General features: G+C 32.4%; 104 protein-coding genes, 1 tRNA gene, 1 other RNA gene and 1 pseudogene (2 of these 107 running past the window's edge). 64 read left to right on the top strand and 43 right to left on the bottom strand.

Features of this window, described 5'->3' with window-relative positions; all coding sequences use genetic code 11:
* The 3 genes from K5V07_RS11475 to K5V07_RS11465 form a co-directional block, all read right to left on the bottom strand.
* Positions 1-361 carry the 5' portion of a hypothetical protein gene (locus K5V07_RS11475; protein ID WP_244289507.1) on the bottom strand. 158 nt of this gene lie to the left of the window's left edge, so the window shows 361 of its 519 coding nt (coding positions 1-361); the start codon lies at positions 359-361; its stop codon lies beyond the left edge, outside the window.
* A 712-nt stretch (positions 362-1,073) separates the two neighbouring features.
* Positions 1,074-2,546 carry a serine hydrolase gene (locus K5V07_RS11470; protein WP_221917585.1) on the bottom strand — a complete coding sequence of 491 codons (1,473 nt, stop codon included), beginning with the start codon at positions 2,544-2,546 and terminating at the stop codon, positions 1,074-1,076.
* 165 nt (positions 2,547-2,711) lie between these two features.
* The gene (locus K5V07_RS11465; protein ID WP_221917584.1) at positions 2,712-4,394 is read right to left on the bottom strand and encodes a helicase associated domain-containing protein; all 1,683 of its coding nucleotides are present in this window, start codon (positions 4,392-4,394) and stop codon (positions 2,712-2,714) included.
* Positions 4,395-4,783: 389 nt separating this feature from the next.
* Between K5V07_RS11465 and mtaB the strand changes: the two genes are divergently transcribed.
* Entirely contained in the window at positions 4,784-6,112 is a 1,329-nt protein-coding gene (mtaB, locus tag K5V07_RS11460) for a tRNA (N(6)-L-threonylcarbamoyladenosine(37)-C(2))-methylthiotransferase MtaB (protein ID WP_221917583.1), read from the top strand.
* 303 nt (positions 6,113-6,415) lie between these two features.
* Positions 6,416-7,291 (top strand): L,D-transpeptidase, encoded by an 876-nt coding sequence (locus K5V07_RS11455; RefSeq protein WP_221917582.1) that lies wholly within the window; start codon positions 6,416-6,418, stop codon positions 7,289-7,291.
* A gap of 92 nt (positions 7,292-7,383) precedes the next feature.
* Here the strand turns inward: K5V07_RS11455 and K5V07_RS11450 are convergent, their stop codons facing one another.
* Entirely contained in the window at positions 7,384-8,100 is a 717-nt protein-coding gene (locus K5V07_RS11450) for a 3-ketoacyl-ACP reductase (RefSeq protein WP_221917581.1), read from the bottom strand.
* A gap of 137 nt (positions 8,101-8,237) precedes the next feature.
* On the bottom strand, positions 8,238-9,077 hold the full coding sequence (locus tag K5V07_RS11445) for a hypothetical protein (RefSeq protein WP_221917580.1): 840 nt from the start codon (positions 9,075-9,077) through the stop codon (positions 8,238-8,240).
* A 152-nt stretch (positions 9,078-9,229) separates the two neighbouring features.
* Between K5V07_RS11445 and K5V07_RS11440 the strand changes: the two genes are divergently transcribed.
* A complete protein-coding gene (locus K5V07_RS11440) occupies positions 9,230-10,108 on the top strand; it encodes a PPK2 family polyphosphate kinase (protein ID WP_221917579.1) in 879 nt (292 codons plus the stop codon).
* 57 nt (positions 10,109-10,165) lie between these two features.
* Here the strand turns inward: K5V07_RS11440 and K5V07_RS11435 are convergent, their stop codons facing one another.
* The gene (locus K5V07_RS11435) at positions 10,166-10,726 is read right to left on the bottom strand and encodes a hypothetical protein (protein ID WP_221917578.1); all 561 of its coding nucleotides are present in this window, start codon (positions 10,724-10,726) and stop codon (positions 10,166-10,168) included.
* 230 nt (positions 10,727-10,956) lie between these two features.
* On the opposite strand from K5V07_RS11435, the gene K5V07_RS11430 reads away from it, so the two are divergent.
* The 3 genes from K5V07_RS11430 (at position 10,957) to K5V07_RS11420 (ending at position 13,628) form a co-directional block, all read left to right on the top strand.
* Positions 10,957-12,339, top strand: coding sequence for an MATE family efflux transporter (locus tag K5V07_RS11430; protein WP_221917577.1), 1,383 nt, complete (start codon positions 10,957-10,959; stop codon positions 12,337-12,339).
* 71 nt (positions 12,340-12,410) lie between these two features.
* Complete coding sequence (locus K5V07_RS11425) at positions 12,411-13,319, top strand: prohibitin family protein (protein WP_158728338.1); 909 nt, start codon at positions 12,411-12,413, stop codon at positions 13,317-13,319.
* Between the two features lie 78 nt (positions 13,320-13,397).
* Positions 13,398-13,628, top strand: a complete 231-nt coding sequence (locus tag K5V07_RS11420) for a hypothetical protein (protein ID WP_086453598.1) — start codon at positions 13,398-13,400, stop codon at positions 13,626-13,628.
* A gap of 2 nt (positions 13,629-13,630) precedes the next feature.
* On the opposite strand, the gene meaB is transcribed toward K5V07_RS11420, so the two are convergent.
* The 3 genes from meaB to K5V07_RS11405 all read right to left on the bottom strand — a co-directional run bounded on the left by meaB (position 13,631) and on the right by K5V07_RS11405 (position 15,930).
* Positions 13,631-14,722: a methylmalonyl Co-A mutase-associated GTPase MeaB gene (gene meaB, locus K5V07_RS11415; protein ID WP_255577997.1), complete on the bottom strand. Its 1,092-nt coding sequence runs from the start codon at positions 14,720-14,722 to the stop codon at positions 13,631-13,633.
* 97 nt (positions 14,723-14,819) lie between these two features.
* Positions 14,820-15,467, bottom strand: a complete 648-nt coding sequence (locus K5V07_RS11410; protein ID WP_221917575.1) for an NAD(P)-dependent oxidoreductase — start codon at positions 15,465-15,467, stop codon at positions 14,820-14,822.
* 55 nt (positions 15,468-15,522) lie between these two features.
* Positions 15,523-15,930: an Rrf2 family transcriptional regulator gene (locus K5V07_RS11405; RefSeq protein WP_221917574.1), complete on the bottom strand. Its 408-nt coding sequence runs from the start codon at positions 15,928-15,930 to the stop codon at positions 15,523-15,525.
* A gap of 142 nt (positions 15,931-16,072) precedes the next feature.
* On the opposite strand from K5V07_RS11405, the gene K5V07_RS11400 reads away from it, so the two are divergent.
* The gene (locus tag K5V07_RS11400) at positions 16,073-16,984 is read left to right on the top strand and encodes an AEC family transporter (RefSeq protein WP_221917573.1); all 912 of its coding nucleotides are present in this window, start codon (positions 16,073-16,075) and stop codon (positions 16,982-16,984) included.
* 49 nt (positions 16,985-17,033) lie between these two features.
* On the top strand, positions 17,034-18,245 hold the full coding sequence (locus K5V07_RS11395; protein ID WP_221917572.1) for an MFS transporter: 1,212 nt from the start codon (positions 17,034-17,036) through the stop codon (positions 18,243-18,245).
* Between the two features lie 33 nt (positions 18,246-18,278).
* Here K5V07_RS11395 and K5V07_RS11390 read toward each other — a convergent pair whose 3' ends face one another.
* The 6 genes from K5V07_RS11390 to K5V07_RS11365 all read right to left on the bottom strand — a co-directional run bounded on the left by K5V07_RS11390 (position 18,279) and on the right by K5V07_RS11365 (position 24,818).
* Positions 18,279-19,160, bottom strand: coding sequence for a DMT family transporter (locus tag K5V07_RS11390; protein WP_221917571.1), 882 nt, complete (start codon positions 19,158-19,160; stop codon positions 18,279-18,281).
* A complete protein-coding gene (gene nudK, locus K5V07_RS11385) occupies positions 19,160-19,741 on the bottom strand; it encodes a GDP-mannose pyrophosphatase NudK (RefSeq protein WP_144889030.1) in 582 nt (193 codons plus the stop codon). The genes K5V07_RS11390 and nudK overlap by 1 nt, the downstream gene beginning before the upstream one ends.
* Before the next feature lie 57 nt (positions 19,742-19,798).
* A complete protein-coding gene (locus K5V07_RS11380) occupies positions 19,799-21,070 on the bottom strand; it encodes an adenylosuccinate synthase (RefSeq protein WP_144889029.1) in 1,272 nt (423 codons plus the stop codon).
* A gap of 49 nt (positions 21,071-21,119) precedes the next feature.
* Entirely contained in the window at positions 21,120-21,578 is a 459-nt protein-coding gene (locus K5V07_RS11375; RefSeq protein WP_086453606.1) for a Fur family transcriptional regulator, read from the bottom strand.
* 118 nt (positions 21,579-21,696) lie between these two features.
* Positions 21,697-23,919, bottom strand: a complete 2,223-nt coding sequence (locus tag K5V07_RS11370; protein WP_221917570.1) for a bifunctional (p)ppGpp synthetase/guanosine-3',5'-bis(diphosphate) 3'-pyrophosphohydrolase — start codon at positions 23,917-23,919, stop codon at positions 21,697-21,699.
* 113 nt (positions 23,920-24,032) lie between these two features.
* Positions 24,033-24,818 (bottom strand): RNA methyltransferase, encoded by a 786-nt coding sequence (locus K5V07_RS11365; protein ID WP_221917569.1) that lies wholly within the window; start codon positions 24,816-24,818, stop codon positions 24,033-24,035.
* Between the two features lie 164 nt (positions 24,819-24,982).
* Between K5V07_RS11365 and K5V07_RS11360 the strand changes: the two genes are divergently transcribed.
* From K5V07_RS11360 to K5V07_RS11270, 19 genes are all read left to right on the top strand, one after another.
* Entirely contained in the window at positions 24,983-25,585 is a 603-nt protein-coding gene (locus K5V07_RS11360; protein WP_086453609.1) for a trimeric intracellular cation channel family protein, read from the top strand.
* Between the two features lie 36 nt (positions 25,586-25,621).
* Positions 25,622-26,608 (top strand): GNAT family N-acetyltransferase, encoded by a 987-nt coding sequence (locus K5V07_RS11355; RefSeq protein WP_221917568.1) that lies wholly within the window; start codon positions 25,622-25,624, stop codon positions 26,606-26,608.
* 10 nt (positions 26,609-26,618) lie between these two features.
* A complete protein-coding gene (locus K5V07_RS11350) occupies positions 26,619-27,746 on the top strand; it encodes a DegT/DnrJ/EryC1/StrS aminotransferase family protein (RefSeq protein ID WP_221917567.1) in 1,128 nt (375 codons plus the stop codon).
* Between the two features lie 2 nt (positions 27,747-27,748).
* The gene (locus K5V07_RS11345) at positions 27,749-29,035 is read left to right on the top strand and encodes an O-antigen translocase (protein WP_255577961.1); all 1,287 of its coding nucleotides are present in this window, start codon (positions 27,749-27,751) and stop codon (positions 29,033-29,035) included.
* 100 nt (positions 29,036-29,135) lie between these two features.
* Positions 29,136-30,479, top strand: a complete 1,344-nt coding sequence (locus K5V07_RS11340; protein WP_221918180.1) for a sigma-54 dependent transcriptional regulator — start codon at positions 29,136-29,138, stop codon at positions 30,477-30,479.
* 163 nt (positions 30,480-30,642) lie between these two features.
* Positions 30,643-30,924 carry a hypothetical protein gene (locus K5V07_RS11335; protein WP_144889023.1) on the top strand — a complete coding sequence of 94 codons (282 nt, stop codon included), beginning with the start codon at positions 30,643-30,645 and terminating at the stop codon, positions 30,922-30,924.
* Positions 30,925-31,063: 139 nt separating this feature from the next.
* Positions 31,064-31,141: a K(+)-transporting ATPase subunit F gene (kdpF, locus tag K5V07_RS11330; RefSeq protein ID WP_086455241.1), complete on the top strand. Its 78-nt coding sequence runs from the start codon at positions 31,064-31,066 to the stop codon at positions 31,139-31,141.
* A gap of 124 nt (positions 31,142-31,265) precedes the next feature.
* On the top strand, positions 31,266-32,987 hold the full coding sequence (kdpA, locus tag K5V07_RS11325; protein WP_221917566.1) for a potassium-transporting ATPase subunit KdpA: 1,722 nt from the start codon (positions 31,266-31,268) through the stop codon (positions 32,985-32,987).
* A gap of 8 nt (positions 32,988-32,995) precedes the next feature.
* Complete coding sequence (kdpB, locus tag K5V07_RS11320) at positions 32,996-35,029, top strand: potassium-transporting ATPase subunit KdpB (RefSeq protein WP_221917565.1); 2,034 nt, start codon at positions 32,996-32,998, stop codon at positions 35,027-35,029.
* A 56-nt stretch (positions 35,030-35,085) separates the two neighbouring features.
* Positions 35,086-35,640 carry a K(+)-transporting ATPase subunit C gene (locus K5V07_RS11315; RefSeq protein ID WP_221917564.1) on the top strand — a complete coding sequence of 185 codons (555 nt, stop codon included), beginning with the start codon at positions 35,086-35,088 and terminating at the stop codon, positions 35,638-35,640.
* A 157-nt stretch (positions 35,641-35,797) separates the two neighbouring features.
* Positions 35,798-36,880, top strand: coding sequence for a porin (locus K5V07_RS11310; RefSeq protein ID WP_221917563.1), 1,083 nt, complete (start codon positions 35,798-35,800; stop codon positions 36,878-36,880).
* Positions 36,881-36,914: 34 nt separating this feature from the next.
* Positions 36,915-38,060: a sensor protein KdpD gene (locus K5V07_RS11305; protein ID WP_221917562.1), complete on the top strand. Its 1,146-nt coding sequence runs from the start codon at positions 36,915-36,917 to the stop codon at positions 38,058-38,060.
* Entirely contained in the window at positions 38,057-39,787 is a 1,731-nt protein-coding gene (locus K5V07_RS11300; protein WP_221917561.1) for an ATP-binding protein, read from the top strand. The genes K5V07_RS11305 and K5V07_RS11300 overlap by 4 nt, the downstream gene beginning before the upstream one ends.
* Before the next feature lie 290 nt (positions 39,788-40,077).
* Positions 40,078-40,464 carry an energy transducer TonB gene (locus tag K5V07_RS11295; protein ID WP_221917560.1) on the top strand — a complete coding sequence of 129 codons (387 nt, stop codon included), beginning with the start codon at positions 40,078-40,080 and terminating at the stop codon, positions 40,462-40,464.
* 174 nt (positions 40,465-40,638) lie between these two features.
* Positions 40,639-41,961: a WG repeat-containing protein gene (locus K5V07_RS11290; RefSeq protein WP_221917559.1), complete on the top strand. Its 1,323-nt coding sequence runs from the start codon at positions 40,639-40,641 to the stop codon at positions 41,959-41,961.
* A gap of 376 nt (positions 41,962-42,337) precedes the next feature.
* The gene (locus K5V07_RS11285) at positions 42,338-43,294 is read left to right on the top strand and encodes a hypothetical protein (RefSeq protein WP_221917558.1); all 957 of its coding nucleotides are present in this window, start codon (positions 42,338-42,340) and stop codon (positions 43,292-43,294) included.
* 889 nt (positions 43,295-44,183) lie between these two features.
* Positions 44,184-45,434, top strand: coding sequence for a hypothetical protein (locus K5V07_RS11280; protein WP_221917557.1), 1,251 nt, complete (start codon positions 44,184-44,186; stop codon positions 45,432-45,434).
* Positions 45,435-45,646: 212 nt separating this feature from the next.
* Positions 45,647-46,057, top strand: coding sequence for a hypothetical protein (locus tag K5V07_RS11275; protein WP_221917556.1), 411 nt, complete (start codon positions 45,647-45,649; stop codon positions 46,055-46,057).
* A 368-nt stretch (positions 46,058-46,425) separates the two neighbouring features.
* Entirely contained in the window at positions 46,426-48,444 is a 2,019-nt protein-coding gene (locus K5V07_RS11270) for a M13 family metallopeptidase (protein ID WP_221917555.1), read from the top strand.
* 144 nt (positions 48,445-48,588) lie between these two features.
* On the opposite strand, the gene K5V07_RS11265 is transcribed toward K5V07_RS11270, so the two are convergent.
* The 3 genes from K5V07_RS11265 to K5V07_RS11255 form a co-directional block, all read right to left on the bottom strand.
* Positions 48,589-48,759 (bottom strand): hypothetical protein, encoded by a 171-nt coding sequence (locus K5V07_RS11265; RefSeq protein ID WP_221917554.1) that lies wholly within the window; start codon positions 48,757-48,759, stop codon positions 48,589-48,591.
* Positions 48,760-48,968: 209 nt separating this feature from the next.
* A complete protein-coding gene (locus K5V07_RS11260) occupies positions 48,969-49,514 on the bottom strand; it encodes a hypothetical protein (protein ID WP_221917553.1) in 546 nt (181 codons plus the stop codon).
* Positions 49,515-49,532: 18 nt separating this feature from the next.
* Positions 49,533-50,435, bottom strand: a complete 903-nt coding sequence (locus tag K5V07_RS11255; RefSeq protein ID WP_221917552.1) for an OmpA family protein — start codon at positions 50,433-50,435, stop codon at positions 49,533-49,535.
* Positions 50,436-51,110: 675 nt separating this feature from the next.
* Here K5V07_RS11255 and K5V07_RS11250 point away from each other — a divergent pair.
* The 12 genes from K5V07_RS11250 (at position 51,111) to K5V07_RS15090 (ending at position 60,388) form a co-directional block, all read left to right on the top strand.
* Complete coding sequence (locus K5V07_RS11250) at positions 51,111-51,440, top strand: hypothetical protein (protein WP_086455080.1); 330 nt, start codon at positions 51,111-51,113, stop codon at positions 51,438-51,440.
* A 92-nt stretch (positions 51,441-51,532) separates the two neighbouring features.
* Positions 51,533-53,497, top strand: a complete 1,965-nt coding sequence (locus K5V07_RS11245; protein WP_221917551.1) for an adenylate/guanylate cyclase domain-containing protein — start codon at positions 51,533-51,535, stop codon at positions 53,495-53,497.
* A gap of 565 nt (positions 53,498-54,062) precedes the next feature.
* A complete protein-coding gene (locus K5V07_RS11240) occupies positions 54,063-54,398 on the top strand; it encodes an NHLP leader peptide family RiPP precursor (protein WP_221917550.1) in 336 nt (111 codons plus the stop codon).
* Between the two features lie 28 nt (positions 54,399-54,426).
* Positions 54,427-54,759, top strand: coding sequence for an NHLP leader peptide family RiPP precursor (locus K5V07_RS11235; protein ID WP_221917549.1), 333 nt, complete (start codon positions 54,427-54,429; stop codon positions 54,757-54,759).
* Positions 54,760-54,797: 38 nt separating this feature from the next.
* Positions 54,798-55,115 carry an NHLP leader peptide family RiPP precursor gene (locus K5V07_RS11230; protein ID WP_221917548.1) on the top strand — a complete coding sequence of 106 codons (318 nt, stop codon included), beginning with the start codon at positions 54,798-54,800 and terminating at the stop codon, positions 55,113-55,115.
* A 50-nt stretch (positions 55,116-55,165) separates the two neighbouring features.
* Positions 55,166-55,510 (top strand): NHLP leader peptide family RiPP precursor, encoded by a 345-nt coding sequence (locus K5V07_RS11225; RefSeq protein ID WP_221917547.1) that lies wholly within the window; start codon positions 55,166-55,168, stop codon positions 55,508-55,510.
* Positions 55,511-55,544: 34 nt separating this feature from the next.
* A complete protein-coding gene (locus tag K5V07_RS11220; protein WP_221917546.1) occupies positions 55,545-55,874 on the top strand; it encodes a class IIb bacteriocin, lactobin A/cerein 7B family in 330 nt (109 codons plus the stop codon).
* Between the two features lie 38 nt (positions 55,875-55,912).
* Complete coding sequence (locus K5V07_RS11215; RefSeq protein WP_221917545.1) at positions 55,913-56,266, top strand: class IIb bacteriocin, lactobin A/cerein 7B family; 354 nt, start codon at positions 55,913-55,915, stop codon at positions 56,264-56,266.
* A gap of 457 nt (positions 56,267-56,723) precedes the next feature.
* A complete protein-coding gene (locus K5V07_RS11210) occupies positions 56,724-57,908 on the top strand; it encodes a hypothetical protein (RefSeq protein ID WP_221917544.1) in 1,185 nt (394 codons plus the stop codon).
* 144 nt (positions 57,909-58,052) lie between these two features.
* Positions 58,053-59,234 carry a hypothetical protein gene (locus K5V07_RS11205; RefSeq protein ID WP_221917543.1) on the top strand — a complete coding sequence of 394 codons (1,182 nt, stop codon included), beginning with the start codon at positions 58,053-58,055 and terminating at the stop codon, positions 59,232-59,234.
* Between the two features lie 207 nt (positions 59,235-59,441).
* The gene (locus K5V07_RS11200) at positions 59,442-60,089 is read left to right on the top strand and encodes a class I SAM-dependent methyltransferase (protein ID WP_221917542.1); all 648 of its coding nucleotides are present in this window, start codon (positions 59,442-59,444) and stop codon (positions 60,087-60,089) included.
* 143 nt (positions 60,090-60,232) lie between these two features.
* On the top strand, positions 60,233-60,388 hold the full coding sequence (locus K5V07_RS15090; RefSeq protein ID WP_370632482.1) for a hypothetical protein: 156 nt from the start codon (positions 60,233-60,235) through the stop codon (positions 60,386-60,388).
* Positions 60,389-60,445: 57 nt separating this feature from the next.
* Here K5V07_RS15090 and K5V07_RS15085 read toward each other — a convergent pair whose 3' ends face one another.
* Positions 60,446-60,544 carry a hypothetical protein gene (locus K5V07_RS15085; protein WP_370632481.1) on the bottom strand — a complete coding sequence of 33 codons (99 nt, stop codon included), beginning with the start codon at positions 60,542-60,544 and terminating at the stop codon, positions 60,446-60,448.
* Here K5V07_RS15085 and K5V07_RS15080 point away from each other — a divergent pair.
* The 4 genes from K5V07_RS15080 (at position 60,520) to K5V07_RS11190 (ending at position 62,156) form a co-directional block, all read left to right on the top strand.
* Positions 60,520-60,660: a hypothetical protein gene (locus tag K5V07_RS15080; protein WP_370632480.1), complete on the top strand. Its 141-nt coding sequence runs from the start codon at positions 60,520-60,522 to the stop codon at positions 60,658-60,660. The genes K5V07_RS15085 and K5V07_RS15080 overlap by 25 nt on opposite strands.
* 23 nt (positions 60,661-60,683) lie before the next feature.
* On the top strand, positions 60,684-60,887 hold the full coding sequence (locus K5V07_RS15075) for a hypothetical protein (RefSeq protein WP_370632479.1): 204 nt from the start codon (positions 60,684-60,686) through the stop codon (positions 60,885-60,887).
* Between the two features lie 50 nt (positions 60,888-60,937).
* Positions 60,938-61,102 (top strand): transposase, encoded by a 165-nt coding sequence (locus tag K5V07_RS15070; RefSeq protein WP_370632521.1) that lies wholly within the window; start codon positions 60,938-60,940, stop codon positions 61,100-61,102.
* A 322-nt stretch (positions 61,103-61,424) separates the two neighbouring features.
* Positions 61,425-62,156 (top strand): DUF3667 domain-containing protein, encoded by a 732-nt coding sequence (locus tag K5V07_RS11190; RefSeq protein WP_221917541.1) that lies wholly within the window; start codon positions 61,425-61,427, stop codon positions 62,154-62,156.
* Here the strand turns inward: K5V07_RS11190 and K5V07_RS11185 are convergent.
* A pseudogene (locus K5V07_RS11185) lies at positions 62,113-62,313 on the bottom strand (response regulator transcription factor); the annotation flags it as partial. The gene K5V07_RS11190 and the pseudogene K5V07_RS11185 overlap by 44 nt on opposite strands.
* Before the next feature lie 558 nt (positions 62,314-62,871).
* Between K5V07_RS11185 and K5V07_RS11180 the strand changes: the two are divergent.
* The 10 genes from K5V07_RS11180 to K5V07_RS11135 all read left to right on the top strand — a co-directional run bounded on the left by K5V07_RS11180 (position 62,872) and on the right by K5V07_RS11135 (position 77,319).
* Positions 62,872-63,036 (top strand): hypothetical protein, encoded by a 165-nt coding sequence (locus tag K5V07_RS11180; RefSeq protein ID WP_176330741.1) that lies wholly within the window; start codon positions 62,872-62,874, stop codon positions 63,034-63,036.
* Between the two features lie 130 nt (positions 63,037-63,166).
* Positions 63,167-65,200, top strand: a complete 2,034-nt coding sequence (locus tag K5V07_RS11175; protein ID WP_221917539.1) for a sensor histidine kinase — start codon at positions 63,167-63,169, stop codon at positions 65,198-65,200.
* A 6-nt stretch (positions 65,201-65,206) separates the two neighbouring features.
* A complete protein-coding gene (locus K5V07_RS11170) occupies positions 65,207-65,869 on the top strand; it encodes a hypothetical protein (RefSeq protein ID WP_221917538.1) in 663 nt (220 codons plus the stop codon).
* 1,035 nt (positions 65,870-66,904) lie between these two features.
* Complete coding sequence (locus tag K5V07_RS11165) at positions 66,905-67,558, top strand: helix-turn-helix transcriptional regulator (protein WP_144888997.1); 654 nt, start codon at positions 66,905-66,907, stop codon at positions 67,556-67,558.
* A gap of 100 nt (positions 67,559-67,658) precedes the next feature.
* Complete coding sequence (locus K5V07_RS11160; RefSeq protein WP_221917537.1) at positions 67,659-68,198, top strand: cyclic nucleotide-binding domain-containing protein; 540 nt, start codon at positions 67,659-67,661, stop codon at positions 68,196-68,198.
* Positions 68,199-68,205: 7 nt separating this feature from the next.
* Positions 68,206-69,771, top strand: coding sequence for a TolC family protein (locus K5V07_RS11155; RefSeq protein WP_221917536.1), 1,566 nt, complete (start codon positions 68,206-68,208; stop codon positions 69,769-69,771).
* A 13-nt stretch (positions 69,772-69,784) separates the two neighbouring features.
* Positions 69,785-71,047, top strand: a complete 1,263-nt coding sequence (locus K5V07_RS11150) for an NHLP bacteriocin system secretion protein (protein ID WP_144888995.1) — start codon at positions 69,785-69,787, stop codon at positions 71,045-71,047.
* A gap of 9 nt (positions 71,048-71,056) precedes the next feature.
* The gene (locus K5V07_RS11145; protein ID WP_221917535.1) at positions 71,057-73,255 is read left to right on the top strand and encodes an NHLP family bacteriocin export ABC transporter peptidase/permease/ATPase subunit; all 2,199 of its coding nucleotides are present in this window, start codon (positions 71,057-71,059) and stop codon (positions 73,253-73,255) included.
* Positions 73,256-73,265: 10 nt separating this feature from the next.
* Positions 73,266-76,172 (top strand): NHLP bacteriocin export ABC transporter permease/ATPase subunit, encoded by a 2,907-nt coding sequence (locus K5V07_RS11140; RefSeq protein WP_221917534.1) that lies wholly within the window; start codon positions 73,266-73,268, stop codon positions 76,170-76,172.
* Between the two features lie 22 nt (positions 76,173-76,194).
* Entirely contained in the window at positions 76,195-77,319 is a 1,125-nt protein-coding gene (locus K5V07_RS11135; protein WP_221917533.1) for a hypothetical protein, read from the top strand.
* A gap of 1,018 nt (positions 77,320-78,337) precedes the next feature.
* Here K5V07_RS11135 and K5V07_RS11130 read toward each other — a convergent pair.
* From K5V07_RS11130 to K5V07_RS11100, 7 genes are all read right to left on the bottom strand, one after another.
* Complete coding sequence (locus K5V07_RS11130) at positions 78,338-78,742, bottom strand: response regulator (RefSeq protein WP_144888991.1); 405 nt, start codon at positions 78,740-78,742, stop codon at positions 78,338-78,340.
* Between the two features lie 55 nt (positions 78,743-78,797).
* Positions 78,798-80,363 (bottom strand): ATP-binding protein, encoded by a 1,566-nt coding sequence (locus tag K5V07_RS11125; RefSeq protein WP_221917532.1) that lies wholly within the window; start codon positions 80,361-80,363, stop codon positions 78,798-78,800.
* Positions 80,364-81,084: 721 nt separating this feature from the next.
* Positions 81,085-81,468 carry a hypothetical protein gene (locus K5V07_RS11120; RefSeq protein ID WP_144888989.1) on the bottom strand — a complete coding sequence of 128 codons (384 nt, stop codon included), beginning with the start codon at positions 81,466-81,468 and terminating at the stop codon, positions 81,085-81,087.
* 542 nt (positions 81,469-82,010) lie between these two features.
* Positions 82,011-82,418: a response regulator gene (locus K5V07_RS11115; protein WP_221917531.1), complete on the bottom strand. Its 408-nt coding sequence runs from the start codon at positions 82,416-82,418 to the stop codon at positions 82,011-82,013.
* Positions 82,411-86,457 carry a PAS domain S-box protein gene (locus K5V07_RS11110; RefSeq protein WP_221917530.1) on the bottom strand — a complete coding sequence of 1,349 codons (4,047 nt, stop codon included), beginning with the start codon at positions 86,455-86,457 and terminating at the stop codon, positions 82,411-82,413. Before K5V07_RS11110 ends, K5V07_RS11115 begins: the two co-directional genes overlap by 8 nt.
* 113 nt (positions 86,458-86,570) lie before the next feature.
* Complete coding sequence (locus K5V07_RS15065; RefSeq protein WP_370632519.1) at positions 86,571-86,777, bottom strand: ATP-binding protein; 207 nt, start codon at positions 86,775-86,777, stop codon at positions 86,571-86,573.
* A gap of 573 nt (positions 86,778-87,350) precedes the next feature.
* Positions 87,351-87,427: transfer RNA gene (locus K5V07_RS11100), tRNA-Met, on the bottom strand.
* Positions 87,428-87,582: 155 nt separating this feature from the next.
* On the opposite strand from K5V07_RS11100, the gene K5V07_RS11095 reads away from it, so the two are divergent.
* Together K5V07_RS11095 and K5V07_RS11090 are read left to right on the top strand one after the other, a co-directional pair.
* Positions 87,583-87,975, top strand: coding sequence for an START-like domain-containing protein (locus K5V07_RS11095; protein ID WP_144888942.1), 393 nt, complete (start codon positions 87,583-87,585; stop codon positions 87,973-87,975).
* A 50-nt stretch (positions 87,976-88,025) separates the two neighbouring features.
* Positions 88,026-88,862: an aminotransferase class IV gene (locus K5V07_RS11090; RefSeq protein ID WP_221917529.1), complete on the top strand. Its 837-nt coding sequence runs from the start codon at positions 88,026-88,028 to the stop codon at positions 88,860-88,862.
* On the opposite strand, the gene K5V07_RS11085 is transcribed toward K5V07_RS11090, so the two are convergent.
* From K5V07_RS11085 to K5V07_RS11065, 5 genes are all read right to left on the bottom strand, one after another.
* The gene (locus K5V07_RS11085) at positions 88,859-89,419 is read right to left on the bottom strand and encodes a YqgE/AlgH family protein (RefSeq protein WP_221917528.1); all 561 of its coding nucleotides are present in this window, start codon (positions 89,417-89,419) and stop codon (positions 88,859-88,861) included. The two genes, K5V07_RS11090 and K5V07_RS11085, sit on opposite strands and share 4 nt — an antisense overlap.
* 118 nt (positions 89,420-89,537) lie before the next feature.
* Positions 89,538-89,810: an HU family DNA-binding protein gene (locus K5V07_RS11080; protein WP_086454747.1), complete on the bottom strand. Its 273-nt coding sequence runs from the start codon at positions 89,808-89,810 to the stop codon at positions 89,538-89,540.
* Positions 89,811-89,977: 167 nt separating this feature from the next.
* Positions 89,978-90,928 (bottom strand): methionyl-tRNA formyltransferase, encoded by a 951-nt coding sequence (gene fmt, locus K5V07_RS11075; RefSeq protein WP_221917527.1) that lies wholly within the window; start codon positions 90,926-90,928, stop codon positions 89,978-89,980.
* Positions 90,925-92,820 carry an ATP-dependent DNA helicase RecQ gene (locus K5V07_RS11070; RefSeq protein ID WP_221917526.1) on the bottom strand — a complete coding sequence of 632 codons (1,896 nt, stop codon included), beginning with the start codon at positions 92,818-92,820 and terminating at the stop codon, positions 90,925-90,927. Before K5V07_RS11070 ends, fmt begins: the two co-directional genes overlap by 4 nt.
* Before the next feature lie 50 nt (positions 92,821-92,870).
* On the bottom strand, positions 92,871-93,410 hold the full coding sequence (locus K5V07_RS11065) for an AAA family ATPase (protein WP_221917525.1): 540 nt from the start codon (positions 93,408-93,410) through the stop codon (positions 92,871-92,873).
* A 146-nt stretch (positions 93,411-93,556) separates the two neighbouring features.
* Between K5V07_RS11065 and K5V07_RS11060 the strand changes: the two genes are divergently transcribed.
* From K5V07_RS11060 to K5V07_RS11045, 4 genes are all read left to right on the top strand, one after another.
* Positions 93,557-93,841, top strand: a complete 285-nt coding sequence (locus tag K5V07_RS11060; protein WP_086454935.1) for a DUF493 family protein — start codon at positions 93,557-93,559, stop codon at positions 93,839-93,841.
* A 79-nt stretch (positions 93,842-93,920) separates the two neighbouring features.
* Positions 93,921-94,646: a DUF4290 domain-containing protein gene (locus tag K5V07_RS11055; protein ID WP_221917524.1), complete on the top strand. Its 726-nt coding sequence runs from the start codon at positions 93,921-93,923 to the stop codon at positions 94,644-94,646.
* 94 nt (positions 94,647-94,740) lie between these two features.
* Positions 94,741-96,051 (top strand): UDP-N-acetylglucosamine 1-carboxyvinyltransferase, encoded by a 1,311-nt coding sequence (gene murA / locus K5V07_RS11050; protein ID WP_144888936.1) that lies wholly within the window; start codon positions 94,741-94,743, stop codon positions 96,049-96,051.
* 95 nt (positions 96,052-96,146) lie between these two features.
* Entirely contained in the window at positions 96,147-97,016 is an 870-nt protein-coding gene (locus K5V07_RS11045) for a cation diffusion facilitator family transporter (protein WP_221917523.1), read from the top strand.
* Between the two features lie 92 nt (positions 97,017-97,108).
* On the opposite strand, the gene K5V07_RS11040 is transcribed toward K5V07_RS11045, so the two are convergent.
* The 3 genes from K5V07_RS11040 to K5V07_RS11030 all read right to left on the bottom strand — a co-directional run bounded on the left by K5V07_RS11040 (position 97,109) and on the right by K5V07_RS11030 (position 100,738).
* Positions 97,109-99,595, bottom strand: a complete 2,487-nt coding sequence (locus tag K5V07_RS11040; RefSeq protein ID WP_221917522.1) for a DUF5686 and carboxypeptidase regulatory-like domain-containing protein — start codon at positions 99,593-99,595, stop codon at positions 97,109-97,111.
* Positions 99,596-99,680: 85 nt separating this feature from the next.
* Complete coding sequence (locus K5V07_RS11035) at positions 99,681-100,100, bottom strand: type II 3-dehydroquinate dehydratase (protein WP_221917521.1); 420 nt, start codon at positions 100,098-100,100, stop codon at positions 99,681-99,683.
* A gap of 74 nt (positions 100,101-100,174) precedes the next feature.
* Positions 100,175-100,738: a porin family protein gene (locus K5V07_RS11030; protein ID WP_221917520.1), complete on the bottom strand. Its 564-nt coding sequence runs from the start codon at positions 100,736-100,738 to the stop codon at positions 100,175-100,177.
* Positions 100,739-101,235: 497 nt separating this feature from the next.
* On the opposite strand from K5V07_RS11030, the gene K5V07_RS11025 reads away from it, so the two are divergent.
* Positions 101,236-101,745: a hypothetical protein gene (locus K5V07_RS11025; RefSeq protein ID WP_182648187.1), complete on the top strand. Its 510-nt coding sequence runs from the start codon at positions 101,236-101,238 to the stop codon at positions 101,743-101,745.
* An 81-nt stretch (positions 101,746-101,826) separates the two neighbouring features.
* The gene (xerD, locus tag K5V07_RS11020) at positions 101,827-102,723 is read left to right on the top strand and encodes a site-specific tyrosine recombinase XerD (RefSeq protein ID WP_221917519.1); all 897 of its coding nucleotides are present in this window, start codon (positions 101,827-101,829) and stop codon (positions 102,721-102,723) included.
* 78 nt (positions 102,724-102,801) lie between these two features.
* Here xerD and rny read toward each other — a convergent pair whose 3' ends face one another.
* From rny to K5V07_RS11000, 4 genes are all read right to left on the bottom strand, one after another.
* Positions 102,802-104,367, bottom strand: coding sequence for a ribonuclease Y (rny, locus tag K5V07_RS11015; protein WP_144888928.1), 1,566 nt, complete (start codon positions 104,365-104,367; stop codon positions 102,802-102,804).
* Positions 104,368-104,416: 49 nt separating this feature from the next.
* Positions 104,417-104,523, bottom strand: a non-coding RNA gene (gene ssrS, locus K5V07_RS11010) — 6S RNA.
* A 51-nt stretch (positions 104,524-104,574) separates the two neighbouring features.
* The gene (locus tag K5V07_RS11005) at positions 104,575-104,868 is read right to left on the bottom strand and encodes a cell division protein ZapA (protein ID WP_086455282.1); all 294 of its coding nucleotides are present in this window, start codon (positions 104,866-104,868) and stop codon (positions 104,575-104,577) included.
* A 5-nt stretch (positions 104,869-104,873) separates the two neighbouring features.
* Positions 104,874-105,164 (bottom strand): hypothetical protein, encoded by a 291-nt coding sequence (locus K5V07_RS11000; RefSeq protein ID WP_182648191.1) that lies wholly within the window; start codon positions 105,162-105,164, stop codon positions 104,874-104,876.
* A 174-nt stretch (positions 105,165-105,338) separates the two neighbouring features.
* Between K5V07_RS11000 and K5V07_RS10995 the strand changes: the two genes are divergently transcribed.
* From K5V07_RS10995 to K5V07_RS10985, 3 genes are all read left to right on the top strand, one after another.
* On the top strand, positions 105,339-107,036 hold the full coding sequence (locus tag K5V07_RS10995; protein WP_221917518.1) for a M23 family metallopeptidase: 1,698 nt from the start codon (positions 105,339-105,341) through the stop codon (positions 107,034-107,036).
* Between the two features lie 11 nt (positions 107,037-107,047).
* Entirely contained in the window at positions 107,048-109,516 is a 2,469-nt protein-coding gene (locus tag K5V07_RS10990) for a carboxypeptidase-like regulatory domain-containing protein (RefSeq protein ID WP_221917517.1), read from the top strand.
* Between the two features lie 106 nt (positions 109,517-109,622).
* Complete coding sequence (locus K5V07_RS10985) at positions 109,623-110,345, top strand: hypothetical protein (protein WP_221917516.1); 723 nt, start codon at positions 109,623-109,625, stop codon at positions 110,343-110,345.
* Positions 110,346-110,354: 9 nt separating this feature from the next.
* Here K5V07_RS10985 and K5V07_RS10980 read toward each other — a convergent pair whose 3' ends face one another.
* From K5V07_RS10980 to K5V07_RS10965, 4 genes are all read right to left on the bottom strand, one after another.
* Positions 110,355-111,056, bottom strand: a complete 702-nt coding sequence (locus K5V07_RS10980; RefSeq protein ID WP_221917515.1) for a hypothetical protein — start codon at positions 111,054-111,056, stop codon at positions 110,355-110,357.
* Positions 111,057-111,251: 195 nt separating this feature from the next.
* A complete protein-coding gene (locus K5V07_RS10975) occupies positions 111,252-111,899 on the bottom strand; it encodes a hypothetical protein (RefSeq protein WP_221917514.1) in 648 nt (215 codons plus the stop codon).
* A 110-nt stretch (positions 111,900-112,009) separates the two neighbouring features.
* Positions 112,010-113,839: an ABC transporter ATP-binding protein gene (locus K5V07_RS10970; protein WP_221917513.1), complete on the bottom strand. Its 1,830-nt coding sequence runs from the start codon at positions 113,837-113,839 to the stop codon at positions 112,010-112,012.
* On the bottom strand, positions 113,839-115,343 hold the 3' portion of the coding sequence (locus K5V07_RS10965) for a phospho-sugar mutase (RefSeq protein WP_221917512.1). 223 nt of this gene lie beyond the right edge of the window; only the last 1,505 of its 1,728 coding nucleotides appear in the window; its start codon lies beyond the right edge, outside the window; it ends in the stop codon at positions 113,839-113,841. The genes K5V07_RS10970 and K5V07_RS10965 overlap by 1 nt, the downstream gene beginning before the upstream one ends.

Here is a 115,343-nt window from a genome sequence, read left to right as displayed (position 1 = left end):
AAGTAGCTAGTTGTGGGTTGTATAATGAAACTAGATCTGTAGATGCTGTTACCAGTGAAATAATGCTTGCGCTGTTATCATTTGCAATGCGATACACTATTCTATCCGTGTAATTCACGCCATCAATAACAACTTTGCGTATGTAGGTGTACGCAATAGAGCTAGTTTCGGCTTCTTTTATTTCGAATTTAAAACCTAATGTTCTAATTTCTAAATCAAATTTTTGTTGTGAGTTGTAATTTGCCCAATTACTCAATGTAGTAACTGATGGGAATGTGTTGGTTTTTGGAGCAGGATTTTGACCATAACAGCCTAGAGCTGCTAAAAGAATGAAGTAGATTGTGGGGAAAAATGTTTTCATTGTAGTTATAAAATGTTGCCTACTCTAGTTGGTTTTCGGCTTACCCAGTTGTTAATCATTTGTTTTTGAGTAATTTAAAATATATTAAATTACAATGGAAAGATAGTGTATAAAATATCAATCTCAAAGTGTCATTCAATTATTGAGCTATTTTATAACATTTCTTAATTAAACAATTACTACAACGTATTTTAGGATGTGTTTAGTATTTCTTTTTTAGATAGCATTGCTTTTTATTTTGGTTTCAAAATTAGAACCATTTTAATAGCGAATGCACTTCTTTCAAAATCATAACAATCAATTAATAATTTCGATATATGGATTGCAATATCCTAACTATTGATTGCTAGCGATTTTTATTTTTAAAAATTTTAGCCTTTTTTTATTTTTTTCGAAGGAGGAGTAAGTACATTTTGGTGTAGGCTATTGTACTATTTTTTATAAACCATTAAGAAATTAAGGGATTTAAGATTTGTTCTTAATCTTAATTTTTTAATGGTTTTATTTTTAAAAAATTGTGCATGTTTTTTTGTCATTCCGACGAAGGAGGAATCTCAAGAAGCCTGGCGCTAAATGGGTATTTGTTTAATTGCTTTGCATGTCTAAAAATTATAGGATTTAATTTTGGTTTAAGTATACGCGTTGCAAACGCTACGATTTTCTGCTTTGAGAAAAATTGGCACTCGCTGCAAACGAGCGCCAGTGGGATAATTTAGGACTTTGAAAGTTCTTCCAATACTTTTTTCCCGTTTTCATTATTTGGATCTAGTTCTATGGATTTTTTATAGTTAACAAGGGCAAGTTTTTTATCTCCGTTTTTTAAATAGGCTTCTCCTAAACTGTCATATGCATTTCCTGATTTAGGAAACGCTTCAACATTTAGCTTAAAAACTTCTATCGCTTCTTTTACTTTTCCGGTTTGTAATAATTGATATCCTGCGCTGTTCATTTCATTTTCGTTGATAGCAAAAGTATTTGAATTTTTATTTTCTTTAAAGTACTGGATTCCAGATGCGATTCCTTTTTCCAGAATAACTTCTGCGAAAGCATTCGCTAATGATTTTTTAGGCAAACTATAAGGTTTATTGTAAAGGATATTTCTAATCGCTTTATTCATCTCGTTTAAGTTTGTACCGCCCGTATTATTTAATAAAACTACTAGATTTTTGTCAGCCGGTATCTGAGAGAATAAGGTGTTAAATCCATTTATTCCACCACCATGTTCAATAACTGTTATGCTTTCATTTTTTTCTTCGTTGAAAGCCTTGTTGACAAACCATCCGTAACCATAATGGCCCGGTCCTGCTGGGATATAGGAATTAAATAATAGTTCTTTATATTTTGTCGAAAGTAATTGTTCAGTGTAAAGTGCTTGATTCCATAGAAATAAATCGTCTACAGTAGAGTACAAAGAGCCGGCAGCGTAGGGGATTGACAAATCAAGATAACTAGCATTACTATAGTTTTTACCGTTTTTCTCATAACCAGAAGCTCTGTTTTTTAGAATCGTTTCGTGGTGATCGTATCCTGTATTATTCATTTTGAGTGGCGTAAGAATATTGTCTTGCAAAAACTGTTCATAGGTTTTGCCAGAAACTTTTTCTATAATGTAACCCAATAAAAAATAACCAGAATTGCTGTAGGCAAATTTTTCGCCAGGTATAAACTCCAGTGGTAGATCAGAGAATTTTTTCACAAAAACTTCCGGACTATACGGATTCATGCTTAAATCTTTCATGAAATTTGGAAACGAAGTGTAATTAGGAATTCCAGAGGTATGCGTCAGTAAATGATGAATAGTGATTTTATCGCCCAATGTTTTAGGATAATCAGGAAGATAGGTTGAGATAGGCGCATCCAACTTTAATTTTCCTTGCTCCACTAATTGAAGTATTAGCACAGCGGTAAACTGTTTGGTAACAGAACCCAAGCGGTGTTTTGTGTCTGGCTGATTCGGAATATTCCATTCCATGTTTGCCATTCCAAAACCCTTTTTATAAATAACTTTTCCAGCATCAGCGACAAGAATGGAGCCGTTAAATTGCTCATATTCTGAATATAAATTCATCAATTTATCAATTTGCTCTGTTTTGGTTTGCCCAAAGGAAATTGTTATTGTAATTAACTGGATGAATAGACCAATTAGGATTGTCTTTACTGCAAAATGCTTGGAACGTTGTTTCATAATGATTGTTGTTTTTAGTGATTGATGTTTTTTTGAACGAAATAAATAATAGTTTTTGTTTTTTGTGTCTTATTGTTGTGGACACGGATTGCAAATCTGCTCTATCGGGTTTTCTTCTTTAAGATTAGTAGGCATTCGTTGCGAATGAGCGCCGGTTGGATTATCTCATTCTAGCAATTCATCAGTTTCATTTGGTTTAGGATATGGAAAACCGGCTTTATCTAAAATTTCTAGTTTCCATTTGTTCTTCTCATTGTGCCATATTTTACTTCTGTGTCTCAAGGAAGCAACTTTTTCTCTGTAAGATTTTATAAGTTCCTTTTCAGTTTCTGTAATGTTTTTTTTAGGAGGTTGAGAGTCAATAAATTGTAATTCCTTCCAATTTTTTAATGTTTCTTCAACGCTTTCTCTATGTTTTTGCTTTTCCCATTCCCATTCAACTCCATTTCTTAGAAGCAAGTTACCAAGTAATTCTTCTCTAATTACAGAAAGAAATTTTTTAACTTTACCTCTGCTACCTTTTAGTTTTAGCGTCATCTGGTCATTAAGCCATTTGCCAACTTTAGTTGTTTGTGGTGGCACAGTTTTATAATTCACAGATTCACTATAATAATTTTCTAAATTGACTAAATTGTCTATCCATTCATCATCTTTTGGTCTGCTTCCCATATTAATAGCCTCCCATAAAAAGTTTATTGAATTCATTTTTTCCTCTTCATAATCTGTCCATTCAGGGGGATAATTACCTTTTCTTCTTTGTTTCTGAGTTGCACACCAAGTACCTAATTTATAATACTTGTTGGAGCTGTCTTTAAATTGTGGTACGTGAGTAAATTCACCCTCTGGATCGACCGTTTTTTTAAAAACTTTAAGTTGTTCAAATCGGTTGTCCCAATTCATTAATCTTTTTCGTTCTTTGCCTTCCCCAAATGGAAAATCAACTTCTAATAATCTCTCAAATATTTCCTCTGGTAATTCGTCATTTCTGAAATAATCGGTCATTCTCCGATACCAATTATAAAGTTCTCTATCGTCTGTCTGATTGCTTACAACACCGCTTGGGTTTAAAGTATTGACATAAGTTAAGTATCTCTCTATATATTCATCAAAAATTTCATATTCACGCTCCGAGAAATTAACATTTTTTGATTTTGATTCTGTTACTTCTTGTTCAAAACCTGAGTTGATATCGAATTCAGCAACAGTTAGTGTACCGCTTTCAATAGGATTTTCACCATCATTATTTATGTTTTCTTCTATGGAATTTCCTAATTTTTTTTGAGAGTAGATTAAATTATCCGCAACAAGTTTTTCAATTAATTCAGCTGTTAGTCTTGATAGTTTGTTTGATTTCAAATTAAGTAATTCAGAAAAATTATTTTTAATTTCACTGAGAAGTTTTTCACCTTGTTTATCTGTTTTAGTTCTGAAATCAATTTGAACGGAAGCTTCTATATTAGTTTTCATTCCTGAATTTGTAAGATTCGAAGAACCAATAATGACTCTTGTAAAAATAGGTCCTTCAAAAAGATATATTTTAGGATGATACGTAATATAATCTCTTTTATCATGAAATATATAGGTTTCAATATTCTCTTTCAATAAAAGTTCAAGAGCCTCCTTTGAAGTTCCCATATTATCAACACCAATAAAAAAACGTAATTGAGAATAATTTTTTGAAGCTATTTTTAAATTTTTTAGAATTGTTAATACTCCTGATATAGCAGTAAAAGCAACAAAACCGTTAAAACAATTATATTTTCTGTCAGCTAATGAAACTACAATTTGTTTTCCAACATTGAATTTGTTTTCTGTATTAAGTCCGTGTCCTAAAAATGTTGCTTTCATGTATCGTTTCATTCATTAAATTACACACAAGCACTGTATCAATTACCATAAACCCTCTCCAAGTCAAACCAATTGAAAATGATTAGTATATAGCACAGTTGGTTTGCATTTATCAAATATAGAAATAATAAATTTATTACAAAAGCAATAGTGTTTCTTGTTGCAGTTGTTTTGATTTACAGTTTGCGCGCTCGCGTGAGGGATAGCAGCGGCATCCTTTATTTTTTTTCTTTAAAAAAATAAAGATAGAGCGAAGAGCCCGACCCGCAGTTTACGGAGGGGCACGCCCTATTTAATAAAAATTCAAATCGTTATCGTTTTCTCGTATTTGTTCGTAAATTTGCGCACGCTATTTTTTTGACAACGATTTCATTAGATAGCGCTTACTTATGGAAAAACGCAAAAAAGTAGCCTTTTATACTTTAGGCTGTAAACTCAATTTCTCAGAAACATCAACTATTGCGCGCAATCTTCAAGACGAGGGTTTTGATCGCGTTGATTTTGAAGAAGTGGCTGATATGTATGTGATTAATACGTGTTCAGTTACTGAAAATGCCGATAAACAATTCAAACAAGTGGTGCGTAAGGCCATGAAGCTCAATGATAAAGCTTTTGTGGCTGCGGTGGGTTGTTATGCGCAACTAAAACCCGAAGAATTGGCGGCGGTGGATGGAGTAGATTTGGTACTTGGTGCTACCGAAAAATTCAAACTAGCCGATTACATCAATGATTTGTCTAAAAATGATATGGGCGAGGTGCATTCGTGCGAGATTGCCGAAGCTGATTTTTATGTAGGCAGTTATTCTATAGGCGATAGAACGCGCGCGTTCTTGAAAGTTCAGGATGGTTGTGATTATAAATGTACGTATTGCACGATTCCGCTGGCGAGAGGAATTTCTAGAAGTGACGAGTTAGGAAATGTATTGAAAAATGCAGCCGAAATTTCGAAACAAGGCATTAAAGAAATTGTACTGACTGGCGTAAATATTGGCGATTACGGTAAAGGGGAATTTGGAAATAAAAAACACGAACATACTTTTCTGGAATTGGTTCAGGCTTTGGATGAAGTGGAAGGTATTGAGCGTTTGCGAATTTCCTCTATTGAACCGAATTTATTGAAAAACGAAACAATTGAATTTGTGTCGAAAAGCAGGACTTTTGTGCCACATTTTCACATTCCGTTGCAATCAGGGAGTAACGATATTTTGAAGTTGATGAAACGCCGTTACTTGCGCGAGGTGTACACGGAGCGAGTGAATAAAATTCGCGAGGTGATGCCACATGCGTGTATAGGTGTAGACGTGATTGTAGGTTTTCCTGGTGAAACGGACGAGCATTTCCTGGAAACGTATCATTTTTTGAATGATTTGGATATTTCGTACTTGCACGTTTTTACGTATTCGGAGCGTGATAATACCGAAGCTGCTGCTATGAGTGGCATTGTTCCGGCAAATGTGCGTGCGAAACGCAGTAAAATGCTTCGTGGATTATCAGTGAAAAAACGTCGTGCTTTTTACGAAAGTCAGTTGGGAACGCAACGCAAAGTGTTGTTTGAAAGTGAAAACAAAGAAGGCTACATTCACGGATTTACTGAAAATTACGTAAAAGTAAAAACGCCTTGGAATCCAGAATTGGTGAATACGCTACACGATATCAACTTGACTCGAATTGATGAAGATGGCAGCGTTCGCATGGATTTTGTATCTGTGTTAGTGTAGGTTTTAAACATATAAGTCATTTAAGTAAAATATTTTTAAACCATTAAGGGGTTAAGTTCATTAAGTTTTAGGCTTAACTTTCTTCATCTTCTTAATGTTTTTTTTGTTTTAGGTTTAAACATTTAAGTCATTGAAGTAAAATATTTTTAAACCATTAAGGAATTAAGTTCATTAAGATTTACGCTTAATTTTATTCATTTTCTTAATGGTTTTTGAAGTTTAATTCTGTAACAACTAGTACAAATTGTGTAAGAGACTTGATAGCTGATTGAGGTAATTTTAAACTAATTAAAATTTAACTTTATGAAGCCAATAATATGTATCCTTAGCGCAGTAGTTTGTACTGTTTTGTTTTCTTGCAAAGAGAGCGCAACTAGTTCCAAAAACAAAAATCAAACAGAAAAAATTCCAACTAAAATAGAACGAAAAAAACCTGGCACGGTCACTTATAATTTTGAAAACACGAAACAATGGTTAGAGAAAGCTACAAACGATAGTGCTCAATTGCAGCTTGCTTATGCGATTAATAGAACAGATGCTGAGAATTTCAAAAAATTAGATTCGGTTATTGTTCCAAATGATTTTACTGGGGACATAGCCTATTATTTGCCATTTCCTTTGAAAGTTCCGTATTTGAAAGATATCGATAAAGTTATCTATTTTTCATATCCAACACAAACCTTTGCAGCCTATGAAAACGGCGAATTGATTTATACCGGTCCAACGAATATGGGAAGGGAAAAAGATAAAACACCTACGGGCTTGTTTTTTACCAACTGGAAAGCAGAGGAAACAACTAGTACTTTTAACGATGAGTGGGATTTAAAATGGAATTTTAACATCGAAAATAAATTGGGTGTTGGTTTTCATCAATATGCTTTGCCGGGTTATCCAGCGTCGCACTCTTGTTTGAGACTTCAAGAAGCAGATGCTAAAAAATTGTACAGTTGGGCAGAGGAATGGGTGCTAGAAGATGAACAAAATGTAAAAGTAAAAGGAACTCCTGTCATTGTTTTTGGAGCCTATCCGTTTGGAAAAACCAAACCTTGGTATGTTTTGGCAGACGATGCTAAAGGATTACAAATCACCGAAAGTGATATCGAAAGAGAAACAAAACCACACTTGAATTCCATTTTAAAAGAACAGAAAAATAGAGCTACGCAACAAAATAAGGAATAGACACAGCTTGTAACAAAGAAAAAACCATTGAGAAAGCGATTTTAATTTGCTTCTTAATGGTTTTTAGTTTTTATACTGTAAGCTTTTAAATTTTACGGATTAGTAGACCAAAGACTGCTGTTTTTTACAAACACGCGTCGGTTTAATTTGAGTTGCGCGATTACGAGCTCTGCCATATCTTCGGCTTGCATTACTTTATCCGGATTTCCGTCCGTAAGTTTGAGTTCTTTGGCCATGTCAGTCGCCACGGTGCTTGGCGTAAGTGCGGTAACACGAATGTTGTGTTTGCGCATTTCTTGCATCAATGAATCAGTTAAACCTAACAAAGCAAATTTAGAAGCGCTGTACGCACTCGTCATGGCATTTCCGGCTAATCCAGCGGTTGATGAAATGTTGATAATATCTCCAGTTTGTCTTTCAATCATGTTCGGAACAACGGCTCTGGTTACGTAATACGGTCCCATTAAATTGACTTGAATAATGCGTTCCCAATCGGTTGGTTCTAATTCTAAGAATTTTCCAAAAGATGCGATACCTGCGTTATTGATCAAAATATCAATGGTTCCAAACTCGCTTAGTGCTTTTTCTACCGCAGCGTTTACAGAGTTGATATCAGCAACATCTGCAGTAACAGCCAAGGCTTTTACACGTAGCGAGCGTACTTTTGCAGCTACACTGTCAATTTCTTCTTGAGTGCGCGCTACTAAAATTACGTTTACACCTTCTTTGGCTAGAGCCAATGCAATTGCTTTTCCTATTCCTTTTCCAGCACCAGTAACAAGTGCATTTTTATTTTTTAAATCAGTCATTTGATATGTTATTTGATGTTAGTTTTGACAAATTTTTATGTAAAATTAGCATGTTTTCAACTGCTATCTTCATTTGATTTTTATTTTAATCTAATTTTAACTTACGTGGAGCTAAAGTAAAATTAAGATGGTGTCAACTATCTTTTTTTATTTAATGTCAATTGGTAAATGGTTGTTTCAAGAACCTCAGTGTCTTTGTCTTCACAAAGCAGGAACTCAATTTTTTCTTTTGAATTGGTGTATAAAGTCAATCCCTCAAATTTATGGGTATCGCTAATTTTTTGTGTGAAATTGATTTTCATGGTTTTCAAGTCGATGCTCCCAATTAAGCTTCCTAAAACTTCTCCATCATCATACGTTGATTTTGTATCTTCGGCTGTGGCCAAAAAATAAAGCGTATCTTCTACAAGAATCGCATCGGTAAAGCTGCTGCGTACTCCTTTTATTTTAGGTAATTTGTAAGTATTGGAAAGAATTTGAAAATCGTTTGTTAGGTTTTTTCCGGCTATGGTAAAAAGTACATTTTTATTCGAAATTCCGTTTCCGCGGTTCAATAAATACCAATTTTGACCATTATACGTGGCGCCTTCAATATTGAATTCTTCGGGATTAATCTCGCCAAAGTTTTGCATGACAGCATACAAATCGGTTAGATCGTGAGTTGCAATTATTTTTTTATCGGCATCGTTTAGTTGAATCATTTTGTTCCTATTGGCGGTTGAACCAGATCCAAAAACAAAAAGACTATCGCCAAAGTATGCGATAGCTTCAAAATCGGCTTTATCTTTTTTAGGGGTGTTTTCAATAGGATTTTCGAGCAACGGATGGCGTTGTAATTCTTTGGAATCCAATTGATATTCATAAAGGAATCCGCTGTTATCACCTATTATTAGGAGAGAATTATTTTTATAGATAAGTCCTGAAGCTGAACCAATACCGATGATGTGAAAGAGAATTTCGAGTTTAAATTTTTCCATGATTTGTCTTTTTAAAGCAAGTCCCTAGCCCTGATGGAAGCGTTATCCTTTTACGAACGCCTTTTTTTGGCGGAGGAAAAGATTCAAGCGTACAGCAGGAAAAAGCTCCTTGTAATTTGTTATATTTGAGAAGTAAAGATAAATTATTTCCTATGAAGTCTATAAATCCAGACGATTTTAAAGTTGTTGACAAAATTAACTTGTCAAAATTGCCAACCAATTTAGAAATTGGTGCCAGTGATGAAAAAAAAGAAGACAAATTAAAGAATGTCACTGAAAAATTAAGTGCCCTTCAAGATGTCATGTATGCGCACAATAGGTATGGTGTTTTGATTTGTTTGCAAGGAATGGACACTTCTGGAAAGGACAGTTTGATTCGGGAAGTTTTCAAGGAATTTAACTCGAGAGGGGTGGTGGTTCATAGTTTTAAAACGCCCAATTCTACCGAGTTAGAGCATGATTATTTGTGGAGGCATTACTTAGTTTTACCTGAAAAAGGTAAGTTTGCTGTGTTTAATAGATCACATTATGAAAATGTATTGGTGACGAGAGTGCATCCTGAGTATATTTTGAACGAAAATCTACCTGGAATTGAAGACGTGGCAGATATTACGCCGGAATTTTGGGAAAATAGAATGGAGCAGATTAATAATTTTGAAAAGCATATTACGCAAAATGGAACCATAATGCTAAAGTTCTTTTTGCATTTGAGTAAAGAGGAGCAAAGGCAGCGCTTGTTACGCCGATTAGAAGAGCGGGAGCACAACTGGAAATTTTCGGTGGGAGATTTGAAAGAGCGTGATCAATGGGATAATTATATGCATTTTTATGAAGAAGCCATAAACAAGACAAGTTCTGAGCATGCGCCATGGTATGTTGTTCCGGCTGATGATAAAGAAATGGCGCGTTATATTGTGGCTAAGATTATCTGGGAAGAAATGCAAAAACACACTGATATTAAGGAACCAGAGATGGATGATAAGGTCAAGGCTAATATAGAAGTGTATAAAGAAATGTTAGAAAAGGACTAGACAAAAAAAATGCGCTGAAATTCAGCGCATTTTTTTTATAACTAATTCTAAGAGGTCTTATAGTTGAAAACCGTAAGCTAAACGTACACCAACTTGTCCAACTCCTCTACCAAGAGTTCCATTGTTGTTTAAACGATCTAAATGGTTGTAGTGTGTATAGTTTAACGATACATCAATATATTTAGTAGCGTATCCTATACTTGGAGACAACAATAAAGATGTTTTATCTCTGGTATTGTCTACATTACTTACAGCAAACGCAGCACCTGCTTCACCCATTAAGTAAAATTGATCATTCCAAACAAAGGCTTTGAAACCTGCTTTAGCTGGGATTAAACCTAAGTCTTTTCCATCAGCTTTACTAACAAACAAATTAGTGTATCCTGTAGTTAAGGTCAAAGAGTATCTTTTTGATAAATCATATTGACCTCTTACGTCAGCACCAAGTGCTAATTTGTATGGGTCATTAGTTGAGTAACCTGCATTTAATCCTACACCTAAACGGAAACCTTGATCATAATTCTCTGCTGTGTTTGTTTCTTGTGCTTGAGTTGTTGAAGCAAACATCATTGCTACTGCTACTAAAAATCCTGTTTTAATTTTTCCTGCGATTGTCATAATTGTAAAATTTAATATTAATATTTTGTGTCATTTTGCTTTTGTTATTCGTGCAATACAACGGTACAAATATAGACTTGGAGTTTTGTAGGCATGTTATACAATTTAACGGGTTTGTTACAGAATTTCTTGTTTTTGTATATATTATTCAAAAAAGGTTAGGTTAATAATGTAATAACACGGTTAGAATTGGAAGCTTCTAATTATCTTTGCCATCAAAAAATAGCATAGTGAATTTATCGCAGTACGTCAAAGAGTTTTCTTATAACATCAAATTAGCCTATCCTGTCATTCTAGGAATGTTGGGACATACATTAATAGGTATTGTTGATAATTTTATGGTAGGGAAATTAGGCTCTACTGAATTAGCAGCTGTTTCACTTGGAAATAGTTTTATTTTTATTGCAATGTCTATTGGTATTGGGTTTTCTACCGCAATAACACCGCTTATTGCAGAGGCCGATGCTGAGAAAGATAATCAAAAAATCCGAACTACTTTTCATCACGGATTATTGTTATGTACCATTTTGGGATTTGTGTTGTTTGTAGTTACGGTACTTTCTAAACAAGTAATGTATATCATGCATCAGCCCAAAGAAGTAGCTGATCTTGCTGCGCCTTATATTGATTGGGTTGCTTTTTCTATGATTCCGGTAATTATGTACCAAGGATACAAGCAGTTTGCAGATGGTTTATCAAAAACTAAATACTCTATGTATGCCATTTTGCTGGCGAACGTGGTGCATGTTTTTTTTAACTACGTATTGATTTATGGAATTTGGATTTTTCCAAAATTAGGAATTCTAGGGGCAGCATTAGGAACGGTTTTATCCCGAATCATGATGGTGGTTTTTATGCATTATTTGATGAAAAGAAACGCCGATTTGAAAAAATACTTCAAGAATTTTAGTTTCAAAGAAATAAAAAAATCGATTCTTAAAAAAATCATTAATTTAGGAATGCCCTCAGCCATGCAAATGCTTTTTGAGGTCACTTTATTTACGGCGGCAATTTGGCTCTCTGGATCATTGGGAAAAAATAGCCAAGCTGCAAATCAAATTGCATTAATCCTGGCATCATCAACCTTTATGGTGGCTATGGGACTTAGTGTTACAGCCATGATACGAGTAAGTAATACCAAGGGATTGAATGATTTTAAGCAACTTATTGTAGTAGCGCGCTCTATTTTTATTTTAGCTATTTTACTAGAAATATTTTTTGCGATTTTATTTGTTATTTTTCATCAAGTGTTACCACATTTTTTCTTAAACATGTCCGATGCGAGTCAACTAGTTGATAATAATGAAATTATAGCAATCACTTCAAAATTATTGTTGATTGCGGCTATATTTCAAATTTCAGATGGGATTCAAGTTGTTGTTTTGGGTGCACTTAGAGGTCTTCAAGATGTAAAAATCCCTATGTACATTACCTTTGTAGCCTATTGGGTTGTAGGTTTTCCTATATCGTATTATTTAGGAAAGTACACAGAGCTCAAAGCTGTGGGTATCTGGATAGGACTTTTAGCAGGTTTAACAATTGCTGCATTATTTTTGTATATTCGCTTTGCAAGATTGACTAAGAAGTTGGCAATGCAACAACATCAAAGTTAAATTTTTTCGTACATTGTAACTTCTTATTTCTATTTCCGTATAACAAGGATACAAACTTAACCCTTTACAAAATGATAGTATTTATTATCCTTGGAGTCGTTCTACTAGTTTTTAGTTTTACATTAAATAATACGTCAAATTCTTTTTCTAAATTTTCAGGAGCTCTAAAAATTGCAGGTATTCTTCTGATTTTTTTAGGCGTTGTTTCGTCGGTTTTTAAACAAATTGATGCGGGTAAAGTCGGTGTAAAGTCGCTTTATGGAAGTGTGCAGTCAGATATCCTAGAAAGTGGATTGAGTTTGATTAATCCTCTTATGGATGTGACAGAATTTGATATTCAAACACAAAATTATACCATGTCTGCCGTTCATAGCGAAGGAGCTCAACAAGGTGATGATGCCATTCGTGTTCTTTCTAATGATGGACTGGAAGTAGTCATCGATTTGACTGTTTTATTCAGAATTTCTCCAGAATCTGCTCCAAAAATCTTTAAGGAAATTGGTGTAAACTATTCAGATAAAATTGTTCGTCCAGTAACCAGAACGCGTATTAGAGACAATGCTGTTTATTATGATGCTGTAGCTTTATATTCAACAAAAAGAAATGAATTTCAACAGCGTATCTTCAAAACAATTGAAGCTGATTTCAAAGCTAGAGGTTTGGTTCTAGAGCAATTGCTCATTCGAAATATAAACTTACCAGCATCAGTAAAAGCCTCTATCGAAAGTAAAATTAATGCAGAGCAAGATGCGCAAAAAATGACGTTTGTGTTGCAGAAAGAAAAACAAGAAGCCGAACGTAAAAGAGTAGAAGCACAAGGTATTGCAGATTATCAGCGTATTATTTCGACAGGATTGTCAGATAAGCAATTGCAATACGAGCAAATAAAGGCACAAAAAGAATTAGCAGCGTCATCAAACACAAAAATTATTTTTATGAATGGTAAAGGAAGTGCACCCATAATTCTTTCTGATAAATAGATTTTTGAAGTTTTGGCGGAACTAAAGAAAACTCACTTAACTGGTGAATTATAAAACGAATCAATAAAATAATACATAATGGAATTACCAAAATTTTTACTAGGAGACAATACTGATTTTCCCGAAGATATTTTTATCATACACTTAGACTATCCAAGATTTATAATTAATCTGAAAGACGATGAGGTAGAGTTTATGGAAGAAGCTGAGGATTTAGACGAAGCCGAATTGAATACTGAAATGGAAGGATTAATCGTTCTTGCCAATGAGTTTTATGACCGGGAAATGGAACGCTACGAAAAAGAGTAAGTTTACTCTTTTTTGAAATAGGTTTCTAATAATTTTTGAGCGGCTGCAAAGGGTGAAATTTCATCATTTTGTACCGCTTTTTTTGTAGATGTTAATGATTTTTGGATTTCTGGATTGCTGAAAAAATTGGTTTTCAATTGCTCGTTGATCGTTTCAAGCATCCAATATTGATTTTGTTCCTTTCTTTTTTCAAAAAAATAGGCATTGCTTTTGGTTAGGCTTAAGAATTTTTCGATGGTGGTCCAAACTTCGCTGATTCCTTCGTGAGTAATGGCACTACAAGCTGCAGTTGTGGGTGTCCAGCCTGATTTTTTGGCAGGAAAAAGATGCAAAGCTCTGTTGAATTCTAATTTGGCAAGATTGGCTCTTTTGATATTATCCCCATCGGCTTTGTTGATCACAATAGCATCGGCCATTTCCATAATTCCGCGTTTAATGCCTTGTAATTCATCGCCTGCACCAGATATTTTTAACAACAGAAAAAAATCAACCATACTGTGAACAGCCGTTTCGCTTTGGCCTACGCCAACAGTTTCTATAATAATGATATCAAAACCTGCAGCTTCACAAAGTGTAATGGTTTCACGAGTTTTACGGGCTACGCCTCCTAATGTTTCTCCTGAAGCTGATGGACGGATAAACGCATTTTTATCTTTGACTAGTTCTTCCATACGAGTTTTATCACCCAGAATACTTCCGTGTGAAATAGTACTACTAGGATCAACGGCCAGTACGGCTACTTTTTTTCCTAAGCTCGTTAAGTATTTTCCAAAAGCTTCAATAAAAGTACTTTTTCCAACGCCGGGAACGCCTGTAATTCCAATTCGCACCGATTTATTGGCGTGCGGTAAGCAAGCTGTGATTACTTCATTGGCTTTAGCCAAATGAGTACTGCTGGTACTTTCTACAAGAGTAATGGCTCGGCTCAAGGCAGTAATATTTTCGGCTAAAATACCTTCAACAAGTTCTTTTGCGGACGGTTGTATTTTTCTAAAACGCTGAATAACTCCAACAGATGTTGTGCTGATCATTTCGGGAGGAGCAATTCCAGGTTTTTCGTGAAGTGCGCTTGGGTTTTTGTTTTTTTGTTCCAAAATATGGTGGCGTTGAACTGTAAAAGTACTAAAAACAAAAACAGTTTCAAATAAGCTTTTACTTTTTGAAACTGTTTTTTTAGATGCTAGTTGTGTACTAATATGCCGCTGTAAATCGTACTTGATGATGCTTTGGTTCTTCAGCTTCATCGGCAATAACAACTGCAAGATCCTCTACAGATAGGATGCTTCTATTATCTTCATTAAAGACAGGATTTTCTAAACCTAGACGGTATTTGCCCGTTCTTCCTGTAGTTATGCCCTGATGCATCTCCAAAGCAGGACTGAAAAAAGCCCAATCTAGTTCTTTTTCCTCTTTAATATGATTCAAGTAATCTCTTGCAGCGGTAGCGCCCGTATAATATTCTTTAGGAAAATCAGGTGTGTCTACTGCTTGAACATTCGGCGCAACGTACAAACTACCGCCACCTCCAATAGTAAGAAATCGTTTTACATCTGATTTTTTTACTGCTTCCTGAATTGTTTTTGAGGCTTCAAGAAAATCGTTGTAAAAGTTAGGATTGGTCCAGCCTGCACTATAAGCGTTAATCACAAGATCATTTTCTGAGATGGCCTCAAGTAATTCCGTTTCTACATGGGCATCAGCCTTAATCCATTTTACGACTTCATTATTTTCGTCTTTTGGATTTCTCGCAATTGCAGTAATTTCATGATTACGTGATGTCAATTCGTTTAAAATAGCGGTGCCCACAAATCCAGTGGCTCCAATGATAGCAATTTTCATAATGTTAGGTTTTAATAAGTAATAAAAAATGTTACAGTTTAATTTAAAAAAAAGTTTAAAATTGGTTAGAAAATTTTTCGAGTGTTATGTTGCTCAATTCAGAGCTGATTTTAGTGTTGATTTCATCATACAAATCGGTTAGTTTTTCATTCATTTTTCTTCCAATAGGGCATTTTGGATTGGGCGTGTTTTTTGCATAGCCTAAGTTAACCGTTTCAAAAGTCATTTTGAATATCGTATCTAAAGTAATTGATGCTGCCGATACGGACAGTTTACTACCTCCGTTTTTACCTTCTTTACTAACAACAATGTTATTTTTCTTGAGGTTTGCAATCTCTTTCCGAACCAAAACGGGGTGTACATTCATACTTGATGCCAAGAACTCTGAGGATAAATATTCCTCAGGAAATTGATGCATCAATGTGAGAATGTGAATGGTTATAGCAAACTTACCTGAAATCATACTGTAATAAAATATGTTACAAATATACGATGTATTTTTAATTTACCAATTTTAAAATGTTTTTTTTCTTCTTCATGCGCCTATTTGTAAATTCATTTGATTCAATTCATAAAATAGGGGTACTTTTGTAGCAAATTAAGCTATGACCAATTTTATATTAATTTTTGTTTTTTTAGTACTCGGTATTATTTTGCAATATTGCAAAGGATTTCCAGTAGACATTTATAAATTTCTGAATAAAATTGTAATTTATGTTTGTCTTCCTGCGCTTGGACTATTTTACATCCCTAAAATAAAATGGAGTACGGAGTTGCTTTTTCCTATAGGTGTGGCTTGGATAGGCTTTATCGGCGCGTACCTTTTTTTTACACTTTTAGGGAAAAAATTTGGTTGGTCTAATAAACTCATTGGATGTTTGATTCTGACATCAGGATTAGGAAACACTTCCTTTTTAGGATTCCCAATAATTGAGGCTTTGTATGGTGAAGAAGGATTGAAAACAGCTATTTTAGTAGATCAACCAGGATCTTTTGTGGTGCTTTCCACCCTAGGTATTCTAGTCGCTACGATGTATTCGAGTAGTCAATCTAATGGACTTGATATTTTAAAAAAAATCCTTTTTTTTCCACCTTTCATTGTATTCTTAGTTGCTTGTGTCATGAATAATTTAGGATATGATTTTATTGATACGCTTCAATTTGGATTACAAAAAGTAGGAAGCGGTGTAACACCAATAGCGTTGTTATCAGTTGGGTTGCAATTAAAATTTGAACGTAAAAGTCAGCATTGGCGTTTTTTAGGACTCGGACTTCTATATAAATTAATCCTAACGCCTGCACTCTTATATTTTCTGTATGTAGTGCTTTTGCAACAGCATTCTAAAATTATTCAAGTAGCAATCATGGAAGCTGCGATGGCTCCTATGATTACAGCTTGTATTTTATCTGCTTCCCATGGTTTAAAACCTCGTTTAAGCAGCATGATGATCGGTTTTGGAATCCCATTATCGTTTGTGACTTTGTTGTTTTGGTATTTTTTAGTACAGTTTATTTAAACTGATTTATAACAACTAAATCTTATATACGTTTATCTATTTTTTTAATATGAATACATCTACTAATTCGGTATCCCAACAAGATACAAATCCTATTGCACAGCAAACCGTTTATTCGATCTTGTTTTCTATTGCGTTTGCACATTTACTAAACGATTTACTGCAAGCTGTTATTCCGGCATCATATCCCATTTTAAAACAAAATTTTAATTTGACTTTTTCACAAATAGGTCTAATTACGTTAGCTTATCAACTGGCCGCCTCTATTTTGCAGCCATTAGTGGGTTTGTATACAGACAAGAGGCCAAAGCCTTTTTCACAAATCTTCGGGATGTTGTTTTCTATGTCAGGAATTATATGTTTGTCCTACGCTTCTAGTTTTGAAATGATTATTATTGCTGTTGTTTTGGTAGGAATAGGATCTTCTATTTTTCATCCTGAAGCTTCTAGAATATCGTTTCTAGCCTCTGGAGGCAAGCGCGGTTTGGCACAATCCATTTTTCAGCTAGGAGGTAATGCTGGTACTGCTATTGGTCCTTTATTAATTGCTTTAATTGTAGTTCCTAATTCACAGTTTTATATCATTTGGTTTGTTGTAGCAGCTTTAATTGGCCTAGTGGTTTTGAGTAGAATTGCCTTATGGTACCAGCATCATTTGAGTTTACGTAGCACCAAGAAAACAGTAATTGCTCTACCGGATTTATCCCAAAACACCATTGTTTTAGCTGTGGTAGTTTTGTTGGTTTTGATTTTTTCTAAGTTCTTTTATATGGCTAGTATGTCTAGTTATTTCACTTTCTATCTTATTGAAAAATTTAGCTTGTCGGTTCAAGATGCACAGTTTTATTTGGTTTTATTTTTAGTTTCTTGTGCTATAGGTACACTTTTAGGCGGACCCATTGGCGATAAGTTTGGAAGAAAATACGTAATCTGGTTCTCTGTTTTAGGGGCTGCACCTTTCACCTTATTGTTGCCGTATGCCGATTTATTTTGGACAGGAGTTTTATCTGTGCTCATTGGGATTATCATGTCATCTGCTTTTCCAGCAATTTTAGTCTATGCGCAAGAGTTATTGCCTAAAAAACTCGGAATGGTTTCAGGACTGTTTTATGGTTTTGCTTTTGGAATGGGAGGTTTAGGTTCTGCTTTACTAGGCCGTCTTGCTGATCAAACTAGTATAACCCATGTTTATTTTATATGTGCTTATCTTCCCTTGATTGGTATAATAGCGCTCTTTTTGCCGAATTTAAAGAAGAAATAGAACGTTTTAATTTTTTTTAATAAATTATCAATCCTATTTCTTATTGGTAATTAACAACCCTGAAATAATGATTCCCATACTGATCATTTGCAAAAGTGAAATTTCTTGATTTAGAAATAAATAAGCTAGAAGTCCACTAAATACTGGGATTAAGTAGTAAATCAAAGCTGTTTTTGAGGTGCCTATCAAACGGATAGCTTCGTTCCAGACATAAAATGAAATTAAGGACGCGCAAACGCCAACATAGCCCGTAATGAAGATAGTTTTTGAATCGAGAGTTACTTTTTTAAAGTAAATGTGTTCTACGACGTAAATCGGAAGCAGGAAAATAGTTCCAATTACAAACAAACTGAATAGAAATACTTTTGGAGTTAACTCATCTGGTTTCTGGCGAACTAAAATGGTGTAACACGCAAAGAAAAAGCAGGCAAAAAGCATTAAAACATCTCCAATGGCAAATTGTATGTGCAGTAATGCCTGAAATGATCCTTTGGAAATGAGTACCAAAACTCCAGTTATGATGATTGCAATTCCAATATTTTGTTTAGTTGAAACTTTTTCTTTGAAAACAATACGGGACAACAATACTATAAATAATGGAATCGAAATCGCAATTAATGACAAATTTACAGCACTAGTTGTTTTGCCAGCAAAGTAGATGAGTGTGTTAAATATGGTGATGCCTAACAAAGCAGTAATTGATAAGTATTTAATGTGCTTTTTAACTGTTGAAATTGTGTCAATAGTTGTTTTTAAAGCAAATGGTGCCAAAACAATACAAGCCACCGCCCAGCGCCAAAATGCTAAGCCAACAGGAGGGATATGTCCTTTGATCCCGCTTGCAATAACCATATTTCCTGACCAAAGTAAAGTAGCTAGTAAAGCAAATAAAACTCCTTTAATAGTGTTATTCATTACAAAAGGCTATTTATTTTGGCATATTGTAAGAGCATAATTGTTTTAGCATCTTTTAATTCACCACTTTCAATCATAGCGTATGCAACTTCAAATGGCATTTCAATTACCTCGATATTTTCCTCCTCATGTTCAACTCCACCACCTTCGCTTACTTTCATGCTAGCATCATATTCACCAGTAAATAAATAGAGAATTTCAGTAACAGCACCTGGTGACATATACGTTTCCATGATTCTTTTTACTTTTGAAATTCGGTATCCCGTTTCTTCTTCAGTTTCTCTTATTATGCATTGTTCAGGATTGTCTTGGTCTAGAAGTCCTGCGCAAACTTCAATCATCATCCCGCTTTCATTGCCATTTAAATAGGTAGGTAGTCTGAACTGCTTTGTAAGTACAACTGTTTTAAAATGCGTGTTGTATAACAATATGGCCGCTCCATTACCTCTGTCATAGACCTCTCTTTTTTGAGTAATCCATGAGTTGTCTTTTTTTTGATAATCAAATGTTACTTTGTTTAGTTGATACCAGTTATCAGAAAGTATTTCAGTATTTTGGATTTTAATATTTGGATTTTTCATTTGATTCATTTATTGGAACAAAAAAAACGTCCCGTTGAATCGGGACGTTTAGTATGTTTATTTTAAGATCGTTTGTTTTCTATCTGGACCTACAGATACAATTTTGATCGGCACCTCAACTTCTTTTTCTATAAAAGCAATGTACTCTTTTAGTTCAACTGGCAATTCATCATAAGTTGTCATACCCGTTAAATCTTGTTTCCAACCTTTAAATTCTTGGTAAACTGGAGTTACATTTTCTGGTTCAATGTTATACGGGAAATGCGAAATTTTTTCTCCTTTATAATTGTAATCCGTGCAAACTTTTAGGGTTTCAAATCCAGAAAGCACGTCACCTTTCATCATCATCAATTGCGTTACACCATTAACTTGTACAGCATATTTTAATGCCACAAGGTCAAGCCATCCACAACGTCTTTGTCTTCCTGTTACTGATCCAAATTCGTTTCCAACACGTGCCATTGTTGCTCCATCTTCATCAAAAAGTTCCGTTGGGAACGGGCCGCTTCCTACACGAGTAACATATGCTTTGAAAATTCCGTAAACTTCTTTAATTTTATTTGGAGCAATACCTAAACCAGTACAAGCACCTGCAGCTGTAGTGTTTGATGATGTTACAAAAGGATACGTTCCAAAATCAACATCTAGTAAAGAACCTTGAGCACCTTCGCACAAGATTGATTTACCAGCCTTTTGAGCTTGGTGTAAGTACTCTTCGCTGTCAATAAAATCTAATTTTTTTAATTCTTCGATAGCTGCAAAGAATTCAGTTTCCATTTCAGCTAAATTGTATTGAATTGATACATCGTAAAACTTGATCATTTCTTCATGCTTGTCAGCTAATGCTCTGTAACGATCTGCAAAATCTTCAAGCTCAATATCACCCACACGAATTCCGTTTCTACCTGTTTTGTCCATATAGGTTGGGCCAATACCTTTTAAGGTTGAACCAATTTTAGCTTTCCCTTTTGAAGCTTCAGAGGCAGCATCTAGCAAGCGGTGAGTAGGTAAGATTAAGTGTGCTTTTCTAGAAATTATTAATTTGCTTTTGATATCTAAATTAAATTTTTCAAGGCCTTCAATTTCTTTTTGAAAAACTACAGGGTCAATAACAACTCCGTTTCCTATTATGTTTACAGCAGTTTTATGAAAAATACCGGATGGAATAGTTCTTAAAACATGTTTTATTCCATCAAATTCTAAAGTATGACCTGCGTTTGGGCCACCTTGAAAACGTGCAATAATATCATATTTTGAAGTAAGAACATCAACAATTTTTCCTTTCCCCTCATCTCCCCATTGTAATCCTAATAATAAATCTACCGTCATTCTAAGTGTTATTTGTAGTTAATTTTATATTTTAAGAACTAGTGTTCTCTTATTGTTTTTGTTTTTTATTGCCGTAAAGGTAAAGCGAGTGATTGGTGATTTCAATATCAAAAATCTCTTCAATTGTTTTTTTGATCGTTTGAATTCTTGGATCACAAAACTCTATTACTTCTCCGGTATCAGTCATAATGATATGATCGTGCTGTTTGTCAAAATACGATTTTTCATAGTGCGCTTGATTTTGACCAAACTGATGCTTTCTAACTAAAGCACAATCTAGCAGTAACTCAATGGTGTTGTAAAGTGTTGCCCTACTCACACGGTAGTTTTTGTTTTTCATTTTGATGTATAAATTTTCTACATCAAAATGTTCTTCGCTATCATAAATTTCTTGTAGGATAGCATATCGCTCTGGTGTTTTGCGATGCCCTTTTTTTTCAAGATAAATCGTAAATACATTTCGTACGATTTCTTGGTTTTTTGAGTTGTCTGTGGCAATAAGTGTCATATGCTGGCAAAGATAATTTTTTTAGTTTAAAATGTAAAGTTTTCTTTTTTGAATCCATACAAGATTGTACTTGATTTATAAAAAGAAGGTATTGGCAACTAATTAGTTTGTAAAATAATTAGGTCTTGTATTCTCTTGTAACTTTGTCTATACCATCTATTTTTTTGATGTTGCTGATCATTTTTTTCAAAATAGTATTGTTCTGTACAATAACTGCTACTTGTCCGTGAAAAATACCTGCATCGGTACTCAGTGAAATACTTTGAATATTTACATTCATATTGCTCGAAATTACTTTTGTAAGTTCATTTGCAAGTCCTAGTATATCCATTCCCGTAATATTGATAATGGCTTTAAATTCTTCTTGAGAAGAGTCAATCCATTTTGCGAACATGATTCTGTATGCATAATTAGATTGCATCCCTATTGCATTTGGGCAATCTTTTTTGTGAACTTTTATTCCTTCATTTATAGTTACAAACCCAAAAACATCATCCCCAGGAATAGGATTGCAACAAGGAGATAATTTATAATCCAGCTTGTCATGTTCTTTTCCAAAAACAAGCATGTCATAATTACTACTGATAATAGGTTTGTGAATGTCCTCATCTGATGTATGACTAGGAGAACGTTTTATCTTATTCTTGAAAAAATTAATGAACGTATTGCTTTTTTGAGCAGCGTAGTCTTTGAGTTGCTGATTTTCTATAGCACCTATTCCTACTCTGTAAAATAAATCAAGACTTGTTTTGAGTTTAAAGAAATTAACGAGCTCATTAATAACTTGCTCACTCAATGTTATTTTTAAATGTTTTAATTTGCGTGTAAGAAGTTCTTTTCCTTCTTCGCCAATTTTTTTAGTATTCTCATTTAAAACATTTTTAATTTTTGTTTTTGCCCTTGAAGTGGTTACATAATCCAGCCAGTTGATAGAAGGTTTTTGATGTTGTGATGTGATTACTTCTATTTGATCTCCACTTTTTAATTCAAAGTTTAGTGGTACTAATTTTCCATTTACACGCGTTCCTCTAGTTCTGATTCCAATTTCTGAGTGTATGCTAAATGCAAAGTCTAGTGAGGTAGCACCTTTTGGCAATGATTTTATTTCTCCTTTTGGCGTAAAGACAAAAATTTCTTTCGAATATAAATTCATTTTGAAATCCTCTACAAAGTCAACCGCATTTGTTTCAGAGTTTTCTAGCGCTTCTTTCAAGAGGTTAAGCCATACATCCAGACCACTTTCTTCGGTAGCTCCGTTTTTGTATTTGTAGTGTGCAGCATATCCTTTTTCTGCAATTTCATCCATGCGTTCGCTACGTACTTGTACTTCTACCCAGCGTCCTTTTGGACCCATAACAGTAATGTGTAAGGCTTCATAACCAGTTGATTTAGGCGATGATATCCAGTCGCGTAAACGACTAGGGCTAGGTCTGTAATGATCTGTTACGATAGAATATATTTTCCAAGCAATGAATTTTTCTTCATGAGGATTTGATTTGTATACAATTCGCAACGCAAATTTATCATACACTTCATCAAAACTTACATTTTGAGCTTTCATTTTTCTTCGAATGGAATAGACTGATTTTGGTCGTCCCTTAATTATATATTCTATATTCTCAATATCTAATGATGTTTTAATAACATCTGAAATATCAGCAATATAGGCGTCTTGTTCTTCTTTAGTTTCTTTTATTTTACTAACAATTTCGTTGTAAATTGATGGTTCAGTGTATTTTAATCCTAAATCTTCAAGTTTGGTTTTTATATTATACAAACCTAGACGGTGCGCTAGTGGAGCATAAATATAAAGCGTTTCTGATGCGATTTTGGTTTGTTTGTCCTCACGCATAGAATCCATTGTTTGCATGTTGTGCAATCTATCGGCGAGTTTTATCAATATTACACGTACATCATCATTGAGCGTTAATATCATTTTACGGAAATTTTCCGCTTGTAAAGAGGCGTTCAAGTCTTTTTGTACCAATGAGATTTTAGTCAATCCCTCTACAATTTGAGCTACTTTAGGGTTGAATAAGCGTTCGATGTCTTGGACAGTTGTTGGCGTGTCCTCAACTACATCATGCAGTAAGGCTGCAGCAATAGAAGTTGCTCCAAGACCAATCTCTGACGCTACAATTTTGGCCACAGCTATCGGATGAAAAATATAGGCTTCACCAGATTTTCTTCTTTGGTCTTTATGGGCTTCAACAGATACATCAAATGCTTTACGAATGAGCTTTTTATCCTCTTCGGTTAGGGTTTGGTAACTTATTCTTAGTAACTCTTTGTATTCTTGTGCAATTGCTTTATTTTCTTTCTCGATATCAATTTCTATCATAACAGCTTTGTATAATCACTAAATTTAGCAATTTATTGTAATATTTGCAAATCAAAAAGGTGTTTTATCATTTTCTTAGCACTTAAAAAAAGGACATTAGTAAGTTTTAAATTTTAAAAACCTCTTTGTCTTTTGGCTTCAAAAATAAGTATTGCAGCTGCTACCGAGACATTCATAGAATCAATTTCGCCTTGCATTGGGATAATTATGTTTTGTGTTGCTGCATTTCGCCAATCCTCTGTCAGTCCTGTTGCTTCTGTTCCTACAACTAGTGCCGTTGGGGCAGTGTAGTCTTCTAAATGATAGGAGTTTGAGTTTTGTAAGGTGGCACAGTAAAAGTTGATTTTTTTATCTTTTAAAAAAGCAATAATTTCTGCGGTGGTTCCAGTAGCAATCTGGTTGGTAAACAAGCATCCAACACTTGAGCGAACAATATTAGGGTTATACAAGTCGCTTTTTGGGTTTGCAATGATTACGGCATCCAGATTAGCGGCATCGGCAGTGCGCAGTAGTGCACCTATATTTCCGGGTTTTTCTGGTGCTTCGGCAATAAGGATTAGAGGGTTTTCAGAGAGTTTAAGATCAGCTAGTTGCATGGATTTAGTTTTGGCTACAGCCAAAATTCCTTCGGTAGTATCTCTATAAGCTAGTTTTTGATACACTTCTTTATTTATAGAAATTAACTCAGCAGTTGCTGATAATTGCAGCGCTTCGGTTTCTGAAATAATCTCTGGAAGAAATAAAATTTGATCCAGAACATATCCACCTTTAACTGCAATTTCAATTTCTCTTTTTCCTTCTATTAAAAAAGTTCCGGATTGTTTGCGTGCTTTAGCCTTTTCCTGTAGTTGCACTAAGGATTTTATATATGGATTTTGAACTGAAGTAATTTGTTTCAAGATTTTGATCTATTTGATTTGTAGCTACAAAGATACATAGAGAAATGACAGTTTTAAAGCCCTTTTATTTAATATTTAATACAAAGCAAGAGCGCTAGAATTTAGGGATACTAGAGGTGAATTGACGCAGATTTTATCTATTTTTGGCAAAAAACTAGTTTTAAATGTTTCATTTTCTAGATCTTATTGGTACAATGGCTTTTGCACTTTCGGGAGCATTAACTGCTATGAGTAAAAAAATGGACCCTTTTGGTGTTTTTATTATAGCATTTGTAACGGCTGTGGGCGGTGGAACATTGCGTGACATCTTGATTGGGCGCACTCCTGTAGGATGGATGCTAGACTTGAATTATGTTTATGTTATTGCCGTGGGTTTTGTATTGGCAATTATTTTCAGAAAAAAATTTGACAAACTTAGGACTTCCTTATTTTTGTTTGATACCATAGGATTGGGTGTTTTTACACTAATTGGTCTTGAAAAAGGAATTCACATTGGGTTACATCCTATAATATGTGTAGCGCTGGGTACTATGACGGCTTGTTTTGGAGGCGTAATTCGGGATATATTATGCACTGAAATTCCAGTTATTTTTAGGCGTGAGATTTACGCTACCCTTTGTATCTTGGGCGGAATCGTATTTTTTATACTTAGGGATTTAAACCTAGAAAATGATGTACTTTATTTAACAACTTCGTCTATAATTATTTCGCTTAGACTAATGGCAGTCAAGTTTAAATGGTATTTACCTACCTTAGAAAAGAAATGAAAAAATGATTACTTTAATGCTGTCTAAAATTTAAAAGTGAAGCAATTTTACATAAAAAAATACGAACCTACTGATTATAAACTGTGGAATGATTTTATTGGTCAAGCCAAAAATGCTACTTTTTTGTATCATAGGGATTTTATGGAGTACCACAAAGATCGTTTTGTTGATTTTTCACTTTTGATTTATTTCAATTCACAATTGATAGGTGTATTGCCAGCCAACAGAGTTGAGGATACTGTTTTTTCCCACCAAGGTCTTACTTACGGAGGTCTGGTTACAACTGATAAATCTAAGCTCAAAACTATTCTCATAGCCTTTAAGGAGGTCTTATATTTCCTAAATCATAATGCGGTTCAAAAATTGTATCTAAAAGCAATTCCCTCCATATATTGTAACAAACCATCTGATGAATTGCTTTATGCCTTATTTTTGGCCGATGCCAAATTAGTTAGAAGAGATTCTCTTGCCGTAATTGATTTGTCCCAAAAAGTAGTTTTTGATAGATCGAGAAAAAACGGAATTATAAGAGGCGTTAAAAATAACCTAGAAATAAGAGAAGAAAATAGCTGTAATGCATTTTGGAACCAAGTGTTGATTCCCAATTTAAAAGCACAACATCAAATAGAGCCTGTGCATACGGTTCAAGAAATTGAGTTTTTAAAAACAAAGTTTCCTGAAAACGTTAGGCAGTTTAATGTATACAACAAGGATGTTATTGTAGCAGGTGCAACAATATTTGAAACCGATACAGTGGCCCATTGTCAATACCTATCTAAATTTGAAAATGGAAAAAAATTAGGAAGCCTTGACATTTTATTCCAACATTTAATTTATCAAGTTTTTGCTCATAAGCGATATTTTGATTTTGGGATTTCAAATGAACAAAATGGGAAGTTGCTCAACGAAGGTTTGTCATACTGGAAAGAAAGTTTTGGAGCTAGAACAATAATTCAAGATTTTTATGAAGTACAAACGGCTGATTTTGAAAAGTTAACCGCTATTTTTGTAATTAAAAATTAAGTCTTGATAGATGATTAAATTCCTAGATTTAAAGAAAATAAATTCACCTTATGAATGTGCTTTTCAAGATAAATTGAAACAAGTACTGGATAATGGTTGGTATATACTAGGGAGTGAGTTGCAAGATTTTGAACGGAATTTTGCTTTATACTGCGGTACCAAGTATTGTATAGGTGTAGGCAATGGTTTTGATGCACTTTTATTGCTTTTTAAAGGATACATACAATTAGGTAAATTAAAAAAAGGAGATGCTGTCATTGTTCCTGCTAATACCTACATTGCCAGCATACTAGCTATTTTACAAGCCGATCTGGTTCCTGTACTAGTAGAACCTTTGCTTAGTACGTACAACATTGATCCTGATGCTATTGCTACGCATATTACCCCAAATGTTAAAGCTATTCTAGTAGTTCATTTATACGGACAATTGGTAGATATGGATGCTATATTTGCCCTTGTAAATGCTCATAATTTAATAGTACTGGAAGATGCAGCCCAAGCTCATGGTGCTCAAATTACGAGTGGTAAAGCCAGTCTAGGATTACAAGAGGAGTCATTATCCCGCAATCAAGCCTATAGTTTTTATCCAAGTAAAAATCTGGGAGCAGTAGGAGATGGAGGTGCTATTACTACCAATGATGCTGCTCTTGCTGAAGTTTTAAGGTACTTACGAAATTACGGTTCTAAGCTTAAATACAAAAACGATTTTATTGGGGTAAACTCTAGATTAGATGAGGTTCAGGCAGCATTTTTAAATGTAAAATTACCTTATTTAGATGCAGCAAACGCAAATAGAATAGCAGTTGCACAGCGATATTTAAATGAAATAAAAAATGAAAAGATAATATTACCTAGTATTTCAAATTCTATTGGTCATGAAACTAGTCATGTATTTCACTTGTTTGTGATTAGAACACTTGATCGAGATGATCTGCAAAGATATTTAAGCGAAAATGATATTGAAACGGTAGTGCATTATCCTATACCGCCACACAAGCAAAAAGCTTTTGAATTTTTAAACCAATATTCATTTCCCATAACCGAGAAAATACACAACGAGGTTTTGAGTATACCCATGAGTCCTGTTATGACTGAGTCCGAAGTTAGTTATGTGATAACGATTTTAAATCAATATTAGTTTTGAACATATTAAGTAAAATTATTCAAAATAAGTTGTTTAAAATCGCTACTTGGAATAGCTTGAGTGTTGCCATAAAAATAGTCTCAGGATTACTCACATCAAAGATTTTAGCTGTTTTTGTAGGACCTAGCGGAATGGCATTGGTGGGTAATTTACGTGTTTTTTTTACTTCACTGGAGAATATTTCAACTTTAGGTTTTCAAAATGGCATTGTAAAATATGTTGCTGAAGCCGAAAATAGCGATTTGGAACTCAAGAAAGTTTTAGCAACAGTAACGATGAGTTTGCTTGCAGTTGCAGTGGTTTTGAGTTCTTCCTTGTTTTTTTTGGCATCCTATTGGAATTTTTTGCTATTTGGAGAAAATTTCGACTTTGTTTTTATCATAAAAGTCTTGGCATTTTCTTTACCATGGTATACCATTTCTGTATTTTTTACCGCTGTTATCAATGGATTTGGTAAATACAAAAAAGTTATTTGGATCAATACAATAGGGAATGTATTGGGTTTTTTATTGTCTATAGTATTGATTATTAATTACAAAACAACGGGTGCGTTACTTGCGCTCGTCTTGATGCCAGCAACACTATTTTTTGCAGCCGTTTTTTTTGCCAATAAAGAAATTGCATTTATATCCTTATTTTCTTGGAAAGAATTTGATTTTGCAATTCTAAAAAAATTAGCATCTTATACCGTAATGACTATAGCTACAGCTGTAGTAGGCCCATTTATTTACCTCGCCATTCGGAAAAATATTATCTTAAATTTAGGACTTGAACAGGCGGGATATTGGGAGACTATGACGCGTATTTCTTTGTATTATATGATGTTTGTGACCACTATAATAAGCGTATATTTTTTACCGCAATTGGCTACAGCCAAAAACAATTTGGCAACAAAAAAAATGTTTTTGGAATTTTATAAATTAGTTTTGCCACTTTTTATAGTTGCCATGGTGGTATTATATTGCCTACGATTTTACATCATTGATCTTCTTTTTACTCCCACTTTCCGTCCAGTTGCGGCCCTGTTTTTTTGGCAATTATTTGGAGACATTTTCAAGGTTGCTGCTTTAATTTTAGGGTGTCAATTTTTTGCCAAAAAGCTTACTGTAGCATTCTTAGTAACAGAGTTGTTCTCCTTATTTATGATGTTTTTTTTAAGTACTTTTCTATTAAAAAAATATGGCATTGAAGGTGTTGTATTAGCGCAAGCTATTGATAATATAATCTATTTTTTTATTTTACTTTTTTACTTTCGTACAATTTTTAAAAGTGAAGAGCAGTAGCTTTTTAAAGTTAGAAATGATCTTAAAAAAAGCAATAGCAAACAATGTTTTCATGAATCCCCTACAAAAAAATGTATTTTTGTGGTCTAATTGATAGCTTATTTTGAAAAACATACTCATAATTGACGATGAAGAAAAACTTCGAGGATTGCTTGCTCGAATAGTAAAATCAGAAGGTTTTCATGTCATTGAAGCTCCCGATTTGAAATCAGGGTTTAAAAAATTAGAACACAACGATATTGATGTGGTACTGTGTGATGTTAAACTTCCAGATGGAAATGGTGTAGATTTTGTAAGCAAGATTAAAGAATCCTTTCCCGTTGTTGAGGTTATTTTATTGACAGCTTTTGGAAATATTTCCGATGGTGTTCAGGCCATGAAAAATGGCGCTTTTGATTATATTGTTAAAGGCGATGATAATGACAGAATACTGCCTCTGCTATATAAAGCTCTTGAAAAATCAGAATTGCAACGTAAAGTTGTGATACTCGAAAAACGAATTTCAGATAAATTTTCATTCCATACCATAATTGGAAAATCAAAAGCTTTGCAACAAGTAATTGAACTTGCTAAAAAAGTAGCCGTTACAGATTCAACAGTCTTATTAACAGGAGAAACAGGAACCGGAAAAGAAGTTTTTGCACAAGCGATTCACGAAAACAGCAATCGAGTAGGGAAGTCCTTTGTGGCTTTGAACTGCAGTACTTTCAGTAAGGAAATTCTCGAAAGTGAATTATTTGGACACAAGCAAGGTGCTTTTACGGGAGCACTAAAAGATAAAAAAGGGTTTATTGAAGAAGCGCACGGCGGGACTTTATTTTTGGATGAAATAGGAGAAATGCCTATTGATTTGCAAGCTAAATTGCTTCGTGTTTTAGAAACGAATGAATACATTCCTGTTGGAGGAACTACTGTGAAAAAATCTAACTTTCGTTTGATTGCGGCTACAAATCGGGATTTGAAAGCAGAAAGTGAAGCACATCGTTTTCGTTCTGATCTTTTTTTTAGACTAAATATTTTCGAGATTAAAATTCCACCTTTGCGCGAAAGAGTAAAAGACATAGCTCCATTAGCCCAAAGTTTTGCAATTCAATTCTCGGCTAAAACCAATAAAAAAACAGTTCAAATTGATGCTGATTTTCTTCATAAACTAGAAACGTACCAATGGCCAGGAAATGTAAGGGAACTTAAAAACGTGATTGAACGTTCTGTTATTTTAGTTACTAACGAGATTTTAACTCAAGATTTGCTGCCTTACGAAATACAACATCAAACTGTCAAAGACAACAAGATAGTCTCCGCTTTTTCTATAGGAAGTGTCGAAAAATTACACATTCAAAAAGTTTTGAATTATACAAAAGGCAACAAAGCCGAAACGGCACGGTTACTAGAAATTGGTATTGCCACACTTTACAGAAAATTAGACGAATACAATATTCATTAAAATCATATTATTTTGAGAAAAGCCTATCATTTTGATAGGCTTTTTTTATGCTTTTTTTTGGCATAAAAACTTCAAAATCCTAATTGACAAAGCTTTGAGGTGTGCTATGGTATTTTGGAATGCATTTTGGCATAAGCGATGAAGAACATAATAAATCATTCTTATGAAAAATCAAGTCACCACGATTTACAAACAAGCAGAACGCTTCGCCGAAATCACCAAGACTGCCATTATTACGGGAAATATTTCCAGAGCAAAAAAATGTCTGGCACTCGCTGAACGTTTATTGGCAACAGGAAGCAACGAAACAAAAATTGCTATTTCCAATGTCTATCTTTTTTCGGTTTCCTCTTTTATGGAAATGCGTCATTGCACAATTTCAGATCTTTTTCCAAAATCTTTGAAGGCGGAATACATCAAGCAAATTAATGCTTCCGGAGTATAACGAGGCTAATAAATTGTCTAAAAGTCCAATAATTCAATAATCTAAAATTATGATCATCACAATCCTTTTACTCGCACTAGCCGTTTTGTTATTTGCGATATGTTTTAAATCTGTCGAATTTTTTGAAAAAATCTAAATTATGACTGCACTATTTATTATTGCACTTGTTGTTTTCGGCTATTTGGTTTATGTATTAATCAAGCCCGAAAAATTTTAAGCATGTGAAATGTAATTAGTGAGAAGTGAAAAGTTGAAAGAATCTCTTTGCAGTACAACCTACATCTCACGGATCACAACTTACATTTTACAATTCATGTTTCACCATTAACAAATTACATCTTATGAATACAGAATTATTTGGTGTCATCAGCATTTTTATCGTCTCTATAGTTTTGGCTATTCCTATTGGAAGGTATATAGCTAAAGTTTTTAAGGGAGATCAAACAGTACTGGACCCGATTTTTAATCCAATTGAGAAATTTATTTTCAAAATAAGTGGCATCAATTCCACCGAAGAAATGAACTGGAAACAACATTTGAAAGCGTTGTTAAGCGTGAATATGGTTTGGTTCTTTCTTTGCTTTTTTGTGTTGTTATTTCAAGGTTCAATGCCCTTGAATCCAGATAACAATCCAAATATGACTCCCGATTTGGCATTCAATACCGCTATTTCGTTTATGGTAAATTGCAATTTACAACATTACTCTGGCGAAACAGGCGTTTCTTATTTGTCACAAATGATATTGATGTTCCTGCAATTTGTTTCTGCAGGTGTCGGCATGGCAGCCGCAGCAATGGTTTTTACTGCAATGAAAGAAAGAACCACTGATAAATTGGGCAACTTTTATAACTATTTTATCAAAAGCTGTACTCGAATTTTACTGCCTCTTTCTGCTCTTGTAGCCATCGCTTTGTTATTTAGCGGAACTCCAATGACTTTTGAAGGAAAAGATACAATTACCAATTTACAAGGTGATTCAGTGTCAGTTTCCCGAGGACCAGCCGCAGCATTTATCGCTATAAAACATATAGGAACGAATGGTGGTGGATTTTTTGGAGCCAATTCGGCTCATCCATTAGAGAATCCTACTTATTTTAGTAATGCAGTTGAACTTTGGGCACAATTAATCATTCCGTTTGCTATGATTTTTGCTTTGGGTTTTTATCTAAAGAAAAGAAGGCTGTCCTACGTAGTTTTTGGTGTGATGACTATTGGGTTTTTACTTTTAGTTATTCCAACAGTTATTAGTGAACTCAACGGAAACCCAGCTATCGAAAAAATGGGAATTGCCCAAACAACCGGAGCCATGGAAGGCAAAGAAGTTCGTTTTGGACCCGCTATTTCTGGATTTTGGAGCATTGCTACCACCGTAATTTCTACAGGTTCGGTCAATAGTATGCATGACAGCTCGATGCCGGTTTCTGGTTCGATGCAATTATTAGCTATGATGGTCAACGCCTTTTATGGTGGTTGCGGCGTAGGATTTTTGAACTTCTATATTTTTATCATTCTAGCGGTCTTTATTTCGGGATTAATGGTGGGACGAACACCAGAATTTTTAGGAAAGAAAATTGAAGCCCGAGAAGTCAAAATTGCTGCTTTCATTGCCATTCTTCACCCTTTATTGATATTGTCAGGAACGGCTTTGGCATCTTATTTTGCTGCAAATGATACTGCAATGGGCTACTGGTTTAGCGGTAATGCCACTGGCTGGTTGAACAATCCTGGTAATCACGGATTTTCGGAAATGTTATACGAATATACTTCGAGCGCAGCCAACAACGGTTCTGGATTTGAAGGTTTGGGCGACAATAATCCTTTTTGGAATATCACCACAGGAATCGTGTTGTTATTGAGTCGTTTCCTTCCTATCATTGGGCCATTGGCTATCGCAGGATTGTTGGCCAATAAAAAATATATTCCTGAAAGTGCTGGAACTTTAAAAACAGACACGACCATTTTTGGAGTTATGGTTTTTGCCGTAATCGCCATTATTGCAGCCTTATCTTTCTTCCCAGCATTAGCCCTTGGACCTTTAGCGGAGTACTTTACATTAAAATAATAATAAAAATGAATAACAATAAATCCAATTCATTATTCGAAAGTAAGCAAGTAAAAGAGGCGCTAGTACAGTCTTTTGTAAAGCTAAACCCTAAAATAATGTTCAAGAATCCGGTCATGTTCACCGTTGAAATTGGAACTGCCATTATGCTTGCTGTGTGTATTGCCATTTTATTTGGCGCACAAGACCAAGGTAGTTTTACTTATAATTTCATTGTATTTTTAATTTTGTTAGCAACGCTTTTATTTGCCAATTTTGCTGAGGCTATTGCCGAAGCAAGAGGAAAAGCACAAGCGGATAGTTTGAGAAAAACACGGGAAGAAACACCCGCAAGACAAGTTTTAGCCAATGGCGAAATTAAGAATATCAGTTCTTCACAATTAAAGAAAGGCGATGTTTTTGTTTGTGAAGCAGGGGATTTAATTGCAACTGATGGTGAAATTATCGAAGGATTGGCCACTATAGATGAAAGTGCGATTACCGGAGAAAGTGCTCCTGTCATTCGGGAAGCGGGTGGCGATAAATCATCAGTTACCGGCGGAACTAAAGTGTTATCAGACAAAATCAAAGTTATCGTAACTAACGAACCAGGAGAAAGTTTCTTGGATAAAATGATAGCTTTGGTTGAAGGCGCAAGCCGCCAGAAAACGCCTAATGAAATTGCATTAACTATTTTGTTGGCTGCCTTTACATTAATCTTTGTGATTGTTTGCGTGACCTTGAAACCGTTTGCTGATTACGCGAATGCTCCGATAACAATAGCTGCATTCATTTCTCTTTTTGTTTGTTTGATTCCAACAACGATTGGCGGTTTGTTATCAGCCATTGGAATTGCAGGAATGGATAGGGCTTTGCGTGCTAATGTAATTACCAAATCAGGAAAAGCGGTGGAAACTGCCGGAGATATTGATGTATTGCTTCTGGATAAAACGGGAACAATCACCATTGGAAATAGAAAAGCGACTCGTTTTTATCCAGCAAAAGGAATATCGGAAGATGATTTTATCAAATCTGCAGTTTTGAGTTCGCTGGCTGATGACACGCCCGAAGGCAAAAGTATTGTGGAACTGGCAGGAATTGAAGTGGCAAACAAACTATCTATTGAAGGCGCCACTTTAATCAAGTTTACTGCCGAAACCAGAACCAGCGGTGTTGTTTTAAAAGACGGAACCGATATTAGAAAAGGTGCTCAGGATGCTGCAAAAAATATTGCATTGAAAGCGGGAACAATTTTCCCCGAGGATATTGCACAAGCAGTGATTGCTATTTCATCAAAAGGAGGAACTCCATTGGTGGTAGTAAAAAATGCTCAAGTGCAAGGTGTTATTGAACTGCAGGACATTATCAAAACGGGAATGAAAGAACGTTTTGAGCGTTTGAGAAAAATGGGTGTAAAAACGGTGATGGTAACCGGAGATAATCCGTTGACAGCCAAATTTATTGCCGAAGCTGCTGGTGTAGATGATTTTATTGCCGAAGCCAAACCTGAGGATAAAATGAATTACATCAAAAACGAACAAGAACAAGGCAAGCTAGTAGCGATGATGGGTGATGGAACTAATGATGCACCTGCTTTGGCGCAAGCCAATGTTGGTGTGGCCATGAATAGCGGAACACAAGCAGCTAAAGAAGCCGGAAACATGGTCGATCTTGACAATGATCCCACCAAGTTAATTGAAATCATTGAAATAGGAAAACAATTATTGATGACCAGAGGAACGCTTACTACTTTCTCTATTGCGAATGATGTGGCTAAATATTTTGCCATTGTTCCTGCGCTTTTCATCACGGCAATTCCTGCTCTTGAAGGATTAAATATTATGGGCTTACACAGTCCAGAAAGTGCGATTTTATCAGCTGTGATTTTCAATGCGATTATCATTCCAATATTGATTCCGCTTGCGCTAAAAGGAGTTGATTATAAACCGATCGGTGCGAGTGCTATTTTAAAGCGAAACCTATTGATTTATGGTCTTGGTGGCTTGATCATCCCATTTATTGGAATTAAAATAATTGATTTGGTTGTAGCATTATTTATGTAAATTCAAACCTAACTGGTTTCGAAAACGGGTTAGGTTTCATAAAAAAACAAAAGAAAATGAAAAATATATTTTCAATATTAAAATTCACCTTATTTATGGTGGTATTGTTAGCGGTTATTTACCCAATGGCAATTTTTGGAATAGCACAATTGGCTCCCAACAAAGGAAAAGGAGAAACAATTACTGTAAACGGAAAAGTGGTGGGGTATCAAAAAATTGGACAAAAATTCGATAAATCCAACTACTTTTGGGGAAGACCTTCGGCCGTGGATTATAATGCGGCGGGAAGCGCTGGAAGTAATAAAGGACCGAGTAATCCGGATTATTTAGCATTGGTGCAAAAAAGAATCGACACTTTTTTAATCGTGCATCCTTATCTTAAAAAATCAGAGATTCCTGCGGATATGGTGACGGCTTCGGGAAGTGGGTTAGACCCTAATATTTCACCGCAAGGAGCATTGGTTCAGGTAAAAAGGGTGGCGAAAGAAAGAAACCTATCAGAAGAAAAAGTAAAAGCTTTGGTGCAAACTAAAATCAATACACCAGCAGTAATAGGAACTGCAACCGTAAATGTTCTAGAATTGAATGTGGCCTTGGACGAATTGAAATAGGAATGATTTCAATAGAAAAGAGAATGGCAAATTAAAAAACAAGGTCTTTAAAAACGAGATGCCCTAGCCCCGATAGAAGGGAAAATCCTTTTGTCTCGTTTTTTTGCGAGACAAAAGATTGGAATGATAGCGGGATTAGCTTCTAAAAATAATAAAAATGAAAAATATAATAAGTATCGCTTTAATAGCTTTTGGGGTATCAACAGTGAGTGCACAAGAAACTGAAAAAACACAAAGTCCTTTCACGTTTTCGGGTTATTTAGAAACGTATTACAGTTATGATTTTGGAGAACCAGACAATCATGTAAGGCCTGGATTTATTTACAGTCATAACAAACACAACGAAGTCAATTTGAATTTAGGATTGGCAAAGGTAAATTATGCTAAAGACAATGTTCGCGGGAATTTTGCCTTAATGGCCGGAACGTATGCCCAATACAATTTAGCAGCAGAACAGGATTTACTAAGAAATGTGTATGAAGCGAATGTGGGTGTGAAAATTTCGTCGAAACACAATCTGTGGGTTGATGCGGGAATTATGCCGTCACATATTGGTTTTGAAAGCGCTATTGGTAAAGATTGCGCCACTTTGACTAGAAGTATTTTGGCTGACAATTCTCCGTATTATGAAGCGGGTGTGAAAATTGGATATACTTCAAAAAGCGAAAAATGGTATTTGGCCGCCATGTATTTAAACGGATGGCAACGCATCCAAAAAATTGATGGCAACCAAACACCGGCTTTTGGTACACAAGTAACCTATAAACCTACTGCCAAAACCACATTAAACTGGAGTACGTATGTTGGGAATGAACAACCGGATAATGTAAAAAAATGGCGTTATTTCAATAATTTTTACGGACAATTTAAAGTGTCTGAAAAAACAAGTTTAACAGCTGGTTTTGATATTGGAGCGCAACAAAAAGTAACAGAAAGTGACCAATATGATGTTTGGTTTGCACCGATTTTAATAGCGCAATACAAACCGACAACTAAAATCCAATTGGCAGCAAGAGCTGAGTATTACGCGGATGAAAAAGGAGTAATAATAGCAACAGCAACACCAAACGGATTTAAAACATACGGTTTCTCCACAAATTTTGATTATTTAGTTACCGATAATGTGATGTTTAGATTAGAGGCAAGAACTTTGAATAGTAAAGACGATATCTTTTTGAAAAACACGGATCCTAACAATCAAAATGTATTTTTAACGACAGCATTGGCTATTTCTTTTTAATTTTTTTTCTAAAATTTAAAATCCTAAAACCAAATTGGACAACGAAAAAGAAAATAATGTCAAGCACTTTCTTGATTTAATTCAGAAATCACGAAAAGGAAAGTTTAAAGTCTACATCGGTATGAGTGCCGGTGTGGGCAAAACTTTCAGGATGTTACAGGAAGCACATACGCTGTTAAAAAATGGTATCGATGTAAAGATTGGGTTTATAGAAACGCACAATCGGAAAGAAACACACGAACTACTAGAGGGTTTACCGGTCATTCCAAGGCGAACCCTTTTTTACAAAGGGAAACTGCTTGAAGAAATGGATTTACAAGCCATTATCAATTTGCGTCCAGAAGTGGTTATTGTAGATGAATTAGCGCATACGAATATAGAAGGAAGCAAAAACGAAAAACGTTGGCAGGATGTTTTGGAGATTTTAGAAGCAGGCATAAATGTGATTTCGGCTGTGAATATTCAGCACTTAGAAAGTTTAAATGCAGACGTAAAAAGCATTACGAATATTGATGTTCAGGAACGAATTCCGGACAGTGTTTTGAAATTGGCAGATGAGGTGGTGAATATTGATTTGACTTCAGATGAGTTGATTACGCGTTTAAAAGAAGGTAAAATCTATACCGCAGATAAAATCGCTACGGCGCTGAATAATTTTTTTAAATCCGATCAAATTTTACAATTACGGGAATTGGCCTTGAAGGAAGTAGCGAGTCAAGTCAATAGGAAAGTGGAAAGTGAAGTGCCCAAAAGCCTTGCAGTAAAACATGAAAGATTGCTGGCTTGTATCAGCAGTAACGACAAAATCGCTAAGACAATCATAAGAAAAACGGCCCGATTAGCTAGTTATTACAACAGCAAATGGTGTGTTTTGTATGTAGAAACACCCAAAGAAAGCAGCGATAAGATTGCGCTCGACAAACAGCGGCATCTGATAAATAATTTTAAATTGGCTACACAACTTGGTGCCGAAGTAATTAAAGTTCAGAATACTCATATAACAGATGCAATTTTAGAGGTGGTCGCTCAAAAACAAATTACTACTGTTTGCATCGGCAAACCGCATTTGAGTTTATTTAAAGTAATTTTATCGACAACTGTTTTCAATAAATTGTTGAACAACCTATCGTCTTCTAATATTGATCTTATAATTCTATCTTATAATTCTATCTTAAAATGAAAATTAAAACCAAATTAAACCTGGGTGTTGGATTACTTTTTCTAATGATAATCATACTTTCACTAGTAGCGGCATTTTATATTTTTTCGATAAAAAAAGATACCGAAAATATTCTGAAAGCCAATTATAACACGCTAGAATATTCTCGAAACATGCTTCTTTCGTTAGATGAAATTAACGGGAATGAAGAAAAGGCAATTATTATTTTTGAAACCAATATTACCAAACAAATTGCCAATATTACAGAGGCTGGCGAAGACAAAGCGACCTATAATTTGCAGAAAAATTTTGATTTATTGAAGAAAAATAGAACTGATGAAACCTTAAAAAGCCAAATTCGTCAAGACATTTTCAAGATTATGAAATTGAATATGAATGCAATAAAAGAAAAAAGTGATATTGCAAAACACACAGCAGAGACTGCTAATTTTTGGATTGCAGTAACAGGAACACTTTGCTTTTTGATAGCGTTCAATTTATTAGTGAATTTGCCCAATAATATCGCCAATCCAATAAAAGAACTCACGGACAGTATCAAGCAAATAGCCAATAAAAACTATTCACAACGAGTGCATTTTATGAACCACAATGAATTTGGAGATTTAGCGAAATCATTCAATACCATGGCCGAAAAACTGCAGGAATACAATAATAGTAATTTGTATAAACTGTCATTTGAAAAGAAAAGACTAGAAACTTTAATCAACAACATGCATGACCCAATTATCGGGTTAGACAATCAAGGTTTGATTTTATTTGCAAATGATGAGGCTTTAAAAATAATTGGTTTAAAATCAGAGGACGTTATGGGTAAACTCGTAACAACTCTTGCTCTAACCAATGATTTGATGAAATCGTTAGTAATTAAGGATCTGTCGGACGAAAAACAGAAATCGCTTCCCATGAAAATTTTTGCTGATGGCAAAGAAAGTTACTTCGAAAAAGAAACCATAAACATTACCATTAAACCCACAGGAGAAGATCAAATTATTGACATTGGTAATGTTATTATTTTAAGAAATATTACTGTTTTTAAAGAACTGGATTTTGCTAAAACCAATTTTATTGCTACCGTTTCGCACGAATTGAAAACCCCGATTTCATCCATAAAATTAAGTTTACAATTACTTGAAAAAGCAGAAACAGGCAACATTAACGAAGATCAAAAGCAATTAATAGAAAGCATTAAAGACGATAGTCAGCGGTTATTAAAAATTACGGGAGAACTGTTAGAATTGTCTCAGTTAGAAACCGGGAATATAAAGCTGAATATGGAGAATAGTAATCCCTATGAAATTATGAACTACGCTGCCGAAGCCGTAAAAGTGCAAGCAGAACAAAAACAAATTGAACTAGTTGTCGAGACTGATCAAAATTTACCGGATATAAAAGCGGATAGTGAAAAAACTGCTTGGGTTTTGATTAATTTTTTAACCAATGCAATTACGTATTCAACAGAAAACAGTACGATAATTGTAAAGGTTATAAATGAAAACCATCAAGTTGTTTTTCAAGTGATTGATACTGGAAAAGGAATTGATACCCGTTATAAAACTAAAATTTTTGATAAGTATTTCCAAGTTCCGGGTAGCCAAAAATCTGGAACAGGACTTGGTTTAGCCATTAGCAAAGAATTTATTGAAGCACAAAACGGAATTATTGGAGTAGAAAGTGAATTAGGACTTGGTAGTACTTTTTATTTTAAGCTTCCTAGTAATGTTCATTAATGAGAATATCTCAAAGATCAAAGACGTTGAAAACATTGGTTATCGGATAATTATGAAAATGAAAGAGCTTGAGGAGATTTTCTTAAAAGGAACAAGGGTACAAACCATGTAAGATTAGATACTTAAAAATATTTTTATTTGTACTGTTTTAATTATAGATTAGCAAAAGTAAAATGATAACGTTAGTCAGACAAGTCAACACGGTTTTGGTGTGATATGTCTGATTTTGTTAGACGGATATACAATTTGAGCGTCATTATAAAAGACGACTTTAAAACCAAATTAACTATATGAAAAAAATTATTTTAATTGTCTTGTTAGCCTTTGCAACAAATAGTTACTGTCAAGAATTAATGGACAATGAAACTGTTTACAAATTTACTGAAGTTGATGAGAAACCTGACTTCGAAGGAGGAATGGAAAAGTTTTATAAATTTGTTGGAAAGAATTTTGTCGCGCCAGAAAAATCGGGATTGAAAGGAAAAACAATAATTGAATTTATAATAGAAAAAGATGGTTCATTAACTAATATGAAAATAACACAAGATATTGGTTATGGAACTGCCGAAGAAGTTTTACGTGTCTTTAAATTATGCCCAAATTGGAAACCCGCTAAAAAGAATAATCAATTAGTTCGAACTTTATTTGTTTTCCCAATAACAATTAACGTAGAATAAGGCCGTAAAACCAGCGTTTGGCAATATGGCGGGTTTAGGCTTAATTTTAAGTTGTTTTTGTAGATGCAAAACCTTGCCTATAATCGAAAAATGAGTCTTTATCAATACCCAACCTCGCCAAGCGCCTGAACTTTAGCATGAATAGTAACCAAAATTCCTTATAAAACTGAATATATGAAAAATAAAATTTCACTATTATTTTTTTTGATTTGTATAACAATAAATGCTCAGAACAAAGACATGTCAGATGTTTTTCAAAGAGAATTTTTGAAAATAAATTCATATCCAGTAGAGAGTGTTGCAGAATATTATTCTGATCTTATAAATTTCTTAATGACAAAAGACACTAAAGAAAAAAATAGAAAATTTGGCTACATTTCAAAAAACGGGAAAGTTTTTAAAACTGCGGAATTTGATTATGCATCTGATTTTAAAGGAGATTATGCAAATGTTGTTAAAGACTCTATTCCAGGGTTACTGTTTAAAAATGGAAAAACAAAATATTTTCCAGATTATTCAATTACTTATTGGAATGAAGACGATTTGGGTTTAGTGATACAAAATGAAAAATATGGGTTCATAAATAGAAAGGGAAAAATTATTGTTCCTTTGATTTATGACGATGCATTCCCATTTTATAATGGGTTTGCGTCAGTAAAAAAAGGTAAAAAATGGTTTTACATAGATAAAAATGGTAATGAACTGCAATTTTTAGAAAAATTTGAAACTTCGTATAAACCGATATTAAGTAATCTTGTTTTGGTAAGTGATGATAAGAAAAACAAGCTTAAAAAAGGACAATTAAAATCAATTGCAACTGGATTAACAGAATTTTTGACAAATGTAAAAGCCAGTGATTATCCTGAAAATTTATATGACATACAAAATAACAAACTTCTAGTTTTTTCTGATTATGATGAAATTTCAGGTTATTTTGAAAATGGTTTGATGAAGGTTGTTAAAAATGGAAAAATAGGATATGTAAATAAAGACAATAAAATTATCATTCCTTTAATCTACGATCAAGTTAAGAATATTTCAGAAAATAAAATAATTGCAGAAAAAGATGGTTTTTGGGGAGCAATTGATCTAAATAATCTAACAATCATTCCTTTTGAATATAAACATTTGAATCCTTTTCATGAAGATTTAGCATTTTTTAGTAAAGATACAAATAGTAAGAAAATTGGTTATATTAATTCCTCAAATCAAATAGTTATTCAACCTGATTTAGAATTTTGCTGGCATGGCAATTTTAGTAACGGAATTGCAGTTGCAAAAAAAGATGGAAAATTCGGATACATTGACAAAAAAGGAATTTTTTTTATTTCAAATATTTATAAAGAAGCATTCCCTTTCAGAAATAATATTGCGCTGGTAAAACTAGGAAATAACGAAAAATTTACTTTTATCAATGAAAAAGGTGAAAGCATCATTAATAAAGAATATAAACAACTATATCCTATTAAAAATGGATTTGCAAGATTTGTTGAATAAAATTCGATCACTCGGATTTACATTTTTTGTACACAATGTATGCGCACAAAGTAAGAAGATTAGAAAATTATATTAATGAATAATAATTTAGAGTTTCTAATTGGAATGGGTACGGTTAATAATCCGCTTCAGCAGTGTTATTATGAAAATGAAAAAGCTTGTGGAGATTTTCATAAAAGGAACAAGGGTACAAACCATGTAAGATTGTAAACTTAAAAATATTTTTATTTGTAATAATTTAATTATAGATTAGCAAAAGCAAAATGATAACGTTTGTCAGACAAGCCAACCCGGTTTTGGTGTGATGTGTTTGATTTTGTGAGGCCTATATACTAGTTACCTGCAAGCGTAAAAAAATCGTAATTAAAACAATATTATGAGTAAAAAACAAAAATCTTACGTAGTAAAAGTTCCAGTTTACACTTCTGAAATTATTGAGAATGCTCAAGACCTTTTTGGCGGAATTACTTATAATGATATGCATCACTATTTAGTGAAAAACTTAAAAATTTTTACTAAAAGTGAGCCTCTAAGTTTTGACAATCGAAATAAGACTAAACGAACTGTCATAGATAAGGTAGATTTTTCAGAACACGATTCGGGAATTAATAAAGCTTTATTGCTCAAAATCTCAGCTTATAGTACAAATTTATATGATGGATATTTTGAAGCAGAAGAAAAAATAAACTTTCAGAAAGATTATAAAATCGGAAGTGATACAAATTTTATAATGATTTATCCAATTATAAAAGGAATTGATAGAACGAAGTATCATCATTATTTCATTATTTTAATTTACGAAGATCCAACAAAGAACAATGAAGAAATTTCAAAAATTGCAAAAGTAGTTCTTGGCAAAATTTTACGAACACCTATTGCAAATATTAAACTTCCAACTCTACTTGAAGAACTGAGAACAATTCCAACAATTCCAGACTTAAAAATTAAATATTCTTCAATTTATAATAACGAAAATGAAGTTGATGTTATGTACAGAGAATATTTGGTAGATGGAAAAATCAAAAAAGAAAAAGAAGATCATTTTAAGAATATTCCATTTAACAAAGCTGAACAATTAATAAACGAACCTGAAGAAGATGGTTATCAAAAAAAAGAAGCTAAACTCACTGTTGGTAAAAAAGAATATAAAATTACAAGAGAACTAATAAATGAAGCAAGTGATGTTTTGAAAGAAGCAGCAGAAAAGGTTTTTAATGCTACAACTTCAATAACTCAAGAAGAACTTGACAAAGATGTTCACAACACCGATTTTATTTTCTCGAAGCTATTACCTATCTTAGAGAATTATATGAGTACAAATGATGAAAATTAGTCAAATAAATGATTTGTTTAACGATTTATGGAATTTCCATCTCGTTTTATTTGGAATTGCGTTGTCAATATTTACGTTATTGTATTCCTTCATCCTTAGCAAAAGAGATGAAATAAGAAATATTGCTGAACAAGTTAAATCAGGTGACAAAAATCCTTTACTTTCTCAAAAAGAAAACTTCGCAATAAAATATATTAAACGATTAAAATCAATCAACGATAAAATTGTTGTTATCGTGATTTTATCATTAATATTTTTTATTATTTCTTGGGTTTTACAAAGGATCGTTTTTGATTATTACTTTTGTATAAAATTATATTCGCTTTACGTTGTAAGTTTTATTACAATTTGTTTGTTAATATATCTAATTTATATGTTTTCAATAATTTATAAATATTATAAAGATGAAACTGCGATTTAATAAAACGCCAGTAGGTAACAGATAAGGTTTCGTTGCGGCTGCAAGCCGAACAATGAGACCCGTGTTGAACGGAACCGGCAATTATTTTGTAATATGGAGTTATCGAAAAGTGTAAATAAGGCTATTTGAGAAGTGTTTCTATTTTTATTATGGAATTATCGACAATAAATTGATAATCAATTAAGTAATCCAGATAAAAACGTCCTTATTCTATTGCAAAAATACAAAAAATAGTTTTTGAATTTGTTTTTAATGGTTGTTTTTGAAAGGAATTTATTTTAAGGCTCACAAGCTACCGTAGGTTTAGTTCAACACACGCTACAACGGATTTGGGCAATTGGTTTAATGGAAAGATGGTTTTGTATTTGGCAATTTATTGATTATCCGAAAATATTTACTTTATTTAGCCCGACGATCGCTTACTTGCGGAACGTTGTGCGGCAGTTAATGAAAAACGAACGTAATAATATGAAAGTTAAAATATTAGCATTGTTGGTTATTTTTATCCAATCAGCATTTTCCCAATCAAAAAACGAATATTTAAAAAATAATCGTTTCGACTTAATGAAATCAGATTTTGAATTTCCTCAAAAAAATTTTAAAATAATGGGTTTTGGTGCTTATCATGGAAGCCAGGAAACGGAAAATATAGAAAATACTTTACTTAAAAATCTCATCAAAAATAAAAAAATAAAATATTACTTGCCTGAAACCGATTTTGGAATTGCTCATTATTTTAACCAGTATTTAAAATCTGGTGACACAATTTTATTGAAAGACTTGGTAAAGCATTATGGAAATAGAGTTCCACAAGAAAAAACTATAGAAACTTACAATAAATGGAAAAATATCAAAAAAATTAATGATAATCAATTAGCAAAAGATAAAATTGAAGTTGTTGGAATTGACTTTATTGTAACATATAAATATACATCAAAACTTCTAATAGAGTTATTTCAAACAGAAAAAGGCAAATATGAATCGTATGATAATTTAGTGGCAATGGTGAAAATTGACACAACCGATTATTCGCCAAACTATGACAGCTATTCTAAAACTATTTTAAAAAACTTTTTGGCTGATTATGAAAATAACAAACCTTATTTTCAATCTATTTCAAAAAATCAAAAAATCATCGATAACTTAATTGAAAATATAAATCTAACATTTAAAAAACGAGATAGAGAAAAAACAATTTATGATAATTATTTATTTTTAAATAGTTTATATGATTTTAAATCTAATCCTCATTTTGTAAGAATGGGATTTTTCCACATTGAAAAAGATAGAGAAAATAATTATCCATCATTTTTTACAAGGTTGATAGAAAACAGCATTTACAAAAAGGAAGAAATTATTTCAATTGCGGGATTTTTAACCAAAAGTAGAGTGCTTTGGGATTTAAAATATGACGAAAACAAGAAATATATTGGCTACACAACTGAAGGTGGATATGGTATTGGTGATTATTGGAAAGAATATTTCAAAGGAATAAATAAACTTAAAATCAACAGATTATCAAATTTAACACTTTATCGTTTGAATAATGAAAATTCACCTTATAAAAAAAATCAAACTGATTTAATGGAAATAAAATTATTTCTTAAAAAGTCAAACAAAAACGATTTGAAAGGTAAAACAACGACTGATTATTTTGATTATGCAATATTAATAAGTAATTCAAAAGCGAATAAACCAATAGAAGAATTAGACAAATAAATAACCGATCGCACAACAGCAGTTTGCAAAAATGGCAGGTTTTGGGCTTAATTTAAAGTTGGTTTTGTATTTGCAAAGTCAGTGAAAAACCGAAAATAATTTCTTTATTTACCCCGACCATCGCCTACTAGCAAGGTGTTGGATTTCAGTATATTTATAGACCTAAAAGACAGTCGTTAACAAAATAAAGTAACTATTTAAAAAGTATAAAAATGAAATTTATAAGTTTAAAAGAGAGTAAATATGTTTGGCTAATTATTATTGCATTGACAATAATTGCAATCTTATTTAAATCTATTTATAGACAATATATAACAGAGAACCATATACAAGATTTTGGAATATCAGACACATCACCAAACTTTTTTGCGGGACTACTAATTATGTTTTTTTATTTCACTCAAAATGTCTACAACAAAAATAAATTCATAAAAAATGCTTTTTTTGCTTTAGTAGGTCTTATTGGTTACGAACTTGTACAAGGAAACGTTTTAACATACAGAACTTTTGATTTTAGTGATATTGTTGCGTCAATAATCGGAGTAATTTTCGGTTACTTTATATGTATAGAATTAAATAATAGATCAATATTGCTCCCGAAAGAAAAAAGCCTGAACCGCTAACCGCAGTATGGCAAAATAGCGGGTTTAGTGCTAAATTGAACATTAGGAATTCTAATAAACATTAGTGTTTAGTTGAAAGTAAGTGATTATAAATCTGCCACTTCGCCAAGCTGAAAAACATTAAAAAATGACTAACTAACTTAATCACAGCATTTTTGAAGTTTATAAAAATTGTTTATACCTCCAAATGTTTAAATGTTTAAAATTTTTAAAACCTTAGTTAAGATCATAGTCTCGAATAAAGTATATCACTCATTAAATTCCATAAAAATACAATTACTACTTTTTAATGTAACAAATTGCTAAAAAAGCAACTAACTATTAAGAAAGTAAGAAAATATATTAAACCAACTAATAAAACTTCAACAATGAAAAACCTAAAAATTTCTTTGGTTGCTGCAGTCGTTCTTATGGCTTCGTGCAATAAAAAAGAAGAATTAATTTCGGGTGTTACCAAAAAAAATATGGACACGCTTGTGAATCCTGGTGACAACTTTGATGCCTATGTAAATGGAACCTGGGTAAAAAACAATAAAATTCCAGCAGATAAAACGTCTTACGGTGCTTTTGATATTTTGTATGATCAATCTCAAAAGGATGTAAAAGCAATTATCGAAGAAGCATCAAAAGGTACTTTTGCCGAAGGTTCAGACGAACAGAAAATTGGCGATTACTACAGCTCTTTCATGAATAGAAAAGACCGTGATGCCAAAGGAATTGCGCCAATTCAACCAGAATTGAAAAATATTGATGCTATTGCAAATTATACTGATTTGGCGGCTTATTTTGGAAAATCAAACAGAACAGGCGTTTCAATGCCTTTCTCTGTAGTGGTTACCGAAGATTTTAAAAACCCAAAACAGTACACATTAATGACTTGGCAAGGCGGATTAGGTCTTCCTGAAAGAGAATACTATTTGCAAGCCGATGCAAAAATGGTGGAAACACGTGCGAAATATGTAGCACATATAGAAAAAATGTTGCAGTTGGTGGGGCTTCCAAATGCAGCTGAAAGTGCTTCTAAAATCATGGCCTTGGAAACCGTATTGGCTACCAACCACATGAAAAAAGAGGAAACCAGAAACACGGCAAAACTATATAACAAATACAATGTAGCCGATTTGAAAAAGTTAATGGCCGATTTCGATTGGAATGCAATGCTTAAAAATGCAGGGATCGATAAAGAAAAAACAATCGTAATTTCTCAGGTGGAATATACCAAAAGCTTAAATACTATTATCAAAAACACACCAATTGATACTTGGAAAACGTACCTTAAATGGAGTTTGATTAACAACACTGCCAATTATTTAACAACAGCTTTAGACAAACAAAATTTTGACTTTTACGGAAAAACACTTTACGGTACAGAAGCTCAGGAAGAAGATTGGAAAAGAGGTGTAAGCAGTGTTAACGGTGGTTTGGGAGAGATTGTGGGTAAAGTATATGTGAAAAAGCATTTCTCGCCAGAAGCAAAAGAACGCATGACCGGAATGGTTAAAAATCTTTTGAAAGCGTATGCCGAAAGCATTAAGAAGCTAGATTGGATGAGTGCAAACACCAAGAAAGAGGCGCTTGCCAAAGTAGATAAATTCATGATTAAAATTGGTTATCCAGACCAATGGAGAGATTATTCAGCATTAAAAGTAGCTAAAAACGATTTGTATGGAAATGCAGAAAGAGCTAGAGTATTTGAATACAACAGAATGTTAAACAAGTTAGGAAAACCTGTTGACAGAACAGAGTGGGGCATGACACCTCAAACGGTCAACGCCTATTACAATCCTACCTTAAACGAAATTGTATTTCCAGCAGCTATTTTGCAACCGCCTTTCTTTAATTTAAAAGCAGAAGACGCCGTAAATTATGGCGGAATTGGAGCGGTAATTGGTCATGAAATTGGTCATGGTTTTGACGATCAAGGAAGTACTTTTGATGGTGAAGGGGTTATGAGAAACTGGTGGACACCACAAGATTTAACTGCTTTTAAAGCCAAAACAAAATCATTAGTAGATCAATACAGTACTTTCAAAGTATTTCCAGATTTGAATCTTAACGGAGAGTTTACCCTTGGAGAAAACATTGGAGATTTGGGAGGATTAAGTATTGCAATTAAAGCCTACAAACTAAGCCTTAACGGAAAAGAAGCACCAGTTATGGATGGTTTCACAGGGATTCAGAGAGTGTTTTTAGGTTGGGGACAAGTGTGGTTGGACAAAAGCCGTGAAAAAGCAATACGCAATCAAATTGCTTCTGATCCACATTCGCCAGCTAAATTCAGAATTAATGCTGTAGTACGCAACGTTCCAGAATTTTACGAAGCATTTAAAATTAAGCCAACAGATTCACTTTATTTAGCAACTGATAAACGTGTTAAAATTTGGTAGATTATTTGATATCAAACGAAAGCCCAGCAGAAATGCTGGGCTTTTTTGTTTTAAAAAACATTTTGGCAAGTTCTATTTCAATTAAAGTAGAATCTAAAATTTTAATTTATGTTGATTTTTAATCGGTATAGTAAGGTTTTTTCTTTATGATCCAGCAGATTTTTTTAATTTTAAATACAATGGGGAACCATAGGTATTTCCTCCTATGTACGTTCGAATGGTAATTGTGCTAATTTCACCATCATCGTTACAGTCTTTGGTTTTAGTATACATTCCTGTAGTAGCTGAGTTAGAATTATCGGCTACAAATTTCAAGAATTAAAATTCTAAGTCCGAAAAATTTAATGTACAATTTAGCGTGTAGAACGTTACTTTTTTCCTTTTTCCATAAAGTAAATCAATTAATGAAATCGTTGTCAAAAAATAGAGTGTGAAAATTTACAAATAAAAGAACTTAAAATAAACAAAAAAGCTACAACAAATAAGAGTATCGTTGTAGCTTTTAAAAATAAAATAATGTTTTTTTATTCTTTTCCTCCGTCTAATTTATCTTGCCAATCTTTTAATTCTTGCCATTTTCCTTGGTATGCTAATTCAGCTTGTCTTGCCCAAGTTCCGGGTGTGTGAACAGAAAATCTTTCGCCACCTGAATCCAAAACATTTTGGAGTTTTTCAACAGAGGATTCAGACATAGCTTGCCAAGTTTTGATGCCTGCTGCGTGAAATAATTCCTCGATTTTTGGACCAATACCTTCTACAATTTTCAAATCATTTTCTTTGATTTTTTTTCCAAAAACCGAAGCTGCTAATTCGGAATCGAATAAAAATTTAGGCGCATCGGGTACAGTTGCAAAAGATTGAAAAGTTGCTTTTTTGGCATTTGCCAATTCAGCCTCTAAGTCGGCAATAGTTTTAGAATATTGATTTGATTTTTGCAAACAAGCATCCAAATCATTTTTCAAAGAACTTGAATCGGAATTGTTTTTGGACAACAACTTTCCTAACAAATAGCCTAATAAGGCACAAATTAACCCTATTATTAAGGGTATTAAGATACATGGTATATTCATAATTAAATGTGTTTTTGGTTATTTTATAGTAACAACTGTTCTTCTGTTTTTTGATTTTCCTTCTTCGCTTGTGTTGTCTGCAATTGGATTGTCTGGACCTTGCGAACTGGTTTGAATTTGTTTTGAATCAATTCCTTTTTTTATTAAAAATGCTTTAGCAAATTCAGCACGTGATTGTCCCAGAACAATGTTTGCTTCTCTTGCACCAACACTGTCGGAATGCCCAACAATACTCACTTTTGCGTTAGGAACATTTTTTAAATAAGTTGCTATTTCAGCAATTTTAGTTAGCTCCTCGGTACTCAAGTTCTCTCGAGATTCATTCGTGTTGAAATACAATATGAGTGGATTTGCATTTATTTTTGCTTTTAACACCTCCCATTGATTGTTGCTTGCTGGTTCGTTTTCAATGATGTTAAAAGATGCAGGACCAATAAGCGTGTCTGAAATCATTTCCCATTTATCTTTAATTTCTCCTTCTAAAATAAAAGAATTGGCATCAAAACCAGTTGAAATTAAATACTTTTTTAGATCATTAGCTCGAGCTAGGGCTAAATTCGGAAAAGTACTGGTGTTTTTTTCGTCGGAAGTGGCATAACCTGTAATCTTAATTTTTTTATTAGGATTAGATTGTAATGCTGTTTTCAGATTTTTAAATCCAATTGCTACAGAATCAGAAAAGGGCACAAGAGCCGCCGTTTCGTTTTTGACAAATTTTATATTGTCATTACAGTGGTAGTCGAAATCGCTCCCTTTAATAGTAAAAGGAACTAGACCAGTTCTCTTATTATTGACAACAGTAGTTGAGTCGTCTAATTTAGGAGGCTTCATACAGCAATTGCAACAATAGTTTTGGTACAAAAACATACCTAAAATAATGGTAAGTGCAATTCCTAAAAGATAAAGAATTTTTTTTGACATAATTTTTGGGATTAAGATTCTTATCAAATTTAGTTAAAATTCATAAATAACTAACAGTCAGCCGTTTGTTTTTTTAATCCTTATTTTGAAAAAATCACAAAAAAACCGCAAAAGCTTAACAATTGCTGTTGAGGATGAATTAATAGTAGGTGGATACGAGTTGTAAATGCAAGTTTTTGCTGATTTGTCAATATATTTAAATGAAATTGCTTTGGTGTTTTATAACCAAACTTTTTTCTAGGTTTATAGTTTAGTTGATGCTCTAAATCTTGAAACTGTTCTTTTGTAATATATCTAGTTGTAGCATCAATAATTTCAACAGCGATTAAAATTCCTTTAGCTTATGCCATAAATTCTTCTACTTTAATGGTGTTCACATGACAATTATCGCAACAAATTATACATTAAAAAGAGGTGATGAATTGCTTTAATACCGCTTAAAATGTAAACTTTTTGATTTTTAAAACTTCTAGAAATACCGAGATTTGAACATGGTATCTCAGAAGAATTTTAGTAGTGAATCATTCAATTTATAATAATTAATAAGATAAAAACTGTTTTAAGAAACTTTATGTTGATCAAGTATTAATCTTTTGTCAGCATTTTTGGCATTTCTGTTCGTAAATAAGAGCTTAATTTCACAATTCTAAAAATGAATTAACAAAAACGATAAAAATGGAATTAACTAAAGACCAAAAAATTCTAGATGCAATTATTAAAAAGGCATGGCAGGATCCAACTTTTAAAAGCAATTTAATAGCTAGCCCCATCACAACTATAGAAAATTTTTTAGGGCAGCCTTTTCATTTGCCTGAGGGTAAGAATATTGCGTTTGTTGATCAAACAGATTTTTCAACAATTTTTATCAATATTCCAGCTGAGGTAAATATGGATGATGTAGAATTAAATGAAGAGCAATTAGACATTGTATCTGGTGGGGATGGAGATATAATACCCCCAGTTATAATTAAGCCTAACAATTATACAGGGGATATCTTTAAATAAATTTAACTTATTTGCAATTTTAAATATTAAAAACGTACCTATTCTAAACTTGAATATGTACGTTTTCATATTTTATCATAACCAATATACTCATGAAAAGAGTCATACATATTGTTTTCTCTATTTTTCTATTATTTAATGGAATATCTTATTTTGGGCAATCAAGAATTAAACAAAAAATTATTCTGATAAAAAAGGAAAACATTAAAATGGCTGATTCAATTCTAAACCTTGGTATGAAACATCAAGATGCAGGAGAGTATTCTAAATCATTACTCTTGTTTGACAAGAGTTTAAGGATTTATAATCATTTGGGTAAAAGCAAAAATGTGGGTGACTGTTTTAGTTATAAAGCAGTAACCTTTTATTATAAAGGTGATTATTCAAATGCTTTACTCTTTTTTAAGAAAAGTATCGAAGTTTATAAAAAAACAAAGTACAAAAAAGGAATTTCTTCTATTTTAAATAATATCGGAGGGGTTTATTATTATTTAGGAAACTATCTAGAAGCCTTAAATTATTATAAACAAGCAATTGTTGTTCAAGAAGAGCTCAAAGATATGAAAATGACTGCAGGAACCTCTCAAAATATTGGTGCAATATATTCACAAGTAGAAGATTATCCAAATGCACTTAAATACTTTCGTAAATCTTATTTGATTTATAAAAATAGTACTGATTTAAAAGCAATCTCTCAAAACTTAAATGCGTCTGGGATTGTTTATATAAAATTATCCAATTACCCAAAAGCACTAAAGAATTTAAACCAAGCATTAGATAATGCAAACCAAATAAATGATAAACAATTAAAAATTGAAATTTTATCGAGTTTAGGCGAATTGTTTTTTAAACAATCAAATTTTGAACGTGCATTATTTAACTATAATCTTTCTTTAAAATATGCTACCGAAATTAATAGTCTACAATATATAAGCATAGCAGAAGTTGCCCTTGGAAAAATACTAAATAATTTAGGTAAAAATAAGCAAGCAATTACAAAATGTTTAAAAGGTTATAGTACCGCCCAAAAAATAGGAGCTATATCTGTAAAAAAAGAGGCATGTGATTGTCTTTATAAAGCTTATAAGTCTAGTCAAAATGATAAACTGGCTCTTCATTTTTATGAAAAATCAATAAATTTTAAGGACAGTTTAAAATCTGGCGAAACTTCAAATAAAATGATGAATATGGAGTTTCAACGGCAACAGTTATTAGATAGTATCTCTCATGTAAATAAGGAACATGCTGTTGAAATCAAACATAAAGAAGAAGTTCAAAAAAAGGAAACGCAACGCAATATTATCATTATCTCATTAGGCTTTATTGTTCTTGTAGCTCTTGGATTATGGAATAGATTAAACTATACACGAAAATCTAAAATTGCTTTAAAAATTGAAAAAGACCTCTCTGAAGAGCTATTGCTAAATATTTTACCTGAAGAAATTGCACAAGAATTAAAAGAAAAGGGTTTTGTAAATGCCCGAGACTTTAATTTAGTTTCGATTCTTTTTTCAGATTTTAAATCCTTTACTCAAACCGCCGAGAAAATGTCTCCTCAAAATTTAGTTGAAGAAATAAATACTTGTTTCAAAGCTTTTGATTTAATCACTGAAAAATACAAAATTGAAAAAATTAAAACAATAGGTGATTCTTATATGGCAGCTGGTGGTATCCCCAAACCTGATAAAGAGTCTTTGACAAATATTGTACTAGCAGGATTAGAAATGCAGGATTTTATGTCTAAAAGAAAAATTAATAACGAAGCAAATAATAATCCTGCCTTTGAGATGCGACTAGGAATTCATGCAGGACCCATTGTAGCTGGTATCGTAGGAATAAAAAAGTTTCAATATGATGTGTGGGGCGATACGGTGAATACGGCTAGCAGAATTGAAAGCAATGGAATTGTAGGTAAAGTAAATATAAGCGAATCACTATATGATTTAATCAAGGATGATGAATCTTTTGTTTTTCAATACCGCGGCAACATCCACGCAAAAGGGAAGGGAGAAATCAAAATGTATTTTGTTGAAAAGAATCCTATTATTCCAAACTAAATAACCACTAGTAATAAAACCAATTTTCAAATTCAATTTTGTCAGTATAATTGTCAGTTTTACAGGAATTAGATACTTTAAATTTACATTAATGAAAAAGCAAATAAAAGATCAGTAACAAATGATCTTTTTGATTAAGCTTTTTTAAATGATAAACTGTTCTTGAATTTAATGTGGTTCATGTCGGGTTTAAATTATTGAAAATGAATTAATTACGCTGTAATTTATCAGCTTATTTGGCAATTTCATCAGAATTTGACTTACTAATTTTACATTAATAAAACAGAACAGATTATGAAGCTATAGCAAAATGAAGTTGACATTTTATAGTTTATAAACAGTGCAACTAAGATGTTTTTTTTTTTGTCGGTTTATTTGGCAATTTCATCAGAAATATACTTGCTAATTTTACATTAATAACGAGAATGATTTTAAGAGTAAAAACAAAATCAGGTTTGTGATTTATGATTTAACAGGTTGCAACCAGGATGTTTTTTTGTCGGTTTATTTGGCAATTTTGTCGCAAACAGATCAGCTAATTTTACATTAATTAAGAAATTGAGTCATGGGGCAAAATAAAAATAAAGAAGAAGTTTTACGATTAATAATCTCAAAAGCATGGGAAGATATTGATTTTAGAAAAAACTTAATAAGTGATCCAATAATAGCAATTGAGAATCTTACAGGAGCAAAAATCATATTGCCAGAAGGTAAAACACTAGTGGTAAATGATCAATCGGATAAATCAAAGGTTTACATGAATATTCCAGTTGAACCCAGTATAGAAGATATAGAACTTAATGAAGAGCAATTAGAAATTATTGCGGGAGGTGGACAAACGGTATGGGCTGATTTAGTAAATAATTTATTTCCAGAATTGAAAGATATTATTAAAATCTAACCTCTTTATAATCTAAAAATAAATAAATATGGAATTCACACAAGATCAAAAACTGTATGCAGAAATTGTACAAAAAGCATGGGAAGATGCTACATTTAAACAAGAATTAATAGCAAAACCTGTTGATGCAATAGAAAAATTAACTGGAAAAAAATTGAATTTACCAGAAGGAAAAACCATCGTAGTAAGAGACCAGACTGATGAGTCTTCTGTTTATATTAACATCCCTGCTAAGTCTAATTTAGAAGATGTAGAATTGAGCGAAGAACAATTAGAAGCAGTGGCTGGTGGAACGGGGGGCGAAGATATGCCATTGCCGGATATTCTTAAATTATTACAAAATATAAGATTTCATGTATAAGACTCATACAATTACTTTAACCAATTAAATCAAAAAAAATGGAATTTACATCAGAACAAAAACAGTACGCAGAGATTGTGCAGAAAGCATGGGAAGATGGTTCTTTTAAAGCAGAATTAATTGACAACCCAGTAGCGACAATTGAGAAATTAACTGGTAAAAAATTAAACTTACCTAAGGGTAAAACTTTGATAATAAGAGATCAAACAGATGAATCGGTTGTTTATATTAATATTCCAGCGAAACCACAAATAGATGCAGAATTGAGCGAAGAGCAATTGGAAATGGTTGCAGGTGGAGTATCAATTAAAGAAATTATAGATACTATAATAAAGCCATTCTCATTATTTGCTTGAATCAATTAAAAAATAATCTAAAATAAATATTAACATTTAAATTTTTAAACATGGAATTTACACAAGAACAAAAAATGTATGGTGAAATCGTACAAAAAGCTTGGGAAGATGCAGAATTCAAAAAAGAATTAGTTGCAAATCCAATAGCTACAATTGAGAAATTTATAGGCAAAAAAATGAATTTACCTAAAGGGAAAACCTTAGTGGTTAGAGATCAAACAGATGAATCAGCTTTTTATATTAACATTCCAGCCGAATCTACTAAATATGTAGATGCAGAATTGAATGAGGAACAATTAGAATCGGTATCAGGAGGAGTTTCTGTTTTTCCTATATTTATTAAATGGCCGCAAATACCAACTCCTACTTTTCCTCCTGGAACAATTGAATTTTAATCAACATTTATTAACAAATTAAAAATATAAAATTATGGAAATTTCATTAGAACAAAAATTAAACTCTCAAGTAGTACAAAAAGCTTGGCAAGATACACAATTCATGAAAGAATTGGTAGCAAACCCAATTGGATCTATAGAAAAATTAACAGGTCATAAAATTAGTTTGCCAGAAGGACAAAAACTTGTAGTTGTAGACCAATCGGATGCTTCAACGGTTTACTTTAACGTTCCGAGAAAAATGGACGTTGATAGTTTAGAACTAACTGAGGAGCAACTAGAACAAGTAGCAGGAGGTATTTTACCATTAATTCTTTATGGAGTTTGCGTTGGAATAGCAATTTATGCAGCATCACATCAATAAAAAAAAAATTAGATATAAACTTATAAACATTAATGACAATGAAAACAACAGCAGAACAACAAGAGAAAGGTGCAGAGTTGGTAAGAAGTCTTGCACAAAAAGCATGGGAAAATGCTGCTTTTAAAGAGCAATTGATTAAAAATCCAGTAGCAACAATTGAGCAAGTTACAGGGAAAAGTTTGCCAAATCTTAATGATAGAAGAATTGTAGTAGAAGATCAATCAGATGAGTCTGTAATTTACTTCAACATTCCTGCAAAAGTTAACTTAGAAGAATTGGAATTAACTGAGGAGCAATTAGAAATGATTTCTGGTGGAATTTTACCAATTGTTGCATATGCTATTGGAGCAGGTATTGGTTTTGGTTTATGTTGGCTTGGCTCACATGTATAGAATCATTGCAAAATCCATTTGTTATACATTATCAAACAACCAAACTTTCAGAGTGGTTGTTTGATAACTTTTTTTAAAGCATATTTACAATACTATATCATGAGTAATACTTCTTTCAGACCAGTTGCAATATTCTTAGCAGTAATCTTAGGCATCATAATATTTAAGCATTTCAACTTTAGTACGTTAACTTTTAAGAAGCCATGTTTAGACTCTATTTATATTGTAACTTTCGTTTTTTTATTGTTTGTCATATTTAAAAACAAAATTTCAAAATAAACACTAAAAGAGTTGATAGAAATTAATTTTTATTAACTCTTTTAGTACTTATTTTTCTACTCTCTGTAACTTATTTGATTTTATCAGAAGCTACGGCATTATGTTTGGCAGCTAATGCTCAACATACAACGCAATTCACTTTTAAAAGCGCCATTAAAAACTTTAAATTCTAATAAGTTTGATTACTATTTTAAACATACCTTATTTTGCAGGTGGACTCTCTCACTTGATTCCTTTATATGTCTTACATCATAAGTATTTAAGAAACAATAGTGAAATTAACAATCAATTTTTGGTTAGTAACAATTTGCAGAAAATACTTAAAATGCAAAATATTAACTGTGTTTCTTTGGATTATTTCAGTAATGATGACCTGCTCAATTCAAATGATTACCCACAATTAGTAGAATATTTGGTTGAAAAGGAAAAAGAAGCTTTTAGCATAGTTAAACCTTCACTAATTATTGAAGATACTTCTTTTACTTCACCGTTAATTGCTGAGAAAAATGATATCCCAAGAATTTCAATTCAACGTACAGGTTTTTTTAGATCAATTGATAAACAATATAGAAATGAAAACCACGGTCATTCTATAATGAAGGGTAATAGTCTTGGGGATTCTCTAAATTTTTCAAATTTAAATAATTTAGAGTTACCTAAATTTGACGACTCTGATTTGTGTTTTTTTCAACAATATCTAACGCCTAAAGTAAAGATTATCCCTGGTATTCCAACAATTGAGCGTTTGCCAGAAAACATAGAAAATAGGGGGTCATATTTCTATAGTGGCCCACTTATTATTATGGACAAACCTTCAAAGAATCTTTCTATTCGATTGGAAGAGTTTTTAAATAACAATAAAAAAAAACCTATTGTTTTTATTACCACAGGAACAATTGATAGAACCCCAATTGAGAATTTCATAGAGTTTTTTGTACAAAACAATTATGCCGTAATTACTACTTGTAACTGTGAAATTAATGATGCCTATCCTAAAGAAGTCTTTTATAATAAATTACTCCCTCTTCACTATATATGTGGAATTTCAAATTTAGTTATTCACCAGTGTGGTTCAGGAATGTACCACTATCCAATAATGAACAGAGTACCTTCTTTAACTTTAGGCACGAAATGTTACGATAGAGAAGATATAGCGCTAAGGTTACAAGAACTTGGAGTTTCTGGACATATTCCTCATCCAGATGATGACTCTAACTATTGGGATATTTTTCTCAAAAAGGTAAATAAGTTTGAACAAAATACATTAACAGATTATGAAATGATCGATAGACTTCGAGTTGAAATAAATGAAGTAGCGTCAAATTTTAAAATGAATAAAGTTATTCAATATGCTTTCTCTTAAAAGTATGATTGAAATAATTATAGAAGATGAAAGTCTTAATTCGAATCTCAATTAAAAAATGTAATCGTTAAGATTTTTATCCTTGTGTTATTGCAAGGGCCAATTTTAACTTCTTTGTTAACACTAAAAACAAACACTAATACTATGAACATTCTAACTATCCCATATATTGCCGGTGGAATCTCACACTTAATTCCTTTGTATGTTTTGCAACAGAAATATTTAAGAAATAATATCGGAATAAAAAATCAGTTTTTAGTCAATAGTAATTCGCAAAAATTCCTAGTGACGCAGGGAGTAGACTGTGTTCCATTAGATTATGCCTTTGAAGAAAGTCTGATTATATCGAAAAATTTATCGGAAATAAACGAATGTGTCGTTGAAATGGAAAAGAAAACCTATGATATCGTTAAACCTTCACTGATTATCGAAGATACTTCATGTTTTACTCCGCTAATTGCTGAGAAGAACAATATCCCAAGAATTTCAATTCAGCGAACAGGAATTTTTAGATCAATCGATAAACGTTATAGAAATGACAACCATGTACATTCTTTTCTGAAAGGCAATAATTTTGGAAAATCTGTGGGGTTTTCTAATTTGTATAAATCTGAGATGTCAATGTTTAACGACTCTGATCTCTCTTTTTTAGAGCATTATATAAAACCGAAAGCTAAGATCATTCCCGGAATCGCAACAATTGAATGTTTACCAGAAAAAATTGAAGATAGGGAATCTTATTTTTACTCTGGACCCCTTCTTATTTTAGACAAACCATCTAAGGATTTATCTAGTAGGATGGATGATTTTTTAAATGTTAACAAACAAAAACCTATTGTTTTTATCACTACTGGCACAATAGACAGAACTCCTATAGAAAAATTTATCGAGTTCTTTATAAAGCGAGGCTACATAGTTATAACAACTTGTAAATGTGACATTAATGAAGACTATAAACAAATGGTATTTTATAATAAATTACTTCCATTAAACTATATATGTGGCATTTCAAATTTAGTGATTCATCAATGTAGTTCTGGAATTTACCACTACCCAATAATGAACAGAGTGCCTTCCTTAACGATAGGTACGCAGTGTTACGACCGAGAAGATATAGCTCTAAGGCTTCAAGAACTTGAAGTTTCTGGTCATATACCTCACCCCGATGATGATTCTAACTATTGGAATGTTTTTCTCGAATTAGTAGATAAATTTGAAAAAAACACATTAATAAATTTTTATATGTTGGATAAACTACGACTTGAAATAAATGAAACAATGTCTAATTTTAAAATGGAGAAAGTTATTCAATACGCCTTATCGTAAAAGCGTATTCTTCAGAAAATTAGATTTGGGCTCTGTAATCATATAAAAAATAACTGGAATAGTGAGTTAACAGATTTTATGTCTTTTTTGAGCATTAAGATGAAACCCACCAAATTATGTTAAATTTTAATATGGAAGAAGTTATCAAACATATTCTTAGATAAAGAATATTAAAATTGAGAATAATAAGATAATAATCTGATAGAAATGTATAAAAACAATATTAAAGGGATAGAAGCTATTAATAATTTAATGTGTACTGTTAAAAGGTATGATATTATAAATTACTTAATAAACAAAAACAAATTTTCAAACTACTTAGAAATTGGTGTGTATCAGGGTGATAATATTCGAAAGATTCAAGCTATTAATAAAGATGGTGTCGATCCCGGAGTAGAAGGTTACTTAACTTCAGAAGTTAATTATCCTGTAACTTCTGATGAATTTTTCAAAATTATAAAAGATTCTAAAATTAAGTATGATGTGATTTTTATTGATGGATTACATCATGCTGACCAAGTTAATAAAGATATAGAGAATTCTTTAAAACATTTATTGCCTGGTGGTTATATAGTAGTTCATGATTGCATTCCGATAAATTATGAAGCTCAAAAAGTTCCAAGGGAAACACTCTTATGGAATGGGGATGTGTGGAGGTCAATAGTAAAATTACGTTTGTCTCGTTCCGATTTACAAATCAGAGTAGTTGATACAGATTTTGGTATAGGAATAATTAACTTCGGATATATGAATAATTATAGATTGAAAAATACTATTGATTGGGAATATTTTAATCAAAATAAAAAAACTATTCTCAATATAATATCTGTAGAGGAATTTGAAGATATATATTAAAAACAATTCATAAATTAATGATTGTATTTATTTACTAATTATAATTATATTTTATTATCCGTCATTACACATAATTTAATAAAAAGTATTTTTTTTGATAAAAAAAGCGATGAATTTATTCAGTTTTACAGCAAATTTCGGGAGTGAAGAATCTTGTAGAATGCATTTTAAATAATAAAGAGATAAGCAAGGAGTTCAATGCAAGTGCGGAAGTAAAGAACATTTTTGAATATAGAGTGTTTGGAGCTACGAATGTAAAAAAAGCAGAAGCAGAATTTCTTTGCGAAGTGGAACAATAATGTAAAGTTCCAATTTATCATTTCTGATTTGGTATAAAACTATGTTTTTAATGACTGCTACCAAAAAAGGATTTTCGAGTAAATAAATTCAAAAGCAACTGGGATTAAAACGATATGAACCAGTTTGGGAAATGGTGCATAAGCTACGAAAAGCAATAGGAAATAGAGATGTATGTTATACTTTAGAAGGAATGATTGGATTTGACGAAGGTTATTTTACTGTTGAATCATTAGAAATAGAACAAGAAAAAGGTATTCGTGGTCGTGATTAAGTAGGGAAAATGTCATAGCTATTATGGCTGAATCAACAATTTTAGAAGCTATTGAAACAGGGAAGAAATCAAATCAATGTAGATATTTTAAAGCTAAAGTATTAACAAATCATACTTCTGAACAAGTAAATGAAACTATTAAAGAATCTATTTCAGAGAAAAGCATTCTTTTTTATAGAAAAGCACATCATATATTGACATTGCAGACTTTGTTGAAATACACATAACAGAGAAATCCAATAAAGAAACAACAACAGAAACTTTAAAATAGGTTCATATAGCAATTAGCAATGCTAAGTGTAAATTCTTAGGAAATTATCATAAAATAAAAGGAAAATATCTTCAATTATACCTAAATGAGTTTATTTACAAGTTAAATAGAAGATATTTTGAAGAAAAACTATTTGATCGGTTAGTAATTGCTGGCATTACAGGATTATGACAAAAAACGGACAATCAAATAATTATACTTAAAAAAACTACATTCCCATTTGTTTGCGGCAGAATTGGAGGGTTCATACTAATTTTTTTATTTATTTTGGCCAAATATGTTTTTAACATCAATCGATTTATAACTATATACAAAGATTTGATAATAGGAAAAACAAAAAAATTGAAAATATTGTCATTCAAAATATGAATTACAGAGATTACTTTCTTTCTAAATTACACATATTATCAATTACTTAATATTTTAAAATATATAAAAGCCTATTTTTACAACAAGAATTTAATAGTCTTTTTTTTAATAACAAATGATAATTATGAATAAAAATTGCCTAAATTGTAACAGCACAATTGATAATAATTTTTGTCCCAATTGTGGGCAAAAAACCACAACCCATCGTTTTACTTATCACCACTTTACACATGATTTTGTACATGGTGTGTTTCATTTGGATAAAGGTTTTTCATATACCATAAAAGAGCTTTTAATTAGACCTGGTCACAGTATCAGAGAATTTATTCAAGGTAAAAGGGTTCAACATTTTAATTACTTTACTTTGTTGCTACTGGTTATTGCTTTAGAACATTTTATTCGTAGTTATTCATCTGTAAGTAGGGAGGATATATTAGGTAAAGAACTATTAGGATATGCAAAAGTAGCTCAAAATTATAATAAAATTATAAGATTAATAGGGATTCCTTTTTTTGCGCTTGTAACTTGGTTAATGTTCAGGAAAAGTAAGCAAAATTTTTTGGAAAATGTGGTACTAAATATATACATGATGTGCGGATCGCTTCTATTATATATACCTTTTACTATACTCATTGTTTTTTATAATAATATAGAAGTATTAAGAATAATTAATAATATTTTAACTGTATTTTTGTCAATTTATATGTTTTGTTTTATAATTCAATATTTCTCCACTTGTGGTTATAAAAAGTATTCATTAATTCTTCGTTCTTTTTTTGCTACATTCTTTATTGTACGTATTTATAGTATGATTACAGGTATAGCCAGTTTAATAGGGAAAACATACTTCCACTAATAGCATACGCAATAGCTTCCGTAATACTGTCTGCTTCCAGTTTTTCAAACAGTTTTCTTCTGTTAAATTTCACCGTATCTGGCGAAACAAATATGGTTTTTGCAATTTCGGTAATGGTAAAACCTCTCGTGTAGAGTTGCAAAATTTCCAATTCTCTTTTAGATAAAACTGTTTTCTTTTCGGTTTTGTTTTTCGTACCAAACTTTCAATAATTATTTGATTTTATATCAAAAATAAGTTCCTCAATTATTTGAAGTAATTTATAATGTTTATGTATTTTCCTAATCCAGGAGTTGGATTTTTTAGGAAAATTGTCTCTCCAAAATCCTCAGACTTCTGAAGTTATTACTACAACTGTAATACTCATTTGTTTCAATGATTGAAATTTGAATAATCAATAAACTTTCTACGATTGCTTTGCTATAAAGTCAACCCAGCGTTTATGCTGATAAAGGAAGTTAAAGCGACATTGTTCGAAAAAAAAAAGATAAACTCAACTACCCCTTAATGTTTGTTTTTACAATAACAATAATTTGAAACATAGGAATTTTAACATTTTTTACACTTTTAGGTTAAAGCCAAACTTTAGAATCATTATAGATTTGTAGTGTAATATTACAAGAACAAGGAATTCTTGATTAGCAATTTCAATAATGAAATAGCTTCAAAAAACAATGATTCAAAAAACTATTATTAAACATAAATCAAAAAGACCATGAAACATTTATTTTATTGTATAGCCATTCTCGCCCTAGTTGTTAGTTTAAATTCTTGTACTGCTGACGAAATTGAAACAGAAAAACCTAAAGTTCAAGTACAAGCTCAAGATGATGTTGATCCAAAAAATACAAGTGGTGGTATAATACCACCAAAGAAATAATATAGCTATAATAAAACGTTATTAAGAGGTTATTATCTGAATTGATATTCCTTTTTTCGTATAAAAAAGTATAAAAAATGTACTTTTACAATTATTTAATTCTTCTGTATTGAAACTATTTCACATAGCATTGATTTTTAGTCTATTTTTTTTGGGGTGCCAGCGTAAAGATGAAAAATTTTACGCTCCGACCACTAGTAATGTAGATTCCTTAATTTCAAATTCCAGAGACAAAACCAAAACTAAAAAGGAAAGACTAGAAAAGGCATTATTAGCTTTTAAAATTATTGAAAACGATAATGCTTTAATAGTTTCCTCCGACTATTATTTTGAATTGGCAGATTCGTTTTCACAGCTTGGAGAAAGCCATACTAGTCTTTGCTTATTGCAAAAATTGTATCGCAAATCAATTTTATTAAAAGATAATGAAGGCATTCAAAATGCAAGCTACAGTATTGCAGGTGTGTACAATAATGAAACAAAATATGATTCAGCCTATTATTATTACACAAAATCTGAAAAAGTCATTTTAAAAGAAAAAAATGACAATTTGCTAGGAAACGTTAAAATCCAAAAAGCAGAAATTTTATCATTTAGGAATGATTATATTGGAACCGAAAAACTAGCCATTGAGGCATTAAAAATTGGCATTGCTAAAGAAAACAATTTATTGATTTATAATTGTTATCTTACTTTAGGTACTGCACTCATGGGTTTAAAGAATTATGACAAATCATTAGACTATAACAATAAAGCTATTGAAGCCTCTGAATATCTAAAATCAGAACCAATGTATTTATCATATAAATGCCAGCCCTATAATCAAATTGCAAATATTTATGTAAAAACCCAAAAATATAGTAAAGCTATTGAATTTGCAAAACAGGGATTAGCTTTAGCTGATTTTAAAAAAATAGATCCTCCAATTTATTGTTATCTTATCAATAAATTGGCTTACTCTAAATTTAAACTAGGTGATAGATCCTCATTTAAACAATTTGAAGAAACTTTAAGAATTGGAGACAGCATTGGAAGTACCCCTATTCAGATAACTTCTAAAATTTATTTAGGCGAATATTATTTAAATCAAAAAAACGATTCAAAAGCGAATTACTATTTAAAAGAAGCGCAATTAAAAGCTCATAAAAATAACCTTTTCGAAGATGAGCTCATAATTCTTAAATTATTAGCTCTTGTTAATCCTCAAGAGGAATCCTTTTTTTCAAATAAATATATTCATCTTACTGATAGTCTTCAAGATGTAGAGCGTACTTCTCGAGATAAATATGCCCGAATTGAGTTTGAGACTGACCAAATAGTTCAAGAAAAAAAAGTAGTTGAGGATAAAAAAAATGAAATCTCTAAACAGTTTTATTTATATGCTGCTTTAAGTGGATTTATATTGTTAATATTATTATTTGTGTTATCTATCAAAAACAAAAACATTAAACTTGAAAAATTGTTCCGTAAACAGGAGCAAGCTCTTAATGATTCACAGATATATAATTTGATACTTTCAAATCAACAAAAAATTGAAGAGGGCAAGCTCATAGAAAAGCAACGAATTTCCAGGGATCTCCATGATGGAATAATTGGAAAATTGTCAGCAATACGTATGAATTTATATGAAATTAAATACAATCAATCTCCAGAATCCATAAAAAAGCATTTAGATCATATTGCGGGGATGAAAGATATTGAAGAGGAAATTAGAAACCTTACACACGATTTAAATACTACTGTTTTTTCAGGCTCTGATGATTTTGAAGCTATGATTAAAGCATTATTCACAGAGTTAAATCTAAATTCAGCAGCTAAAATAAGCATAGAAGTTGATCCAAGAATAGTATGGTCTGTTATTGATAAAAATGTAAAAATGAATCTTTACAGAATTTTTCAAGAGGCATTACAAAACATTAATAAATATGCAGACGCTAATTTAATAACGATTGTAATTACTAAAAACGAAACAAGTATAGGAGTTCAAATTGCTGATAATGGAAAAGGTTTTGAAATACAGCAAATAAAAAAAGGAATTGGTTTAAAAAATATGGAATACCGCTCTAAGGAGATTAACGGACAATTCTCAATAGAATCTAAACAAAATATAGGAACAAAAATAAATTTGTCAATCCCGATAGAATTCAATAGATTTGAGTTTTAAATATTTATGACAAAAAAAATATTAATAGTTGAAGATCACCCTTCAATGATTACTGCTTATCAGACTATTCTTTCGCACAATAGATTGGGCCATGATTTAGAGTTTTATTCAGCTAATAATTGTGAGTCAGCATACGAGTGCATTTCAAATGAAATCAATACAATTTCTTTTGATTTGGTTATGCTTGATTATAGTTTACCTCCTTTTTCTGATAAAAATATATCTAATGGGGGTGATTTAGCAGTTTTAGTTCATAAATATATTCCTTTAGCAAAAACACTGATTATTACTTCGCATTTTGAAAGTGTTATTTTGTACAATATGTTTCAAAAAACAAAAGTCAATGGAATTTTGGTAAAAACAGATTTTGACGATGAGGAATTGTTATTGGCCTACGATAAAATCATGGCTGGTGAAAACTATTTCAGTAAGACTGCTAAAAAAGCAAAAACAGATCGTTTATTAGCTGAAGGACATTTTGACACTATTGATCGTCAAATTATAACGTTAATATCTAATGGATGTCAAATAAAGACTATTGCCACTACAATTAAAGTATCAGAAGATACCGTTAAAAAGCGTAAAAGTAAAATAAAGGATATTTTAGGTATTGATAAAGGCAATGACGAAGACATTTTACGGGAGTGTAGAATATTAAGAATGATCTAACTTTTGATGTAAAAATTTCAAAAAAAATAAAAGAAACTTCAAAAGAATACGTTTTATAACCAGGAAACATAATACGGTATTTCATGTGTTTTTTCAATTTCTTATACAACCTCATTCTAAATTAACAAAGCTGTATTTCAAATAGATTCTAATAATGTAGATTTTATTTTTAATTGTTTCATTTATCATTTCCCCTCGAAGTTAAACTTCAATTATTGTTTCAGTTTCTAATCTTTAAATAATATCCTCTCCATATTTTTATCTAAAATTCTATTTTATTACCATTTAACGTTGATCAGATTTTTTTAATTTTTATCTCATTTATTTTGGCAACTATAAATATTAAAAGTATTCGGAATTCGTATTACGTTGATTCTTAATGTAAAATCAAAATAACGCTAAGTTGCTATTGAACATACATTTATAGATCTAATATTAGAATATTATATTAAATGAATTCAAGAAACTATTTGACCAGCTCCAAACAAGTGGTGTGTCTTTTTTAAATAGCATATCAGTTAAAGGGCGTTGCATTTTTTCATTCAAAATAGATACAGTTTGTTTTATACCTTTTAACAAACTAAAATAATATCATAATCTCCTTGTAAATTTTGTCGTATTGTTACGATGAATAGTTATCTTTTTTTTAGGAATCCAAAAGTCTTTATTTATAATTTCTAATGTGTTTAATGTTAGATTTTGTAGCAATTAATGCAATTAATCCTGTGTGAGTTATTTGTATTCAGGATTTTTTGAGATTTAACTTTATTTACACTTTAAGTGTAAAGCTTCACTAAACTTCAGTTGTAGTTTTGGCATATAGAATTTCTTAAGAATCATTTTCAGCTAACATTTTGAAGGGTATAAAACCAACAAAATAGAATGTGTACATAGCAATATAGGTATCTCATTTTACTAATAGTTTTATGTAATTGAAAATAATGAAAGTCAATAGACTTTGAGTTTGCCCACGAACATGTTAGTATCCGAATTTTGAAATTTAGTAATCAATAGAATTAATTACCGCTATAAGTCATGAATGCAACAGTAAAAAAAACTACAATAGATTGGTCTTCGCCGGATATTTTAAATCATTTATTCTTACATATAAAGAACCCATTAGATACTATTATGACTGCTAGCACCCCTAGTTCAGTTGAGAATAAGATAACAAATGAAATAATTTTTTCTAGTAGTAAGCAAATTAATGACCTTATTGAGGAAATATTAAATGAAATTAAATCTAAATCAGTAAGCTTAACCATTCAAAGACGTCCTGATATTTTTGATATTTATGAGTCAAATAAGAATGTTCAGCATCTATGTTCTAATAAGATTACCCCAGAAAAAGTAACAAAAAATGATCAAAATTGGTTAATCAATTTAGAAAAAGAAATTTATAATTCTATTTCTAAAAGTGACCTTGACTTATATGAATTATCATGTAAAATGGCTGTTAGTGAAAGGCAACTTCATAGAAAAATTTCGAATTTAGTTTTTTTAACACCTAATAAATACATACGTGTTTTAAGGTTGCATAAAGCTAAGCAATTGATAGAAAACTATATTCAAGATTCGATCTCTCAAGTTTCATATTCTGTTGGTTATAATGATTCTCATTATTTTTCTAAGTTATTTAGCAATCAATATAATATATCTCCCAAAGAATTAATAAACTCATTGTCTTGAAAACGAAACTGTTGATACAGTGCTATCAAAACCAATAGTTAAAATAAAAATTATTTAAAAAAAGAATAACTAAATAACCATAACCTTTAAAATACATACTATGAAACGAGTACTTTTTTTCTTAGGCCAATTGAACGACAGAGATGTGGAATGGATGATCCAAAACGGCCAAAAAATAGAACTGAAAACAGGAGATAAATTAATCCAAAAAGGAAACTATGTGGATAATTTATACATTTTATTATCAGGTCAACTATCAATCTTTTCAGATGAGACTGAGAATGAGGAAATAGCCACCTTAGGAGCAGGTGAAATTGTGGGTGAAATGTCTTTTTTAGAGTCTAGACCTCCATCAGTTTCTGTTATTTCAAAAAAATCAGCTGTAGTTTATAAAATATCTCGAAATGTAATAGAAGCACGTCTTTCATCAAATCCAGATTTCAAAGCTAATTTTTATTACTCATTAGCCTTATTTCTTTCTAATAGGTTAAGAAAAACTACAGATCAGTTGGGATATGGAGTACCAGAGGAAGAGGATTTAATTGACACAAAAGTATTAGATGTTGTTTCACAAGCAGGTGCGCGTTTTGGTCAAATATTAAATAGATTTTCAGAAGTAAAGTTCAGTGTTAATTATTAAGTTCAATATGAGGAATTATTTTTTGTTTTATATTTTATTTAGTAGTTATACTCTTTTGTACAGTCAGGCTAAAATTAAGTGTGATTTAATTGAGGTTTCAAGTATTGCATTTAATAAAAATCCAACTATTAGAAGTGCTAATTACTCCATTCAAAATGCCGAAGCTGATTTACAAGTTCAAAGAAGTATTTTTGATTTTAACTTAAACTCTGATGTTACATTTCAAAATAGAAAATACAATCTTTTTGATGCAGATCCTAGAAATGATTTCGTCGATAAAACGCTTAGAAATAATTCATTTGATTTTTCAATTGGTTCACAAAAAAGACTACGAACTGGACAATCAATTGATATAGGTTTAAAATATAATTATAATAATTCAAATTTTCCGTACAATACTTTCAATGAACTTGTTGGTAGTTTTTATGGTAATCATTCTAGTACGCTTAACCTTGTTTTAACTCAACCACTTTTAAGAGGAAGAGGAGCTAAGATAGTTACAGCTTCAGAAAAAGCATCTGTTTTTTACATCAATAAAAGTAAATATGATTATGAGTTTGCAAATTCTCTTGAAATAGAGCAAATAGGCATTGCTTATTGGGATTATTATACGGCATATAAAAGTCTATCAATTTATACTCAAAATGAGAATAGAGTGAGAGATGTGTTAAATATGACTACAGAACTTGTAAAAGCGGATAAAAAACCGCTAAGTGATTTAGATCAAGTCAATGCAGATTTAAGAAATCAAGAAAGGCTAACTGCAGTTGCAAGACAAAATTTGTATAATTCAAGAATTAATTTAGGAAGAGTTATTGGTTTAATTGATGAAGAAAGTCAAAGACTAGATATTCCTGTTAATGATTTCCCCACTGTTTTAGAATCTGGCTACAATGAATTTATTGATAAAAATGCACTAATTAAAATTGCTAAGAGTAAAAGAGGTGATGTTAAAGCAATAGGAGAAGAATATAAAGCATTAGAACTTCAATATTTAGTAGCAACTAATAATCTAAGGCCTCAATTAAACTTATCAGCTTTTGGTTTTTATGGGAGTGCAAGCGTAGGAAACGGAGTTGATAAAACATGGTCTTCTCTTGTTAATAATCAAGGTCAAGAACTAGGTGGTGGAGCCAAACTTTCATTTTCTTTTCCGTTGAATAACAATTTGGCCAAAGGGAATTATTCGATACGTAAAATTGCTTTGCAAAATCAAACGGTAATAAATGAAAACATTCATAGAAATATTGAATTGAATATTGACATAGCAGTTAATAATCTTATGAATAGTGTTTTGATTCTTCAAAAATCAAAAGAATCTTTTGATTTTTATCAAAATGCATTTAAAAATGAACACATTAAGTTTCAATCCGGTTTAACTACTCTTTTAAATTTAATCTTATTTCAAGAAAGACTTACTGGTTCAGAATTAGAGAATTTAAACGCACAGCAACAATTCTCAAATGCAATCTTAATACTTAGGCACGAAACAGGTACGCTTATTTCTAAAGAAGATCTTGGGTTTAAAATTACTCAAAATGCATTTTATACTATTCCTAACAAAGAAAATTAAAAATACATAAATTATGTCAGCACCTTTTTTTAGAAAATCGGCATTAGAAAAACTTTCAACTCCAGAAAAATTAGATCAATTAATTAAGGTCACTGGTACAAAAGCTTGGATAGCTTTAATTACAATTATAGTAGCAATTTTCACAGCCATAATGTGGTCTTTTATGGGCACCGTAAAAACAAAATTAGATGTAATTGGTGTTGTACTGGGCGGGGACGTTCATGAAGTAGTTGCTACAGCACAAGGGCAATTAGTTGAGTTGAGAGTAGCAATAGGGAGTACCGTTAAAGAGGGTGACATAATTGCTACAATTCGACAACCAGAACTTTTTCAACAAATAGAAGATGCAAAAGCGGTTCTATCTGATAGAAAATTTGAAATGGAAAAGCTAATGTCTTACGGGAATCAAGGTACTCAACTACAAGGTGAAATAATTAGTCAATCCCGTGTAAGTATTAAAGGGGAGATCGAATCAGAAAAAAAGAAAATTATTTTTCTGAATAATCAACTAGAATCAGAGAATATTTTATTGGATAAAAGTTTAATAACTAAATCGCAAGTTGCAAATACGAAACAACAAATTGAAGTAGCCAAAAATACTATTGAAAGATTAAAAGGACAAATAGCTCAGACCTCAAGTCAGCAAAATGATTTAGGTTTTGATATGCAACAGAAAGTGATATTACAAAAGCAAAGAATTGCGGAAGCTGAAAGAAATCTTCAGTTTTTAACTGAAAGGTATGACAATCAAAGAAATATAAAAAGTCCATATAGTGGAGAAGTAGTTGAGGTTTTAACCGATGCTGGAATTGTTGTCTCTGTAGGGTCTCCATTATTTAAACTTAAGAATACCATTAAAACAAAACAATCTCAATTAAGAGGTATTCTTTATATTCCTTCAAAAGATGGAAAAAAAATCAAAAAAGGAATGGAAGCTTTAATTGTACCTTCGACTGTCCAGCCTGAAGAATATGGATTTATAAAAGGAAAAGTTACTTATGTATCAGATTTTCCGATAACCCAACAAGGAATGCTCACATCTGTTAAAAATGATCAACTTACAAAGCAACTTTTAGTAGGTGGTCCTTTATTTGAAGTATACGTAGATTTTGAGAAAGACCCAGTATCCTATAGTGGATATAAGTGGACTTCTGCAAAAGGACCAGATATTTTTTTAAAAGAAGGTACATCATGTTTAGGTAAAATCACAATCAAACGAGAGCCTCCTGTTACATTAGTTGTTCCAGCGTTCAAGAAATTTTTTGACTTATATTGATCCATCAAAATGAAAAATATCATAAACTTACTTTTAAAAAAACAAAATAGACCTGTCAAAGTGCCTACTGTTCTTCAAATGGAAAGCGTTGAATGTGGTGCTGCTGCTTTAAGTATTATATTAGGACATTTTGGAAAATTTGTTCCATTAGAAAAATTGAGAATAGCTTGTGGGGTATCACGAGATGGATTAAAGGCTACAAATATTCTAAAAGCGGCTAAAGAGTTTGGGTTAGAGGCAAAAGGATATGCTAAGTCTATTGAAAAGTTAATGCAAATAGAGGCTCCATCGATTATTTTTTGGAATTTCAATCACTTTTTGGTACTTGAGGGTTTTACAAAAAACAGAGTTTATCTTAGTGATCCAGCTCAAGGTAGGTATTTTGTAACTCACAAAGAATTTGATGATTCTTACACAGGAGTTGTTTTAACCTTTAGTCCATCAAAAGATTTTGAAAAAGGAAATGAGAAAAAAGGATTATTTGCATCGCTAATTTCAAGAATTACAAATTCTAAATTGAGTATAACCTACATTATTATTGCAAGCTTGTTTTTAGTAATTCCTGGTTTAGTAATTCCATCTTTCCTTAAAATATTTATAGATAAATATCTAGTGAATAATTTTTCAGGTTTTGTAATGCCGCTTTTATTAATTATGGGTGGCCTTCTTATTGTTAATGCATCTCTAGTCTATCTGCAGCAATACTTTTTGCTTAAATTAGAAACAAAACTTGCATTAGTAACATCTAGTAAATTTCTTTGGCATGTTTTTCATTTACCTATTGCTTTTTTTACTCAGAGATATAGTGGTGAAATAGGTAATAGAGTTTCATTGAATGACAAAGTAGCAAAACTTTTAAGTGGTGATTTAGCAAATGCGGCATTAAATGTTATTGTTGTAATTTTTTATGCAATTTTAATGTTCTCCTATGATGTTACCCTGACTTTAATAGGTGTTTTTATGGCACTATTAAATGTGGTTGCCTTAAAATATGTTTCGACTGCTAGAAAAGACGGAAGCCGAAGATTGAGCAATGAAACTGGAAAGTTATTAGGAACTACTACTTCTGGAATTAGCATGATTGAAACATTAAAATCTTCTGGTAGAGAAAATGATTTTTTCACGAATTGGATTGGTTATTTGGCTAAAGTAATGAATGCTCAACAAGAATTTGGGTGGTTGACTATAAGGCTTAATATACTCCCAAACCTAATTTCATCTTTAACAAATACTTTAATTTTAGGTTTAGGGGCTTTGAGGATAATGGAAGGAGAGATGACATTAGGAGCTTTAGTTGCCTTTACTTATTTAATGAACAATTTTATTACACCAGTAAATCAATTAGTATCAGTAGGAGCTATGTTGCACGAAACAGAAAGCGATATGGCGCGTATTGATGATGTAATGAACTATGAAATTGACAAACAATTTATAAAAAACGAAGATGAAAATATCCAGCAGCCCAATAAGGAATCCATTAATAACAAATTAATTGGATATTTTGAAATGAAGAATGTGACTTTTGGATATAGTCCTACAATGCCAGCGTTAATTGAGAATTTTAATTTAAAGTTAAAACCCGGAAGTAGAGTAGCACTAGTAGGAGGTTCTGGAAGCGGAAAGTCTACTGTGGCAAGAATAGCATCAGGGCTTTACGATCCTTGGGATGGTGACGTATTGTTAGACAATAAAAATAGAAAAGATATTCCTAGACATGTCATTACAGAATCATTAGCAGTAATTGATCAGGAAGTTTTAGTGTTTAATGGCACAATTAAAGAGAATATTTCTTTTTGGGACGTGATGATCCCAGAAAAAAACATTATAAATTCCGCAAAAGATGCTGATATTCATGATGTTATTGCGGCTAGAAATGAAGGTTACGATAGCTCTGTTTTAGAGGGTGGATCAAATTTTAGCGGTGGACAGCGTCAACGAATTGAAATTGCTAGAGCTCTAGTTTGCAATCCTTCAATTTTAATTATGGATGAAGCTACCAGTGCCTTGGATTCAACCACAGAGAAAATTGTGATGGATAATATTAAGAAAAGAGGATGTACTTGTTTAATTGTTGCCCATAGATTAAGCACTATAATGGACTGTGATGAGATAATTGTAATGGAGTTTGGTAAAATCGTAGAACGAGGCTCTCATAAAGAATTATTAAAATTAAATGGTGTTTATGCTAAATTGATTGAAACAAAATAAAAATTAAGATATGTCAACGAAAGAAAAAATATATATAGGAGTTGAAGAACCATTGATACTAAATAACACAGATAAACTCTGGATGGTAGTTTCTGGTGAGGTAAATGTGTTTTATGTAAGAGTTGATGAAAAAGGAGATTATTTATGTGCGTTAAAATATTTATACTCCGCTAAAAAAGGAGACTTATTATTTAGTTTGCTTTCTACTGACTGTAAAAATGATACTCGTTTAATTGTTTTTTCAAACGAAGCAACTTTATTATCAATAGATAAACATAAACTTATTGCTATTGATCATTTTTTTCTAGCCGGTATGATTGATAAATGGATACTAAAAACTTCATTTAAAATCAACTCAAGTAATACTCCAAAAACTTACAAAACGATTGATAGTTATAATTATTTTTTTTTAAATCAAAATACAATTGCATACCCTTCTCATGGAATAAACTGGATAAGTTTAATTGATGGTGAGCTTTCTATTTTTTCAGATCATGAGACCATTAATTATAATGATGGACTTAAATTCCCTATTCCTGTTTGTAATAAGTTATGGGTTAAGTCCTTATCTGAAAGTTCTGAGTTGAAATCTATGAGTACCAGAGAAGTTCTAGAGGATGAAATTAATTTTTTAATTTCTTTAGAAAAACTACAAGGTCATTTTTACAATCAACTTTGCAAGAATATAGAGATCAGTAGTTTATCAGAAAGTGATATTCTTAATGATAAATTAATTTATCAAGAAGAAGAATTAAAAAGCACTTTAGAAAAAATAAAATCGATAGTTACTGGTTCTAAAAAAGAGTTACATCACTTAAAGAAAGATAAGGCAAAAAAGCAAAATATACTTTTTTTGACATGCCAATTAATTGGAGAGCAAACAGGTTTTAAATTTGAAGAACCTAAATATTTTGAGGCAGATAATTACAATACAAATAATTATTTATATGCAATTGCTCAGAGTTCTAAAGTAAGAATACGAAAAATTATTTTACGAGATGTGTGGTGGAAAGATGAAAATGGACATTTGTTAGCATTTGTAAAAGAAACAAATGAACCTGTAGCTCTCATTCAGAAAAATTCTACCACTTATTTAATTAAAAACTTTTCTAAGGGTACCGAAACTATAGTTAATAATGAAATAGCCGACACTTTAGAACCTATTGGGTATATGTTTTTTTCTGGATTTGATGTGAAAATGGATTCCATAAAAAAAGTATTGAATTTCGCTATGAATGGCGTAAAAAAAGATGCCAGACTATTACTAGTTGCTTCTTTACTTGTAAGTCTAATAGGTTTATTAATTCCTATTTTATCAGGAATGATATATGATGATGTAATACCCACTGCAGATAAATCTATACATTTAGAAATTTTCATTATCATGATAATTATCGGTTTTGTAACAGCTGGACTGCAACTTGCGCAAGGAGTTTTGCAAATGAGGTTAGAGTCAAAATCAAGTATTAACCTTCAAGTAGGAGTGATGGATTATATCCTTCGCTTACCTGTAACTTTCTATAAAAAATATACAGCGGGTGATCTTACAAATAGAGTTTTAAGTATTAATTCAATAAGACAAATTTTATCTAATACATTGATGACAGTTGTACTTAGTGGGGTATTCTCTTTTGTAAATTTATTACTTCTTTTTTATTATGATTCTAGTTTAGCATGGGTTGGAGTTACGCTTGCCTTAATAGCTATTGCTTTTATGATTTTGATGGGCTGGTTTAAACTCAAGTACGATAGAGAGGTGTCAAAATACCAAGGAGATATTCAAGGTTTTCTTTTCGAATTTCTATCTGGAATTAGTAAAATAAGGATAACAGGAGGTGAAAAAAGAATTTTTTCTCTTTGGGGTGAAAAGTTTTCAAAATTAAAAAAATTAGGCTTTAGTGCAGGTAGTTACCAAAATTTTGTGGAGGTTTTCAATAGTTCTTATCCTCTTTTTACAAGTATATTATTTTTTTCATTCATATATTATACGGTTTTAAATTCTAAAGATGCGGCAATGATGTCTGTTGGCTCATTTATGGCTTTTATCATTTCCTTCAACAAATTTTTAAATGATAGTTTAAGATTAAGTATGGCATTTATTTCTTCACTTAGTGTTATCCCTCTTTACGAAAGGGTTAAGCCTATTCTAGAGGAAAAACCAGAATCGATAGAGGAAAGTATTGATCCAGGTGAATTAATGGGTGAAATTGAGTTGAATTCTATATCTTTTAGGTATTATGAGGATCAACCTTTAATTTTAAAAAATATTACATTTAAAATAAAACCTGGTGAAATGGTTGCTTTTGTAGGTGCTTCCGGCTCTGGAAAATCTACTATTATGAGACTCCTTTTAGGATTTGAACATCCGGAGTTAGGCTCAATATTCTATGATGGTAATACATTTGACGCAATGAATAAAGAATTGACAAGACGACAAATAGGGGTGGTATTACAAAACGGAGCACTTATGTCAGGTAGTATTTATCAAAATATTGTTGGAAATTCAGAATTAACATTAGATGATGCTTGGGATGCAGCACGAATGGCTGGTATGGAAGATGATATAAAGAATATGCCAATGGAAATGCATACTGTTATTAGTGAGGGAGCTGGAACTTTTTCAGGAGGTCAAAGACAAAGATTAATGATTGCAAGAGCAATTGCCCATAAGCCTAGATTATTATTTATGGATGAGGCTACGAGTGCTCTTGATAATAAAACTCAAAATATTGTTGCAGAAAGTTTAGATAAACTTCAAGCTACTCGTATAGTCATAGCACACAGGTTGAGTACTATAAAAAATGCTGATCGTATTTTTGTATTAGATAAAGGGGAAATTAAAGAGTCAGGAACTTATGAAGAATTAATTCAAAAGGACGGATTGTTTACAGAACTTGCTAAACGTCAAATTGCTTAATACTTTTTAATAAATTTAAGATATGGTAAAGGAAGTTGACCACACTAACAGCATTTGTTTTTCTGCAGGACTTAAAAACTACTTGGAGAATAAATTTTTAGTAAAAAAAAACGTAAAATCACCTTTTTTTGATGAGATTGATCTTGAATATTGGAGAGGGATTTCAACACGAGTTTCAGAAGGTAAAATGGTGTTTAATGAATTAAAAAAATGCTATCCTCAATTGAATTTCCCAATACAGTTAGGCATAGAAAAAACAGAATTTTATAAAGATATAGTGTTAAGAGGAAAAACAGTCGATATGAATTTTCCTTTTTTACTACACTTAAACGATTTTGAAAATATCACATTTAAAGTTCATAAAAGTATTGCTGGTTCAATACCCATAGTAACGGTTTCAAATAGTGAAGACTTCACTACGATTATACAGTCACTTTTATATAAAAACAACCCTAACTATGTTCCCCAATCTATGGGTGCCGTGTTAATAAACGGCATCAATAATTGGGAGAGATTGACCATTTTAAAAAACAAATGGTTAGCAACCAATACTTTTGGAAATTGGACAGAAGAGTTTACTTGTAATGTATTGCCTAATAAGAAATTATTTAAGGATAATTTAATTATTTTGAGTATAAAACCCTATAGTAATGTAGCAGCAAAACAATTGGGTTTGACTGAAGATGCATGGTTGTCCTATTCCATTTCGATAAGAGAAGAACATGAATGTACACATTTATATACTCTTCAAAAATATGGGATAGCATCAAATAACTTACACGATGAGTTAATTGCAGATTATATAGGAATTGTAAAAACAATTGGATATTACAATAAGTCATGGATGTTGCACTTTATGGGGCTTGAGGAGTATCCTAAATACAGAAAAGGAGCTAGATTAGAAAATTATATTTTAGATAATGAATTTTCCCAAGATGATTTTAAACAACTAATCAAAATTATTAAAAATGCAATTGATAACATTTTTATTTTTGATGAAACCTCTGGAAAATTACTCTCTACAATAGATCAAATGTGCAGGATAGATGCTCTTTGTGAAACAAGTTTAGAGGAATTGTCTTCTGCAAATGGAGCCAGTATACTTATTAATAATTACAAAGCAATTTCAAAAAGGAGCAAAATTTAATTTTTAAACAAAAACCCTTGGTTTTCAAAATCTGAACAATTTTATTTTATAAATGTGGATAGAAAAAACTAACTTATGATTTAAGTTATATTTTGTTAAATAATCCACAGTTAATTTTTTCAATAGTTGCATAATTCAAATCAATTTGACTAAAATTCAAAAGGTATAAATGAAAACTACAATTCATTTATACCTTTTTTTGTTTAAAATCGATTGATATTTGAATTTCAATATGTAAAATTCCTCAGTCCCTTGCCTCGCTTTAGCATTTTAAAGTCTGCATTCCGGAATTCATTTTTAATAAAAAAACCTTAAACAATTCAGGTTTAAGGGTTTGTCTTGGTGTCGAGACCGAGATTTGAACTCGGGACCTCATGGTTATGAAAATTGAAATTTAACTTTTTTATTTTTTAAACTATTGATTTTCAATGTTTTAATTTTTAAAAAAAAATCTATTTTTATCGTTTTTTACCGTTTTCTTCATGCTTTTTCCTCACTCCTAATATGGAAGATGTTTTTGATCTATCACTTGTTTAATGACTGTAATGATTCAGTTTGTTCATTTCAGCTTTAATCCAAAAAGTAATTGAATATCATTGCTTCAGAGTTTTTTTTATACTTTTTGTTACTTCCAGCAGCGAAAAAATAGTTTTGTCATTATTTTTCTCAGGCATAATGACTTTGGATTTATGTAACAAAGGATATTTCCTTTTATGTTTAATCAAAGATAAAGTAGTTTTGTTAAATTGTTATAATTGGGTAGAAATGATTTATTGAATTTTTGTGATAAAGAATGGGTATAGTATTTCTAATTTCATTTTTTAATGATGATGGAAGTATTTAGTGTAATTCATTATTTGATAACAGTAAACAGTAACGGAATGTAATCCCAAGCGAACAGAATGGACTGTTTGGTTTAAACCTGAAAACTTTATAGTTATTTTTTGCGAAAAAAAGTTTTACACACACGGAAAGAACATCCTTGCGGCTAGATTTAAAAGTTGATTGAAAACAAAATTCAATTAAAAATTCCTAAAATAACTTCTTCTATATTTTGGCTTGATATAGGCTTTACCAAATAACCTGACAATGCACTAATACTTTTGGCTCTTAAAACATCTTTTTCATCCACAGATGAAGTCACCATGTAAATTACTATTGTTTTAGGTATCATGGGCTTGATTATTAGGTATTCCTCCAAAAACTCCCACCCATCCATAACAGGCATGTTCACATCTAAAAATAGAATGTCAGGAATGTTTTCTATATTACCCATCTCATCCTTTAGAAAATTAATGGCTTTTAGTCCATTTGAAAACACGATAATCTTATTTACTAGATCAGTCTTTTTCAGCAAAAGTGATGTAGTGAACTGATAAATATCATCATCGTCTACAATGCAAAAAGTATTTATCTTTTTCATAAATGTTTTTTAAAGAATTGTACTATTTTTTACAATCACAATATTTTTTTTAAATTTAAGAATTATTGACATTGAAATAGATAATAAATTTGGATCCTTTATCTACTTCACTTTCAGCATAAATCGCACCTCCCATTGTTTCGATTTGATTCTTAGTGATAAACAAGCCAGCACCCTTCGCATCAGGATGCTCGTGAAATGTTTTATTTAGACCAAAAAGCTTTGCGCCATGTTTTTCTAGATTAATGCCCATGCCGTTGTCTTCGCAAGTTAAGCTAATCATTCCATCTTTGTCAATAAACGATTTAAAAATAATTTGCGGTGCTCTTTTTGGTGAGCTGTATTTAATCGCGTTAGTTAATAAGTTTAAAAAAACACTTTCAAGGTATACTTTTGGATAATCAATTTTCTCACATGCATTGAAATCGTAAGTAATTGTGGTAGCCGTTTCGTTAATCTGTGTTTCCAGATTGATTAGATGATTTGATAAAATATCTTGAAAGAAAAGTTCTTCTTTCGGTATTTCACTATCTTGCCGTATTCGCACAACATTTGTCAAATCGTTTACCGTAGTAGAAAGACTTTGAAAGGCAATGTCGATTTTTTCAATGAACATGTTTCGCATATCATCATCTGTTTCGTCTTTTAGTAAATTTAACAAAGCGGCTAAATTGGCAACAGGTGATCTTAAATTATGTGAAACAATATAAGTAAAATCTTCTAATATCTTTCTCTTTTTCTCTATTCCATCAGCTAATAGTTCGAAATGATTAATATTACGCTTAAGTTCCTGTTCATATAGTTTTTGATGTGTAATATTTCGGGTTATTGTTAAGACATCTTCAGGTAATTCTCCTACTTTATTTTCAAGTGGTATGATTGATAATTGAAAATAGTTATGTTGATTTTCATTGGTGTTCATTTCAAATTCAAACGTTTCGGTTTTATTTGTTTTGAAAACAGATTCTACATGGCGAATGAATGATTCATTTATCTGGTTATCGACCTCCACACGCACTTCTCGAATATTCTTACCAATAATATTTTCAGCATCCATGTTTTGTATTTTGCGAATCGAATTATTGATGAATTGATAGGTTAAATTTTTGTCAATCCGAGTAATGATATCCGGATTACTATTAACTAGAGTCTTAAATTGATTCTCACTGATTGATAATTTTTGATAAGCAATGGCCAAGTCTCTCGTTTGTTCCTCAATAATTAGTTGCAAATCTGCAGGAGATCGATATTGTGATGCTATCGGAAGGAAACGATAAAGCACCAAAACAGTAATCCAAGATATCAATGCTGTCATGCTTAAGACTACCGCATTTAGCCGGTATAACGGAAACCAAAATATAATAGCGTCCACAAAATGCGTAGTGCCGCAAAAAAAGATAAAGAGCATAAAGCATATGAACACTCTATTAAATATTTTTTCTTTTCTTTTTTTGACAAATTTGTATAAGAAGATCGGTATAGATAGGTAAGCTAATCCAATAGCTATATTTGAAATAATGTAGAGCCAACCGAGTGTTTCTGACCATTGCCCGCATATCCATCGCGGCATAAAGCCACCAGAACTGAAAATATTTTCTACGATTTCAAAAATTTCATCCATATTTCATTTTTTTTTTTTTCTGTAGGCAGTCTAATTTTACAGCATGTAGTGCATAACGAACCATTTTTCAAAAAACGAATACATGGCTTTTAGCTAACAACAATTTGTCTAAAAATCTCTAAACAAATATTATGTGGTAAATTACAAAATAATTATAAGTGATTTCACTTACAATAAAAAAAAATTTATGGAATTCGCTTTGAGATAATAAAAGTATAACTAAGCTTTAAAAACAGCTGTTAAAGTTCCAAAATATAAAGCCAATACTTTTAAATATTGTTTTAGTACGTCTGTTTGGATTCATTTATTAGTAACGATATACTTTCTTAGTATTTTGATATCATTGTACAAAACGATTTCCTAATTTTTTATGGTAAAGGACATGGAGCGTTTTTCCAGTTTCATTTTTTAATAATTGTAGAGTTATTGGCATTACTTCTTCATTTGTTAGAAATAAAACGCAAGGAAAGTAATACGAGCGAACGGGTAAGGGAATTTATGTATAAAAGGAATAATACACGATACCAAACCTAAATTATTTCTCAAAAAAAAAGTAAGACACTAAATCCTCTCGAAATTCTCTCTTAAATCTTTACGATAACTCCATAAATGTTGACTGTATATAAGTGGTTCTCCCGAAAAAAGGGGACAGGCTATTCAACAGGGGTTTCATTGTTCGTGCTGCGCACGCAATGAAACCAATACATAAAAGAGTTAAAAATTAATCAGTGTTAAAGATGGATCTAAAAACTCCTCCAATTGCCCCAATAATCAAACCAGATTTAGCATCACTAGCACCATAAGGATTGAATGAATCAATTTTAGGGTTTCTAAGGTTATTATTGAAATTGATTGTCGATTTCACAAAGTTTGAGGTGTCTTTTTTGATGATGAAAATATCATTTAATTTGGAATTCTGGTTATATGCTGAAAACAATTCTGTAGAAAAGTCTTTAAAATCAAATTTTAATGAAAAATTTTTAATTGTATCTTTTTTTTGAGACAATATAAAAAAGTTTTTTAGGTCTTTTTTATGTGTGGTATCAATTTGAGAATACAATATTGTAGTAAAAAATAACAAGGATAAAATAGATATTTTTTTCATAGTTATTTTAAATGATGATTAACGTTATTGTATATCTAGTTCTAAGGTTTCTGCCTACGTTACGACACTACAGCGGGTTTTGGACTAAATTAAGCCCAATTTTCGGATTAGCCAAAATTTCCAAATACAAAACCAACTTCATATTAGGCCGAAAACCCAAATTTCACAAAACCACTGATATGACTTGGTTGTTCTTTTCTGAAGCTTTACATGCTTTCTAGGGTGCGGCTATTTAACACACACTTTACGGAGTTTTCGCTGATGGATAGGTTTATGTATGGGGTTGTAAAGTGCTAGAATTGCTGTAATTTTATAGTGGTTTTTCCAAATATTTTTTGAATATCTAACTTGTTTGGAGCAATTTTTAATTTGGGTCAAAGTAGCTTACTAAAAATCATCTATGATTCCATTTTAAAAGGACTAATCCCGAGCCTATAAGTAGTTTAGAAACTTACAGGTTTTTGTCTTTGGTTTCAATTTTACTTCACTAATTAGGTTTCTAATTTTGTGAGTATGGTATTATAGCTTTTGTTAACAAGCCGCTAAAATCTTTCTGATTGTATATTATTAAAGTTCAATATTTCTACAATATCAACACTGCTTAATGGTTTGTAGTAAAATTTTTTAACAATTGAATGTTGACTGGACCTCTCAATATCTACTTTGTCTGTAGATGATGATAAAATATATAATGGTATATTGTGGTACTCACTAAACTGTTCTGATTGTATTTGGTCTAGAAACCCCCACCCATCTAGTACAGGCATATTTATGTCCAAAAGAACAATACATTCTGATAAGTAGCCTTGATGCCCAAATATTTTTTCTAAACCTATTTTACCGTCTTTACATAAAATAATTGTTAAAGTGCTGTCCACTTTTATCATCATTTTTTCTACAATAAAGCTAAATACGGGATCGTCATCAATAATAAATATTGTCTTACTCATTGATTTTATTTAATTGAATTTCTTGAGCTTCTTCTGTGATTTTCCTTATAATAGCATCCATTTCATCGGATGAAACTCGTAGTTGCTTTAAGCAAAACATCAAATCATCGAGATTGTCTCGCTGCATTTCTATTAAGTTGATGATACCTAATATTCTGGATAGGGGTGCTCTCACAAGGTGAGATTGCGTCCATGCAATGTTTCTAAGTTTTTCATTTTGTGCTTCCATCTGCATAACGTATTGGCTTCGGCTTAATGCAAATTGTTCAAGTTGCTCATTAGAACGTTGTAATTCTTTGGTTTGGATATTTAACTTTTTATTTATGTCCAACAGTTTTACTTCGCTTTGCTTTCGCTCCGTAATATCCAAAATTACTGCCAGAAATCTTTTATTGTTGCCTTCTACGATGAATTGTAAATGGATTTCCACAGGGTAAAGGTTCCCGTTTTTTCGTTTGTGATTTGTAAAAAAGATAATTTTTTCTTTTTCTTTAGTTATCAACTGATTTATCAGCTGGTTATAAGTTGTTCCGGTAAATTCTGGGTTTAGATCAAGCGGAGTAAGTTCCTTTATTTCTTGTTCTGAATAGCCGATGTTATTGAGAGCACATTGGTTGACATAAGTGAATTTTAATGTTTTTGCATCAAAGACATAAATTTCATTCAAACTTTTTTCCAGCGTTGCAAGCAAACTGTTTTTGTCTTGCTCTGCTTTTTTGCGTTCCGTGATATCTACATTAGATCCGAGATAACCAATATGTTCATTCTTATCATTGAATAATTTTTTAGCACTTCCATTGACCCAAATGATGTTTTTATTGCTACTTAAAAAGCGATATTCATAATTCCATTCATCATTAGATTCAATTAATTTGTACCAATTGTCAGTTACATAGTCCATGTCCTCAGGATGAAGAGCGTTAATCCATCCTTTACCTAAGGCGTCTTCCAATTGCATTTCTGCCATTTCAAGCCACGTTTCATTGGCATATATACAATCTCCATTTATATCAGTTGTATAAATAGCAATTGGTGACTGTTGCGTATATGATTTAAATCTAGCGTCGCTTTCCTGTGTTTTTTTTATAGCAGCCAATAATTCTAATTGAGACTCTTTACGCTGATGAATATCCTGATAGCTACCATATATGCGGATACATTTTCCATTTACCATTTCTCTTTTACCAATGCATCGATTCCATCGCTCATTTCCTTTTGGTGAACGAAGAAGTACTTCCTCATCAAACTCTATACCATCAGAAATTAAAAGGTCCAGTGCTTTCTGAATGCGTTCTTTACTTTCTCCAACATGAAATTCTATACCACCTGTTAATGTAGGGTTGTAGCTATCATCCACCTCCACTATTTCCCTCAGAATTGGAGACCAATAAATGCTTTCTCCGTCTTGGTTGATCAAGTCCAGTTCCCAGCTTCCGACTCTTGCCATGTTGGTAACCTCCTCTAGCAATTCTTCATTTTTGGCTTCCTGTGTAATGTCTAGTACCATTACATGGAATAGAATGGTTCCATCTGCCAAAAAAATGGGAGTTCCACTGCCAAAATGAGTTCTAATTTCGCCGTTATGATTAACAATTTTAAAGCGACAAGTCCACTTTGATTTTGTTTCGATAGATTTGGCTACACTCGACTTGACTTCTTCTATATCACCACCTTGCTTTATTTGATCCCATAATAAGTCAATATTCTGCATTACTTCGTTGGTTGTATAACCCCACATCTTCTCAACCATTCCAGAAATAAACTGCATTGAGTCGGTACCGTCCGGATGAATGATATAGGTGTAAACTACCCCTGGTAAATTATCTGATAAGGATTGCAAGCGAATCTCGGCTTCTTTACGTTTATGGATATCCTGAAAGCTGCCATAAATTCTGACGCATTCCCCATTTATAAATTCAGCGTTACCAATGGCTCTTACCCACAATTCGTTTTTATTTGCGGTTACAACTACCGCCTCAAAGTCAAAAGAAGTACCTAACTGAATGCATTGATTGACCGCTTCGGTAATCATGGGTTTGAAATCTTCCCGGTAAAAATTAATGCTCTGGGCAAGGTCCGGCTTAAAACTTTGGGGATTGGTTTCGTGCAATTGATGCACCATTTCAGTCCACAATATTTTGTTTTTTTTCAGATCTACTTCCCAGCTACCTATCCTTGCTAGATTGGAGGCTTGTTCAAGTAGCTCTTCGTTTTTAGCTTCTTCAGTGATGTCTAGCACCACTGAATTATATTGCACAGTACCATTAGATAAAAATTCCGGTGTTCCCAATCCTTGGAGCAATCGTTTTTCGCCATCCGCTCTAACGATGCTAAAACGCATATACCACTGCGATTTATTTTCAGTTGAGTCACTAATGCTTTGCTTCATTACTTCAAAATCACCTCCGGCTTTTACTTGATTCCAAACCAGATCAGAATTGTCTTTTACCTCTTCCGGGCTATACCCCCAAATTTTTTCAGATCCCTTACTCACATATTTAAATTCATCTGAACCGTCTGGATGAATTAGGTATGTAAAGACGACTCCTGGGATGTTGTCAGACAAACTTTGCAGACGACTTTCAGCTTCTCTGAGGTCGGTAGTGTCCTGGAAGCTTCCAATGAACTTGGCACATTTTCCTTCAATGAATTCAGGGCTACCAATCACTCGTACCCATTTTTCTTTATTACTTCTAGTTATAATAACAGCCTCATAATCTAAATAAACTCCTTGAGTCAGACTTTTAGTGATTTCATCCGTAACATATGATTTATGTTCTTCCTTATAAAAGTCTATAGCACTTTCAACATTTGGGACAAATGTACCAGGGTCTACATCGTGCAAATAGTATACCTCATCTGACCAAAAGAGTTTGTTTTCAATCAGGTCGTATTCCCAGGTTCCAATTTTGCCTAAATCATTGGTTTGTTTATTGAGTTTCTCTAATTTTTTCTCTTCGGTGATATCTCTCGAGTTGGCCACAATACCATTCACAGCAAGGTTATCCAGCATATTAGTCAATACTGTTTCTATCCATCGCCATTCATTTTTGCCATCCCTCAATCTAAAAGGCTCAACAATCACTTTGTTTTCGGTACTTATTCGCTGTATGTATGCGGCTGATTTTTCGATATCATCGGGATGGATAAAGTCGAATATGGAATTGCCGTCAAACTCCTCTGGGGTAATCCCTAAGATTGCCGTTGTGTTAGGACTGGTGTAGATATAATTTCCAGCCGCATCGATAATACTGATCATATCAGACCCCTCTTGCACTAGTGCCTTAAAGCGGTTTTCACTCTCAATCAGTAATTCTTCTTTTTGGATTTTTTCCCTTGCATCACGCGCTACGCAAAACATAATTTTGCTTTTTGGGTCATATCGTACTGACCATAAATTGAAAGCAATACCTCCATCTTTTCTTTTATAACTATTTTCAAAAGTTGTAACGTTTTTGCCTGAAAGAATATCTGCAGCGGCTGCATTAGTTTTTTCTACATCTTCATCAATAACAAAATCAATGTATGCTCTACCAACCAATTCATGCTTTTCATATCCCCATAATTCTTTACAAGCAGCATTCACCTTCTTGAAGAATCCCTGCTCATCAATAGAACAAATCACATCCAAAGAAGCATCCATAATTATTTCTGCTTCAGTATTTGATTTTATAATCGAAGTAATATCTCTTAATTGACATGCTACACTAGCAACAACTCGGTTTTCATCGATTATTGGATGAAACGATATTTGACTGTATTCAACTTGATTCGTAGTAGGGTTGTAAAACTGATCCTCAATTTCGAAATGTTCGCCATTCAGCCCACGCACAAAATAGGATTTCCATTTTTCTATTGAACCATCACCAAAACCTACTGTAAAGATCGGTTCGTCCAATTTTTTTTCTTTGCCATTCACTTGTGTCATGGCGTTTTGATACGCTTTATTGGCGTATATTAACTTAAAATGAGAATCGATGATCCAAATAAGGTCCTTCGACTGTTCAACAAAAAGATTGGCAAATTGTTTATCAGTCATTTATATTTGTTTTTTAAAGTCAAATATAAATATATTTTATTTTAGACTTGAGTTTAATACATTAATAAATTTTGTGATAGTTTCATTTTTTATAACTATTTAACATTATTTTTTTAAATAGTGTAATGAAATATTGGACCTTGGCCCCATATGGATTGAAATGTAATTTTTCGTACGTGCAATTCTTCTATTTTTTTGCACACTGAAGGCCTGACACCATTGTTGACAGCGTTTCGGTCAAGCGTTTTGAAAATTTTTGATATATTTTCATGCTGATCAGCAGGAATACCAATACCATTGTCTTTAATATAGAAGCTAATGATTTCATTTTCCTGAAAACAGAAACTTTTTTATAATTATAAATTTTGGATGATGTTTTTGAATACTTAGGTATGATGATATTCTTGAGTCTGATGGATTAGGATTTGTATAAATTCTGATTCCTGTTTAAAAATCTAAACACTCAAAAAAAACAACAACCTTTGATATTTTGGTTAAAGGTTGATGCTATTTGGCTCTGCTTAAGCCAGTATTCAAAGAACTTATGGAAGAAGGCTTGCACTGTATTTCTAATACAAGGTTTAAAATAATTTCTGCGCAATATAGGAAAAGGGTCTGTTTTTTTCTTTTTTGATAATACCTCTATTTAGGTTTTGATGTAAATTGTTTGTCTTGTCAGTTTAAATTGCTTGTTATAAAAATGAAAACAAAAAAAGGACTGGTGTGATTGAACCTGAGATCTGGTTACTTATTGTTCACATTGTCAGAGTTATATATAGGTATCTTTTTTAAATTCCTCACTCCCTTTCCTCACTTGAGCGTTTTAAAGTCTATATTTTCGAAATATAATTCCAACAAAAAAACCTAACATGTTGATGTTAGGGTTTTTATTTTGGTAGCGAGACCGAGATTTGAACTCGGGACCTCAGGGTTATGAATCCTGCGCTCTAACCAACTGAGCTATCTCGCCATTGTAGGGTGGTTAACTGTCCCTCATTGCGGGTGCAAATATAGAAATAAATTTAGAGCTTGCAAGCATAAATTAATAAAAAAAAAATATTTTTAAAAAACCTTTTTTTATGTGGTAATTATCTATATATTTCCAAAAAAATACAAAAGTATCTCATGGATCAAAAAGTACGTTACGAAATCGAGTTTCCCATAAATTCATCCCCTCAATTACTGTATCAATACATATCAACTCCATCAGGGTTGTCAGAATGGTTTGCAGATAACGTTAACTCGAGAGGTGAATATTTTACCTTTATTTGGAATGATTCAGAGGAAAAAGCCAGACTTGCGTCTAAAAAAACGGGCGAGAAAGTAAAATTTAAATGGGTTGATGAGAATAGTAAGGATACAGAGTACTTTTTTGAACTACACATTCTGGTTGATGAGCTTACCAAAGATGTATCTCTAATGGTAGTAGACTTTGCCGAAAAGGGAGAGGTTAGCGAAGCTACTTTATTATGGGAAAATCAAATTTCTGATTTAAAACATCTCATCGGTTCCGTTTAAAAATAGTATTTATAACTATATTTGCCTTAAATAATTTTAGGGCTTTTTTTATGGTTAATTTTAACGGAACAATTATTTCTCAAGACGATTGCAAATGGGGGCAAAACCGTGCTTTTTTGTATGGTGATGGTGTTTTTGAAACAGTCAAAATTGTCAATAGTAAAATTCTTTTTCTAGAAGATCACTATTTCAGATTAATGGCGTCCATGCGCGTTCTCCGAATGGAAATTCCCATGAATTTCACCATGGAATTTCTTGAAGAAGAAATTATTTCTTTGGCACTTAAAAATGAAATATCTAGTTCGGCAAGAGCCCGAATTACAGTTTTTAGAAACGAAGGTGGGTATTATTTGCCACAAAATCAAACCGTTTCATATTTGATTCAAGTAGTTTCAATTGAAAATTCTCATTACGATATTGAAGATAAAAAGTATGAAGTAGATTTATACAAGGATTTTTATATTTCTAAACAATTACTTTCGAGTATTAAGACAACAAATAAAATTATTAATATAACGGGTAGTATTTTTGCTAGCGAAAACGGCTTAGACAATTGTATCTTGCTCAATGATAGTAAAAATGTAGCCGAAGCACTGCAAGGAAATATATTTATGGTGCAAGGAAATAAGTTAATAACGCCGCCTATTTCAGAAGGTTGTTTGAATGGTATTATGCGAAAACAAATTTTGCAAATAGCAAAAAAAATAGATAATCTTGAAGTATTTGAAGAGGTAATTTCTCCATTTGATCTTCAAAAAGCAGATGAATTATTTGTTACCAATGTAATAAAGGGAATTCAACCCATAACACATTATCGTAAAAAAACATATATTTCAAAAATAGCTTTACAGTTGCTTGATGAAATAAATAAGCTTGTGCAAAATTAATTTAGATAAGGATTTTCAGGTGCATTTGACCATATTAGGTAATCACCCCCAAGTTCCATTATTTGTTCTTTCCAAAAATGAGTTGCAGATTTTCCAATGATCTTGTTTTCATAACTATTTGCTGTTATGATCCATGAATTGCTTTTCATTTCGGTTTCCAATTGGTTTTCATGCCAGCCCGTATAGCCCAAAAAGAAACGAATGTTGTCATTATTAATGTAGCCTTTATTGATAAGTTCTTTAGTGAACTCAAAATCACCACCCCAATAAATACCATTTGATATTTCAATGCTATTTGGAATCAAATCAGGAATGTTGTGAATAAAATATAAGTTATCTTGTTCTACAGGTCCGCCATTGTAAATCTTGAAAGAAGCATCAATTTCAGGAATTAAATCGTGAATAGTGTATTTTAAGGGTTTATTAATGATAAAACCTATTGAGCCTTCTTGGTTGTAATCAGCTAGTAAAATCACTGATCTGTTGAATGATAAGTCGCCAATTATGGAAGGTTCTGCAATGAGCAAATGTCCTTTTTTTAATTTATCTGTAATCATTGGAATAATTTTTTTATTAAAATTAAGGTTTTTATTATTTAATTCATAAACATTTTCGTTGAAATGCAAAAAAAAACCTTCCAAATGGAAGGTTTTGTCTATATATGGTGTTCTAAAATTAGTTCACTGCACTCTCAAGTTCAGCTCCAGCTTTAAATTTCACTACATTTTTTGCTGCGATTTGAATCGTTTTACCTGTTTGAGGGTTTCTACCATCTCTTGCAGCTCTAGCAGATACTGACCAAGATCCAAAACCTACTAATGAAATTCTACCACCTTTTTTCAAGGTTTCTCCCACGTTACCTAAAAAAGACTCTAAAGCTAATTTTGCAGCTGCTTTTGTTATTCCTGCATCTGCAGCGATAGCATCGATTAATTCTGATTTGTTCATAATAATAGTTATTAATTGTTGGTTATCAAATATTGTTAATATACAAATTTAAGTGGATTTCCTTTCCTCGCAAGTGTTTTGTGTTAATTTAGCTTAATTTGTTGATAACTTATTTTTTTTGTTGATAAATCTAGGCGTCGCGCTGTGATTCCCTTGTTTTGTTGGGTCTAATACGCTTTTGCAAAAGCAGAAAAAACAATTCCGTTCAATAAATCGCTAGTATTCATTCTTTTCTTTCCTGGAAATTGTAAGCTCAGTATTTTGACAAATCCATCAGAAACAGCAATTTTTAATTCTTTCTTGGTACAATGTACGCTTCCTATTTCAAAGGCATGTTTTTCTAATACAATTGACGATTCATATATTTTGACATTCCATTCCTCTTCATTGTCTTTGAAATAGCACCATGAGGCTGGATAAGGACATAATCCTCTAATTAAATTGTGAACTACACTTGCGGATTTTGTCCAATCTATTTTACAGTTTTCCTTGTTAAGTTTGTACGCAGTTTTAATTGATGCATTGTCTTCTTGAATCTGAGTAGAAACATCACCTTCTGCAATCATTTCTAATGTTCTGATTACAGTTTTACTGCCTAATTCCATCAATCTGTCGTGTAGTTGGCCCGCATTTTCGTTCTCATCAATAGGAATTTCGTCACTTAAAATCATTGCTCCGGTATCAATTTTATCATCTATAAAAAAAGTAGTTACACCAGTTTTGCTTTCTCCATTGATAATTGCCCAATTTATGGGAGCTGCACCTCTATATTCCGGAAGCAGGGAAGCGTGTAGGTTGAATGTTCCTAATGCTGGCATATCCCAAACGACCTTAGGTAACATTCTAAACGCTACAACAATGTGTAAGTTTGCATTCAAGTTTTTTAATTCGGATAAAAAATCTTCATCTTTCAAGCTTGCTGGTTGCAATAATGGAAGCTGATTTTGTAACGCAAATTCTTTTACAGCCGAAAATTTTATTTTTTGACCGCGTCCAGCAGGTTTGTCAGCTGCAGTGATGACACCTACCACATTATAGTTGTTTTTTAAAATAGTATCAAGTATCCCTACTGCAAAGTCTGGAGTTCCCATAAATACAATTCGTAATTTATCTGTCATAATCGTAATGTGTAAGTATTGTTTGGTTGAACCAATATGATGTTATTTTCTAAAAGATCTTGTAAAACGGAAAAAACGTCTTCGGTTGAACTATTCGTTTTATTTTGAATATCTCTGGAGCTTAAATCTCCTTGCTTGAGCAAAGTTACTATTTCTTGAGCAAGATTCTTACTGTCTTTTTTCTTTATTTTATGTGTTATGCAATAGGAGCAATGACCACAATCCTCTGTATTTTTCTCTCCAAAATAGTTTAGAATTAATTGACTTTTACAAGTGTCTTTATTGTTTATATATTCAATTACAGATTCGAGTTGTGTCTTTTTTAATTGGTTTTGATGTTCTAAGTGTTTGGATACTCTATTTATTGTTCTTTCGTCTTCTCGAATTTCGTTAAAAACCAATGTGGTATCATTGTTTTTAGATTGGTATTCTACTATGTTTTTTTCTTTTAATTTGTGTAAAACAGCATGTACTTGAGCTTCATTATGATTTGATTTTTTTGCTACAAGCTGCAGGTTGAAAGGGGTTTGCATCTCATATATGCCTGGATATGTACGCAAAATAGCTAAAATTATTTCTTCATCATTTGGATTCAAACTCATGTATCGAATTACTTCTTTTGAAGGTATGGTGAATTGCAAAGTAATTTTCTCTGAGAATTCTTGTGATAAAGTAATAACTCCTTGGCGATCTAAAAACTGCATTGCAGCGTACGTTTTTAAGGTAGGAAATTTATACTTGATGCAAAATTGGTTCAAATTAAACGTAAATTGTTCATCAATACCTTCGCCATAGGCAATTTGGAAATAATTGCAAAGCTTAACATACATTAGGTTTAAAAATTTCTTGTCAGGCAAATTGTTTAAAAACTGATTTTCAGCATGAATTATATCTGATGGACTCGTCAGTAGAATTGCAAAAGCTTTTTTTTCATTACGTCCGGCACGACCAGCTTCTTGGTAATAATTCTCCATGTTTTCTGGTAATTGTATATGAATTACCGTTTTTACATTGGGTTTGTCTATTCCCATTCCAAAAGCATTTGTTGCTACAATGACTTGTGCCTCTTCCTGCATCCAGGCCTGCATGTTCTTATCTTTGTCTTTTGTAGTGAGTCCTCCGTGATAGTAAGTAGCTTTAAATCCTAAACTGTTTAATTGGGAAGCAATTTCAAGAGTTGATTTTCTGTTTCGAACATAAATAATAGATGGATCTGGATTTTTTTTTAAAACTTGCTCCACTCTAAATAATTTATCCTCTACTTCAAAAACCATGTAAGCAATGTTTGGTCTTGAAAAAGATTTTTCAAATAATATTGGTTTTTCAAGACTAAGCTGTTGTATGATATCCGTTTTTACTCTAGGAGTTGCACTTGCGGTTAAGGCCAGAAAAGGAGTGTTTGGGAGGTACTCTTTAAGTGTAGAAATTTTTAGGTATGCAGGTCTAAAATCATGTCCCCATTGGGATACACAATGCGCTTCATCAATTGTGATTAAATTTATAGGAAGTTTTTTTATGCGATCAATAATCCAGTCCGATTGTAACCGCTCGGGTGATAAATAAAGAAATTTATAATCACCGTATTGACAGTTGTCTAGCAAATCTATCATTTCTTCGCTTCTGATGCCTCCTGTCAAGGCAATTGCTTTGATGCCTTTTAGTTGTAAATTAGCTACTTGATCTTTCATTAATGCTACCAGCGGAGAAATGACAAGGCATATTCCTTTGTTTAAAAGCGCTGGGACTTGAAAACACACTGATTTTCCACCTCCAGTAGGCAATACTGCAAAGGTATCTTGACCTTGCAGTACAGATTCAATAATCTCATTTTGAAGCGATCGAAAGGAGTTGTGTTTCCAATATTTTTGAAGAACAGCAAGAGCATCATTCATAAAGTATCTGTTTTATTACCATGAAAAATTAAAACTCCTTGTTGATGCAACTAATTCGAGATAGTGTTTAAGATAAAATGAATTCTATTTTCCATTGTGTCTTTCGGAACTTCAATCAAATCGTAGCCATAGTTTTTATATGTTTCAATAAGATGACTGTGAATGAGTTTCGCTTGCTCAAAATTCTCGTATCGCGCATCATCACTAATATAAATTTCTTCCCAAGGTGGTAGGATGAATATTTTTGAGTACGTGTGTTCTTTACAGGCCATATCAAAACTTGCAGGGTAACTATCGCCTATGTAGTGCATGTAAGCCAAGACATCAGGGATTCCTCTGTCTATAAAAACTACATTATGAGCTTCGTTTTGAGCGTTATAAAATTGTTTTATCCTGCCTTCAAGCAATAATTCACTAAAAAGCAATGGTTTTTCAAGGAATAATTGTTCTATTCCTTGTTTTTTTGCCTCCATGGTAACTTCACGTGAAATTTCAGGATAACAGCAATGGCCTTTTGCGACCAGTCCGTCTATAATAGTAGTTTTTCCTGTACCAGGACCACCTATGATAACAATGATTTCTTTTTGCACTTTTAAAAAATAAGGGGCAAATTTACTTAAACTTATTGGGATTATAAAAATTCAGCACATATAAAATGCAAATAGATAAAAATTCACAAATCAAAAATTCATAATTAACGGTTGAAACCGTATATTTGCCTTTATTTTAAATCAAAATGGATAAAAAGACTGAAGAATTTTATGATCGATTAAAAGTAGAGTTAGACCTTAATAATACTTGGCCTGCAGAATACTTATTTAAATTTATAGTGCCAAGTGATGCTAAAAATATTGAAAAAGTACAGACTGCTTTTGATTGTATGGGTGCTGTCATCAAAACAACAAAATCTAAAACGGGTAAGTTTACGAGCATATCCATTGATGTGACCATGAAAAACTCACAAGAAATTGTAGATAAATACTTGGAAGTTTCTACAATTGAAGGCATTATTTCTTTATAAAAACATAATTTTTGATGTGCTTCTCGATTGGGTGAACTTCTCGATAATGCAACCGAATTAAAATAGATACATTCAAAACATGAATTCAAAATATATTAAAGAAAATTCAAATGATGTAGTGCATCATCTTGAGTACAATGCCGAAAGGTCGCATCTTATAATTCCAGAATACGGAAGACATTTGCAAAAGCTCATAGACTTGGCTACAAACATTCAAGACGATGTGGAGCGTAATAAGGCTTCAAAGTATATCATTCAGGTGATGGGGAGCTTGAATCCGCATTTAAGGGATGTCCCAGATTTTCAACATAAATTATGGGATCAGTTGTTTATCATGTCTGATTTTAAACTAGTTGCTGATTCTCCTTATCCTATACCATCGCGAGAAGTATTGCAGTTAAAGCCGGATGTTTTAAAATACCCACAAAATTTTCCTAAATATAGGTTTTACGGTAATAACATTAAATATATGATTGATGTTGCCAATAAATGGGAAGATGGCGATATGAAAAAAGCATTGGTAAAAGTAATTGCCAACCACATGAAAAAATCATATTTAAGTTGGAATAAAGATACGGTAAAAGATGATGTAATCTTTGAGCACTTGTATGAACTCTCTGATGGAAAATTGAATTTAATTCAAAGTTCAGAAGAATTGCTTAATACTACTGATTTGTTGAGAACTAATAAACGAGTTTCTAATAAAATAGCTCCTATTGGTCAACCTAAAATTTTAAGCAACAAAAATTTGAAAACAGGTAAGCCAAACCTACCTCATAAAAACCAAAATAGAAAACCGTTGTAATTTAATTATACAGTTATTATCTTTTTACGTTTTCGTCACTTTTTTTAAAATCATTACTTACAATTAAATAATTTATAACTCATAACCTTAAAAGATGGGAATTTTCAAAATAGAGGGAGGCATTAGTCTTCAAGGAGAAATCACTCCACAGGGTGCAAAAAATGAAGCATTACAAATATTGTGTGCTGTTTTATTAACACCTGAAAAAGTTATTATTAATAATATTCCAGATATTATTGACATTAATAAATTGATCACTTTATTAGGTAATTTGGGTGTTAAAATTCAAAAAACAGGTTCTGGTTCTTACACATTTCAAGCAGATGAGGTAAATATTCAATACCTGGAGACCGAAGCTTTTAAAAAAGAAGGTGGATCACTTAGAGGATCTATCATGATTGTAGGACCGCTTTTGGCACGTTTTGGTAAAGGATATATTCCAAAACCGGGTGGAGATAAAATTGGAAGACGAAGATTAGATACGCACTTTGAAGGTTTCATAAATCTTGGAGCTAAGTTTAGATACAACAGAGAGGATCACTTTTATGGTGTAGAAGCTGCTGACGGATTAGTTGGAGCTGATATGTTATTAGATGAAGCATCAGTTACGGGAACTGCAAATATTGTAATGGCAGCCGTTTTAGCAAAAGGAAGAACAACGGTATACAATGCTGCTTGTGAGCCTTATTTACAGCAATTGTGTAAAATGCTGAACTCAATGGGCGCAAATATTACCGGAGTAGGATCAAATTTATTGACTATTGAAGGGGTAGAAAGCTTAGGTGGTTGTGAGCACAGAATTCTTCCAGATATGATTGAAATAGGAAGTTGGATTGGTCTTGCTGCCATGACAAAATCTGAAATTACTATAAAAAATGTTAGTTGGGATAACCTTGGAGTAATCCCAAATACATTTAGAAAATTAGGAATTACCCTAGAGCGTCGTGGAGATGATATTTATATTCCTGCTCATGTAAATGGGTATGAAGTAAAAACTGATATTGATGGTTCTATTCTTACCATTGCTGATGCACCGTGGCCTGGATTTACACCAGATTTATTGAGTATTGTACTTGTAGTGGCTACACAAGCAAGAGGTGATGTTTTGATTCACCAAAAAATGTTTGAAAGTCGTTTGTTTTTTGTTGATAAACTAATTGACATGGGTGCTAAAATCATGTTATGTGATCCACACCGTGCTGTAGTTATGGGACATGATTTTAAATCACAATTGAAGGCTACAACTATGTCATCACCAGATATTCGTGCTGGTATATCATTATTAATTGCCGCACTTTCTGCAAAAGGAACAAGTACCATACAAAACATTGAACAAATAGATAGAGGGTATGAGCGTATTGACGAACGTTTGAGAGCTATTGGAGCTCAAATCGTTAGAGCGTAAACGTACTCAATTCTTAATATATCGTTTAAGTAAACCATCTAGCAATACAAAAAAGCAAGTGGTTTATTTAAACGATTCTTTTTTAAACGAAACAAATGTCAAGAGAACAAACAGCAATTAGGGCTACTTATTTTAGTATTGTGGGCAATACAATACTGGCCATTATAAAAGGATTTGCAGGTTTTTTTGGCAATTCATACGCTTTGATTGCTGATGCTATCGAGTCTACAACAGATATTTTTGCGTCATTTTTAGTGTTGTTCGGAATTAAATATTCCAATAAACCTGCTGATGAGAATCATCCTTACGGACACGGTAGGGCTGAGCCATTGATTACGTTCTTGGTAGTGGGGTTTTTGATAACCTCGGCAACAATTATAGCTTATGAAAGCATAATCAATATTGGTACACCGCATCAATTGCCTAAGCCTTGGACACTAATTGTTCTTGGCGCCATAATTATCTGGAAAGAGTATTCCTTTCGAGTAGTTATGAAACGCAGTATAGAGACTAATAGTTCTTCATTAAAAGCCGATGCTTGGCACCATAGGAGTGATGCCATCACTTCGGTAGCTGCTTTTTTAGGGATTTCTATTGCTTTAATTTTAGGGAATGGTTACGAAGCAGCTGATGATTGGGCAGCACTTTTTGCATCTGGATTTATATTGTATAATAGTTATTTAATTTTCCGACCTGCTCTTGGCGAAATCATGGATGAACATTTATACGATGACTTGATTGAACATATTAGAGAGGTATCTGTTCAAGTTGACGGAATTTTAGATACCGAAAAATGTTTTATCCGAAAGGCAGGTATGCAATTTCATGTTGATTTGCATGCTACAGTCAACTCAAATATAACCGTAAAGGAAGGTCATGACCTTGCTCATAAACTCAAAGATACCTTAAGAGAACAAATCCCAGAATTAGGACATGTTTTGATACATGTAGAACCTCATGAGTAAATTTACACCAATAAAAAAGGCACCTAGATTATTTTCAGGTGCCTTTTTTATGTATTGTGAATTTTTATTTCGAGAGAAAACTATTTACTGTTTTAATCAATTATGTTTAAAAATTTAAGTCCAAATACCACTCCGTCACCTTTAAAACCATTTTGATAGGAGCGAACATAATCTATCCTAAACATTTTAAATTTCCCAATTCCTATATTATCTAGACCAATACTCATTTCAGAATATGGTTTCTTATCTGGTATAGAAAGTGAATGAGCTCCTATATTTAAAGTAGCTTTTAATTTATTCAATAGTGGAATTTTATTCATAATATACCCTTTGTCATTATATTCAGCGTGGGCTTCTGCAAAGCGATTGTTAGTACTGCTAGAGTAGTAGGGTAGCAAGTTAAAAACATTCAAATAACGTTCATCTTGACCTATACTTGTTTGGTTTCCATTAAAATGCTTGTAATCCATAAAAGCAATATTTTGAGCATTTATAAACGCACCTGCTTTCATATTTATGCCTAAAGCTCCTTTGTTTCCTAATTTTAAATCATAAGTAGCGCGAAGGTTGACATAGTCATATTCATATTTTTTATCGCTTGCGCCAATGGCTTTCTCATAGGCTACATAAAGCGTTGGATATTTTTCGTTTCTAATGTTGAATTTGCCATCTGGTCTAGAGGAATATTTATTGCCAAAATTGATTTTGAAAAACAGATTTAATTTAGTTAAATGATGTTGTTCAAAAGCAGATGAACTATAATTAGTAGGATCCAAGGGGTTATTTGATGTATGAAAATCAGATTTATTAAACAGTGAAAAATCAGTGGTGTTTAGTAAAGGTTTGCGTTGTTGGTATTCTATCTTACTGTTCAGGTTGATGCCATTTGCGATATTTTGTGTAAACCCAATAGCCATAGATTCTAGGTTGTACAATTTCATGAAATTGTTTTTAAAGAAAAGAGTGCTTACACTGTTTATAGCTTTACTAATAGGTTCATTTGGGTTGAATTGCTTTACTGAGCTTCCACCTGTTGCATAAACGGTAGCATAATTTTGATTGTTAAATCTATGAAGGAATTGCCCCGTTACACGCAAACGATCTTCTGAGAAACCATAATTAAACGTTGTGCTAAGTGTAGTATAAATTCCTTTTTTTTCTTGATTTTTCCAGTTTGTATATCTAAAACCCGAATCAAGATTGTACCCCTGAACAGTATTAAAACTAAGAGAACCTATATTGACCAACCCAGCATAACTAAAACTATATTTTTGGGAACTATTTTTAAATGTATATCCAGTTAGCAGTTTGAGTGGATTAAATTTGTTATTTTTTTTGTCAATGGAGTCTAAGTATTTTTTTGAATTTCGAACGGTGTAAATACTATCCTTTCTGTAATAATCTAAATTTTCTTCGCTAGTCAATGGAATTGGTCTGTTGCTATTCCAAAATGTACTGTCTTTTTGATTTGCGTTCAGCTCAATTTTTGTAATTTCATTGGTAAACGTTTTGGGAGCAAAAGAAGTTACAAATTCATAATTACTATAGACATAGTTGTATTTTCCGTTGAATTTAATTCCAAAGGCTCCTGCTGTAATCTCGAGACTCTGGGTGTTTTTCGTCCAAATTTTCGAATTATTATTGTAACTAAAATTTTGTTTTAAAGTCATTACATCAAGAAAATCTTCTTTTATTCTATATCCTTTAATGTCAAGTTCTACGGCATAAATAGCCCAAGAATCCTCAACAATGTAGATATATCCTTCAAAAACAGGTTCGCTATCTCGTTTTGCACTAACCTTAATTTTATTGATCATCTTATTTTTGTCATCAAAAAAAGTGCTTTCTAGTTTGTAATTGTAGTAATTCAATGCGTTGCTGGCAATTGGCGAAATCATTGCTATGCCAAAGTCAATTGTATTATCATAAAAATCATAAAATGAAGATCGAGCGGTGTTGTAACTATAGCCATTATTATTGCCACTTACTTTTGATGCCACTACTATTTCACTGAGTTTATTGGGTTTTTCATAAATAATTTTAGAAAATGTTTCAGATAAAGAAATAATCCCTGTTCCTGTTGAGTCTAATGCACCATTTAAGTCGCCTATTTTTTGTCCAAGTATTTTTTTTGGAGCATTTTTCAGCTTAAATATACCACGGGAATAAAAATCTGCACGGTATTTATTGGTGTTTTTAGTATTAGAATCCCTGTTTGCAATGGCATTTTTTATAATGGCAATGGCGGGATTACTTTTAGTATTAATGATTACTTCATTAAGAGAAAAACTTTCCTCAACGAGTTTTACATTTAAAGTATAAGGCAACTTTGCGGTTTCAATAATAATTTTTTGAGTTTTGAATCCTAAAAATTGAAAAACTAAGGTTTGTTTTCCCTTTGGAAGCACATTAAATTCGTAATTCCCTAATTCGTTTGAGGTAGTTCCATTATAAGTATCTTCTTGAAAGATGTTTACAAATGCTAATGGATTGCCTTTTTCGTCAGTGATGTTTCCTTTTATTTGTGCATTGCAAAAAAATGTAGAAACTAATAAGAGTAACAGGTAGTGTTTTTTCATGAAAGTTTTTTCTTCCACAAAAATAGCAGTACTTTTTACATAGGTTATTAATTATTTGTTAAACAATAACTTAAGGTATTGTTAATTATTTTTGTTCAAAAGAAAGTACAGCTAAATCATAACTTTGCAAACCAAAACCTAGTATGACACCTTTGGCATTTCCAGAAATATAGGATTGATGTCTAAAGCTTTCTCTAGAAAATGTATTTGATATATGAACTTCAATTACAGGCGTTGTTATTGCTTTTACAGCATCTCCTATACCTATGGAGGTATGTGTGTATGCTCCAGCATTTAGAATTATACCATCAAATGAAAAGCCAAATTCCTGAATTTTATCAATCAATTCGCCCTCAATATTACTTTGATAATAAGAAAAGTTAATTGCTGGGAAACGCTCTTTTAATGTGTTAAAATAGTCTTCAAATGTTTGGTTTCCGTAAACTTCAGGTTCGCGTTTTCCTAATAAATTTAAATTTGGACCATTGATAATGCCTATTTTCATAATTCTGATTTTGGTAAAAATAAAAAAACCGTTCTAATTTATAGAACGGTTTTGCAATTTAATTTTAGGTTTGGTTAAAATTTAAAACCAGCTGATAGCTGGACTACTGAATTTTTAACTTCAGCATCTTTAGTTGCTTCGGTTAATCCTAGTACATAGCGACCTTGAATGAATAAATTTTTAGTAACATTTAGGGTCAAACCAGCCGCTGCACCAAATTCAAATGTTTCAGCTTCTTTAAAAGCAACATTTTTTCTTTCACTCAACAAAAAAGAGGCCTGAGGGCCAAGGTCTAAACTAATGCTGTTGTTAAGGCTGAATTTTGCCATTACAGGAATAGAAATATATCCTAATTCATTTTTAAATTCTTCTCCTGCATTTTCATAGGAAGCACCCTGAGTTGAGTATAATAGTTCGGGTTGAATAGCAAATCCATCGGTCAGTTTTATTTCAGCAATTAAACCAGCATGATAACTAGTAATAGCCTCTTTTTTATAATCAACAAGGCTAGTGCCAATATCGCTACCTGACTGATTTGCGTAATTAAAACCTGCTTTCAATCCAAACTTGATGGCTTGTGCTTGCATGTTAGCAGAAACTGCAAACAATACGATTGTTGCTAAAAGTATTCTTTTCATAATTTACATTTTTATAATTATTGTTGTTAGTGATAAAGCACATTACTTAAAAACTATTTTGTTTTAAAATTATTGCTGCTAATCTCAATTTTTAACGTTTCAATAACTGTTCCAAGTAGTGTTTAATTATCCTTTTTTTTTCGTGAGAATTTTGTTTTTTTAACTTTCAAGTAAGCGTTTCATTTTTGAATTGTAATAATACGCTATATTTTTGATTTAAAACAGGTTCTTTTTGCGGTTTAAAACGATGTTAATACTATAGTATTGTTAAAATTTTTCTTACTTAATATTTTGTTTTTTTTAATTTTTTTTACCTCACTAATTTCCGTGATACGGATGTTTATTAAGTTGCTAATTGATAGATATTTATGATTAATGTGTATCTGAATTAGTACAGCAGTTTATCTTCATGTAATATAAAAATCTTATTAAAAATTTTTTTTTAAAATAACGGTTTATATATATTTGATTCATAATTAAACAAAAAAAACAACAAAATGAAAAGAATTATTTTAACAGTTGCGGCTGTATTTGCTTTCGGATTTGCTAATGCACAAGAAGGAAACTTTAAATTAGGTGCTCATGTAGGATTAACAACTGGAGACGCAAAGGATTTCAGTTCTGTAAATTTCGGAGGAGATGTTGCTTACACTTGGAAAGTTGCTGATAAGTTCAGTGCTGGTATTGCTTCAGGTTATACTAATTTCTTAGGTAAAACTTTTGAAATTAACACTGGTGCTGGAGTTGCAGAAATTAAAGCTGAAGATTCTGGATTTATACCAGTTGCTGCAACAGCACAATATTCTCTAACGGATAACTTATTTTTAGGTGCAGATTTAGGATATGGAATTTATTTAGGTGAAGGAGAAGGTAATGGTGGAGTATATTACCAACCAAAATTTGGTTATCAAACTGAAAAAGTAGAAGTATATCTTGGTTACAAAGGAATATCTGTAGAAGGTGGAACTTACTCTTCTGTAAATTTAGGTGTGAATTTCAAATTGTAAATTATATATCTAAGATAGTTAATTAACCTCCTCTTTAAAAGGAGGTTTTTTTATGCTTAAAAAATACGTTCCTTTGTAAGTATGAATTGGGACAGTATTATAAAAAGTTATCAATCGTACTTAAAGATTGAGCGTGGATTGTCAAAGAATACGGTAGAGAATTACTCGTTTGATTTAGAGCGTTTATTGCTTTTTTTATCCCAAAATGAAATTGTTGTTTCTCCTCTAAAAATAACTGACGAAATCATCCAGCAATTTATTTACAGTGTTGCCAAAGAGGTAAATCCGAGATCGCAGGCTCGAATTATTTCGGGTTTAAAAAGCTTTTTTAAATATTTAGTTTTTGAAGATTATCGCGACGATGATCCAATGGAGCTAATTGAAACGCCCAAAACTGGTCGAAAACTTCCTGACACGCTTACGGTTGAAGAAATTGATGGATTAATACAGGCGATTGATTTGTCTTCAAATGAAGGAGAGCGTAATCGTGCCATGCTAGAAACATTGTATGGTTGTGGTTTAAGAGTCTCGGAGTTGGTAACATTAAAGATATCAGATCTGTTTTTTGAAGAAGGCTTTATCAAAATCACGGGTAAAGGAAATAAACAGCGCTTAGTTCCGATAAGTGATGTGACTCAAAAATACATTCTCCTCTATAAAAATACTGTGAGGACCCATCTCTCTATTCAAAAAGGGTTTGATGATACTCTTTTTTTAAATAGAAGAGGAAAACAACTCACACGGGCTATGATTTTCACTATTATAAAAAATTTAGCCGTTACAATTGATCTTAACAAAACCATAAGTCCTCATACACTTAGACATTCATTTGCTACTCATTTACTGGAAAATGGTGCTGATTTACGTGCCATACAACTCATGCTGGGACACGAGTCTATTACAACTACTGAAATTTATGTGCATCTAGACCGTACATTTTTAACACAAGTAATGAATAGTTTTCACCCTAGGAAGTAGAGAATAAACTTCAAAAAAAAATCCAAATTCCAATAAATTAGCATTGGGATTTGGATTTTTTTTATGGAATTAAATATTTTACTTGGCGATATTTACAGCTCTTGTTTCACGAATTACAGTAACTTTTACTTGTCCAGGATAGGTCATTTCAGTTTGAATTTTCTGTGAAATATCAAAAGATAAACTTGCAGCATTTTCATCAGAAACTTTTTCGCTCTCAACAATTACACGAAGCTCTCTACCGGCTTGAATAGCATAAGCATTTTTTACACCATTAAATCCGTAAGCAACTTCTTCAAGGTCTTTTAATCTTTGTATGTATGAGTCTAGTACTTGTCTACGTGCTCCTGGTCTTGCTCCTGAAATAGCGTCACAAACCTGGATTATAGGTGAAAGTAAAGATTTCATTTCGATCTCGTCATGGTGCGCACCAATCGCATTACAAACTTCTTCTTTCTCACCATACTTCTCCGCCCATTGCATTCCTAATAAGGCGTGTGGTAAATCACTTTCAGTATCAGGAACTTTACCAATATCGTGAAGTAATCCAGCTCTTTTAGCTAGTTTTACATTCAATCCTAGTTCCGCTGCCATGATACCACATAGCTTAGAAACTTCTCTCGAGTGTTGTAGTAAATTTTGTCCATAAGAAGAACGGTATTTCATTCTACCCACAACTTTTATCAATTCAGGATGTAAACCATGAATACCAAGATCAATTACAGTACGTTTTCCAACCTCAATAATTTCATCATCGATTTGCTTAGCTGTTTTTGCAACAACTTCTTCAATTCTTGCAGGGTGAATTCTGCCGTCGGTAACCAGTTTATGCAAGGCTAGACGAGCAATTTCTCTACGTACAGGATCAAAACAAGATAGAATAATTGCTTCTGGAGTATCGTCTACAATTATTTCAACACCTGTCGCAGCCTCAAGAGCACGAATGTTTCTACCTTCACGTCCAATGATTCTCCCTTTTACATCATCAGATTCAATATTAAATACCGATACGCAGTTTTCAACAGCCTCTTCAGTACCTACTCTTTGAATCGTGTTAATGATGATTTTCTTAGCTTCTTGTTGTGCAGTAAGTTTAGCTTCTTCAATAGTGTCTTGTATGTGAGACATCGCTTTACTTTTGGCTTCAGCCTTTAGCCCTTCTACAAGTTGGTTTTTTGCTTCTTCTGCAGATAGACCTGAAATTACCTCAAGTTGTTGTAATTGACTTTTGTGTAAACGATCAATCTCTGTTTGTTTTTTCTCTAAATTTTCAATTTTTGAACTGTATTCTTGAGTTTTAGCTTCAAAATCATCATTTACCTTTTTAGCTTTTGATAGTTCATTTGATACTTGAGATTCTTTGTCGCGTATTCTTTTTTCTATTTCAGCTACTTTTTTATCTCGTGCCAGGATTACTTGCTCATGTTCAGATTTTAACTCAATAAATTTTTCTTTTGCTTGAAGGATTTTATCTTTTTTAATATTTTCGGCTTCAAGGTTTGCATCTTTAAGTATGGATGCGGCTTCCTTTTTTGAATTTTTTATGAGGTTTGAAATATTGCTTTTCTCAATTAGTTTGGCTATCCCAAAACCAGCTGCGATACCTATAATTCCTGTAATAACGATCGTTAATATGTTGTCCATGTTTGTTAAAATTTATATATAAAAAAAGCCTACATTAGATTGCTTGTATAAACTCGAAAAGACAAGTTTTGAGCTAACTCGTTGTTCAAGCTTCCAAACTGAATTGGCTTGCTATAGTAACGATGATTTGCTCATTCTAAATTGTTAGTGTTGAGTTTACCAAATATGAACTAATGTAGGCAGTATCTTAGTTTTTGTAAAGAACGTTTATTTGTCGAGATATTGGTCTAAAAGTGCGTTAATTTTTTTAATTCGCTCCATGGTTTCCTCGCCATTTATTTGATTGTCAATTTGTTTTTGTTCTGTTTGCGAAGCAAATTGTAACGCACACATGGCTAAAACATCTTGTTTATCACGCACAGCATAGTTTTCTTCAAATTGCTTAATCATTATATCAATTTTTTTTGAAGCGCTTCTAAGACCTTCTTCTTGTGAAAGATCTACCGTTAAAGGATAGATTCTATCGGCGATTGATATTTTAATTTTTAGCTTTTCGTCCATATTTCTTAATCTGATAGCTGAGCTATACAGTAGTCAATTTCCCGAATTAATGAATTTATTTTTAGCTTTGTATCTCTTTTATTTTCGTCACTGCCTAGTAATGAGTTTGCCATCTTGAGTGTTTCATACTGCATTTTTAGTGCCTCAATCTCTCTTGATTGAGTTTGTATTGTGGTTGCAGACCTTATTAATTTGTTTTTTAAATCTTGATTTTCTTGTTCTAAAATTTTCATTTTGCTGAAAATTTTTAGAACCTTATTTTCAAGAGTATCAATAATTTCTGCAATTGTACTCATTATTTATCCTTTTCATTACATATCTTACAAAGTTACTATTCCTTTTTAATTTTGCAATAATTTATTATTTTTTTTGCATTAAATAAATTAAAGTACTCAATTTCAACGGATTACATTTTTGTTTTTCTCATTTGGATTCCGTTGTTTTTTTTTATCTTAGCCAAAATGTAAATTATGAGATTTTTTGCCCTTTTTGTGTTTTTTTGCAGCTCTATTCAGGCTCAAAATGACTATCCAAAAGATTATTTTCGTTCACCTCTTGACATTCCTATGCAATTGTCTGGGAATTTTGGTGAGTTGAGGCCCAATCATTTTCATGCGGGTTTTGATTTGAAAACACAACAAAAGGAGGGTTTGAAGGTTTATGCCGTAGCTGATGGATATGTGTCTAGAATTAAAATTTCTACTTTTGGTAATGGAAAAACAATATACATTAATCATCCTAATGGGTATACTTCTGTTTATGGGCATTTAAAAACAGCTGAAGGCGCCATTGAATCGTATATTAAAAACACCCACTATAAAGAACAGTCTTTTGAGATTGAAATGTTTTTAAAACCAGAAGAATTGCCAATAAAAAAAGGAGACATTATTGCTTTGTCTGGTAATACAGGAGCTTCTGAAGGTCCGCATTTGCATTTTGAATTTAGAGATACAAAAACAGAATTTGTTATAAATCCACTACTTTTTGGTTTTGATACTTTTTTAAAAGACACTAAAAAGCCACTTGTTACGGGTGTTTATGTCTATCCACTAGATAGTAAAACCACTGTAAATAATGCGAAGCGTCCTGTGTTATTAAATGTTTCTTTACAAAAAGATGGTACCTACTTGTCTGATAAAGTTGTTTCTAATGGCGTTATAGGTTTCGGTATAACGGCTCATGACGTTGATGATGTATCATTTAATAATAATGGTGTTTATAAGGTCCAGACTTTTTTGAACGGCAAACCAAATTTTGGTTATGCATTTAACACCTATTCTTTTAATGACATGAGGTATATCAATGCTTTAATTGATTATTCTCGTTATAAAAAAATGCAACAACGGGTACAAAAACTTTTTATGAAAGCTCCTTATGATTTGCGTTTTATTGAAGTAGATGAAAATAAAGGAGTTTTACAGGTTTCTCCTAACTTAGCCTCATTATATCGAATTGAAGTTTCAGATTATTTTGGTAATAAGAGAACTATTTCTATACCCATACATTATGATTTGTTACCTACAATTATTGGCACTGATCAGCCGCAGTCTAAATATTTTGTAAAAGCGTTAAATGACAGTAATTTTGAACTTGGAAATATGTCAGTTTTTTTTCCTGCAGGCACTTTTTATGAAGATTTCAATATGAATTTTAATGTGGTTAATGATACTTTATTTTTGCATGATGATACTGTTCCAGCTCATTCAAATTTTACAATTACCATTAAAGATGCAAAAAGTACTGAGGAGCAACGTCAAAAAATGTTTATAGGTAAAGTGCAGGGCGGTAAAGTAAGTTACAATTCTACTTACAGAAAGGATAGTGTTTTTTCTACCAAAGTGAAGGTTTTAGGAAATTACAAGTTGTTATCAGACACGGTGGCGCCTACAGTAACGATAGCTAATCCTATTGAAGGCAAATGGATTAATGAGCAAAAGTCTTTACAGCTTACTATAAGTGATGCTTTATCTGGAATTAAAACCTACAACGGATACTTGAATGGGAAATGGGTGCTTTTTGAATATGATAATAAAACCCGCAAAATCACTCATTTTTTAAGAGATGAATATTTACAAGATGGTTCTAATGTTTTAAAAGTTGATGTAACTGATAATATGGGAAATTCAACTACTTTTGAAACGCGTTTTTATAGAGGTCAGAAAAAATAAATCCAAATCAATTGAGTACTACTAAATTCTTTCTTTTTTTATCGATTATTTGTCTTGGTTTTTCTGCAACTGCACAAACGGCAAGGATACGAGGTATTGTTTTGGATGAAAACAAACAACCTTTAGAGAATGTCAATATTACATTTGACGGTTTTAATACTCAGTCTAATGAGAATGGTTTTTATGATGTTAAAGTCCCTGCAAATCAAAAAGTAACAGTTGTTTTTACACACGTTTCTCTTAAAAAAATCACTGTTGTTTTTATGCTTGAGGCTAATGAACAAAAGGAATTTAACCCTGTAATGAACAGCCAGGCAGAGCAAATGGGAGAAGTGGTTGTAATAACGGGCAATAGGAGTGTGGTTCAGGGAATAGTAAATCTAGAACCCGAAATGATTCGAAAAATTCCGGGTGCGAATGCTGGTGTAGAAAACATTTTGAAATCCTTGCCAGGTGTTAATTCCAATAATGAGTTAAGTACCCAATATGCTGTGCGTGGAGGGAATTATGATGAGAATTTAGTTTATGTGAATGAAATTGAAGTCTATCGCCCTTTTTTGATTCGCTCAGGTCAGCAAGAAGGTTTGAGTTTTACCAATACTGATTTGGTTCATAATGTCGATTTCTCTGCTGGAGGATTTCAAGCTAAGTATGGAGACAAACTGTCTTCGGTATTAGATATTACTTATAGAAAGCCAACCACTTTTGGCGCAAGCCTTGAAGCTAGTTTTCTTGGCGGAAGCGTTGCTATTGATGCGGTTTCTAAAGATAAAAAATGGTCAGCTGTAACGGGATTACGCTATAGAAATAATTCACTACTTGTGAACAGTCAGGAAACGCAAACTAATTTTACACCAACGTTTGCTGATATCCAAACCAATATTAATTATCAGGCTTCGTCCAAATGGCAGTGGAGTTTTTTAGGTAACATTTCTCAAAATAAATACCAATATCGTCCTTTATCACGCGTTTCAAATTTTGGAACACTAGACAGCCCTATGGCACTTACGGTTTTTTATGAAGGTCAAGAAAAAGATAAATACGATACGTATTTTGGAGCAATAAAATCAGTATTTAATGTATCGGATAATTTTACTTTAAAATTTATAGGTTCCATCTTTCATACGTTAGAACAAGAGTATTTTGACATATTGGCGCAATATAGACTGGGTGAAGTTGATACTAATATTGGTTCAGAAACTCTAGGTGACGTTTCATTCACAAGAGGTATTGGATCACAGCTAAGTCATGCTAGGAATGATCTTGATGCCTTAATTGTAAATACTGAAATAAAAGGATTTCAGGACTGGAAAAACAGTCAAATAGAATGGGGTGTTAAGTATACTCGTGAATCTATTAGAGACCGAATAATAGAGTGGGAAGTTATTGATTCAGCTGGTTTTGCATTGAATCCGCCAATTTTAAATTTGCCAAAAAACGATCAGCCTTATACTCCTTACACAGGACCGTTGGTTCCATATCAAGATATACGAGCTATAAATTTCAATTCTATAAATCGGTTTTCAGGCTACGGACAATGGAGTTTAAAATCAAATTTAGGAACGAATGAAGTTTGGTATAATGCAGGAATCCGAATGCACAATTGGGAAGTTTCTGGCGCTAGCACATTGGGTAAGTCTCAATTTACAATAAGTCCAAGGGCTCAGTTTGCCATTAAACCAAATTGGGAACAAGATGTTGTTTTTCGGATTTCTGGAGGACTTTATCATCAACCGCCTTTTTATAGAGAGCTCAGGGATGGAGACGGTGTGGTACAACCCAATACAAAAGCGCAACAATCCTTTCATATAGTCTTAGGAAATGACTACAGTTTTAAATTGTGGGATCGTCCTTTTAAGTTACTCTCTGAAGTGTATTACAAATCTATAACTGATGCTAATACCTACACTATTGATAATGTACGCATAAGGTATGCAGCTAATAACAATGCAGTGGCTTACGCCCAAGGTGTAGACGTTCGTTTGAATGGTGAGTTTGTACCTGGAACCGAATCGTGGATCAGTTTTGGGTATTTAAAAACAGAGGAAAACAGCAATGAAAGGGGTTTTATAGCTAGACCCACAGATCAACGCTTAAAGTTTGCGATGCTTTTTCAAGATTACATGCCTAATATTCCAAGTGTAAAATTGTATTTGAACTTAGTCTACAATACAGGATTACCAGGAGGATCACCATCATACGCAGATCCTTATTTGTACCAAAACCGATTGAATGATTACCGCAGGGTTGATGTAGGCTTTTCTAAAGTATTTATTGATAACACCACAAGGAAAAGAAGCTCGGGTTTATTTAAAAATTGTAAAGAATTAGCTCTAGGATTAGAAATTTTTAATCTTTTTAACAATCAAAATGCTATTACAAATACTTGGGTTAGGGATGTATACTCTAAAAATCAATATGCAATACCAAACTACATGACCACTAGAGTTTTTAATGTAAAGTTGACTGCTAAGTTGTAAGGTGCTTTCAATACCCAGTTTCATTCTTTTTATTCGTTAAATTGTACTTGGAATAAGGAAGCTATTTTTAAAAATGATTACATTTGAGTTTTAATATTAGAATGACATGAAAAAAATACAGATCGCCATTATAGGAATTGCTTTGTTGTTTTTAGCCAGTTGTAAAGAGGATGCAGCAACGCCAAAAGTGACTTACGATGCAACTAATAAACCAAAGTCGATTGTAAAGGCAGACTCAACCCAAATACAAATAGCTGATTTGCCTTGGCAAATGGAAGGTACGGATTATTTAATTCACCCTATTGCTGATTTGAGTATTCGTGATCGTGGCGTGAAATCGCGTTATGGTTCATCAAGTGTGAATGATTTGAGTTTTACGATTTCCAATTATGGAGAATATGAAATTACAGGTTTTTTACAAAATATTAAATTCCAAAAAATTGATTCAGACTCCATCACTAAATTAACGGATAAACCCGTTTTGATACAAACAGCAACGTATTTAAAAACGGTTGCAGATAGAACCAAAAACCAAATCATGGTGTACACTATGGTTGATATGGATACCAACAAAGATGGTAAATTAGATGCTAGCGACATAAAATCCTTGCATTTGAGTACTATAAGCGGGGAGCGTCTTACTAAAATCTCGCCTGACTTTGAGGAATTAATAGATTGGAAACTTCTAGCCTCTCGCAATCGTTTGTATTTTAGAACGGTTGAGGATACTAATAAAAACGGTCAATTTGATAAAAATGATTTGGTTCATTATTATTATACTGATTTGACCAGTAAAGAGTGGAAGATTACTACTTATGAGCCAGTTTAATTGGTTTTTCTAAATCAAAATCTCACTTTCTAAATCGGATTTTTCAATAGTGAAGTCAAAGCCGAGTTGTTTTACCAGTTGGATTACCAAGTTTTTATACCAGTTTTCGGATTTTGGGTGAATGTATATTTTTTCAATTAAGGTATTAATGTTAATGTTTATTTTCAAACCTTCATTGATTTTAACTTCGCTTTCGCCAATATCAGTTATGATGCGTACCTCGCCTTCATATTGAAAACTTTTTCTTTTAAATAAAAAAGGAAAAAACAAGTCGTCAAATGGAATGTGCTCTTTTTTATAATCGATATAGTTGACTTCTCCTATGTATTGTTGATACTCTTTTTCTATTTGAAGGGACTGTTGCAAACGTCCAATTGTGGATTGAATAGCAAGCCCTTCGGTGTTTTGAGTAAATATTTGCCACATAGCAAAGGATTCGTATTCATTAATGTGCCAGCTGCTAATGGCTACTTTTTCGCGATGTTTTTTGTAGTAATTTAAAAAATCAGGATTGTCTTGAGATAATTTTTTGATTTCCTCAAAAGTGGGTTCGCTAAAGGTGCCTTCGTACTGATCCTCAAACTTATCTGAGCGCGACATGAATAGCTTTTGCGAAAGCAATAAATCCAGAAATTTAGATAGGTCTAGGTATTTCCATACTACTGTGTGCGGGTCTTGAGGAAGTTTAATCGAGGTGTTATTAACGTACATAGCTACAATTTATAGGAGATGCTTTTATGTAAAGTTCATCATTTTTTTTTACTTATGATTTCAGAACATGTTTTTTTAGCGTTATTTTTTTGCCATTTGCTACTATTAGTTCCATTGTGTCTATTTTTATTTTTTGAGCGTAATTTGAAAATGAAAAGCTCAAGAATAATGTTAAAGCAAAAATTCTTTTCATCATTAAATTTTATTTAGGTTAGATTTTAATTTTTGGATAGACCTTGAAATAAAAATACCGCCTAGAATTCCAGGTAAACTCCAAGCTAACACATCTGGTAAAAAAGTATTGTTGACCACGATAAAAGCTGTAAAAGCTGCAATATAGGCACCTGTCATGCGGCCAATATGATTTTTTAAACCGTATAAGGTATCGATAACTTTACCTGTGTAGGCTTTGTATTCTATGTAACACAATCTTAAACTGGCAGTTCCAAATAATAGAAATACGATACTAAAAACTTGTTTAGCTAGTAAATAACGGATGCCAATGTAGTAAAAAAGCGCTGAGCAGATCAACATGGCAATCGTAAGTATTGCATCGCCAAGTTGCGGTTTCTGACCTAAATGGGCTTTTTTTAACTGAATCATTCTGTATCCGGTAATAGCCAAATAGATCGTAAATACACCTACTATAAAAAGAAATAAATTAGTATGTACATACGCCAAATAAAAGGCACATAAACCGGTGCTGACCATGGCTATGGTGAAAATCAGGCCAATTTTTTTATGAATTTTATCGCCTTTTTTGCGAATTAAAACAACGGTACCCAACATTAAACCAGTAAATCCAGAAAGAATGTGCAGCACTAAGATAATTTTGAATAGCATAACAGACTGTTTTAAATGAAAAAGGTTACGTAAATATATTGCTATCTTACGTAACCTTTAAAAAATGTATACTGAAATGTCTTACCTCAAATCTGAGTTGTCGATTTTAACTACTCAAGCGATTGTAAGCTCACCAGTTTATTGTAAACACCTTGTAGCGCAATCAATTCTTCATGGTTTCCTTGCTCTACAATTTTTCCTTTTTGCATCACCACAATGACATCTGCTTTTTGAATTGTGGATAATCTATGTGCAATAACAATTGAAGTTCTGTTTTGCATCATGTTCTCTAGCGCTACTTGCACAAATTTTTCACTTTCAGTATCCAATGCCGAGGTTGCTTCATCCAAAATCATGATTGGCGGATTTTTCAAAACGGCACGAGCAATAGACAAACGTTGTTTTTGTCCACCGGATAATTTGTTTCCGCTGTCGCCAATGTTGGTGTAAATTCCTTTTGGTAAATCTTTTACAAACTCAAAGGCGTTGGCAATTTTCAAGGCTTCAATTATTTCTTCATCGGTAGCATCTGGTTTTCCTAATGATATATTGGCTTTGATGGTATCATTAAATAAAATACTGTCTTGGGTTACCAATCCCATTAAACTGCGCAGTGATTGTAAGTCAAGATCTTTTATATCCGTTCCATCAATAGAAATAGTGCCTTCGTTTACATCATAAAAACGAGTTAGTAAGTTGGCAATGGTACTTTTTCCGCTACCGGATTGTCCTACCAGCGCAACAGTTTGTCCTTTTTTTACTTCCAACGAAAAGTTCTTTAACACTTTTTCGTCTTCGTATTTGAAGTTGATGTTTGAAATGGTAATGTCAGATTCAAATGTATCTTTTTGGATAGCATTTTCTTTTGAAGTGATTTCGTTTTCAACATCTAAAACTTCAAAAACACGTTCAGCAGCGGCCAATCCGTTTTTCACAGAATAAGATGCTTTTGAAATGGCTTTGGCAGGGGTTAAAATATTGAATGCCAGTGTTAGATAAACGATAAAAGAAGCTCCATCAAGAGTTTTGTCATTTAAAACCAATAGGCCTCCGTAAAAAAGTAAAATAGCTATTGTAGTTACACCAAGAAATTCGCTTAAGGGTGTCGCTAAGTTATTTCGGCTTCCGATGCTGTTGTTCAAATTTAACAAACGGGTTACAGATTCATTAAAGCGACCTTTAAAAGTGGGTTCGGCATTGTAGCTTTTGATCACTTTTAAACCGCCTAAAGTTTCTTCAACCACAGAAATTAAAGAACCACTTTCTTTTTGCGCCTCCATCGATTGGCTTCTTAAATTTTTAGCCAGTTTAGAAATGATATAACCCGAAATAGGCATAAAAATCAATACAAATAATGTCAATTTGGTACTAATGGCAAACATCATTCCCAAAGCGAAAACGATCGTCAAGGGTTCTTTTACAACCAATTCTAAAATGGAGAAAAAAGAGTTTTGAACCTCGTTGACATCACCCAGCATACGCGCCATCATGTCTCCTTTTCTTTTTTCAGAATAGTAGGAAATAGGCAATTCAATAATTTTGGCATACATCGAGCGTCTCAAATCCTTTAAAACACCGTTTTTTAGGTGCATGATGTGATAGGAAGCCAAGTAGTTGAATAAATTCTTAATGAAAAATGTTGTGATGACCATGGCTACAACAAACAATAAAACAACCTCAGTGCTTTCACCATCTGATAAAGAGGATATTTTAAAATTAATGAACTCTGTTACATAATCCTTAAGATTTCCTATTCCAGTGTAAATTGGCTGTTCATATACTTTTTCTGTTTTGCCAAAAAGTACCTGCAATACAGGAAACAAAGTCAGCATTGAAATCGTGCTAAACAAAGCATACAAAATATTATAAATCACATTCCAAATAATATGTGATTGATAGGGTTTTGTAAAAGGTATTAATTTTTTTATATTCGGATCCATTAGTTCAATTGCATTGCAGTAATTATATTGGCGATTTTTTGGTCCAGAATTGCTTCTACTTCTTCAAAATCTTCAACCGCTTCAAGTGTAGTATTTACACTGATATAAAATTTAATTTTTGGTTCGGTACCACTTGGGCGAGCACATATTTTAGAGCCATCTTCCGTATAGTAAATCAATACATTCGATTTTGGAATCGTCATGGCTGATTCAGTACCATCTAATAAGTTTTTAGCAATACTTGACTGGTAATCTTCTACCATAATGACTCTTTCTCCGTTGATTTCTTTCAAAGGATTTTCACGTAAGTCAATCATCATCTGAGTGATTTCTTGTAAACCTTCCATTCCTTTTTTAGTGATGGATACTAAGTGTTCTTTGTAAAAACCGTTGTCGACATACAATTTGATTAATTCTTGATATACGCTACTTCCATTGGCTTTAGCCTGAGCTGCCATTTCGCAAACCAATAGGGTTGCTGCAACAGCATCTTTATCACGTACAGCGTCGCCTACCATGTAACCAAAACTCTCTTCGCCACCACCAATGAACTCTAGCTCTGGAAAGTCTTTGATCATTTTGGCAATCCATTTAAAACCAGTCAAACCTATTTTGCATTCCACGCCATAATTAGTAGCAAGTTCCATCATCATAGGAGTTGATACAATAGTAGAACCTATAAATTGCTTGTCATTAATTTTTCCTGATTTTTTCCATTGCTCTAGTAAAAATGCGGTCATCAAAACCATAGTTTGGTTCCCGTTTAGCAAAGTCATTTTACCGTTGTTATCACGCACAGCAACCCCTAAACGATCACAATCTGGATCTGTACCCACTACAATATCAGCATGGGTTTTATCTGCCAATGCAAGTGCCATGATCAATGCTTCTGGTTCTTCTGGATTCGGAGATTTTACCGTTGGGAAATCGCCATTCGGTTCGCGTTGTTCCTCTACAATATGTACATTGTTATATCCGGCTTGCGCCAAAGTTTCGGGAATGATAGTTATTGAGGTGCCGTGTAATGACGTAAATACAATATTTAAATCGTCTTTTGCTGTTTGCGAAGTGTTAAAACTAGCATTTGCAATAGATGATGCTATGAATGCGGCATCAATAGCAGTATCTACATAATGAATTAAATCCTCATTTGCTGTAAACTGAATTTGATCGTAGGTCAATTTTTCAATCACATCAATAATGCCTTTGTCCTCTGGCGGAACAATTTGACCACCATCTTGCCAGTATACTTTGTATCCATTATATTCTGGTGGGTTGTGCGATGCCGTAAGTACAATACCACATTGGCATCCCAAATGTTTTACCGCAAAAGACAATTCTGGTGTGGGTCTCAATTCCGAAAACAAATATACTTCAATCCCATTTGCCGAAAATACATCAGCAACGATTTTGGCTAGTGTATCACTATCATGACGACAATCGTAAGCAATAACGGCCTTCAAAGGTTGGTTTGGGAACGCAGTATGCAAGTAATTAGACAATC

The organism is Flavobacterium sp. CHNK8, from assembly GCF_019774515.1.
Taxonomy (GTDB): domain Bacteria; phylum Bacteroidota; class Bacteroidia; order Flavobacteriales; family Flavobacteriaceae; genus Flavobacterium; species Flavobacterium tiangeerense.
The sequence above is the reverse complement of the archived record's forward strand: the minus strand, read 5'-3'. Positions and strand labels throughout refer to the sequence as shown.

Coding starts and splice junctions, on each gene's coding strand:
- K5V07_RS11180 (WP_176330741.1), top strand. CDS start 62,872: ATGAAACATTTATTTTATTGTATAGCCATTCTCGCCCTAGTTGTTAGT.
- K5V07_RS11285 (WP_221917558.1), top strand. CDS start 42,338: ATGAGTAAAAAACAAAAATCTTACGTAGTAAAAGTTCCAGTTTACACT.
- K5V07_RS11290 (WP_221917559.1), top strand. CDS start 40,639: ATGAAAAATAAAATTTCACTATTATTTTTTTTGATTTGTATAACAATA.
- K5V07_RS11035 (WP_221917521.1), bottom strand. CDS start 100,100: ATGAAAATAGGCATTATCAATGGTCCAAATTTAAATTTATTAGGAAAA.
- K5V07_RS11040 (WP_221917522.1), bottom strand. CDS start 99,595: ATGAAAAAACACTACCTGTTACTCTTATTAGTTTCTACATTTTTTTGC.
- K5V07_RS11410 (WP_221917575.1), bottom strand. CDS start 15,467: ATGAAAATTGCTATCATTGGAGCCACTGGATTTGTGGGCACCGCTATT.
- K5V07_RS10975 (WP_221917514.1), bottom strand. CDS start 111,899: ATGCTATTCAAAATTATCTTAGTGCTGCACATTCTTTCTGGATTTACT.
- K5V07_RS11280 (WP_221917557.1), top strand. CDS start 44,184: ATGAAAGTTAAAATATTAGCATTGTTGGTTATTTTTATCCAATCAGCA.
- K5V07_RS11135 (WP_221917533.1), top strand. CDS start 76,195: ATGGTAAAGGAAGTTGACCACACTAACAGCATTTGTTTTTCTGCAGGA.
- K5V07_RS10980 (WP_221917515.1), bottom strand. CDS start 111,056: ATGTACGTTAATAACACCTCGATTAAACTTCCTCAAGACCCGCACACA.
- K5V07_RS11200 (WP_221917542.1), top strand. CDS start 59,442: ATGTATAAAAACAATATTAAAGGGATAGAAGCTATTAATAATTTAATG.
- K5V07_RS11295 (WP_221917560.1), top strand. CDS start 40,078: ATGAAAAAAATTATTTTAATTGTCTTGTTAGCCTTTGCAACAAATAGT.
- K5V07_RS11090 (WP_221917529.1), top strand. CDS start 88,026: ATGGTTAATTTTAACGGAACAATTATTTCTCAAGACGATTGCAAATGG.
- K5V07_RS11445 (WP_221917580.1), bottom strand. CDS start 9,077: ATGGAAAAATTTAAACTCGAAATTCTCTTTCACATCATCGGTATTGGT.
- K5V07_RS11215 (WP_221917545.1), top strand. CDS start 55,913: ATGAAAACAACAGCAGAACAACAAGAGAAAGGTGCAGAGTTGGTAAGA.
- K5V07_RS15080 (WP_370632480.1), top strand. CDS start 60,520: ATGGTGCATAAGCTACGAAAAGCAATAGGAAATAGAGATGTATGTTAT.
- K5V07_RS11120 (WP_144888989.1), bottom strand. CDS start 81,468: ATGAAAAAAATATCTATTTTATCCTTGTTATTTTTTACTACAATATTG.
- K5V07_RS11395 (WP_221917572.1), top strand. CDS start 17,034: ATGAATACATCTACTAATTCGGTATCCCAACAAGATACAAATCCTATT.
- K5V07_RS11335 (WP_144889023.1), top strand. CDS start 30,643: ATGAAAAATCAAGTCACCACGATTTACAAACAAGCAGAACGCTTCGCC.
- K5V07_RS11220 (WP_221917546.1), top strand. CDS start 55,545: ATGGAAATTTCATTAGAACAAAAATTAAACTCTCAAGTAGTACAAAAA.
- K5V07_RS11190 (WP_221917541.1), top strand. CDS start 61,425: ATGAATAAAAATTGCCTAAATTGTAACAGCACAATTGATAATAATTTT.
- K5V07_RS11145 (WP_221917535.1), top strand. CDS start 71,057: ATGAAAAATATCATAAACTTACTTTTAAAAAAACAAAATAGACCTGTC.
- K5V07_RS11450 (WP_221917581.1), bottom strand. CDS start 8,100: ATGACTGATTTAAAAAATAAAAATGCACTTGTTACTGGTGCTGGAAAA.
- K5V07_RS11045 (WP_221917523.1), top strand. CDS start 96,147: ATGTCAAGAGAACAAACAGCAATTAGGGCTACTTATTTTAGTATTGTG.
- K5V07_RS11165 (WP_144888997.1), top strand. CDS start 66,905: ATGAATGCAACAGTAAAAAAAACTACAATAGATTGGTCTTCGCCGGAT.
- K5V07_RS11350 (WP_221917567.1), top strand. CDS start 26,619: ATGATTAAATTCCTAGATTTAAAGAAAATAAATTCACCTTATGAATGT.
- K5V07_RS10995 (WP_221917518.1), top strand. CDS start 105,339: ATGAGATTTTTTGCCCTTTTTGTGTTTTTTTGCAGCTCTATTCAGGCT.
- K5V07_RS11300 (WP_221917561.1), top strand. CDS start 38,057: ATGAAAATTAAAACCAAATTAAACCTGGGTGTTGGATTACTTTTTCTA.
- K5V07_RS11250 (WP_086455080.1), top strand. CDS start 51,111: ATGGAATTAACTAAAGACCAAAAAATTCTAGATGCAATTATTAAAAAG.
- K5V07_RS11060 (WP_086454935.1), top strand. CDS start 93,557: ATGGATAAAAAGACTGAAGAATTTTATGATCGATTAAAAGTAGAGTTA.
- K5V07_RS11125 (WP_221917532.1), bottom strand. CDS start 80,363: ATGGATGAAATTTTTGAAATCGTAGAAAATATTTTCAGTTCTGGTGGC.
- K5V07_RS11360 (WP_086453609.1), top strand. CDS start 24,983: ATGTTTCATTTTCTAGATCTTATTGGTACAATGGCTTTTGCACTTTCG.
- K5V07_RS11140 (WP_221917534.1), top strand. CDS start 73,266: ATGTCAACGAAAGAAAAAATATATATAGGAGTTGAAGAACCATTGATA.
- K5V07_RS11170 (WP_221917538.1), top strand. CDS start 65,207: ATGACAAAAAAAATATTAATAGTTGAAGATCACCCTTCAATGATTACT.
- K5V07_RS11115 (WP_221917531.1), bottom strand. CDS start 82,418: ATGAGTAAGACAATATTTATTATTGATGACGATCCCGTATTTAGCTTT.
- K5V07_RS11005 (WP_086455282.1), bottom strand. CDS start 104,868: ATGGACGAAAAGCTAAAAATTAAAATATCAATCGCCGATAGAATCTAT.
- K5V07_RS11155 (WP_221917536.1), top strand. CDS start 68,206: ATGAGGAATTATTTTTTGTTTTATATTTTATTTAGTAGTTATACTCTT.
- K5V07_RS11245 (WP_221917551.1), top strand. CDS start 51,533: ATGAAAAGAGTCATACATATTGTTTTCTCTATTTTTCTATTATTTAAT.
- K5V07_RS11240 (WP_221917550.1), top strand. CDS start 54,063: ATGGGGCAAAATAAAAATAAAGAAGAAGTTTTACGATTAATAATCTCA.
- K5V07_RS11160 (WP_221917537.1), top strand. CDS start 67,659: ATGAAACGAGTACTTTTTTTCTTAGGCCAATTGAACGACAGAGATGTG.
- K5V07_RS11315 (WP_221917564.1), top strand. CDS start 35,086: ATGAAAAATATATTTTCAATATTAAAATTCACCTTATTTATGGTGGTA.
- K5V07_RS11080 (WP_086454747.1), bottom strand. CDS start 89,810: ATGAACAAATCAGAATTAATCGATGCTATCGCTGCAGATGCAGGAATA.
- kdpB (WP_221917565.1), top strand. CDS start 32,996: ATGAATAACAATAAATCCAATTCATTATTCGAAAGTAAGCAAGTAAAA.
- K5V07_RS11465 (WP_221917584.1), bottom strand. CDS start 4,394: ATGAAAGCAACATTTTTAGGACACGGACTTAATACAGAAAACAAATTC.
- K5V07_RS11095 (WP_144888942.1), top strand. CDS start 87,583: ATGGATCAAAAAGTACGTTACGAAATCGAGTTTCCCATAAATTCATCC.
- nudK (WP_144889030.1), bottom strand. CDS start 19,741: ATGAAAAATCCAAATATTAAAATCCAAAATACTGAAATACTTTCTGAT.
- K5V07_RS11405 (WP_221917574.1), bottom strand. CDS start 15,930: ATGATTTCAGGTAAGTTTGCTATAACCATTCACATTCTCACATTGATG.
- K5V07_RS11310 (WP_221917563.1), top strand. CDS start 35,798: ATGAAAAATATAATAAGTATCGCTTTAATAGCTTTTGGGGTATCAACA.
- K5V07_RS10985 (WP_221917516.1), top strand. CDS start 109,623: ATGAAAAAAATACAGATCGCCATTATAGGAATTGCTTTGTTGTTTTTA.
- xerD (WP_221917519.1), top strand. CDS start 101,827: ATGAATTGGGACAGTATTATAAAAAGTTATCAATCGTACTTAAAGATT.
- K5V07_RS11425 (WP_158728338.1), top strand. CDS start 12,411: ATGATAGTATTTATTATCCTTGGAGTCGTTCTACTAGTTTTTAGTTTT.
- kdpA (WP_221917566.1), top strand. CDS start 31,266: ATGAATACAGAATTATTTGGTGTCATCAGCATTTTTATCGTCTCTATA.
- K5V07_RS11255 (WP_221917552.1), bottom strand. CDS start 50,435: ATGTCAAAAAAAATTCTTTATCTTTTAGGAATTGCACTTACCATTATT.
- K5V07_RS11130 (WP_144888991.1), bottom strand. CDS start 78,742: ATGAAAAAGATAAATACTTTTTGCATTGTAGACGATGATGATATTTAT.
- K5V07_RS11225 (WP_221917547.1), top strand. CDS start 55,166: ATGGAATTTACACAAGAACAAAAAATGTATGGTGAAATCGTACAAAAA.
- K5V07_RS11270 (WP_221917555.1), top strand. CDS start 46,426: ATGAAAAACCTAAAAATTTCTTTGGTTGCTGCAGTCGTTCTTATGGCT.
- murA (WP_144888936.1), top strand. CDS start 94,741: ATGGGAATTTTCAAAATAGAGGGAGGCATTAGTCTTCAAGGAGAAATC.
- K5V07_RS11470 (WP_221917585.1), bottom strand. CDS start 2,546: ATGAAACAACGTTCCAAGCATTTTGCAGTAAAGACAATCCTAATTGGT.
- K5V07_RS11230 (WP_221917548.1), top strand. CDS start 54,798: ATGGAATTTACATCAGAACAAAAACAGTACGCAGAGATTGTGCAGAAA.
- fmt (WP_221917527.1), bottom strand. CDS start 90,928: ATGACAGATAAATTACGAATTGTATTTATGGGAACTCCAGACTTTGCA.
- kdpF (WP_086455241.1), top strand. CDS start 31,064: ATGACTGCACTATTTATTATTGCACTTGTTGTTTTCGGCTATTTGGTT.
- K5V07_RS11055 (WP_221917524.1), top strand. CDS start 93,921: ATGAATTCAAAATATATTAAAGAAAATTCAAATGATGTAGTGCATCAT.
- K5V07_RS11205 (WP_221917543.1), top strand. CDS start 58,053: ATGAACATTCTAACTATCCCATATATTGCCGGTGGAATCTCACACTTA.
- K5V07_RS11435 (WP_221917578.1), bottom strand. CDS start 10,726: ATGACAATCGCAGGAAAAATTAAAACAGGATTTTTAGTAGCAGTAGCA.
- K5V07_RS10970 (WP_221917513.1), bottom strand. CDS start 113,839: ATGGATCCGAATATAAAAAAATTAATACCTTTTACAAAACCCTATCAA.
- K5V07_RS11400 (WP_221917573.1), top strand. CDS start 16,073: ATGACCAATTTTATATTAATTTTTGTTTTTTTAGTACTCGGTATTATT.
- K5V07_RS11070 (WP_221917526.1), bottom strand. CDS start 92,820: ATGAATGATGCTCTTGCTGTTCTTCAAAAATATTGGAAACACAACTCC.
- K5V07_RS15075 (WP_370632479.1), top strand. CDS start 60,684: ATGGCTGAATCAACAATTTTAGAAGCTATTGAAACAGGGAAGAAATCA.
- K5V07_RS11235 (WP_221917549.1), top strand. CDS start 54,427: ATGGAATTCACACAAGATCAAAAACTGTATGCAGAAATTGTACAAAAA.
- K5V07_RS11260 (WP_221917553.1), bottom strand. CDS start 49,514: ATGAATATACCATGTATCTTAATACCCTTAATAATAGGGTTAATTTGT.
- K5V07_RS11390 (WP_221917571.1), bottom strand. CDS start 19,160: ATGAATAACACTATTAAAGGAGTTTTATTTGCTTTACTAGCTACTTTA.
- mtaB (WP_221917583.1), top strand. CDS start 4,784: ATGGAAAAACGCAAAAAAGTAGCCTTTTATACTTTAGGCTGTAAACTC.
- K5V07_RS11420 (WP_086453598.1), top strand. CDS start 13,398: ATGGAATTACCAAAATTTTTACTAGGAGACAATACTGATTTTCCCGAA.
- K5V07_RS11455 (WP_221917582.1), top strand. CDS start 6,416: ATGAAGCCAATAATATGTATCCTTAGCGCAGTAGTTTGTACTGTTTTG.
- K5V07_RS11110 (WP_221917530.1), bottom strand. CDS start 86,457: ATGACTGATAAACAATTTGCCAATCTTTTTGTTGAACAGTCGAAGGAC.
- K5V07_RS11150 (WP_144888995.1), top strand. CDS start 69,785: ATGTCAGCACCTTTTTTTAGAAAATCGGCATTAGAAAAACTTTCAACT.
- K5V07_RS11085 (WP_221917528.1), bottom strand. CDS start 89,419: ATGATTACAGATAAATTAAAAAAAGGACATTTGCTCATTGCAGAACCT.
- K5V07_RS11440 (WP_221917579.1), top strand. CDS start 9,230: ATGAAGTCTATAAATCCAGACGATTTTAAAGTTGTTGACAAAATTAAC.
- K5V07_RS11380 (WP_144889029.1), bottom strand. CDS start 21,070: ATGACGGTAGATTTATTATTAGGATTACAATGGGGAGATGAGGGGAAA.
- K5V07_RS11375 (WP_086453606.1), bottom strand. CDS start 21,578: ATGACACTTATTGCCACAGACAACTCAAAAAACCAAGAAATCGTACGA.
- K5V07_RS11000 (WP_182648191.1), bottom strand. CDS start 105,164: ATGAGTACAATTGCAGAAATTATTGATACTCTTGAAAATAAGGTTCTA.
- K5V07_RS11370 (WP_221917570.1), bottom strand. CDS start 23,919: ATGATAGAAATTGATATCGAGAAAGAAAATAAAGCAATTGCACAAGAA.
- K5V07_RS11275 (WP_221917556.1), top strand. CDS start 45,647: ATGAAATTTATAAGTTTAAAAGAGAGTAAATATGTTTGGCTAATTATT.
- rny (WP_144888928.1), bottom strand. CDS start 104,367: ATGGACAACATATTAACGATCGTTATTACAGGAATTATAGGTATCGCA.
- K5V07_RS11025 (WP_182648187.1), top strand. CDS start 101,236: ATGAAAAGAATTATTTTAACAGTTGCGGCTGTATTTGCTTTCGGATTT.
- K5V07_RS11030 (WP_221917520.1), bottom strand. CDS start 100,738: ATGAAAAGAATACTTTTAGCAACAATCGTATTGTTTGCAGTTTCTGCT.